The 111,808-nt window shown below is 67.8% G+C and carries 105 protein-coding genes; 61 read left to right on the top strand and 44 right to left on the bottom strand.

Going from position 1 to position 111,808, the window contains the following annotated elements:
* Positions 1 to 117: 117 nt before the first annotated feature.
* From ACU0BR_RS04640 to ACU0BR_RS04595, 10 genes are all read right to left on the bottom strand, one after another.
* Positions 118 to 1,710 (bottom strand): ABC transporter substrate-binding protein, encoded by a 1,593-nt coding sequence (locus ACU0BR_RS04640; RefSeq protein WP_446155683.1) that lies wholly within the window; start codon positions 1,708 to 1,710, stop codon positions 118 to 120.
* 357 nt (positions 1,711 to 2,067) lie between these two features.
* Positions 2,068 to 3,489 (bottom strand): NADH-quinone oxidoreductase subunit N, encoded by a 1,422-nt coding sequence (locus ACU0BR_RS04635; RefSeq protein ID WP_446155682.1) that lies wholly within the window; start codon positions 3,487 to 3,489, stop codon positions 2,068 to 2,070.
* 1 nt (position 3,490) lies between these two features.
* Positions 3,491 to 4,990: a complex I subunit 4 family protein gene (locus tag ACU0BR_RS04630; RefSeq protein WP_446155681.1), complete on the bottom strand. Its 1,500-nt coding sequence runs from the start codon at positions 4,988 to 4,990 to the stop codon at positions 3,491 to 3,493.
* A gap of 4 nt (positions 4,991 to 4,994) precedes the next feature.
* A complete protein-coding gene (locus ACU0BR_RS04625; protein WP_446155680.1) occupies positions 4,995 to 5,729 on the bottom strand; it encodes a hypothetical protein in 735 nt (244 codons plus the stop codon).
* A complete protein-coding gene (locus ACU0BR_RS04620; RefSeq protein ID WP_446155679.1) occupies positions 5,687 to 6,943 on the bottom strand; it encodes a proton-conducting transporter transmembrane domain-containing protein in 1,257 nt (418 codons plus the stop codon). Before ACU0BR_RS04620 ends, ACU0BR_RS04625 begins: the two co-directional genes overlap by 43 nt.
* Entirely contained in the window at positions 6,940 to 7,245 is a 306-nt protein-coding gene (gene nuoK, locus ACU0BR_RS04615; RefSeq protein WP_446155678.1) for an NADH-quinone oxidoreductase subunit NuoK, read from the bottom strand. Before nuoK ends, ACU0BR_RS04620 begins: the two co-directional genes overlap by 4 nt.
* On the bottom strand, positions 7,242 to 7,967 hold the full coding sequence (locus tag ACU0BR_RS04610) for an NADH-quinone oxidoreductase subunit J family protein (protein ID WP_446155677.1): 726 nt from the start codon (positions 7,965 to 7,967) through the stop codon (positions 7,242 to 7,244). Before ACU0BR_RS04610 ends, nuoK begins: the two co-directional genes overlap by 4 nt.
* Positions 7,964 to 8,908: an NADH-quinone oxidoreductase subunit H gene (locus ACU0BR_RS04605; protein WP_446155676.1), complete on the bottom strand. Its 945-nt coding sequence runs from the start codon at positions 8,906 to 8,908 to the stop codon at positions 7,964 to 7,966. The genes ACU0BR_RS04610 and ACU0BR_RS04605 overlap by 4 nt, the downstream gene beginning before the upstream one ends.
* Entirely contained in the window at positions 8,905 to 10,005 is a 1,101-nt protein-coding gene (locus tag ACU0BR_RS04600) for a hypothetical protein (RefSeq protein WP_446155675.1), read from the bottom strand. The genes ACU0BR_RS04605 and ACU0BR_RS04600 overlap by 4 nt, the downstream gene beginning before the upstream one ends.
* On the bottom strand, positions 9,996 to 10,337 hold the full coding sequence (locus tag ACU0BR_RS04595) for an NADH-quinone oxidoreductase subunit A (RefSeq protein WP_446155674.1): 342 nt from the start codon (positions 10,335 to 10,337) through the stop codon (positions 9,996 to 9,998). The genes ACU0BR_RS04600 and ACU0BR_RS04595 overlap by 10 nt, the downstream gene beginning before the upstream one ends.
* 361 nt (positions 10,338 to 10,698) lie before the next feature.
* On the opposite strand from ACU0BR_RS04595, the gene ACU0BR_RS04590 reads away from it, so the two are divergent.
* The 6 genes from ACU0BR_RS04590 to ACU0BR_RS04565 all read left to right on the top strand — a co-directional run bounded on the left by ACU0BR_RS04590 (position 10,699) and on the right by ACU0BR_RS04565 (position 16,655).
* Positions 10,699 to 11,847: a cytochrome ubiquinol oxidase subunit II gene (locus ACU0BR_RS04590; protein ID WP_446155673.1), complete on the top strand. Its 1,149-nt coding sequence runs from the start codon at positions 10,699 to 10,701 to the stop codon at positions 11,845 to 11,847.
* The gene (locus tag ACU0BR_RS04585; RefSeq protein WP_446155672.1) at positions 11,844 to 13,964 is read left to right on the top strand and encodes a cbb3-type cytochrome c oxidase subunit I; all 2,121 of its coding nucleotides are present in this window, start codon (positions 11,844 to 11,846) and stop codon (positions 13,962 to 13,964) included. The genes ACU0BR_RS04590 and ACU0BR_RS04585 overlap by 4 nt, the downstream gene beginning before the upstream one ends.
* Complete coding sequence (locus tag ACU0BR_RS04580) at positions 13,961 to 14,584, top strand: cytochrome c oxidase subunit 3 (RefSeq protein ID WP_446155671.1); 624 nt, start codon at positions 13,961 to 13,963, stop codon at positions 14,582 to 14,584. The genes ACU0BR_RS04585 and ACU0BR_RS04580 overlap by 4 nt, the downstream gene beginning before the upstream one ends.
* Complete coding sequence (cyoD, locus tag ACU0BR_RS04575) at positions 14,581 to 14,931, top strand: cytochrome o ubiquinol oxidase subunit IV (protein ID WP_446155670.1); 351 nt, start codon at positions 14,581 to 14,583, stop codon at positions 14,929 to 14,931. Before ACU0BR_RS04580 ends, cyoD begins: the two co-directional genes overlap by 4 nt.
* Before the next feature lie 77 nt (positions 14,932 to 15,008).
* Positions 15,009 to 15,470 (top strand): preQ(1) synthase, encoded by a 462-nt coding sequence (queF, locus tag ACU0BR_RS04570; RefSeq protein WP_446155669.1) that lies wholly within the window; start codon positions 15,009 to 15,011, stop codon positions 15,468 to 15,470.
* 144 nt (positions 15,471 to 15,614) lie between these two features.
* On the top strand, positions 15,615 to 16,655 hold the full coding sequence (locus ACU0BR_RS04565; protein WP_446155684.1) for a DUF475 domain-containing protein: 1,041 nt from the start codon (positions 15,615 to 15,617) through the stop codon (positions 16,653 to 16,655).
* A 16-nt stretch (positions 16,656 to 16,671) separates the two neighbouring features.
* On the opposite strand, the gene ACU0BR_RS04560 is transcribed toward ACU0BR_RS04565, so the two are convergent.
* Genes ACU0BR_RS04560 through motA form a run of 3 tightly spaced genes read right to left on the bottom strand, consistent with a single transcriptional unit; the run spans position 16,672 to position 18,313 of the window.
* Positions 16,672 to 17,112 (bottom strand): flagellar FliJ family protein, encoded by a 441-nt coding sequence (locus ACU0BR_RS04560; protein WP_446155668.1) that lies wholly within the window; start codon positions 17,110 to 17,112, stop codon positions 16,672 to 16,674.
* Positions 17,109 to 17,450: a hypothetical protein gene (locus tag ACU0BR_RS04555; RefSeq protein WP_446155667.1), complete on the bottom strand. Its 342-nt coding sequence runs from the start codon at positions 17,448 to 17,450 to the stop codon at positions 17,109 to 17,111. The genes ACU0BR_RS04560 and ACU0BR_RS04555 overlap by 4 nt, the downstream gene beginning before the upstream one ends.
* Positions 17,447 to 18,313: a flagellar motor stator protein MotA gene (gene motA / locus ACU0BR_RS04550; RefSeq protein WP_446155666.1), complete on the bottom strand. Its 867-nt coding sequence runs from the start codon at positions 18,311 to 18,313 to the stop codon at positions 17,447 to 17,449. Before motA ends, ACU0BR_RS04555 begins: the two co-directional genes overlap by 4 nt.
* Before the next feature lie 116 nt (positions 18,314 to 18,429).
* On the opposite strand from motA, the gene ACU0BR_RS04545 reads away from it, so the two are divergent.
* From ACU0BR_RS04545 to ACU0BR_RS04535, 3 genes are read left to right on the top strand one after another with little or no spacing between them, the layout of a single operon-like run.
* On the top strand, positions 18,430 to 19,740 hold the full coding sequence (locus tag ACU0BR_RS04545; protein WP_446155665.1) for a hypothetical protein: 1,311 nt from the start codon (positions 18,430 to 18,432) through the stop codon (positions 19,738 to 19,740).
* Positions 19,737 to 20,987 carry a hypothetical protein gene (locus tag ACU0BR_RS04540; protein WP_446155664.1) on the top strand — a complete coding sequence of 417 codons (1,251 nt, stop codon included), beginning with the start codon at positions 19,737 to 19,739 and terminating at the stop codon, positions 20,985 to 20,987. The genes ACU0BR_RS04545 and ACU0BR_RS04540 overlap by 4 nt, the downstream gene beginning before the upstream one ends.
* 1 nt (position 20,988) lies before the next feature.
* Positions 20,989 to 22,890 carry a hypothetical protein gene (locus tag ACU0BR_RS04535; protein WP_446155663.1) on the top strand — a complete coding sequence of 634 codons (1,902 nt, stop codon included), beginning with the start codon at positions 20,989 to 20,991 and terminating at the stop codon, positions 22,888 to 22,890.
* On the opposite strand, the gene ACU0BR_RS04530 is transcribed toward ACU0BR_RS04535, so the two are convergent.
* Positions 22,854 to 23,525 (bottom strand): winged helix-turn-helix domain-containing protein, encoded by a 672-nt coding sequence (locus ACU0BR_RS04530; RefSeq protein ID WP_446155662.1) that lies wholly within the window; start codon positions 23,523 to 23,525, stop codon positions 22,854 to 22,856. The genes ACU0BR_RS04535 and ACU0BR_RS04530 overlap by 37 nt on opposite strands.
* 161 nt (positions 23,526 to 23,686) lie before the next feature.
* On the opposite strand from ACU0BR_RS04530, the gene ACU0BR_RS04525 reads away from it, so the two are divergent.
* From ACU0BR_RS04525 to ACU0BR_RS04495, 7 genes are all read left to right on the top strand, one after another.
* On the top strand, positions 23,687 to 23,983 hold the full coding sequence (locus ACU0BR_RS04525) for a MucR family transcriptional regulator (RefSeq protein WP_446155661.1): 297 nt from the start codon (positions 23,687 to 23,689) through the stop codon (positions 23,981 to 23,983).
* A gap of 120 nt (positions 23,984 to 24,103) precedes the next feature.
* Positions 24,104 to 24,538, top strand: a complete 435-nt coding sequence (locus ACU0BR_RS04520; RefSeq protein WP_446155660.1) for a MucR family transcriptional regulator — start codon at positions 24,104 to 24,106, stop codon at positions 24,536 to 24,538.
* Positions 24,539 to 24,549: 11 nt separating this feature from the next.
* Complete coding sequence (locus ACU0BR_RS04515) at positions 24,550 to 25,578, top strand: flagellar motor protein MotB (protein WP_446155659.1); 1,029 nt, start codon at positions 24,550 to 24,552, stop codon at positions 25,576 to 25,578.
* 326 nt (positions 25,579 to 25,904) lie between these two features.
* Positions 25,905 to 26,690 (top strand): hypothetical protein, encoded by a 786-nt coding sequence (locus ACU0BR_RS04510; protein WP_446155658.1) that lies wholly within the window; start codon positions 25,905 to 25,907, stop codon positions 26,688 to 26,690.
* Positions 26,691 to 26,793: 103 nt separating this feature from the next.
* Positions 26,794 to 27,516: a sigma-70 family RNA polymerase sigma factor gene (locus ACU0BR_RS04505; RefSeq protein WP_446155657.1), complete on the top strand. Its 723-nt coding sequence runs from the start codon at positions 26,794 to 26,796 to the stop codon at positions 27,514 to 27,516.
* Positions 27,513 to 28,871, top strand: a complete 1,359-nt coding sequence (locus tag ACU0BR_RS04500; RefSeq protein WP_446155656.1) for a flagellar hook-length control protein FliK — start codon at positions 27,513 to 27,515, stop codon at positions 28,869 to 28,871. The genes ACU0BR_RS04505 and ACU0BR_RS04500 overlap by 4 nt, the downstream gene beginning before the upstream one ends.
* Positions 28,872 to 28,883: 12 nt before the next feature.
* On the top strand, positions 28,884 to 29,561 hold the full coding sequence (locus ACU0BR_RS04495; RefSeq protein ID WP_446155655.1) for a flagellar hook assembly protein FlgD: 678 nt from the start codon (positions 28,884 to 28,886) through the stop codon (positions 29,559 to 29,561).
* Between the two features lie 64 nt (positions 29,562 to 29,625).
* Here ACU0BR_RS04495 and ACU0BR_RS04490 read toward each other — a convergent pair whose 3' ends face one another.
* From ACU0BR_RS04490 to ACU0BR_RS04470, 5 genes are all read right to left on the bottom strand, one after another.
* Positions 29,626 to 30,456: a hypothetical protein gene (locus ACU0BR_RS04490; RefSeq protein WP_446155654.1), complete on the bottom strand. Its 831-nt coding sequence runs from the start codon at positions 30,454 to 30,456 to the stop codon at positions 29,626 to 29,628.
* Positions 30,457 to 30,544: 88 nt separating this feature from the next.
* Positions 30,545 to 31,300: a flagellar basal body L-ring protein FlgH gene (gene flgH / locus ACU0BR_RS04485; protein ID WP_446155653.1), complete on the bottom strand. Its 756-nt coding sequence runs from the start codon at positions 31,298 to 31,300 to the stop codon at positions 30,545 to 30,547.
* Complete coding sequence (flgA, locus tag ACU0BR_RS04480; RefSeq protein WP_446155652.1) at positions 31,297 to 31,980, bottom strand: flagellar basal body P-ring formation chaperone FlgA; 684 nt, start codon at positions 31,978 to 31,980, stop codon at positions 31,297 to 31,299. Before flgA ends, flgH begins: the two co-directional genes overlap by 4 nt.
* On the bottom strand, positions 31,977 to 32,762 hold the full coding sequence (gene flgG / locus ACU0BR_RS04475; RefSeq protein ID WP_446155651.1) for a flagellar basal-body rod protein FlgG: 786 nt from the start codon (positions 32,760 to 32,762) through the stop codon (positions 31,977 to 31,979). The genes flgA and flgG overlap by 4 nt, the downstream gene beginning before the upstream one ends.
* A gap of 17 nt (positions 32,763 to 32,779) precedes the next feature.
* The gene (locus ACU0BR_RS04470) at positions 32,780 to 33,532 is read right to left on the bottom strand and encodes a flagellar hook basal-body protein (protein WP_446155650.1); all 753 of its coding nucleotides are present in this window, start codon (positions 33,530 to 33,532) and stop codon (positions 32,780 to 32,782) included.
* Between the two features lie 103 nt (positions 33,533 to 33,635).
* On the opposite strand from ACU0BR_RS04470, the gene ACU0BR_RS04465 reads away from it, so the two are divergent.
* The 4 genes from ACU0BR_RS04465 (at position 33,636) to ACU0BR_RS04450 (ending at position 39,591) form a co-directional block, all read left to right on the top strand.
* A complete protein-coding gene (locus tag ACU0BR_RS04465; RefSeq protein WP_446155649.1) occupies positions 33,636 to 35,591 on the top strand; it encodes a hypothetical protein in 1,956 nt (651 codons plus the stop codon).
* Between the two features lie 168 nt (positions 35,592 to 35,759).
* A complete protein-coding gene (locus tag ACU0BR_RS04460; protein WP_446155648.1) occupies positions 35,760 to 37,058 on the top strand; it encodes a flagellar hook protein FlgE in 1,299 nt (432 codons plus the stop codon).
* A gap of 39 nt (positions 37,059 to 37,097) precedes the next feature.
* Complete coding sequence (gene flgK, locus ACU0BR_RS04455; protein WP_446155647.1) at positions 37,098 to 38,513, top strand: flagellar hook-associated protein FlgK; 1,416 nt, start codon at positions 37,098 to 37,100, stop codon at positions 38,511 to 38,513.
* Positions 38,514 to 38,526: 13 nt separating this feature from the next.
* Positions 38,527 to 39,591: a flagellin N-terminal helical domain-containing protein gene (locus tag ACU0BR_RS04450; RefSeq protein ID WP_446155646.1), complete on the top strand. Its 1,065-nt coding sequence runs from the start codon at positions 38,527 to 38,529 to the stop codon at positions 39,589 to 39,591.
* 20 nt (positions 39,592 to 39,611) lie between these two features.
* Here the strand turns inward: ACU0BR_RS04450 and ACU0BR_RS04445 are convergent, their stop codons facing one another.
* The gene (locus ACU0BR_RS04445; protein WP_446155645.1) at positions 39,612 to 40,319 is read right to left on the bottom strand and encodes a response regulator transcription factor; all 708 of its coding nucleotides are present in this window, start codon (positions 40,317 to 40,319) and stop codon (positions 39,612 to 39,614) included.
* A 161-nt stretch (positions 40,320 to 40,480) separates the two neighbouring features.
* Between ACU0BR_RS04445 and ACU0BR_RS04440 the strand changes: the two genes are divergently transcribed.
* From ACU0BR_RS04440 to ACU0BR_RS04410, 7 genes are all read left to right on the top strand, one after another.
* On the top strand, positions 40,481 to 41,602 hold the full coding sequence (locus ACU0BR_RS04440) for a flagellar basal body P-ring protein FlgI (RefSeq protein ID WP_446155644.1): 1,122 nt from the start codon (positions 40,481 to 40,483) through the stop codon (positions 41,600 to 41,602).
* 12 nt (positions 41,603 to 41,614) lie between these two features.
* Positions 41,615 to 41,947: a rod-binding protein gene (locus tag ACU0BR_RS04435; RefSeq protein WP_446155643.1), complete on the top strand. Its 333-nt coding sequence runs from the start codon at positions 41,615 to 41,617 to the stop codon at positions 41,945 to 41,947.
* Positions 41,944 to 42,345, top strand: coding sequence for a hypothetical protein (locus tag ACU0BR_RS04430; RefSeq protein WP_446155642.1), 402 nt, complete (start codon positions 41,944 to 41,946; stop codon positions 42,343 to 42,345). Before ACU0BR_RS04435 ends, ACU0BR_RS04430 begins: the two co-directional genes overlap by 4 nt.
* 105 nt (positions 42,346 to 42,450) lie before the next feature.
* Positions 42,451 to 43,299, top strand: a complete 849-nt coding sequence (locus tag ACU0BR_RS04425) for a flagellin N-terminal helical domain-containing protein (RefSeq protein ID WP_446155641.1) — start codon at positions 42,451 to 42,453, stop codon at positions 43,297 to 43,299.
* A gap of 161 nt (positions 43,300 to 43,460) precedes the next feature.
* Positions 43,461 to 43,859: a flagellar biosynthesis regulator FlaF gene (locus ACU0BR_RS04420; protein WP_446155640.1), complete on the top strand. Its 399-nt coding sequence runs from the start codon at positions 43,461 to 43,463 to the stop codon at positions 43,857 to 43,859.
* A 1-nt stretch (position 43,860) separates the two neighbouring features.
* On the top strand, positions 43,861 to 44,352 hold the full coding sequence (locus ACU0BR_RS04415) for a flagellar biosynthesis repressor FlbT (protein WP_446155639.1): 492 nt from the start codon (positions 43,861 to 43,863) through the stop codon (positions 44,350 to 44,352).
* Positions 44,349 to 45,176, top strand: coding sequence for a DUF1217 domain-containing protein (locus ACU0BR_RS04410; RefSeq protein WP_446155638.1), 828 nt, complete (start codon positions 44,349 to 44,351; stop codon positions 45,174 to 45,176). The genes ACU0BR_RS04415 and ACU0BR_RS04410 overlap by 4 nt, the downstream gene beginning before the upstream one ends.
* Before the next feature lie 4 nt (positions 45,177 to 45,180).
* Here ACU0BR_RS04410 and ACU0BR_RS04405 read toward each other — a convergent pair whose 3' ends face one another.
* From ACU0BR_RS04405 to fliF, 5 genes are read right to left on the bottom strand one after another with little or no spacing between them, the layout of a single operon-like run.
* Entirely contained in the window at positions 45,181 to 46,230 is a 1,050-nt protein-coding gene (locus ACU0BR_RS04405; RefSeq protein ID WP_446155637.1) for a flagellar motor switch protein FliG, read from the bottom strand.
* Between the two features lie 25 nt (positions 46,231 to 46,255).
* Positions 46,256 to 47,134 carry a flagellar type III secretion system pore protein FliP gene (gene fliP, locus ACU0BR_RS04400; RefSeq protein WP_446155636.1) on the bottom strand — a complete coding sequence of 293 codons (879 nt, stop codon included), beginning with the start codon at positions 47,132 to 47,134 and terminating at the stop codon, positions 46,256 to 46,258.
* Positions 47,131 to 47,520 carry a FliM/FliN family flagellar motor switch protein gene (locus tag ACU0BR_RS04395; RefSeq protein ID WP_446155635.1) on the bottom strand — a complete coding sequence of 130 codons (390 nt, stop codon included), beginning with the start codon at positions 47,518 to 47,520 and terminating at the stop codon, positions 47,131 to 47,133. Before ACU0BR_RS04395 ends, fliP begins: the two co-directional genes overlap by 4 nt.
* 6 nt (positions 47,521 to 47,526) lie before the next feature.
* Positions 47,527 to 48,225, bottom strand: a complete 699-nt coding sequence (locus tag ACU0BR_RS04390; RefSeq protein ID WP_446155634.1) for a FliH/SctL family protein — start codon at positions 48,223 to 48,225, stop codon at positions 47,527 to 47,529.
* Positions 48,226 to 48,228: 3 nt separating this feature from the next.
* The gene (fliF, locus tag ACU0BR_RS04385) at positions 48,229 to 49,932 is read right to left on the bottom strand and encodes a flagellar basal-body MS-ring/collar protein FliF (protein ID WP_446155633.1); all 1,704 of its coding nucleotides are present in this window, start codon (positions 49,930 to 49,932) and stop codon (positions 48,229 to 48,231) included.
* A gap of 148 nt (positions 49,933 to 50,080) precedes the next feature.
* Between fliF and ACU0BR_RS04380 the strand changes: the two genes are divergently transcribed.
* Genes ACU0BR_RS04380 through ACU0BR_RS04365 form a run of 4 tightly spaced genes read left to right on the top strand, consistent with a single transcriptional unit; the run spans position 50,081 to position 52,533 of the window.
* Positions 50,081 to 50,626, top strand: coding sequence for a flagellar basal body-associated FliL family protein (locus tag ACU0BR_RS04380; protein ID WP_446155632.1), 546 nt, complete (start codon positions 50,081 to 50,083; stop codon positions 50,624 to 50,626).
* Between the two features lie 2 nt (positions 50,627 to 50,628).
* Positions 50,629 to 51,564: a flagellar motor switch protein FliM gene (locus ACU0BR_RS04375; RefSeq protein ID WP_446155631.1), complete on the top strand. Its 936-nt coding sequence runs from the start codon at positions 50,629 to 50,631 to the stop codon at positions 51,562 to 51,564.
* A complete protein-coding gene (locus tag ACU0BR_RS04370; protein WP_446155630.1) occupies positions 51,548 to 51,925 on the top strand; it encodes a flagellar motor switch protein in 378 nt (125 codons plus the stop codon). The genes ACU0BR_RS04375 and ACU0BR_RS04370 overlap by 17 nt, the downstream gene beginning before the upstream one ends.
* Positions 51,925 to 52,533, top strand: a complete 609-nt coding sequence (locus tag ACU0BR_RS04365; RefSeq protein ID WP_446155629.1) for a MotE family protein — start codon at positions 51,925 to 51,927, stop codon at positions 52,531 to 52,533. The genes ACU0BR_RS04370 and ACU0BR_RS04365 overlap by 1 nt, the downstream gene beginning before the upstream one ends.
* Before the next feature lie 203 nt (positions 52,534 to 52,736).
* On the opposite strand, the gene fliI is transcribed toward ACU0BR_RS04365, so the two are convergent.
* The gene (gene fliI / locus ACU0BR_RS04360) at positions 52,737 to 54,143 is read right to left on the bottom strand and encodes a flagellar protein export ATPase FliI (protein ID WP_446155628.1); all 1,407 of its coding nucleotides are present in this window, start codon (positions 54,141 to 54,143) and stop codon (positions 52,737 to 52,739) included.
* 67 nt (positions 54,144 to 54,210) lie between these two features.
* On the opposite strand from fliI, the gene ACU0BR_RS04355 reads away from it, so the two are divergent.
* The 8 genes from ACU0BR_RS04355 to flhB are packed head-to-tail and all read left to right on the top strand — an operon-like array spanning position 54,211 to position 60,565.
* Positions 54,211 to 54,606, top strand: coding sequence for a flagellar basal body rod protein FlgB (locus tag ACU0BR_RS04355; RefSeq protein WP_446155627.1), 396 nt, complete (start codon positions 54,211 to 54,213; stop codon positions 54,604 to 54,606).
* Between the two features lie 58 nt (positions 54,607 to 54,664).
* A complete protein-coding gene (gene flgC / locus ACU0BR_RS04350; protein ID WP_446155626.1) occupies positions 54,665 to 55,075 on the top strand; it encodes a flagellar basal body rod protein FlgC in 411 nt (136 codons plus the stop codon).
* 12 nt (positions 55,076 to 55,087) lie between these two features.
* The gene (locus tag ACU0BR_RS04345) at positions 55,088 to 55,420 is read left to right on the top strand and encodes a flagellar hook-basal body complex protein FliE (RefSeq protein ID WP_446155625.1); all 333 of its coding nucleotides are present in this window, start codon (positions 55,088 to 55,090) and stop codon (positions 55,418 to 55,420) included.
* Between the two features lie 17 nt (positions 55,421 to 55,437).
* Complete coding sequence (locus ACU0BR_RS04340; protein ID WP_446155624.1) at positions 55,438 to 55,707, top strand: flagellar biosynthetic protein FliQ; 270 nt, start codon at positions 55,438 to 55,440, stop codon at positions 55,705 to 55,707.
* Complete coding sequence (locus ACU0BR_RS04335; protein WP_446155623.1) at positions 55,707 to 56,588, top strand: transglycosylase SLT domain-containing protein; 882 nt, start codon at positions 55,707 to 55,709, stop codon at positions 56,586 to 56,588. The genes ACU0BR_RS04340 and ACU0BR_RS04335 overlap by 1 nt, the downstream gene beginning before the upstream one ends.
* The gene (gene flhA / locus ACU0BR_RS04330) at positions 56,585 to 58,672 is read left to right on the top strand and encodes a flagellar biosynthesis protein FlhA (RefSeq protein WP_446155622.1); all 2,088 of its coding nucleotides are present in this window, start codon (positions 56,585 to 56,587) and stop codon (positions 58,670 to 58,672) included. Before ACU0BR_RS04335 ends, flhA begins: the two co-directional genes overlap by 4 nt.
* Positions 58,673 to 58,675: 3 nt before the next feature.
* Entirely contained in the window at positions 58,676 to 59,431 is a 756-nt protein-coding gene (locus ACU0BR_RS04325; protein ID WP_446155621.1) for a flagellar biosynthetic protein FliR, read from the top strand.
* A gap of 9 nt (positions 59,432 to 59,440) precedes the next feature.
* A complete protein-coding gene (flhB, locus tag ACU0BR_RS04320) occupies positions 59,441 to 60,565 on the top strand; it encodes a flagellar biosynthesis protein FlhB (RefSeq protein ID WP_446155620.1) in 1,125 nt (374 codons plus the stop codon).
* A 185-nt stretch (positions 60,566 to 60,750) separates the two neighbouring features.
* Here flhB and treY read toward each other — a convergent pair whose 3' ends face one another.
* The 7 genes from treY to malQ all read right to left on the bottom strand — a co-directional run bounded on the left by treY (position 60,751) and on the right by malQ (position 77,016).
* On the bottom strand, positions 60,751 to 63,309 hold the full coding sequence (gene treY / locus ACU0BR_RS04315; RefSeq protein ID WP_446155619.1) for a malto-oligosyltrehalose synthase: 2,559 nt from the start codon (positions 63,307 to 63,309) through the stop codon (positions 60,751 to 60,753).
* A complete protein-coding gene (gene treZ / locus ACU0BR_RS04310; protein WP_446155618.1) occupies positions 63,306 to 65,102 on the bottom strand; it encodes a malto-oligosyltrehalose trehalohydrolase in 1,797 nt (598 codons plus the stop codon). Before treZ ends, treY begins: the two co-directional genes overlap by 4 nt.
* Before the next feature lie 32 nt (positions 65,103 to 65,134).
* Positions 65,135 to 67,213 carry a glycogen debranching protein GlgX gene (glgX, locus tag ACU0BR_RS04305; RefSeq protein ID WP_446155617.1) on the bottom strand — a complete coding sequence of 693 codons (2,079 nt, stop codon included), beginning with the start codon at positions 67,211 to 67,213 and terminating at the stop codon, positions 65,135 to 65,137.
* A gap of 3 nt (positions 67,214 to 67,216) precedes the next feature.
* The gene (gene glgB / locus ACU0BR_RS04300) at positions 67,217 to 69,433 is read right to left on the bottom strand and encodes a 1,4-alpha-glucan branching protein GlgB (protein WP_446155616.1); all 2,217 of its coding nucleotides are present in this window, start codon (positions 69,431 to 69,433) and stop codon (positions 67,217 to 67,219) included.
* The gene (gene treS / locus ACU0BR_RS04295) at positions 69,433 to 72,726 is read right to left on the bottom strand and encodes a maltose alpha-D-glucosyltransferase (RefSeq protein WP_446155615.1); all 3,294 of its coding nucleotides are present in this window, start codon (positions 72,724 to 72,726) and stop codon (positions 69,433 to 69,435) included. The genes glgB and treS overlap by 1 nt, the downstream gene beginning before the upstream one ends.
* An 8-nt stretch (positions 72,727 to 72,734) precedes the next feature.
* Positions 72,735 to 74,750, bottom strand: a complete 2,016-nt coding sequence (locus ACU0BR_RS04290; protein WP_446155614.1) for an alpha-1,4-glucan--maltose-1-phosphate maltosyltransferase — start codon at positions 74,748 to 74,750, stop codon at positions 72,735 to 72,737.
* A 412-nt stretch (positions 74,751 to 75,162) separates the two neighbouring features.
* Positions 75,163 to 77,016 carry a 4-alpha-glucanotransferase gene (gene malQ, locus ACU0BR_RS04285; protein WP_446155613.1) on the bottom strand — a complete coding sequence of 618 codons (1,854 nt, stop codon included), beginning with the start codon at positions 77,014 to 77,016 and terminating at the stop codon, positions 75,163 to 75,165.
* Positions 77,017 to 77,373: 357 nt separating this feature from the next.
* Here malQ and ACU0BR_RS04280 point away from each other — a divergent pair, with 357 nt between their 5' ends.
* From ACU0BR_RS04280 to ACU0BR_RS04250, 7 genes are all read left to right on the top strand, one after another.
* Positions 77,374 to 78,192: a hydroxypyruvate isomerase family protein gene (locus tag ACU0BR_RS04280; RefSeq protein ID WP_446155612.1), complete on the top strand. Its 819-nt coding sequence runs from the start codon at positions 77,374 to 77,376 to the stop codon at positions 78,190 to 78,192.
* Between the two features lie 118 nt (positions 78,193 to 78,310).
* Entirely contained in the window at positions 78,311 to 78,601 is a 291-nt protein-coding gene (locus ACU0BR_RS04275; protein ID WP_446155611.1) for a hypothetical protein, read from the top strand.
* A 12-nt stretch (positions 78,602 to 78,613) separates the two neighbouring features.
* Positions 78,614 to 78,994 (top strand): hypothetical protein, encoded by a 381-nt coding sequence (locus ACU0BR_RS04270; protein ID WP_446155610.1) that lies wholly within the window; start codon positions 78,614 to 78,616, stop codon positions 78,992 to 78,994.
* 13 nt (positions 78,995 to 79,007) lie between these two features.
* Complete coding sequence (locus ACU0BR_RS04265) at positions 79,008 to 79,193, top strand: hypothetical protein (protein WP_446155609.1); 186 nt, start codon at positions 79,008 to 79,010, stop codon at positions 79,191 to 79,193.
* On the top strand, positions 79,186 to 80,601 hold the full coding sequence (locus ACU0BR_RS04260) for an APC family permease (protein ID WP_446155608.1): 1,416 nt from the start codon (positions 79,186 to 79,188) through the stop codon (positions 80,599 to 80,601). Before ACU0BR_RS04265 ends, ACU0BR_RS04260 begins: the two co-directional genes overlap by 8 nt.
* A gap of 77 nt (positions 80,602 to 80,678) precedes the next feature.
* Positions 80,679 to 81,371 carry a hypothetical protein gene (locus ACU0BR_RS04255; RefSeq protein WP_446155607.1) on the top strand — a complete coding sequence of 231 codons (693 nt, stop codon included), beginning with the start codon at positions 80,679 to 80,681 and terminating at the stop codon, positions 81,369 to 81,371.
* Positions 81,372 to 81,383: 12 nt separating this feature from the next.
* Positions 81,384 to 81,725, top strand: coding sequence for a hypothetical protein (locus ACU0BR_RS04250; protein ID WP_446155606.1), 342 nt, complete (start codon positions 81,384 to 81,386; stop codon positions 81,723 to 81,725).
* Between the two features lie 82 nt (positions 81,726 to 81,807).
* Here the strand turns inward: ACU0BR_RS04250 and ACU0BR_RS04245 are convergent, their stop codons facing one another.
* Positions 81,808 to 85,473 (bottom strand): hydantoinase B/oxoprolinase family protein, encoded by a 3,666-nt coding sequence (locus ACU0BR_RS04245; protein ID WP_446155605.1) that lies wholly within the window; start codon positions 85,471 to 85,473, stop codon positions 81,808 to 81,810.
* 155 nt (positions 85,474 to 85,628) lie between these two features.
* Here ACU0BR_RS04245 and ACU0BR_RS04240 point away from each other — a divergent pair, with 155 nt between their 5' ends.
* The 11 genes from ACU0BR_RS04240 to ACU0BR_RS04190 all read left to right on the top strand — a co-directional run bounded on the left by ACU0BR_RS04240 (position 85,629) and on the right by ACU0BR_RS04190 (position 95,864).
* Positions 85,629 to 86,612: a TRAP transporter substrate-binding protein gene (locus ACU0BR_RS04240; RefSeq protein WP_446155604.1), complete on the top strand. Its 984-nt coding sequence runs from the start codon at positions 85,629 to 85,631 to the stop codon at positions 86,610 to 86,612.
* A 63-nt stretch (positions 86,613 to 86,675) separates the two neighbouring features.
* Entirely contained in the window at positions 86,676 to 87,227 is a 552-nt protein-coding gene (locus tag ACU0BR_RS04235) for a TRAP transporter small permease (RefSeq protein WP_446155603.1), read from the top strand.
* On the top strand, positions 87,227 to 88,531 hold the full coding sequence (locus tag ACU0BR_RS04230) for a TRAP transporter large permease (protein WP_446155602.1): 1,305 nt from the start codon (positions 87,227 to 87,229) through the stop codon (positions 88,529 to 88,531). The genes ACU0BR_RS04235 and ACU0BR_RS04230 overlap by 1 nt, the downstream gene beginning before the upstream one ends.
* Positions 88,528 to 89,133 (top strand): winged helix DNA-binding protein, encoded by a 606-nt coding sequence (locus ACU0BR_RS04225; RefSeq protein WP_446155601.1) that lies wholly within the window; start codon positions 88,528 to 88,530, stop codon positions 89,131 to 89,133. Before ACU0BR_RS04230 ends, ACU0BR_RS04225 begins: the two co-directional genes overlap by 4 nt.
* 9 nt (positions 89,134 to 89,142) lie before the next feature.
* A complete protein-coding gene (locus tag ACU0BR_RS04220; RefSeq protein ID WP_446155600.1) occupies positions 89,143 to 90,084 on the top strand; it encodes a hypothetical protein in 942 nt (313 codons plus the stop codon).
* Positions 90,085 to 90,234: 150 nt separating this feature from the next.
* Positions 90,235 to 90,762, top strand: coding sequence for a MarR family winged helix-turn-helix transcriptional regulator (locus ACU0BR_RS04215; RefSeq protein WP_446155599.1), 528 nt, complete (start codon positions 90,235 to 90,237; stop codon positions 90,760 to 90,762).
* A gap of 291 nt (positions 90,763 to 91,053) precedes the next feature.
* Positions 91,054 to 92,070 (top strand): TAXI family TRAP transporter solute-binding subunit, encoded by a 1,017-nt coding sequence (locus tag ACU0BR_RS04210; RefSeq protein ID WP_446155598.1) that lies wholly within the window; start codon positions 91,054 to 91,056, stop codon positions 92,068 to 92,070.
* Positions 92,067 to 94,028, top strand: a complete 1,962-nt coding sequence (locus tag ACU0BR_RS04205; protein ID WP_446155597.1) for a TRAP transporter permease — start codon at positions 92,067 to 92,069, stop codon at positions 94,026 to 94,028. The genes ACU0BR_RS04210 and ACU0BR_RS04205 overlap by 4 nt, the downstream gene beginning before the upstream one ends.
* Before the next feature lie 135 nt (positions 94,029 to 94,163).
* A complete protein-coding gene (locus ACU0BR_RS04200; protein ID WP_446155596.1) occupies positions 94,164 to 94,604 on the top strand; it encodes an antitoxin Xre/MbcA/ParS toxin-binding domain-containing protein in 441 nt (146 codons plus the stop codon).
* On the top strand, positions 94,604 to 95,083 hold the full coding sequence (locus tag ACU0BR_RS04195) for an RES family NAD+ phosphorylase (RefSeq protein ID WP_446155595.1): 480 nt from the start codon (positions 94,604 to 94,606) through the stop codon (positions 95,081 to 95,083). Before ACU0BR_RS04200 ends, ACU0BR_RS04195 begins: the two co-directional genes overlap by 1 nt.
* 85 nt (positions 95,084 to 95,168) lie before the next feature.
* Positions 95,169 to 95,864: a fumarylacetoacetate hydrolase family protein gene (locus tag ACU0BR_RS04190; protein WP_446155594.1), complete on the top strand. Its 696-nt coding sequence runs from the start codon at positions 95,169 to 95,171 to the stop codon at positions 95,862 to 95,864.
* 49 nt (positions 95,865 to 95,913) lie between these two features.
* On the opposite strand, the gene ACU0BR_RS04185 is transcribed toward ACU0BR_RS04190, so the two are convergent.
* Together ACU0BR_RS04185 and ACU0BR_RS04180 are read right to left on the bottom strand one after the other, a co-directional pair.
* Positions 95,914 to 97,095 (bottom strand): CaiB/BaiF CoA transferase family protein, encoded by a 1,182-nt coding sequence (locus ACU0BR_RS04185; protein WP_446155593.1) that lies wholly within the window; start codon positions 97,093 to 97,095, stop codon positions 95,914 to 95,916.
* Between the two features lie 151 nt (positions 97,096 to 97,246).
* The gene (locus tag ACU0BR_RS04180; RefSeq protein ID WP_446155592.1) at positions 97,247 to 97,813 is read right to left on the bottom strand and encodes a MarR family winged helix-turn-helix transcriptional regulator; all 567 of its coding nucleotides are present in this window, start codon (positions 97,811 to 97,813) and stop codon (positions 97,247 to 97,249) included.
* 177 nt (positions 97,814 to 97,990) lie between these two features.
* Between ACU0BR_RS04180 and ACU0BR_RS04175 the strand changes: the two genes are divergently transcribed.
* A complete protein-coding gene (locus tag ACU0BR_RS04175; protein WP_446155591.1) occupies positions 97,991 to 99,517 on the top strand; it encodes an MDR family MFS transporter in 1,527 nt (508 codons plus the stop codon).
* Positions 99,518 to 99,542: 25 nt separating this feature from the next.
* Here ACU0BR_RS04175 and ACU0BR_RS04170 read toward each other — a convergent pair whose 3' ends face one another.
* Positions 99,543 to 100,883 (bottom strand): replication initiation protein, encoded by a 1,341-nt coding sequence (locus ACU0BR_RS04170; RefSeq protein ID WP_446155590.1) that lies wholly within the window; start codon positions 100,881 to 100,883, stop codon positions 99,543 to 99,545.
* A 578-nt stretch (positions 100,884 to 101,461) separates the two neighbouring features.
* Here ACU0BR_RS04170 and ACU0BR_RS04165 point away from each other — a divergent pair.
* The 3 genes from ACU0BR_RS04165 (at position 101,462) to ACU0BR_RS04155 (ending at position 105,408) form a co-directional block, all read left to right on the top strand.
* Positions 101,462 to 102,868 carry an AAA family ATPase gene (locus tag ACU0BR_RS04165; protein WP_446155589.1) on the top strand — a complete coding sequence of 469 codons (1,407 nt, stop codon included), beginning with the start codon at positions 101,462 to 101,464 and terminating at the stop codon, positions 102,866 to 102,868.
* The gene (locus tag ACU0BR_RS04160) at positions 102,846 to 103,940 is read left to right on the top strand and encodes a ParB/RepB/Spo0J family partition protein (RefSeq protein WP_446155588.1); all 1,095 of its coding nucleotides are present in this window, start codon (positions 102,846 to 102,848) and stop codon (positions 103,938 to 103,940) included. Before ACU0BR_RS04165 ends, ACU0BR_RS04160 begins: the two co-directional genes overlap by 23 nt.
* Positions 103,941 to 104,142: 202 nt before the next feature.
* The gene (locus ACU0BR_RS04155; protein ID WP_446155587.1) at positions 104,143 to 105,408 is read left to right on the top strand and encodes a lytic murein transglycosylase; all 1,266 of its coding nucleotides are present in this window, start codon (positions 104,143 to 104,145) and stop codon (positions 105,406 to 105,408) included.
* A gap of 2 nt (positions 105,409 to 105,410) precedes the next feature.
* Here ACU0BR_RS04155 and ACU0BR_RS04150 read toward each other — a convergent pair whose 3' ends face one another.
* The 7 genes from ACU0BR_RS04150 to ACU0BR_RS04120 form a co-directional block, all read right to left on the bottom strand.
* The gene (locus ACU0BR_RS04150; RefSeq protein WP_446155586.1) at positions 105,411 to 105,740 is read right to left on the bottom strand and encodes a TfoX/Sxy family protein; all 330 of its coding nucleotides are present in this window, start codon (positions 105,738 to 105,740) and stop codon (positions 105,411 to 105,413) included.
* Between the two features lie 47 nt (positions 105,741 to 105,787).
* A complete protein-coding gene (locus ACU0BR_RS04145) occupies positions 105,788 to 106,786 on the bottom strand; it encodes a lysylphosphatidylglycerol synthase transmembrane domain-containing protein (protein ID WP_446155585.1) in 999 nt (332 codons plus the stop codon).
* A gap of 22 nt (positions 106,787 to 106,808) precedes the next feature.
* A complete protein-coding gene (locus ACU0BR_RS04140; protein ID WP_446155584.1) occupies positions 106,809 to 107,825 on the bottom strand; it encodes an ABC transporter ATP-binding protein in 1,017 nt (338 codons plus the stop codon).
* Complete coding sequence (locus ACU0BR_RS04135) at positions 107,822 to 108,799, bottom strand: ABC transporter ATP-binding protein (RefSeq protein WP_446155583.1); 978 nt, start codon at positions 108,797 to 108,799, stop codon at positions 107,822 to 107,824. Before ACU0BR_RS04135 ends, ACU0BR_RS04140 begins: the two co-directional genes overlap by 4 nt.
* A 1-nt stretch (position 108,800) precedes the next feature.
* Positions 108,801 to 109,709, bottom strand: a complete 909-nt coding sequence (locus tag ACU0BR_RS04130; RefSeq protein ID WP_446155582.1) for an ABC transporter permease subunit — start codon at positions 109,707 to 109,709, stop codon at positions 108,801 to 108,803.
* Positions 109,709 to 110,716, bottom strand: coding sequence for an ABC transporter permease subunit (locus ACU0BR_RS04125; RefSeq protein ID WP_446155581.1), 1,008 nt, complete (start codon positions 110,714 to 110,716; stop codon positions 109,709 to 109,711). Before ACU0BR_RS04125 ends, ACU0BR_RS04130 begins: the two co-directional genes overlap by 1 nt.
* Positions 110,710 to 111,808: M24 family metallopeptidase (locus tag ACU0BR_RS04120; protein WP_446155580.1), on the bottom strand; the 1,099-nt coding region annotated here is incomplete at its 5' end. The genes ACU0BR_RS04125 and ACU0BR_RS04120, both read right to left, overlap by 7 nt.

The following is a 111,808-nucleotide window of genomic DNA, read 5'->3' as shown; positions in this document are numbered from 1 at the left end:
GCGAAACGGTCGGTCATGCGGGGGTGTCTCCGGGCGGGGTGTCCGGGGCGGTTGCCAACCCCGGACAGATGTTTTCAAGCGGACGCCCTGGGGCGTCCGGTCGCCTGTGCGGGCCGCTTACTTGGCCAGGCTGACGTTGTCGAACAGATGGCCGCCCAGCGGGTGGACGACATAGCCCTCGACCTCTTTGCGCATCGGCATGAAGACGACCGAATGCGCGATCGTGGCCCAGGGTGCCTGCTCCTTGAAGATGACCTGCGCCTCTTCGTAAAGCTTGGCCCGCTCATCCTGGCTGTTCAGCTGACGCGCCTCGACCAGCAGCTTGTCGAAGGGCTCATAGCACCATTGCGCGCGGTTCGCGCTGCCGACACCGTCGCACGACAGCAAGACCCCGAGGAAGTTGTCGGGATCGCCGTTGTCGCCGGTCCAGCCCAGCAGAACGGCGCCGTCGCGGTCCTCGGCCTTGGAGCGGTCCAGGTATTCGCCCCACTCATAGCTGACGATTTCGACGTTCACGCCGATCTTGGCGAAATCGGCCTGCATCAGCTCGGCCATGCGGCGCGCGTTGGGGTTGTAGGGACGCTGTACCGGCATCGCCCAGATCTTCATCGACAGATCCTTGACGCCCTCTTCCTCCAGGATCTTCTTGGCGGCTTCGGGATCGAAGGGGTCATCCTTGACGGCGTCGTTATAGGACCACATCGTCGGCGGGATCGGGTTCTTGGCGATTTGGCCGGAGCCCTGGAACACCACGTCGATGATGGCCTGCTTGTCGATCGCCATGTTCAGGGCCTTGCGGACCTTGGGATTGTCGAAGGGCGCGACCTTGGTGTTATAGGCCAGATAGCCGACGTTCAGGCCTTCCTGCTCCTCGACCTTGATGTCGGCGTTGTCCTTCATCGCCTGCACGTCGGCGGGGTTCGGATAGGGCATGATCTGGCATTCGTTCGCCTGCAGCTTCTGATAGCGCACGGATGCGTCGGGCGTGATCGCGAAGATCAGGCTTTCGACCTTGGCGGGATCGGACCAGTAGTTGTCATTGCGCAGATAGCGGATGACGGCGTCTTTCTGATAGGCCTGAAAGGTGAAGGGCCCGGTGCCGATGGGCTGCTGGTTCAGCATCTCGGGGGTGCCCGCCTTCATCATCGCGTCGGCGTATTCGGCCGACAGGATGGAGGCGAAATCCATCGCCATGTTCGCGATGAACGGCGCCTCGGGGCGCGACAGCACGAATTTCACGGTCAGGTCGTCGACCTTTTCGATGCTTTTGATCAGCGAGGGCATCGACATGGAATCGAAATATTCCCAGGACCCGCCCGATACCTTGTTGTAGGGGTGATCCTTCAGCCGCTGGCGATCGAAGGTGAAGATCACGTCATCCGCGTTGAAATCGCGGGTCGGGGTGAACTGGTCGTTGCTGTGGAACTTGACGCCCGGACGCAGCTTGAAGGTGTATTCCAGCCCGTCGTCGGACACCTCATAGCTTTCGGCCAGACCCGGCAGCACCTTGGTGGAGCCCGTCTCGAACTCGACCAGCTGGTTATAGACGGTATGCGACGACGCGTCGAAGGTGGTGCCCGAAGTATAGAGCGCGGGGTCGAAACCCTCGGGGCTGCCTTCCGAGCAATAGACCAGCGATTGCGCCTGGGCGGCGCCCGTCGCCAGCGCAAGCAGCGCGCTGCCCGCGAATAGGACTGATTTCAGTGACATTTTCATCTCCCTGATGTGCGGCGCCCGGATGGGATTGTTTCCCTTTCAGACAGCGGGGCCGGTGTTGTCGATAGCCGAACCATTACAGATATGTATCGCATGGGCAACAGATCTGAGGGCGCCGCGCCGCGGCCCGCGGACGGCGCGCGGCGCGCGCGCCGGGGCTGCGGAACCGCGGCGGCAGGAATAAAAATTCCTGAATGCGCAGCCGCCAGGAAGAAGTGAAAATTTCGCGTGCCGCGTGCGACCGGATTTTTCTTTCGCCCGGCGCAGGCGGGGCGTCCGGGACAGGCGCGCCGCGGGGCGGGGGCGGGGCGGGATCGGAAATTTACGTCGCGGCACTTTGTCGGCGGCGGGTCAGGGCAGGGGCAGCGTCGCCTCCGGCAGCAGCGTCCAGACCGCGCCCAGACCCAGCGCCCCAAGGCCCACCAGCAGCGTGGCGGTGACCATCACCCAGCAGGCCGCGCCGCCCAGGCGCTGCACGTCGGCGTCCGGGGTCGCGGTGCCGAACAGCATCTTGCCCAGCACGCGCAGATAGAAAAACAGCGACAGCACCGAATTGGCCACGCCGAACAGCGTCAGCCAGGCCATGCCGCCCTCCAGCGTGGCGACGAACAGGGCGAACTTGCCGAAAAAGCCCAGCAGCGGCGGGATGCCCACCAGCGACAGGAACGCCACGCCAAGCGCCGCCATATGCACCGGCATCCGGCGGCCCAGCCCCGACCAGTCGTCCAGCGCGGTGCGCCCGCGCATGTCGGCCACCAGCGCCAGCGCCCCGATATTGGCCAGCGCATAGGCCCCCATGAAGACCAGCAGCGCAGGCAGCGCCTCGGGCGCGCGGCCCGCCACCGCCACGGCCATCAGCGCGTATCCCGCCTGTGCCACCGACGACCAGCCGATCAGGCGGCGCAGGTCGTCCTGCCACAGCGCGGCCAGGTTGCCCAAGGTCATGGTGGCCGCGGCAAAGATAGCCACGCTCAGCCCCAGGGCGGGGCCCGCGGGCAGCATCTGCACCAGCCGGAACATCGCGACGGCGCCCGCGATCTTGGGCACGGTGGTCAGAAAGGCGGCGGCGGGAACGGGGGCGCCTTCGGTCACATCGGGCACCCAAGGGTGGGCGGGCACGGCGCCCAGCTTGAACAAAAGCCCCAGCAGCACCAGCATCACCCCCAGCAGGCTGAGTGGGCCAAGCGCGCCCGATACGGCGCCGCGCCCTCCCGCCGCCAGCATCTGGTAATCGGTGGTGCCAAGCGTGCCCTGCACGAACACGATCCCCAGCACCATCACGCCGTTGACCAGCGCGCCCAGCAGGAAATACTTCATCCCCGCCTCGACCGAGATCTCCCAGTCGCGGTGATAGGCGGCCAGCACGTAGCCGGTGATCGACGACAAGAGCACGCCCATCATCAGCTGCATCAGATCCGCCGCCCCCGCGATGGCCATGGCGCCCACCGTGGAAAACAGCGCCATCGCATAGAATTCGCCGTGCCGCGTGTCGCGCGCGAACCAGCGCGGCGCCAGCAGCAGGCACAGCGCCGTCGCCCCCAGGATCAGCAGCCGCGCCCAGATCGTCGCGCCATCCAGCGCGAAGGTCCCCGAAAAGGTCATCCGCCAGGCGCCCAGCTGCGCGGCCGCCAGCACGCCCGCCACCGCCAGCCCGGCCAGCGCGAGCCACAGGCACAGCCCCAGGCGGCGCTGCGGCAGCACCATCGCCAGCAGCAGCGTCAGCACTGCCGCGATCAGGACGGCAAGTTCGGGGCCAAGATCGCCGATCGGCATGTCAGCCTCCGACGCTGAGGGCTGGGACGGCGGGCGCGGCGATCAGCCCGCCCGCGTCGATCAGATCCAGCAGCCAGGCGGGCCAGATGCCGATCAGCACGACCAGCGACAAAAGCCCGGCCAGACAGGCGATTTCCATCCGCGACAGGTCGGGAAAGCCCGCCCGCTCGGTCGGCAGATCGCCGAAGAACACCATCCGCAGCATTTGCAGGAACAGGGCCGCCGTGATCAACAGCCCCAGCAGCCCGATCGCCGCGATCCAGGGATAGACGGCGAAGGCGCCGATGAAGATATGCAGCTCGGCCACGAACCCCGCCAGCCCCGGCAGCCCGAGCGAGGCAAAGGCCGCCAGCACCGTCAGCAGCGTCAGCTGCGGCGCCTGTCCGGCCAGCCCGCCGTAATGGGCCATCTCGTAATCTTCGGTGCGGGCCCAGAAACTGCCCGCGATCAGGAACAGCGCCCCGGTGATCAGCCCGTGGGCGATCATCTCGACGATGGCACCGTTCAGCGCGGCGGTCCGCGCGGCCTCGGGTCCGATGGCGGCGCCCGCCACCGCGATGCCCAGCACCGTATAGCCCATGTGGTTGACCGAGGTATAGGCGATCCGGCGTTTCAGATTGCCCTGACCCAGCGCCACCAACGCCCCCCAGAGGATCGAAATCAGCGCCACGATCGCCAGCGGCAGCGCCCAGCGGGCAAAGGTGTCGGGCATCATCTGCAACGGGATGCGGATCATGCCGTAGGTGCCCATCTTCAGCAGCACCCCCGCCAGGATGGCCGAGGCGGGCCCGGGCGCGTCCACATGCGCGGGCGGCAGCCAGGTGTGCAGCGGAAACAGCGGCGTCTTGACCGCAAAGCCCGCCAGAAACGCCAGCAGCACCAGCGACGCGGTGATCCCGCCACCCGCCAGCGGGGTCTGCGCGATCAGACGGCGCATGTCGAAATCAAGCTCGGGCAGCGCCAGCACCAGCACGATGATCCCGATCAGGATCAGCAGCGAGCCCGCGAGCGTGTAGATGAAGAACTTCAGCGCCGCCTTCTGCGCGTCGCCATGCCCCCAGCGGCCGATCAGGAAATACATCCCCACCAGGCTGAGGTCGAAGAACACGTAGAAGATCACCAGATCCAGCGTCAGGAACAGCCCCAGCGACACGCCGGTCAGGAACAGAAGCCAGGCGTAATAGGCCCGCGGGCGGGACAGTTCGGGCATCGGCCAGGCCGTCGCGGCCAGGAAGATCAGCGCGCTCAGCAGCGCCAGCGCCAGCGACATGCCGTCGACGCCGACCCGCCAGGCGATCCCCAGCGAGGGCACCCAGGGAATTTCCTGCACCGCCTGAAAGCCCGCGCCCGCGGTAAATCCGACCCACACCAGCACCAGCAGCGCCAGCGAGGCGGCGGCGGCCAGCACCGCGATCGCGCGCGCCGCCGCTTCGGACAGGCGCGGCATCAGCGCCAGCGCCAGCGCGGCCAGCAGGGGGATAAGGATGGAAAGGCTCAGCATGGTCTCAGGCTCCCGCCAGAAGGATCAGCAGGCCCAGCAGAAAGCCGGCCGCGATGATGACATAGTAATGATGAGAATAGCCGGTCTGAAGCCGCCGCGCTCCGCTTGCCGCCAGACCTGCGCCGCGCGCGGTGCCGCCGGGGATCAGATCGCTCAGCTGTTCGCCCTCGCGGGCGCTGTGGCGGGCCAGTGCCCGCGCCAGCCAGACCGCGCCGCCGACCATGCCGACGAAGGCGCCGCGCCCGCGCCGCGACATCCCGTCGAGCAGCCGCGCGTCGGCCCGCCCCAGGCCCCGGCCCACGCCGGGACCCAGCAGCCCCGTACCGTCCGGCAGGGCGTCGATCCAAGCATCGTCGAAGCGCGCCGCGCGGATCGCCAGCCCTTGCATCGGAACCTCTATTCCGCGCTCGATCAGCAAGGGCAGACCGAACCAGTCCGCCGCCGGGTGGGGGGCCGGATCATGCGACAGCGCCAGACCCGCGACCACCCCCAGCCCGAGCACCAGGATCGAGGTCAACAGCTCCGCCAAGGTGATTTCGGGGGGTGTGGCGCCCAGAAACCCCACGACGGCCTCTTCGATCTGCGGCACCCACAGCAGGGACGCCAGCAGGCTCAGCGCGACCAGCACCGCCAGCGCGGTCTTTTCCACGCGGCGCGCTGCGCCACGTTCGTGCGCGCCGCGCGGCCCCAGCACCATCACGAAAAAACGCGTGGCATAGGCCGCAGACAAACCGCCCACCAGCAGGCCCGCGGCCTCCAGCCAGGGGGACAGATGTGCGAGTGTCGCGATGATCTCCTCCTTGGTCCAGCCGCCGCCCAAGGGGGGGCGCCCGCCAGCGCCAGCGCGACCGGCAGGCTCAGCCAGGGAACCCAGGGCAGGGCACGCCCGACGCCCATGCGCCGCATGTCGTAGCTTTCTGCGACCTCATGGGCCATGCCCGCGGCAAAGAAGAGCGGTGTCTTGAACAGCGCGTGGATCACCAGATGCAGCAGCGCGACGCCGGGATAGCCCGCACCCACCGCCGCGAACATCAGCCCCAGCTGCGCCGAGGTCGAGGCCGCCAGCACCTTTTTCGCATGAAGCTGCACCACCGCCACGACGCCGCCCGCCAGTGCGGTGCCCAGACCCACCGCCACCAGCGTGGCGCCAAGCCCCGGCACCGGCGCCAGATAGACATGCAGCCGCGCCATCAGGAAGGCGCCCGCCGCCACCATCGTCGACGAATGCAGCAGCGCCGAGACCGAGGTAGGCCCCGCCATCGCGCGCATCAGCCAGGGCGAAAACGGCAGCTGGCCCGCCTTGGACGCCGCCGCCAGCAGCAGCCCGAACCCCGCGATCGCCTGCGCCGCGCCGTCGAGCTGCCCCAGCGCGGCGTAATCCGCGCGCCCGGTGGCGGCAAAGGTCGCGATCAGCGCCGCATAGAGCCCCAGATCGCCGCCCCGCGTCATCACGAAGGCGTAGCCGCCCGAGCCCATCGCGCCCCGCTTGCGCCATTCGTGGCCGATCAGCGCCCAGGAACAGGCGCCCATGATTTCCCAGCCGATCAGCAGGGTGACCAGATCCCCGGCCATCACCACCAGCTCCATCGCGCCCATGAACACCAGCAACAGACCCGTCAGCCGCGCCAGCCCCTGCGCCTCCTGATGCATCGAGGCGAAGGCCACCACGCAGGTCCCGACCAGCGGAGTCAACACCGCGATCATCGCCGCGCCGGGCGTCAGCCGCGCCAGCAGCGGCAGCCCCGGCGCCCAGTCGAATTGCCCCTGCGCGCTGTCCGGCGCCAGCGCAAGGGCCAGTGCCACGCCCAGCGTCGCCAGACAGATCACCACCGCCGCGCCGCCGATCACCGCGCGGGCCATCGCCTCGCGCTGCTGTTCCGCGGGCAAGCGCGCCGCCAGCGCCCAGAGCGCCAGCCCGCCGAGCGCGGGTAGGAGGGTCAGCAGCCAGATCATTGCTTCAGGGTCCCCAGGCTCTCGGTCATGTCGGCCTGGCGCTTGCGATAGACCGCGACCACCAGCGCAAAGCCGATCGACATCTCGACCGCCATCACCGCCATGATGATGATGCCCAGCAGCTGGCCCTCGGGGGCGCCGCCCAGGCCCTGGGACCAGAACCCCATGACGGCCAGCAGCCCGCCGTTCAGCATCAGCTCCAGCCCCATCATCAGCATGACGAAACTTTGCTGCGACAGCGCGCCATAGACCCCGATGCCCATCAGCGCCGCGGCGGCCAGAAGAACGATCGTCAGCGTCATCCGTGCGTTCCTTTCTTCATGTCATGACCCCCGTGGTCCCCATGGCCCCCGTGATCCTCATGGGCGCTCTTGTCGGTCTCGCCGTCGCCGCCTCCATGCCCACCGTGGCCTCCATGCCCACCGTGGCCACCATGCCCACCGTGACCGCCGCCGCCCGGTTCGGGCTTGCGACCGGCGGGTTCGCCGCCCGCGACCAGACCGGGCGGACGCGATCCGGTGTCGGCGGTGCCATAGCGCCCGCTGCGCGCCGACAGGATCACCGCGCCGACCATCGTGGCCAGCAGGGTCACGCCCGCCGTCTCGAAGATCAGCATCGAGGGCCCCAGCAGCTCCAGCCCCAGATCGAACACCGGCCGCTTGTCGTCCGGCACCGCGAGATCCGGCAGATCGCTCAGCAGGATGGCGGCGGAAAGGCCCAGAAAGGTGACCCAGCCCGCGATCAGCGCCACGGGCTTCTGATGCACCATCTCCATCGGGTTGAGACCGGCCGGGTTCATCATGAAGGCGATCATGAAGATGGCCATCACCATCATCTCGACCGCCATCATGAACACCGTCGCCACCCCCAGATAGGGCGCGGCCAGCAGCACGCCGATCCCCGCCACCGCGACGAACGACAGCAACAGCACAAAGGTGGCGCGGATCATCGAATCCACCCGGAACACGCGCCAGCCCGACCAGATGGCCAGCAGCGCCAGCGCGAGGATCGAAAATTCGGTCATGCCAGCGCCTCCAGCCCGGCCAGCAGCAGATGCAGGAACGACAGCGGCAGGATCACCACCCACAGAAAGCTCAGCATCCGCGAGGGCGGCATCAGCGCGAAGATATGCCCCGCCATCACCGTCACCGCCATCACCGCCGCCGCCTTCACCAGCAGCCACGCCGGACCCGGCAGCACCGGGCCAAGCGGGCCGCCCAGAAACACCGCCGCCGCCATCACGCTGAAGGCCGTCAGCATTGCCAGCCGTGCGAATTGCCAGAGCGCCCGGTCCGCGCCGCTTTCCTCGGCCGAGGTGCCGCCCGCCAGATCGGCGCTGTCGGCATAGTCGAACGGCCCCCGCAGCGTCAGCGTCAGCCCGACCAGGATGAACAGCGGCAGGCCCAGCGGTTGGCGCACCACATTCCAGATCTCCGCCTGCGAGGCGACGATGCGGCTGACCGACAGCGATTGCGCGGGCAGCGCGGCGGCGATCAGCACGAACATCGAGGGCAGCATGATCGGCAGGCCGATGGCGGCATAGCGATAGGCCCCGATCAGCGGAAAGGGCGCGTTGGGCGACCAGCCGTGCAGAAAGACGGCGATCACGATCAGCGCCTCGCAGCTGCCCCAGACGACGATGCCCACCGGCGTTTCCACCAGCGCCGCCGCCCCGGGGGCAAAGGGCACCACCGACATGCCGATGGCCGCCAGCGCCAGATACAGCACCGGCGCCACCGCGCGGGTCAGCCGGTCGGGCGCCTCGGTGGTGATGCTCTGGCGGGTCAGCAGCTGCGCGGCCGCGCGCAGCGGCGCCAGCGGGGACAGCCCGCCCGCAGGCGCGGACCCCAGCAGACGCAGGCTCAGCCGGTCCAGCACCGCGCCCAGCCACGCCCCGGACAAAAGCACCAGCGGCAGCGCGAGGGTCACAAGCACGACCAGCGCGGGGGAGAGCGGGGCGGTCATTGCGGGGACTCCGGCATCTTGTGGCTGCTCATGTCGTGGCCCTGGTCGGTGTGGCCGGACCGGGTGCCGTGGCCCATGCTGGCGTGGACCATCCCGCCATGCTCCATGTTGCCATGTTCCGTCCCGCCGTCCTGCTGCTCGGCTTCCTCCTCGGCGCGGGCGGCCTCGATCGACGCGCCGGCGGCGCGGCACAGCGTGTCGGGCGTGAAAGAGGCCAGCGCCAGCACCGCCTCATGCCATTCCAGCCCGACAAGCATCCGCGCCAGATCGGATATGCCGCCGTGGGCATCGGCGGGCGCAGCCGCATCGCGCCTGCCCGCGGTCGCCGCGTCGATCCAGGCGCGTAGCCTGGCGCGGGCATCGTGGTCCTGCTCCTGTCCCAGACCCGGCGGCAGGGCGCGCAGCAGCCCCGGCGCGATCGGCCTGCGGCCTGCGATCACGCGTGCGGCGGCGGCGGGCAGGCCCATCAGCCGCAGCATCCGCGCGGCGCAGGCGGCGGGGGCGTCGGCCTCTTCGGGCTGGGCGAAGGGCGCGGCGCAGACCCGCGCCTTGACGATCACGTCGCCCTGCAGGGTCAGCGACAGCTCCAGCCCCGGCGGCAGCATCGAGGCGAAAGGCCCCACCCGCATCGCATAGGCATCCAGCGTCAGCCCGTCGCGCAGATCGTCGTCGGTCATCGCCATCGGGCGGCCATAGGGCACGCCCCCCATCATCCCCTTGCCGCCCTGTCTGTTCGGCCCCACGCCGCGCCATTCGTTGGGCGGCTGGTCGGGCTGGCGGTCGGGCTCGGCCACATCGTTTTCCAGCAGATCGGCATAGGCGGCGACCAGATCGGACACGTCGGGGGCGCTGTCGGTGAAACTGAGCGTGCGGCGCGGATGCGCCAGCTGGTCGTGCAGCCGGTCGCGGGCCTCGGCGGTGTCGTCGGGCAGCGGGCCCAGCATCAGCAGCAACGCGGCCTCGCGCGGCGTGGCGGCGCGGCGCAACGCCGGATCGGCCAGCAGCGCCTCGGCACGGGGCAGCCAGCCCGGGCCGATACAGGCATAGACGGGCACGGCCGCGCGTGCGGCCCAGCGATGCAGCGCACTCATTGCCATCTGAACGCGCCCTCGCGCCAGCCGTAAAGCAGCCCCACCGACAGGATCGCCAGGAACATGCCCATTTCCATCATCGCCTTGAGGCCCTCGGTCACGAAAACGACGGCCCAAGGGTACATGAACATCATCTCCATCTCGAAGGCGATGAACACCATGGTCATCGGGTAGGGGCGGAAATGATATCGCTGCCAGGCGTGGGTCCGGGCCGTGCCGCCGCCAAGATAGGGTGCGCCCTGCGGGTAGGTCGAGGCCGCGCGCGCCATACCCGCAAGCGCGAGGGTCAGCGCAGCCGCGGCCGCCATCGACAGGGCGGAGATCAGGAATGGCGACATGAACCCTCCGTTCACGAAATCTTGTGCCTACGGATCAAAGGGTGGAACCTCAGCCGCAAAAGGCAAGGGGGTCCAGCGCTGGAGCCGGTGCAATATTATCCGGCAGGCGGTACGGGCTATGGGCGCGCGGGTGAAAAATCTTGTTTTTTATCCGCGCGCGCGTGCTACTTGAACGGAACCGACAGGGTACGGCGTCGTTGCGGCGATGTCGGATGTGGCGCGGCAGGCCGTGATTTCAGCCGGTTGGCCCTGCGTCCCGCGTGGCACCCGGGCCACCCGGGCGAGGTTCACCGGCGGCCCCGGCCGGAAGTGGAGGCGCCGTCGCCGAAGGCAGGAACGCAGACAGAGGCAGGGCACGAAATTGAGCGTGACAGACCCCGAGGCAATCCCCGCAACGCCATCGCGCCGCCCCATTGCGGAACGTGGCAGACACGCGGGGCGTGGCCGTGAATCGAGGACGGGCCTGCGCCGGGCGCTGGCGCTGGTCGCCGCGGTAGGGGTGCTGGCGGTGTCGGGCTGCACACAGGATCACATCACCTTTCTCGATCCGCAGGGGCCGGTCGCGGCGCAGCAGCGGGCGCATTTCGGCTTCATCCTGGCGGTGATGCTGCTGGTGATCGTGCCGATCTTCGTGCTGACCCCTCTGATCCTGTGGCGCTATCGCTATCGCGGACGCGCGGCCTATCGCCCGAAGTGGGATTTTTCCTGGCTGATGGAATTCTTGGTGTGGGGCGGGCCGGTGGTGCTGGTGGCGGTGCTGGCGGTGGCGCTGTGGCGCAACACCATCGCGCTGGACCCGTGGCGCCCGTTGCCCGCGGCCGCGACGCAGACGTCCGGCGCCGGGGCCGCCGCGCTGGCGCCGATGCGGGTGCAGGTCGTCGGGCTGGATTGGAAATGGCTGTTCATCTATCCCGATCTGGGCATCGCCACAGTCAATGATCTCGCGTTTCCGGTCGACCGGCAGATCGCGCTTGAGATGACATCGGCCACGGTGCTGCAATCGCTGTTCATCCCGTCGCTGGGCAGTCAGGTCTATGCGATGGGCGGCATGGTGAGCCGTCTGCATCTGGCGGCCTCCGCCCCCGGGCGGTTCCGGGGCATGAACGCCCAGTACAACGGCAAGGGCTTTCACAAACAGTCGTTTTCCGCGACCGCGATGACGCCCGAGGCGTTCCGGACCTGGGTGGAGGCCACGCGCAATGCCCCGGTCGCGCTGGATGCGCAGAGCTATGCGATCGTGGCGCAGCGCGGATCGGCCGGAGAGGCGGCGACCCTGCTGGAGGAGCTGGCCGCGGTCGGAGGGGCAGCGGCGCCGGGGCAGGCCAGCCCGGACCCCGCGCCCGCGCTCACGCCTGACGCCCCCGCCCCGATACCGGGGCAGCCGCAGCCGCAGCCGGTGGCGGATCCGGGCATCATTCATTTCTCGACCGTTCCCGACGGCTTTTTCGCCACGGTCGTCAAGGGCGGCCCCGAGGCCCCCAACCCGAGCGCTGCGGAGGGCCTCGAATGACTGAAAGCGGCTTTTGGCATCCGGTGCTGGGGCGCCTGGGCGGCGATGCGCTGCCGTTCTGGCGGATGCTGACCAACCCCACACGCGAGAATATCATCAACGACACGATCGGCAGTTTCGCCGCGCTGCTGGTGGTCCTGGGCGGGCTGGCGGTGATCTGGGTGGTCACGCGGCGCGGCTGGTGGCGGGTGCTGTGGTCGGAATGGCTGACCTCGGTCGATCACAAGAAGATCGGCATCATGTATATCGTGCTGGCCTTCGTGATGCTGGCCCGCGCCCTGGTCGAGGCCCTGCTGATGCGCAGCCAGCAGGCGGTCGGGTTGAGCGGCGGGTTCCTGAGCCCCGAACATTTCGGCCAGTTTTTCTCGACCCACGGCACGATCATGATCTTCTTCATGGCGATGCCCTTCCTGACGGGTCTGATCAACTATGTCATGCCGCTTCAGATCGGCGCGCGCGACGTGTCCTTCCCGGTGATGAACTCGGTCAGCCTGGGGTTGACGATCGCGGGGGCGGTGCTGGTGATGATCAGCCTGGTGCTGCAGCCGTTTTCCACCGGCGGCTGGTCGGGCTATCCGCCCTTCACCGAGCGCAGCTTCAGCCCCGGCGCGGGGCCGGATTACTGGATCTGGGCGGTCACGCTGTCGTCGCTGGGCACGATGATGACGGGCATCAACTTTGCCGTCACGATCTACAAGGAACGTTGCGAGGGGATGCATCTGTTCCGCATGCCGCTGTTTACCTGGACGGCGCTGTGCACCTCGATCCTGATGATTTTCGCCATGCCGCCGCTGACGGTGGCGACGGCGCTTCTGGCGCTGGACCGCTACCTCGGGTTTCATCTGTTCACCACCACGATGGGCGGCAACATGATGAACTATGCCAACCTGTTCTGGCTGTTCGGACACCCGGAGGTCTATATCCTGATCCTGCCCGCCTTCGGGGTCTATTCCGAAGTCTTCTCGACGTTTTCGGGCAAGCGGCTCTACGGCTATACCTCGCTGGTGATCGCCACGATGGCGATTTCGGTGCTCTCGTTCACGGTCTGGGTGCACCATTTCTTCACCATGGGGCAGGATGCGGCGCTGAACGCGGCCTTCGGCATCGCGACGATGCTGATCGGCATCCCCACGGGGGTCAAGATCTACGACTGGATGCTGACGATGGTGCGCGGCCGGGTGCGCATCACCGTGCCGATGGTCTATGCGATCGGCTTTGTGCTGCTGTTCGTGGTGGGGGGCACCACGGGGATCGTGCTGGCCAACCCCAGCGTCGATTATCAGGTGCACAACACGCTGTTTCTGGTGGCGCATTTCCATAACATGCTGATCCCCGGCACGCTGTTCGGGATGCTGGCGGGCTATACCTTCTGGTTTCCCAAGGCGTTCGGATTCCGGCTGGCCGACCGCTGGGGCTATGTCGCCGCCCTGTGCTGGAGCCTGGGGTTCATGCTGGCGTTCTTTCCGCTCTATGGGCTGGGGCTGCTGGGGATGCCGCGGCGGATGCTCGACTTCGCCGAACCCGCCTATCTGCCCTACACGCTGGTGGCCCTGCTGGGGGCGTGCCTGATCGTCCTGGGGTTCGTCGCGCTTTGCGTGCAGCTGTGGCAAAGCGTGCGCGACCGTGCGGCGCTGGCGGTGCCGGTGGGCGACCCCTGGGACGGGCGCAGCCTGGAATGGTCGACCTCGGCGCCGCCGCCGGAGTGGAATTTCGCGCGGCTGCCGGTGGTCGATGATCTCGACCCCTTCGCCGCGCGCAAGGAGGCGGGCACGGCCTACGGGCCCCAGACCGCGCCGCGGCGCTGGCACGACATCGAGATGCCCGCCAACAGCACGCTGGGGCCGGTGCTGTCGGTCGCCTCGGTCGTGCTGGCCTTCGGTCTGGTGTGGTACATCTGGTGGATGGTGACGGCCGGGCTGCTTGTCGTGCTGGGCGCGGTGATCGCGCGCGGTTTCGCCCGCGACACGGTCAAGCTGATCCCGGCGGAGGAGGTGCGCGCCGAGTATGAGGCGTGGCAGGCGCGCATCGCCGCCACCCCGCGCATCGACCGCGGGCAGGAACGCACCCCCGCCAACCGCGGCCACGCCATCCCAGCCGCGCAGGAGGGCCACCCATGAGCGAGCAGAAGCCACGCCATCCGGGCCTGAACCTGGACGAACGCCACGGCCACGCTCACGACGCCGCCCAGGTCGAGGTCTTCGGCTTCTGGGTCTTCATGATGAGCGACGCCATCGTCTTCGGACTGCTCTTCGCCACCTATGTGGTAATGGAGGGCGCGCTGGCGGGCGGCCCCGGTCCCAAGGATCTGTTCGAGATCCGCCCGGTCTTCATCGAGACGATGCTGCTTTTGACCAGCAGCCTGACCTTCGGCATGGCCTCGCTGGCGATGAAGCATGAGAAGGGCACCGGGCGGATGCTGATCTGGCTGGGGATCACCCTGCTGCTGGGCCTTGCCTTCCTGGGGATGGAACTGCGGGATTTCGCCAAGATGCTGGACAAGGGCGGATCGCCCGACCGCAGCGGGTTCCTGTCGGCCTATTGGTCGCTGGTCCCGCTGCACGGGCTGCACGTGGCCACGGCCAGCCTGTGGATGGTGATGCTGATCGGCCAGATGGTGGTCCACGGGGTCGACAGGCAGGTCAAGACGGGCCTGCTGCGGCTGGGGGTGCTGTGGCATTTCCTCGACATCGTGTGGATCGCGATTTTCAGCATCGTGTTTCTGAAAGGATTGCTATGAGCGACGAGCGGAACGACGAGCCCGACGAAACCGGCATGGCAGAGGAAACCGCCAGCGCCGAGCTTCGGTCCTATCTGATCGGCTATGCGCTGGCGCTGCTGCTGACGGTGCCGCCCTTCGTGCTGGTCTGGACCAAGGCGCTGACCCCCTGGACAGTGGGCTGGATCATCGCGGTGGCGGCGGTGGTGCAGATGGCGGTGCATTTCCGCTTTTTCCTGCATATCCGGCTGAAGGGGCAGGCCCGCGAGGATCTGCATCTGATCCTCTTTTCGACGCTGCTTTTGATCATGATGGGCGGCGGCACGATCTGGATCATGGCCAGCCTGGCCGAACGGATGCCATCCTAGGTCTGGACATGGCCCGCACCCTGGGCGAAAGCGGCGCCAGTCGTTTTCCTCAAACCGTCCGTGCGAAAGGCCGCGCCATGAATGACAGCCACGAAACCCTCAGCCAGCTGGGCCGCGACGTGCCCCTGCCGCAATCGCCCGAAGAGGCGGTGCTGGAACGCGTGGCCAACCCGCAGGCGGGCGTGGCCTATTGCGTGCGCTTCACCGCGCCGGAATTCACCTCGCTCTGCCCGATGACGGGGCAGCCCGATTTCGCGCATCTGGTGATCGATTACGTGCCGAACGGCTGGCTGGTCGAAAGCAAGTCGCTCAAGCTGTTTCTGGGATCGTTCCGCAACCACGGCGCCTTTCACGAGGATTGCACCGTCGCGATCGCGCGGCGGCTGGTCGATCTGCTGGCGCCCGTCTGGCTGCGCATCGGCGGCTATTGGTACCCGCGCGGCGGCATCCCGATCGACGTGTTCTATCAGACCGGCACGCCGCCCGCCGATGTCTGGATTCCCGATCAGGGCGTGCCCCCCTACCGCGGGCGCGGCTGAGGCGTTGCGCGGCCACCGCATCGCGGCGCGCTTGACGGGGCAGCCCCTTGTGGGGCGGCGGGTGCGTCCATAGGTTCCCCCTACGGCAAAAGAAGCGGGACGTTCTGCGCCGGATCTTTTCGGCGCGGGGTGCTTCGGATCATGATGACGACGGCAATGGGATATTTCCGCTGGGCCTTTGCCGTGACGGCGCTGGGGCTGGTGCTGGCGTTCTGGCTGGGCTGGGTCTATTCCGGTTCTCTGCTTGGCGCGCTGCCCTATCTGCTGGTCGGCACCATTCTGGCGATCCTCGAAATTTCGCTGTCCTTCGACAATGCCATCGTGAACGCGAACAAGCTGGACCGCATGACGCCGGTGTGGCGGCAGCGGTTCCTGACCTGGGGCATTCTGATCGCGGTCTTCGGGATGCGCATCGTCTTTCCGCTGGCGGTGGTGGTCATCGCGGCCGAGGTCACGCCCTGGACCGCGCTCAGCCTGGCGGCGACCCAGCCGCAGGCCTATGCCGATCTGATGCAGGAGGCTCACCTGCCCATCGCGGCCTTTGGCGGCACCTTCCTGATGATGGTGTCGCTGAGCTATTTCATCGACCCCGAAAAGGAGGTCGACTGGATCGGCACCCTGGAACGGCGTCTGCGCCGCTGCGCCGATCTGCGCGGCATCGACGTGGCGCTGGTGCTGGTGGTGGTGATGATCTTCACCATGAACCTGCCCGAAGAGGACCAGCTGACCTTTCTGTTCGCCGCCGTTTTCGGGCTCATCACCTTTTGCGCGGTGGAGCTGCTGGGGCAGGTGCTGGATTCCGAACATGGCGGCGCCTCGGCGGTGCGCGCGGGCGGGCTGGGCGCGTTTCTTTATCTGGAGGTGCTGGACGCCAGTTTCAGCTTCGACGGCGTGATCGGGGCCTTTGCGCTGACGCAGAACCTGTTTCTGATCGCCATCGGCCTGGGCATCGGGGCGATGTACGTGCGCTCCATGACCATCATGCTGGTCGAAAAAGGCACGCTGACGCAGTTCCGATACCTCGAACACGGCGCCTTCTGGTCGATCCTGGCGCTTGCCTTCATCATGTTCGCGCAATCGCTCGTGCATGTCCCCGAGGTCATCACCGGGCTGATCGGCGCGGGGTTGATCGGGGTGTCGTTCTATTCCTCGATCCGCTGGAACCGCAGGCAGGAGTCCGCCTGACGGGGGGCACCCCGGCCTAATCCCGGGACGCGGCGCGATACCACAGGATCCGGGCCATTTCATCCTGCCGGGTGGCTTCGTGCCTGGCGCGGTCCCTGCGCAGCTGCGTCATGCGCGCCAGGCGCAGGACCTCATAGGTCTTTTCATCGGCCAGCGCGGCGCGCAGGCTTTCCTCGCCTTGCCGGAGCTCGGGTTCGATCTGCGCGATCTCGGAGGAGAGCCGTTCGACCTCCGCCCGGATGGAGCGCAGATAGCGCCCGAGATAGGTCGCGCCCTCGACGCCGGTGACATGGCTTTCGCCCGCGATGCGCGCCAGCAGGTCGCGCCGCTCATTGCTCAGGGCCAGATGGCGCGAGCGGACCGCGGCGACCTGTTGCGCGATACGTTCGACATCGAGCCGCTTGATCCGTTCGATCGTGCCGAAGGCACGCATCCGCCGCGCCGCGTCAGTGGTCATTGGCCGGTGTCGGGGGCCGGTGTCGGGCGGGCGCCCCCGGCGGGGTGCGCCTTATCCGTCGGATTGTTCTTTTCGGCGCGCGCGGCAAGTTTTTCGCGCATGGCCAGCAGAACCGCCGTCGGATAGGCCCGCCCCGATGCGGGCAGCGTGGCGATGGAAAAGGCGGCGCGGCCGTCCATGTCCTTCTTGCCCTCGGGCTTTTGTTCGGCGGCCTGGGGTGCGGTGGCAAGCGCCAGCGCCAGCGCCAGCGCCAAAGCCAAGCCTCCCAGCAGCCCCGACAGCGGCTTCCCCAAGAGGCCCTGCAAAAGGCACTGATACGGGGACTTTGCTGCGTTCATGCCGCGGGCAGATCCTTTTGCGCGGCTTCGACCGCATAGAAATCGGGCTGCATCCGCGTGGGGATGTTCGCCCGCCCGATCTCGACGCAGATCGGCGCCGGGTGGTCCGAGACCATGGCGACAAAGATGTCGCGGATGATCATGTAGAAGGCGCTGTCTTCGTCCTCGATCTGCTTGAGCCTGCCGGAAATCGGCTGGACCATGCAATAGGCAAGGAAAACCCCCAGAAAAGTGCCGACAAGCGCGCCGCCGATCATGCCGCCCAGAACCTCGGGCGGCTGGTCGATCGAGGACATCGTCTTGATGACGCCCAGCACGGCCGCGACGATGCCGATCGCGGGCAGCCCGTCGGCCATGGTCTGGATGGCATGAACAGAGGCCAGCGACTCGGTATGGTGCTTCTTGATCTTGCGGTTGATCACGTCTTCGGTCTGGTACTTGTCCTCGAACTGCATGGACAGCATGCGAAAGGAGTCCCGGATCAGCTCCAGCGCGAAATGATCGGCCGCGATTTTCGGATAGCGGCCGAAGATCTCGCTGTCCTTGGGCGACTCGATGTGGCTGTCGAGCGCGAGCACGCCGCGCGACTTGTAGATGCGCGTCAGCTCATACATCAGCTTGAGCAGGTCGTTGTAGTCGTTCGCCTTCCACTTGGACCCCTTCAGGACCTTGAGCAGACCCGCCATCGAGCTTTTGATGACCGAAAAGCTGTTGGCGATGACGAAGGCGCCGATCGCCGCGCCGCCGATCATCATTCCCTCGAACGGCAGCGCATAAAGCACGATGTCCATCTTGCCGCCCGACAGGATGAAACCGCCGAATACCAGTCCGAAGACGAGAGCTAGTCCAAGTAACAATGTCATCTTTATCCGGTCTCTTCTTGGTCCATGACTTGGAAGAACATCATAAATAAAATGTTCTTTCTTTCAAGTATAAACAAGGATAGGATTGATGAAACCGAGTGCAAAGTGAATTATACATGATGACTCAGGACAAGCTGGCCTATTTCTTCACCGAAGCGGAGTTGCGCGGCGTCTTTGCCGACTGGCCCGAGGAGATCGGGCTTGTGCTGTGCCTGGATGACGCGGGCGGCTGCGATATGCTGCTGCACCACATCACCGACGGCGCCGCCGTCCTGGATCGGGCGGCGGCCGTGCTGGGCCGGGCCTTGGGCGAATTCGCCGTCGCGCCCGCGATGCCGGATCTGCCCACGCGCCGGGTGCTGTTTTCCGATGAGCAGAGCCTGCTGACCCTTGTGGCGGCCGAAACGGATCTGCCGGAGCTGGCGGCCGATCATCTCATCAACTTCCGCTTCGAGCAGGAGCGCAAGGCAAAGGCCCTGTCCGCCGCGGGGGCGAAGGCGGCCGAAAAGGGCGGGGTGCGCAAGCCGACGGCGAAGCTTGGCGGCAAGGCAGGCGGCGATACGGGGATCGATAAGGGCGCCAAGGCGGCCGTCAAGGCGGGCACGGTGCCCCGCATGCCCCCTCTCGGGGCGCCCGCCCTGCCGCCGCGGGCCGCGACGCTCGCAGCCGCCGACCCGGTCGAGGCGTTCCTCCGCCGTGCGCCGCGGTTCCGGCTGAGCGAGGTGCGCGCGAACCTGCCGGGGGATCGCGCGGCGGCGCGGGCGGGCGATCTGCCGGTCGGTTACAGGCCCGCCAGCGAGATCCGGCATGAGGAATGCCGCTTTGCCGAAGGTGCGCTGACGCTGGGTGCGCGCGGTGTGCGGCTGACCATCGGGGCGGAGCGGGTTTCGGTTCAGTCGCGCCCGCTGCGCGTCGCAGAGATCGGGTTTCGCGACGATTTCTCGCGCTTCGTCTTGCCGCGCAGCGCCATCGGCGCGTGGGAATCGGGCGATCCGTTGGTCATCGACATGCCGGTGGAGCTGTTTCCGGCGGGGCTTCAGCAGCGGTTCGCGCTGGCGGCGCGGCGGGCCGAGGTCACCGTGACGCGGCGCGGCGTCTTCGTGGCCCCCGGTGCCCCGGTCGCGCCGGTCGTGCCGAGCGCTCAGGACGGCCTCGACGGTACGGTCTCGCCCTCGGTGCCGCCATCGGAGCCGCCCGGCCCGCCCCCGAACCGTTCGCGCGTGCCGCGTTTCATCGCGGCGGCTCTCGCGCTGGTCGCGCTGACGGGTCTCGGGATGTTCGCGGGCAGCCTGCTGACCGAACGGGGGGTGCGCGCGCCCTGGCTCAGTTCCTGGACGGGGGTGCCTGCGGATGGCGTCGCGGGCACGGACGGCGCCGCGGAAAAAAGCCCGCGGCTGGCCCGGATCTTCGAGCGGGCGGCGCGGTGATCTGCGCGATCATAACGCCCGTCGGGCCGGGGCACGAGGCCCTGTTGAGAGACAGCTGCGCCCCGTCGGTGGCGCAGGCGCGGGGCTGGAGCATGGGCCCCTTCACCGAGGTGCGCCATCTGGTGATGGACGACAGCCGGGGTCTGCACGGCCGCTCGTGCCGCCGCAACGACGGGCTGGCAGAGGCGCAGGCGATCGGGGCGGAGTGGGTGTTCTTCCTCGATGCCGACGACATCCTCGCCCCCAACGCCTTCGACGCCTTCGGCCGGATCATCGCGCGCGAACCGGATCTGCACGCCGTCTGGGGGCTGATCTGCACGCTCGACGACGCGGGCGAACCCGCGCTGCGCGATGACCAGCCGGAGACGCTGAGCAGCCGCGCGGATTTTCTGTCCGTGCCGCCCTATCTGGCGGTGCAGATCGGCGGCTTTTACCGCACCGCCGCCGCCGTCGCCGCAGGATTCGACAGCACGCGCGACGTCGGTGAGGATTACCAGTTCTACACCAGGCTGTGGGCCGAGTACCCCTGCGCCAAGCGGCCCGAGATCTTTTTCATCAACCGCCGCGGCCAGCATTCGACCGGGCCGCGCTCGGCCACCGGGCAGCAGTGGTCGGAAACGGTCACGCAGCTGTGGCGTGCGCAGCTGCGCGCGCTGCCGGTCTGGGCGCGGATCGAGGACGGCAAGGCGCCGCCGCTGCGGATGCGGCTGAGCGATCCGGCGGACGCCGCGCAGCTTGCCCATGCCCAGGGCAGCTATTTCGAACCGCAGTCGTTGGAAAAGCTGCGGGCGCTGGTGCGGCGCGCCCGCCCGCATGTCGTCGACGTGGGGGCGCGGGCGGGCAATCACATCGTCTGGTCGGCCCGCCAGCTGGAGGCCTCCCGGCTTTATCCCGTCGCGCCCGACCCCGAAGCGGTGGCCCATCTGGATGCCAATATCGAGGCGAATGAGCTGGGCGGGCGCGTCGACCGGCGCGGGATGGGGCCTGCGGGGCAGGGGGCGCTCGACGCGTTGATGGGCGGCGACCGGGTGGACGTGATCAAGATCGAGGCGCAGGCGCATCCGCTCAGGGTGCTGGAGGGCGCGCGCGATCTGATAGCACGCGACCGCCCGGTGATCTGGGCCGAGGTCGCGCGCCGCGATATCCTGCGGTTCGTCCAGGATTGGTGCCGCAGCGCAGGCTACCGCGTGGCCGATAGCGCCGCGCATTCCGATACCGTCGATTATTTCGCCGTCCCGAAGGAATGACATGAGCACGCAAGCCCTTTCGCGCAAGGAAAAGCGCAGTCGCATCGCGCAGGCCGCCCGGATCTACGGGATCAAGGGCGAAGAGGCGCTGGCCCTGCATGAGGCTTACCAGCTGCTGGGGCAGGGCGAGCTGGCGGGCGCGCTGCGGCTGGCGCATTCGGTTTCGCAAAGCCATCCGGCCAACCCGCATCCCTGGATCATCCTCGGCGGCGCGGCGCTCAACCAGCGCGAAGGCGCGACGGCGGCGGCGTTTTTCGGCAAGGCCGCGGAAAGCGCGCCGCGCTCGGTCGTGGTGCTGGAAGGGCTGGCAAAGGCGCAGGTGCTGAACGCCGAGGTGATCCCCGCCTGCCAGACGATCGCGCGCGCCGTGGCGGCGGGCAGCAAGGATGCGGCTCTCATAAAGCTGTATCTGGAGCTGATGGGACGGATCGGGCGCCGTTTTGCGGCGGCGAAGACGGTCGCGCCCGTGGTGCGCCGGATCGGCGACGCCTCGCTTGCGCTTGCGCTCGGCGATCTGTTGGTCGACGCGGAGGAACCCGGCGCCGCGGTGGAATGGCTGGATCTGGCCTGGCGGCTGGACCCCGCCCCCGAGGCGCATCGCATCGCGCATCTGCGCAGCCTTCTTTACGCCGTGCGCCTGCCGGAGGCGCAGGCCCTGGCGCAGGATCTGCTGCCCGAGGTGGAAGACAAGGATATCGTGGTGCTGGTGCTGCTGACCGCGCTGCGGATCCTGCGCCGCCTGGACGAGGCCGAGGCCCTGGCCGAAACGCATGAATTCGCGACGCCGGAAAGCTTTTCCCAGGCGCGGAGCATCGTGGCCAACATCCATCAGGACCGCGGCGATTTCGCGCGGGCCTCCGCCGCCTACGAAGAGGCGCTGCATATCGCGACGCCCGAGCATACGCAGATCCGCAAGGCCTATGGCGTCTATCGGCTGCGCGCGCGGGAGTTCGCGGCGGGCAACGCGCTTTTCGCCGCGCGCTTTCCGGCCGTGCAGCGCAAGCGCTGCCCCGAGGCCAACGCCGCCCCCGACGCGCTGGCGCGCCGCGCGCAGCTCTACCTGATTTCCGAACAGGGGATCGGCGATCAGCTTGCGCTGGCCTGTCTGACGCGCATCGCCCCGCTGCCCGAGGGGTGCCGGTTGACGCTGGTGGGCGATCCGCGGCTTGCGTCTCTCCTGCAGGGCAACCGGCTGGGTCTGGGCCATCTTTCGATGGAGGAGTTCTTGGCGCGGGAAGGCGGGATAAATCCCGAAGAAATGGCCTATATAGGTGATTTCGCCCGGTATCTGGGCGATCACCCGGCCCGGGCGCGGCAAGGGGCCTATCTGACTGCCGACCCCCAGCGCCGGGCGCATCTGCGCCGCGATTATGAGGCGCGCGCGCAGGGGCGGCCCATCGTCGGGGTGGCCTGGGCCAGCCGGTCGCTGGTGGGCGCGCTGCGGTCGCTTCCGCTGGTCGATCTGGTCCGGGCCCTGCCCGAGGGCGCCTTTGTGGTCAACCTGCAATATGGCGATTGCCGGTCGGAAATCGCCGCCGCGCGCGCGGCGCGTCCCGATCTGCTGATGCACAGCGATCCGGCGGTCGACCAGATGGCCGATCTGGCCGGGTTCGCGGCGCAGATCGCGGCACTCGACCGGGTCGTGACGATCGACAACACCACCGCGCATCTGTGCGGCGCCCTGGGTCATCCCGACGCCAGCGTGCTGCTGCCCGCCGGGTCGGAATGCATGTGGTACTGGGGTCTCGATGCCGCCGGGGATGAGGCCGATGATTGGTACGGGTCGCTGGCGCTCTACCGGCAGCGCGATGCGGGCGACTGGTCGGCGCCGCTCGCGGCATTGGCGAAACGTCTCGGCCAGGCGGATCAGCGCGCGAGCGGGAAGTCGGATTCGAGCAGATAGCCCTGCGCGCGGATCGTGCGAACCCGGATCTTTTCGCCGTAATGGTCCCTCAATTTGCGCCGGATGCGGGCGATATGCACGTCGAAGCGGCGGTCGCCATAACTCCAGTCGGCCTCGCCGATTTCCTGCGCGAGGGCACTGCGGCTGACGATTTCGCCCGGGCGCGCGCCCAGGCATTGCAGGATCGCCGCTTCCGCCGGGGTCAGGGCCATGCGCGACAGATAGGCGGTGCGCGGCGTGGCGGGGCGCGCCTGCCGCAGCCGCAGCGCCAGACGCGCGTCGAATTCGCTGGGATGGCCGTTGGAATGCAGCACGTCATCGGCCCCTGCGGCAAAGGCCTCGGCAGGGCCGAGCGGCCGGGTGCCGGGATCGACGGCGAGGATCAGCGCGTCGGGCAGCCTGCGCCGGGTCAGCGCGATCAGCGCCAGCATGTCCTCGTCGCGCGCGGCGCTGCCCAGCAGACCGACCAGCAGCGCGCCCAGCGTCGCCTCGGCCGAGACCAGATCGCCCACGTCCGAGGCCCGCGCCCGCCGCAGCACACGCCCGCCGCCCATCGCGCGCAGCGCATCGCAGCAGCGCGCGCGCAGCGCGGTATCGCGTTCCACGACAAGGGAATAGGGCGGTCTGCGGGACATCCTGGCCTTCGATTTTTACGCGATGATGGCAGATTCGCACCCGCGGTTGATCCCCGAAGTCCGATTTTTTGTCTTTTTTGTGATCGTTCAACAAGAATTAAACTTCGCCACATACATCTCATTTACAGAACAAGGAAATACGGCAAGCAAAGGCTGGGCAAATGTTGTTTTTCGTCAAAAAAGCAGCGCGTTTCTTCGGACGTTCCCGCCGGGAACCCGGCGATCTGCCCCGCCCTGAGAGCGCGCGCCGGGATCGATGGGATGGGGGTGGCGCGGTCCTGCGATGCCCCGAAACCGGCACGGCGCAGCCGATTCTGCACCGCCACATCCGCGAAACGCTGGGGATGACCCCCGATGAATACCGCCGCAAATGGAACTTGCCGGGGGACATGCCGCTGGTGTCGGCGGGTTACCGGGCGTGGCGCGCGGAATCTCGCCGCATGGAAAGACTCGAATAGCCTCTTGTCGGGGTAAGGTTTAAAACTAGATTAAAAGCGAACCAGCAAGATTTGATCGGTTGGTTCGCTCAACGTTAACAAGAACTGCAAGATTGTGTTTCTAACGACCGGGATGCGCCTATGGATACCTCCGACAGCCAGCTAGACACGATCGGCCGCATCGTCGCCTCTTTTGCCGCGCGCAGCGATGTGGGCGCCGACGACATCGTCAATCTCTATCGCAAGTTGCGCGGCGAGGCCGGACAGCTGCCGCAGCCCGCCTCCGCCAGCGCGCCTGACGCGAGCGGGGAGGATCGGCCGCAGCCCGCCCTGCCGGTGGCGCGCGCGGTGTCCGACGACAAGGTTTACTGCCTGTGCTGCGGGCGCGGGTTCAAGATGCTCAAGCGCCATCTGGGCGCCGAACACGGCATGACCGAGGCGCAGTACCGCGCGCGGTTCAACCTGCCTGAATCGGTGCCGCTGGTGGCGCCCAGCTATTCGCGCAAGAAAGCCAGCTATGCGCGGGACTCGGGCTTTGGCAAATACGACCGCAACATGCTGGCGGACCAAGGATAGGCTGACAGATCATGGCGCCGCGCAATACACAGCCGATCATCGTCAAGAAGATCATCGAGGACGACCACGGATCGCATCACGGCGGCGGCTGGAAGGTCGCCTATGCCGATTTCATGACCGCGATGATGGCGTTCTTTCTGCTGTTGTGGATTCTCGCGGCCTCGGATGAGGAAAAGCTGCGCGGGCTGGCCGATTACTTCACCCCCAGCCTGTCCGAGGCGGGCGGGCGCGGCGAAGGCATGCTGGACGGTCAGGTGCTGGGCCCCGAGGGTGTGATGAGCGGGACCGACGGCCCCAAGTCGGAGGTGCAGCTGCCGAGCTTCGGGCAGGAAAACCCGCTGGCCGTGTTCGACAGCCGCCTGCGCGACCGCAACCCCCAGGTCATCGTCGAATATGAAACCCGGCCCGAGGGCAGCAAGGCCGACACCACCATTTCCGGGCCCGCCTCCGACCCGGCGCGCGATCCGGCCGCGGATGTGGTCGAGACGTCGCTGCAACAGGGCGCCTCGCTGGATCAGGTCGCGCGCGACGCCGAGCGCGAGCGCGCCATGGCGGAACGCGACGACACGCTGCGCCAGTTGCAGGGCGCGATCATGGACAGCGTCGCGCAGAATGCGGCGTTGAAGGACATGTCCGACAATCTGCGGTTCGACCGCACGGCGGAAGGTCTCGACATCCAGATCGTCGATCAGGCGGGGCATTCCATGTTCGCCTCCGGCAGTGCCGTGATCGGCGATCGCACCCGCGCGCTGATCCGCGTCATCGGGGAGGCGATTGCCGACCTGCCGAACACGCTCAGCCTGTCGGGCCATACCGACCCGGTGCCCTATTCGGGGGCGGGAACCTATTCGAACTGGGAACTTTCCGCCGACCGGGCCAATGCCACGCGGCGCGTGCTGGTCGACACCGGCGTGAACCCCTCGCGGATCACGCGGATCTCGGGGCTGGCGGATACCGCGCCGCTTGATCCCGCCAACCCGGGCGCGCCGGAAAACCGCCGGATCAGTGTCACGGTGAATTATCCGCAGCCGACTCACTAGGCGCGTCGCAACATATCTACAGGCGCGGGGCTATATCTTGCGGCTGCTGCGGCTGTACCCCGCTGTATCTGCGGCGCTTGTCTAGCGAAGTGTTTCGAAAAACTCGAACCTGTGGACCCGGTCTCCGGGCATCGGCCGGGGCCGCGAAACAAGGGGCGGCAGCGCGATTTCCCGGCGGTTTTGCTTTGCCTCAGCCTGGGTTCCCTAGGGGAAGCGTAACGCGGAAGACGCCCGAAAGTTTTACAATCCAGATGATTAACCTTAACGCTAGGTTACACTATGTTGTGATGAAGATGGGGATATCATCTACTGGTGGGGGTCAGTCAATGAACGTCAAAGAGCTGCTGAACCGGATCTGGCAGGGACAGGCCACCGGCAAACCCGACCGTTACACACGCGAACTGCTGGCGGCCTATGCCGCGCTGGTGCCCGCCCGCGTGTTGCCCGTGTTGCTCGCCGCGCCGATGGATCGTCCGATGCTCATCCCCGATGAGACGGAATTGATGCCCGCGCTGCCGCTCGGCGATGTGCTGAGCGAAGAACTCGACCTGCATGTGCCCTACGGCACGTTGATCCTGATCCTGCCCGATGCGCGGCACCGCGGCGCGGCCGACAGGTTCTCGGCCGATCTCGGTGTGATGGTTGCCGAAAGCCTGCTGGTGGCGATGGACCACGGCGGGCTGCCGATGGAACGCGAAACCGACACGCTTTACATGCTGGCGCATTCGGCGGCGCGGATGGCGCGCGCCCCGCAGCTGCAACGCAAAGGGGTGGATCTGCCCGGTTTCATGCGCGGGCTGGGCCGGAGCCTGGCCGCCTACTGGGGCGCCACGCAGGCGCCGTTGGACGACAGGACCCTGTTCGCGCGGCAGGATTTCCTCTGGACGCCGCAGCTTGCCAGCTATCTGCGCACGCTTGACGCGGGCTTCACCGCGCCCGATCCGGTCGCGATCCCGGCGGATCTGATCGGCGTGGACGGCACCGGGCTTGTCCTGGGCGAGTGGATCGCGCGGCTGGAGGCAGGCGTGCGCCGTCTGCTGACGACCACGGGCACCGCCTGGCCGCAGATGGCGCCGCCGAAAAATCTGATGTCCAGATTTAACCTTCACTAAATCAAAGAGATCTTCCGATAACCCGCGATTTGTGCTTATCTGTTCTTGCAGGCAGAGTTTGATTGGGCATGAATTCATGTTGTCGATGTCTTACCGGGCAGCGATGCGCGAACCTCTTCTGGATGTCGATCGGGAAAGGTGGGCCATCTGCCAATGGCAGGATGCGGGCGATCGCGGCGCGCTGGAACTTTTGCTGCGCTCGCACGCGCGGCAGGCCTGGTCGCAGGCGGCGCGATACACCGACAACCCCGTGCACCTGGAGGATCTGGCCGCCGAGGGCATCATCGGGCTGATGCGCGCCGCCGACAATTTCGACCGCGCGCAGAACGTGCGGTTTTCGACCTATGCCGGATGGTGGGTGATGAACGGCATTTCCAGCTCTCTCGCGCGGATCAAGGCGGTGATCGACATCCCCACGCGCACCTTCCTCGACGCGCAGCTGGGCAAGCTGCCCGAGGCGGAGCGTCTGCTGGTGCGCATGGCGGTGGCCGGGACGGTGCCGATAGACGGCGCCCCGAGCGATGATCGACCGGAAGGTCACGATATCCTGGTGTCGGATGACATCGGCCCCGAGGATGCGGTGCTGGAACAGAGCCAGCTGAATGCGCTGTCGCGGATGCTCGACGCCGCGATGAGTGCCATGTGCCATGAGGAGGTCGAGATGATCCGGCGACGCAAGCTCAAACCCGTTCCCGACGATCTGGACAGCGTCGCGCTGGATCTGGGCATCACCGAAGCGCGCGCGCGACAGGTCGAGAAGCGCGCGATCCTGCATTTGCGGCGCAATCTGATCGACGGCGGCTTTTCGCGCAGCGTGCTGGCATGATCGAACCGGGCACATTTCTGGCTGCGCGCGGCGACACGCGCACGGGCCGGACGGGCGCGGAGGAGCCGACCGGATCGGACGCGGGCGGGCTGACCGGGGTTTTCGCGGCGCTGCTGGCGCAGCTTCGTCCCGGCGGCGCGCAGGCGGGCGGGTCGGGGGCCCCCTCGGGCGCGCCGCTGGGCCGGGCGTTGGACGCGCTCGGCACGGCCGAGCAGGCCTTGCGCGCGCCGGATCTGTCGGATGCGGAAATCACCGACATATTGAACGACCTCGCGGCGCGGCTGGCACCGCTTCTGGCGCCGCTCTTGCCTTCGGGCGTCGCGGGGGCGGGGGGGCTTGCGTCGGCCGCCGCGGTCCCGCCCAGGCAGGAGGCCGCGGCCGTGCCTGTCCTGCGCCAGATGCTCGCCTCGCTGATCGCGGACGGCGGCGCGGGGGGGGCGCTCGACCCGTCCGGCCTGAACGGGACTGCCGGGAGCGGGACTTCTGGGGACGGGGTTGCCTTGGCGCGCGGCCTAGACGCGGGGGCCGGATCCGGCGCGGCCGATGGCGGTATGTCGGCGCTTGTCGGCCGCATTCTTGGGGCGCTGCCGGGGGGGCTTGCCGCGTTGGACTGGCGGGCGGGGATGCTGCCTGTGGGCCAGAACGGGGGCCAGAATGGGGCTCTTGCACAGGCCCCCATTGCGGGTTCGGGTGCGGAATCCGCCCTGACGGCGCGGCTCGGGCCCGCGTCGGGCACCGCCGCGCCCGCGTCGCTGGCCCAGGCGCTGCAATGGGCCGCGAAGGACAGCGGCGCGGCCAAGCCCGCCTTCGTCACCGATACCGCGACTGCCGCCCCCGAGGGCGCACGCCCCGCCGCCGCAGCGCAGGCCGCGCCGGTGCCCGGGCCCCTTGCCGCGCCGCTGGCCGCCGCGCAGGTGCAGGACAGTCGCCCGCAGCACACCGCACCGCCGCCCGCCACGCAGGAAATCCTGAGCCAGCTGCGCGCGCAGACGGGCAATCAGGGCCAGATCCGGGTCGAGCTGCGCCCCGACGGGCTGGGGCGGGTGGAAATCGACCTGACCCCCGACAAGACCGGGCAGTTGCGGGTCGAGATCCGTATCGAGAACCCGGCCGTGCTGGCCGCGCTGCGGCAGGACCGCGACGGGTTGATGGGGATGCTGCGCGATGCGGGGCACGCGGTCGGCGATCAGGGCCTGAACTTCGGCGAATTCGGCCAGCGCGGCCCGCGTCAGGGGCAGGATGCGGGCGGCACCGAGGGCAGCGATACGGGCGCGGGCGCCCCCCTTTCCGAGGCGCCGGATGCGTCGCAATCCCCCGCTCCGGCCCGCACGGGCGGGGTGGATCTGAATGTATGAACGGAGCACGGCATGGCGATTGATCCTCTGGGCGGCGCGGCGGGTGCCACGGGCGCGGCGAAGGCCGCGTCGGAAAATTCGCTCAGCCAGCTGGGCGCGGATTATCAGAGCTTCCTGACCCTGCTGACGGCGCAGATTTCCAATCAGGACCCGCTGAAACCGATGGACAGCACCACCTTCGTGTCGCAGCTGGCGCAGTTGAGCCAGGTGGAACAGGCGGTCGCCTCGAACAGCAACCTGGAGGCGATCTCGACGCAGCTCGCAAGCCTCGGCTCGATGGCCGGGGTGGCGCTGATCGGGCGTGAGGTGACCGTGCCGTCGACCAGCTTCGCCACCGATGCGCAGGGGCCCGCGACGATCCGCTACCGCACGCCCGACGGCGCCGAGAGCGCCACGATCTCGATCCGGGCGCCGGACGGGACCGAGCTGCGCAAGCTCACCGACCTGCCCGCGGCGGACGGCGAGCTTATGGCCTATGTCTGGGACGGGCGCGACAAGGCGGGTCTGCCGGTGCCGCCCGATCGGCTGTCGCTGAAGGTCACCGCGACCGATCCGAGCGGCAAGGAGGTCGGCGCCACGGCCTATGCGCGCGCGACGGTCGACCGGATGACCTTCGAACAGGGGCTGGCCACGCTGCATCTGAGCAACGGCGAAGCGGTGCTTGCCGGGCAGATCGAGGCGATTCACTAGGCCCGTGTCACTGGGCCCGTGTCACTGGGCCCGTGCAGCGCGGTGCCGCAGGGGACCGCGAACCTTAGCTGCGGGGCACATCCGCCTTGTAGAGAGACATGAACAGCACGCTTTCGACGCTGTCGCCAAAGCCGCTTTTCAGCTCCGACGCGAGATTTTGCGAAAGCGCCTCCGTGTCGATGCTGGCCTTGCGCAGCATCGAGGTGCCCGAGACACGGTGCAGCTGCATCAGGATCGCGTCGCGCAGGCGCGCCGCGTTTTCGGCGGTGTTGAAATATTGCGCGGTCTCGCTGTCCTTCACCGCGACGCCGATGTCGGAAATCACATAGGTGATCGAATTGGCGCGCTGCACGGGGACGGTCATGCGGCCGAGTTGAACGACCTTCTTGTCGGCCAGATCCTTTGCGGTGGCGACGCCGGAGGTCGGCGGCTGGTCCATGCGTGTGGCTTGCCGCGCCGCATTGTCGCGCAGGATCTTCGGGGCCTCGCGCTGGTTGAATCCCGGCGCCGCGGCAGCGGGGTCAGCACTGGGGTCGGCAGCGGCGCCAGCTTCGGATGCCGGAAGCTTCAGCGCGGCGGGAAGCAGCCGCACCTCCTTTTCGCCCCGGCGCAGGGCGGCGGGCTTCTGCGCGGCGTCGGTTCCGGTTGAAGTGTCGGCCGCCGCGCCTGCGGGACCATCGGCGGGCGCCCCGGCGTGTTCGCGCGGCGGCACGGCGGCGGGGGCCTGCCCGGTGTCATCCTGCGACAGCTTGTCGAGCACCTGTTCAGACCCCGTGCGCGGGGGGGCCTTTACCTGTTGCTGCGCCGATTCGGGCACAAGGAAATGCCCCGCCCCATATCCGGCCGCGCCGAACAACGCCGACAGGACAGCCAGCATGATATGTGATTTCTTCATCGAACAGGTACTCGCAATTCATAAACGACCACCTCTTATCTCAGAAGAATCCGACATTAATTTTATGCAAACAGGGCAAAAGCCGTTTTCAATACGGCAGTATTATGTCCACCACGTCCTCGCCGTAGCTGCGTTGCTGCTGCCGCGACACCGATCCCCGCCCGCCATAGCTGATGCGCGCCTCGGCGATCTGGTCATAGGGAATCGTGTTGTCCGTCTGGATATCCTGGGGCCTGAGGATGCCCGCGACGCGCAGTTCGCGCAGCTCTTCGTTGACCTTGACCTCCTGTCGGCCCGCAACCACGAGGTTGCCGTTGGGCAGCCGCTGCACCACCAGCGCCGCCACGCGCAACGAAATCGATTCGTTGCGCCGGATCGAGCCGCTGCCGCCCGCCGTCGTGGCGGAGGTGATGTCGACGAGATTGCCGCTGGGCAGATCCGACGGCCCGACGCCGGGCAGGATCTTGTCGATCTGCGTGCCGTAGCCGAAAAAGCTGGGGAACCCCAGGGTGGCATTGCCCGAGCGTTCGCGGTCTGACGCGTTGCGCAGCGTGGCCTGATCGTTGATGTCGATCACGATGGTCAGGATGTCGCCGACCCTGGTGGCGCGCTGGTCGCCGAAAAACCCGCCCGAGCCGCGTTCCCACAGCGATGCCGCCTCGGCCCGGTAGGGCACGCGCGCAGGTTCCGGCGGGGGCATCGGCACGGTGGCGGTCGCGGCCTCCACCATTGTCTGTTGGTCGACGCCCACGCGGCTGAGCTGCGGATCGCGGTTGAACTGGGGCGCGCCGCAGCCGGTCAGCGCGGCACTGGCCACAAGAATCGTCGTGCGAAACCGGCTCATCTGAGAACCTCCACCAGCCCGTCTTCGCGGGCAATGCCGCGCAACGTGCGGCTGCTGACAAGATTGACGATGCGCAGTTCCTGCCCGCGCTGCGCGTCGTCGAGCGCGCGCCCGGGCGCCGTCACCCGCAGCTTGCCGTCGTCGAAGACGATCGAGACGCGGTCGCCGCGGTCGATCACCAGCGGTTCGGTCACCGAGCGCGACATCACCGGGCGGCCGCGCGTCAGCATCCGGCGCACCTGCTTGCCCAGCAGATCGTCGCGGCCCAGCACGGCAAAGGCGCTGACGCGGCGCAGCGGCAGCTCCAGCTCGGTCAGGTCCGCTTCGGTCAGGATCTCTCCGGGCATCACGCGGCGGTTGGGCACCGGCAGGGTCATCGTCGCCAGCGCAAGCCCCTGGATGCGCTTTTCCTGCCCGTTTTCCATCACGGCATTGGCGAGGAACCTGCCCGAGTCGCGGTCCATCCAATAGGCCGAGATGATCAGCGCATCGACGGGCTTGGGGTCCTGCACGCTGACGCGGATGCTGGCGCCCTCGGGCAATTCCGCGCCCCAGGCCTCGCGCGCCTGCTCCTCCACCAGCGTCTCGGGCGAGGCGGCACGGGCCGGTGCCGCCGACAGGGCCGACAGGATCGACACCGCCAGCAGCGCGGCCACGATATGGGCGTTCAAGCGGCTCACTTGATCTGATTGGCGGCGGACATCATCTGATCCGCGGTTTCGATGGCCTTGGAATTCATCTCATAGGCCCGCTGGGCCGAAATCAGATCGGTGATCTGACGGATGATGTCCACGTTCGAGGTCTCCAGATAGCCTTGCCGCAGGATGGCGACGCCCGGCTCGCCGGGGACGGCGGCGATCGGATCGCCCGAGGCCACGGTCGATTCCAGCAGGTTCTTGCCCAGCGGGCGCATCCCGGCGTCGTTGATGAAGGTGGTCAGCGTCAGCTGCCCCACCTCGACCGGAACGGGGTCGTTTTCGACAAAGGCGCTGACGATGCCCGTCTCGCTGATCTCGACACGCACGGTCTTGTCGGGGATGACGATACCCGGCGCGACCTCATAGCCGTCCTGGGTGACGAGCTGGCCCTGCGGCGACAGGTTGAGCGACCCGTCGCGGGTGTAGGCCTGGCTGCCGTCGGGCATGTTGACCGTCAGATATCCGCGCCCGTCCAGCGCCACGTCGAGCTGGTTTTCGGTCTGCACCAGCCCGCCCTGCGTGTTCAGCCTGACCGTGCCCGCGGTGCGCACGCCCATGCCCACGTTGATCCCGGCCGGACGGGTCGTGCCGCCTTCGCCGGTGACGGCCCCCTCGCGGGCCATGTTCTCATAGATCAGATCGGTGAAGGACGCCCGGCTCGACTTGAAGCCGGTGGTATTGGCGTTCGCGATGTTGTTGGAGATGACGTCGACATTCGTCTGCTGCGCCATCATCCCCGTCGCGGCGATACCCAAAGCTTTCATCTCGGCCCCTTTTCCGTTCAGACAGCCGGGCGGCCGATCCGCCCCAGCATGTTCTTCGTGCGGTCGTCGTCGGTGGTCAGCAGGTTGACCGTGCGCTGATAGGCCTGCTGGATCGCCATCAGGCGCGACACCTCGGTCACCGCCTGCACGTTGCTGGCCTCGATCCGGCCCTGCAGCACGCGCGTGTCCTGCGCCGCGACGGTCTGCGCCGCGCCGTCCCGCGGCGGGATCAGCAGGCCGTTTCCGATGCGGCGGAAGGCGTCGATGTTGTCGATGTCGACCACGCCCACCCGCGCCAGCACCCCCGCGCCCGGCGCCGAGATCGTGCCATCCTCGGCTATGGTGACCACGGCGGCCAGATCGGCCGGCAGCGAGATCGGCGCGCCGCCCTGATCGAGCAGCTGCGCGCCGCTCAGCGTCATCAGCCGCCCCTGCGCATCCAGCACGAACTGCCCGTCGCGCCCATAGGCGGTCTGCCCCGCGTCGGTCTGATAGGAAAACCACCCCGTACCGTTCAGCGCCATGTCGAGCGGATTGCCGGTGTCGAGCATCCCCCCCTGCGTCTGATCGACGAAAGAGCCGCGATCGAGCACGAAATTGGTCTGCATCCTGTCGGAGGTGCCGGAGCTGTCGTGCAGGTAGCTTTCGAACAGGACCTTTTCGGACTTGAAGCCCGCGGAATTCGCATTGGCGATATTGTTGGCCGTCACATCCATCTGCCGCTCGAGCGCGGTGAGGTGGGACAGGGCGACATAGGTGGAATTATCCATGCTTCCGATCCGAAACGGTGCGAACTGTTCATTCTTTACTTGCTGACAATGGTGTTTTTGCTAGAATAACGCAAGTATAAACATGCATAGCAGGGGCGCAATCTTGGCTGGACGCGGGTATATCAAGGCATTGCGCGGGTTTGCCCGCGAAGGGGGCGTGGCCCTTGCCTTGGCCGTTGGCGCGGCCGTCGGGGGGCTGGTGCTCGGGGCGGGGGCGGCGCCCGCGCGGGCCGAGTGGAGCACGGCCGAGCCTGTCGCCGCGCCCGGTTCGATACCCGATGCGTCCCGCGACGTGTCCCGCGATACGTCCGTCGGCGCCGCGTCGATGCTCACGCAGCTGGGGGTGCTTCAGAAATCGGTGTGGTCGCCCGTGCCCCCGGCGCTCTTCCTCGCGCCGCAGGACCCCGTGCCGTTCCTGAGCGAACGGCGCGCGCTCGGCCAGCGGCTGCTGGACGCGCCCGCCGGCACCCCTGAGCAGACCCGCGCGCTGATCGATCTGGCGGCCTTCTACCTGTCGCATGTCATGGTGCCCGAGGGGCTTTCGGTGCTGGGTGCGCTTGACACCGATCAGCTGCCCCCCGCCCAGAAGATGCGCGCCCTGGCGTTCGAGCTGGCGCTGGGGGTGCTCGACAGCCGCGACCGGGCGCCGACCGCGCGCTCGGCCGTGCTGTTGGAGCCGCGCTACGCGGGCTGGCCCGATCAGCCTCTCTTCCTCGCGATTTCGTATATTCGCGACGGCGCGCCCGCGCAGGCGGGGCCGCTTTTGCCCGATGCGGTGGCGCGGCTGGCGCGCTATCCCAAGCCGGTGCAGGAGCGCGTTCTGCCGGGGCTGCTGGAGGCCGCGATCGAAACCCGGCAATGGCGGCTGGCGCGCGATCTGGCCGCCGCCTTCGACGGCTACGCCGCGCTGAAGGGCGGGGCGGCCTATAATTTCCTGCTGGGCCGCGTGGCCGATACGGGCGGCGACCCGCTGGCCGCCTTCGACAGCTATGCGCGCGCGATGGGGGGCACCGACCGCTGGGCGCATCGCGCACGGCGGGCGCTGGTCGATCTGGGCCTGCGCGAAAAGGTTCTTGACCGCGACGCGGCGATCGAGCTGCTGACGCTGGAAACCCAGCTGTGGCGCGGCGACGCGGCGGCGGCGCAGGTGCTCAGCGATCTGGCCTCGCTTCAGGCGATCAACGGCGATACCGCCGCGGCGCTCGCGACCTATGGCAAGATGATCGCGGACAGCCCGCGCTCCACGCTGACCGCGGGCGCGCGGCAAAAGGCAAACACGCTGATCGCGGATTTCTACGCCCGGGGCGCCGCCGGTGAATTCAGCCTGGGCCGCTTCATGAAGGCGCATGAGAGCCTGAGCCGCTATTACCGCTACAACCCTGTCTTTGCCGAGGCTTCGGAGCGTTTCGCCGATACGTTCCTCGCGGCGGGGGCGACCACGGTGGCGGCCGGTGAATACCTTCTGGTGCATGACTACCTGACCGTCGCGGCCGATCTGGGCCTGGCGCAGGTCGACCCGACCTGGTTGCGGCGGCTCGAGGTCAAGCGGCTGGAGGCGCTGCTGGCGGGCGGGCGCTATGACGATCTGGCGCGGCTGCTGGCCGAGCTTGCCCCGCTCGACGATGCCGATCTGCGCCGCCGGGTCGATGTGGTGGCGGCGCGCTATTACAGCGAAACCGGCCAGCACGCCGCATTGATGAGCGCGACGGAACGCGCGCCCTCGCCGCAGCTGATGCGCATCCGCGCCCAGGCCTTTTTCGAACAGGGCGACTGGGCCGCCGCCGAACGTGCCTATGGCGCGCTCGGCACGGCCCTGGGCGACAAGATGCGCTTTGCCGATGCGGTCAATTTCCTGCTGGCGGCCTATCGCAACGGCAACATGGAGCGCACCGCCGCGCTGGCGGCCGATTATCCGGCGCTGACGGATCTGCCGACCTGGTCGACCATCGCGCGCGGCCTGTCCGAGGAGGCGCCCGAGCTGCTGCCGCTGCGCAAGGCCACCGCCCGCGCCACGGTCGAGCAGGCGGCGCAGACGCTGGACCGTCTGCAAGGACAGTAGCGCACAGGCGGATCGGGCTTTTCGGCCCTCATCCGGGAATTTTCGCAGGTTTCACGGATTTCATAGAAGGCGCCCCAAGATTTAACCATGGTGTAATCCGCAAGCACTACCTCATTTCTGAATGGTGAATCTTGATCAACGATCCGAAAACGGGGCGAGGCAGGCAAAATGAGCATTTCCAACGCGATGGCATCGGGCGTCAGCGGGCTTTTGGCAAACTCCAAGGCGGTCGAGCGGATTTCATACAACATCGCCAACGCAGACACCGTCGGCTATCGCCGCAGCTTTGCGCAGATGGTGACCGCGGGCACGATGGCGGCGGGGGGAAGCCCCTCGACCGGGGTGCGCACCGCGATCGCCCACTCCAACACCGATGACGGCAGCTTCAACTCCACCCAGGTGTCGTCGAACCTGGCGATCAGCGGCAACGGCTTCTTCGTGGTCAAGCCGAACATCAACGAAGGCGCGACCTCGCCCAATCTGGTCACGCGCGTCGGCTCGTTCGAACCCGACGATACCGGCTATCTGCGCAACGCGGCCGGAAACTACCTGATGGGCTTTTCCTACACCGACGGCACATTGGGCGCGGTCGACCGGTCCAGCTTCAACGATGTGGAGCCGGTGAACGTGGGCTCGCGCACCATCAGCGGGACGGCGACCACCAGCATCGGCATCAGCGGCAACCTGCCCGCGCAGGAAACCGGCCTTGCGTTTCCGGGCGATCCCTTCGTGTCGTCGGTCGAATACTACACCCCCCTGGGGGAGTCGGGGCGCGTGACCTTTTCCTGGCAGCCCAGCACCACCGCCAATGAATGGAACCTGACAGTCAGCGACGACGCGACCGATTACGGCAGTGTCGACGTCAGCTTCACCGACAGCGGCGCCAGCGCGGGCACGCCCGCGGGCTATGCCAATGCCACCTCGCTGGCCGCGGCGCCCTCGGGGTTCCAATTCGACCCCGCGACAGGGGAAATGTCGCTGACCATCGACAACGGCACCACGCCGCAGACCGTCAGCATCGGTCTGGGCACGCCCGGCAGCTTCGAGGGGCTGACCCAGTTCGCGGGCGACTACACCCCGCTGAACGCCGATGCGGACGGCTCGCAAAGCGGCACGCTCTTCCGGGTCGAATTCGACGAATTCGGCGATGTCTGGGGGATCTTCGACAACGGCACGCGCGACAGGCTGTTCAACGTGCCGCTGGCCACATTTTCCAACGCCAACGGGCTGAGCACCAACGACAACGCGAATTTCTCGGTGTCGATCGATTCGGGCGATCTCTACCTCGCCGCCGCCGGTTCGGGGGATGCGGGCACCATCAACGCGGGCGGGCTGGAAAGCTCGAACGTGGATGTCGCGCAGGAGCTGACCAGCCTGATCCAGCGCCAGAGGGCCTATTCCTCCAACGCCAAGATCATCACCACCGCCGATGAGATGCTGGACGAGACGCTGCGGCTGAAACGCTGATCCGGGCGCTAGTCCGGGCCGCCTGACGGGGACCTACGCATGAGCTTGACCTCTGCCCTGAACGCCGCCAGAAGCGGGCTTTACCTCACCTCGACCTGGGCGCAGACGACCTCGACCAACATCGCGAACGCCGATGCCGAGGGCTACGCCCGGCGCACGCCCAAGGTGGTGACCTCGGGCACGGGCGAGCCCGTGGTGTCCGAGATCAGGCGCGCGGTCAACGCCTCCTACGACCGCATGTTCCGGCATGAAACCGCGCGCGTGGCCAAGCAGGATGCGGTGGCCTCGGGGCTGGCGCTTTACGCGACGACGCTGGGCGACACGGATGCACCCGACGGGCTTATCAGCCGCCTGACGGATTTCCGCGGCGCGATGGGGCTGTTGTCGGTGAGCCCGTCGGATGCCGCGCTGCAACGCGCCGCGGTGTCGGATGCGCAGTCGCTGGCGCTGTCGTTCAACCGCACGAGCGATGGGCTGGGCGAGGCGCGGACCACCGCGCAGGAAGCCGTCCGCCAGGATGTGGCCGCGATCAACGGCAAGCTGGGGCAGCTTGCCGAGCTGAACCGGCGCATGGCGCTGGAGCCCGACGAAAGCGATCTGAAACTGTCGTATGGCGATCAGGTCACCCAGACGCTGGACCAGCTGTCGCAGCTGATGGATTTTCAGGCCCGCAACGACCGTTTCGGCCGGACCGAGCTTTTCGCGCCGGGCGGCGCGCCGCTGCTGCTGGGCGATGAGGCCAAGCCGCTGAGCTTCGATCGCAAGCTGGGGCGGCTTTTCAGCGGCGGTATCGACATCACGCCGGGGGCGGCCGGGGTGCGCGGGCTGTCGGAGGGATCGCTCGCGGGGTCCATTCAGCTGGTGAACGATCTGATCCCGCAGATGCAGGCGCAGCTGGACACGCTGGCGCAGGGCGTGATCCTGGGCTTTCAGGAGGCGGACCCGACGCTGGGGCCCGGTCAGGCGGGGCTGTTCACCGACGCGGGCGCCGCCGTGGGCGGCGCGCCCCCCAAGCCGGGGCTGGCGGGGCGCATCGCGGTCAACGACGGGGTCAAGCCCGAGGCGGGCGGCGCGCTGTGGCGCCTGCGCGACGGGCTGGGGGCGGCAGCGCCCGGCGCGGTCGGCGACAGCACCATCGTCAACGGGTTTCTCGCCACGCTCGACGGTGGCCACAGCTTCGATCCGGGGGCGGGGCTGGGGGCGGAAAACAGCCTGACGGGCTATGGCTCCATGCTGATCGCGGCGCAGCAGGACATTCGCGCCAGCGCCGAATCCGAGCGTGATGCGCTGTCGGCGGGCGCGGCGGCCGTGCAGAGCACGCGCATGGCGTCGATGGGCGTGAACATCGACGACGAGCTTCAGCAACTGGTCAGGATCGAGCAGTCCTACGCCGCCAATTCACAGGTCATGCGCGTCGTCTCCGAGATGGTCGACACGCTGCTGGCCGCATTCTGACGGGGCCTGACCGATGACACCGCTCAGCCGAACCTATTCCACGCAATACAGCGCCTATCAGCGCCGCCAAAGCGCGAGCGATCTGCAACGCGCGCTGGCCGACAGCCAGCAGGAGCTGGCGACCGGACGCAGGAGCGACGTCTATCGCGCGCTCGGCACCAGCGCGGCGGAGACGCTGAACCTGCGCGCCTCGCTCCAGCGCGACGAGGCGCAGCTCAAGGCCAACACGCTGCTGCTCAGCCGGATGGAAACCTCCGCCTCGACGCTGTCGTCGATCCGCGATCAGGTGCAGGGCGTGCTGGATCTGGCCGTCGCCAACGGCGGCGGGCAGACCGGCACCGTGTCGGGTCTGCGGCAGGCGGCGCAGGCGGCTCTCAGCGTCGTGACCGCGCAGGCCAACCTCAGTCATGCGGGGATGCCGCTGTTCAGCGGCACCGGCGCGCCCGCGGCCACCGTGCAGCCCTGGCAGGAGGTCAACGCGGCCACCGGGCGTTCCCCCGCCGGGGCGATGGCCGAGCTGATGTCGGGCGGGCTGGCGACCGAGGCCGACGCGGCCGCGCGCATCGCCGCGATCGACGCGGCCTTTGCGGGCAACGCCGCCGACCCCACGCTCGATTTCGAGGCGACATTCTACAACGGCAGCCCCACCGGCGCCCCCCGGCTGGAGGCCGATACCGGCGACGCGATCCGGCTGCAATACGGCGTTCAGGCCAATGATCCGGGGTTTCGCGATGTGCTGAAGGGGCTGTCGATGCTGGCCGCCGCCGATCCCGCCGAAATCGCCGACACGCAGGCCTACAAGACCTGGATAGGGGCCGCGACGCAGGCGCTCGGGGCGGGGACCACGGCGCTTTTGGCGGATGAGACACGGGTTGGCGTGCAGATGGCGCAGGTCGAGACCCTGAACCAGCGCATGAACGACCGTGCGGAAATATTCACCAACCGCATTCTCGATCTCGAAGGGGTCGATGAATACGAGGCCGCGACGCGGATCAGCCAGTTGCAGACCCGCTTGCAGGCAAGCTATGCCGTCACCGCGCGGCTGTCGCAGCTGAGTTTTCTGACCTACATGCGATAGCGCGCACGGGCGCGCGCGCCTCAGCTGGCCGCGCGCGCGATTTCCGCCTGTTCGGGCGCCAGCTTGTAGCCGCGGCCGCGCACCGTCTGGATATGCGGATCGGCGGCGGGCGACATTTCCTCGATCTTCTTGCGGATACGGCAGATGTAGACGTCGATCACCTTGTCGAACGGCTGCGCCTCGGCCATGCCGTAGACCGCGTCGTAGATCACCGATTTCGACACGATCCGCGGCGACGCAAGCGCGATCTGCTGGAAAATCGCCAGCTCCCGCTGCGACAGGCGCATCGGATGGCCCGCGACATCGGGGTCGCGCCCGTCGAAATAGGCGGTGACATCGCCGATCTGCACCGAACTTGCCGCGTGGCCATGCGCGCGCCGGGTAATCGCGTTGATCCGCGCGCGCAGCTCGCCGGGGCGCAGCGGCGCGACAAGATCGTCGTCCGCTCCCGCATCCAGCATCGCGACGGCGGCTTCGGGATTGCGGTCCTGGCGCAGCACCAGGATCGGATTGCGGCAGCCGCCCTTTCGCAGACGCGCGATATGACCCATGGTCCGCGCGCTTTCGGCCATCAGGATCGGCGTGTCGGCCGCGCCCGGTTCCATCAGGCCGAAGGCGCGTTCGAAGAAATCATCATCGACGGAGACGGGCACCCAGCGGTCCGCTTCCAGATCGGCCAGCGCCCCGGCAAGGCTCTCGGCCCCTGGTCCGTAAAGATAGATATGCACACGCGCCCCCTGCATCCCGCACCGCGAAGAATGCCCGATCATCGACCGGATAACATGCATAGTCAAGTATTGAGCATGATTAACATGTTTAATCTAAAAATAGTCGTTGATGATTTGCGCCAAATGCCGTTTAATTCATGTATAGATCGGGGGCTTTCGTCATGCGCCAATTCATCGGCATCCTTGTTCGCCTCGGGCTGCTTGTCTGTCTGGGGCTTGTCGCGGCCCCGCGTGGCGCCGTGGCGGAGGTGCGCATCAAGGATATCGCCACCTTCGAGGGGGTGCGCGAAAACCAGCTGGTGGGCTACGGGCTGGTCGTCGGGCTGAACGGCACCGGCGACAGCCTGCGCAACAGCCCCTTCACGCGCAAAAGCATTGAGGGCATGTTGGAACGCCTGGGCGTGGGCAACCTCAGCGATGAGCAGATCAAGACCACGAACACCGCCGCGGTCATGGTGACGGCGATGCTGCCGCCCTTTTCGCGGCTCGGCTCTCCCATTGACGTGGTGGTCTCTTCGCTGGGCGATGCGGGGTCGCTGCGGGGCGGCACGCTGATCGTCACCCCGCTGACCGGCGCCGACGGCGAGGTCTACGCCGTCGCGCAGGGGCCGATTGCGGTGGCGGGCTTCGCCGCGCAGGGCAACGCCGCCTCGATCACCGAAGGGGTTCCCACCGTGGCGCGGATCGAAAACGGCGCCACGGTCGAGAAGGAAGTCGCCTTCGAGCTCAACAACCTCGACAGCATCCGGCTGAGCCTGCGCAACCCCGATTTCACCACTGCCGTGCGCGTGGCCGAGGCGATCGACGCGCTGCTCGGCGACAACAGCGCGCGCGCGCTCGACCCGACCACGATCGAGATCAGGATGCCGGGCAAGACCTACCTGCCGGCGGTGTTGGCGGATGTGGAAAACCTGCTGGTCGTGCCGGATTCCCCGGCCAAGGTGGTGATCGACGCGCGTTCGGGCACCATCGTGATCGGCGCGAACGTGCGGATCGACAGGGTGGCGGTCAGCCAGGGCGGGCTGACGGTGACGGTGCGCGAAAAGCCGCAGGTCAGCCAGCCCAACCCCATCACCATCGGCGGCACCACCGTCGTCGTGCCGCGCACCGACGTGCGCGTGAACGAGACGCAAAGCCATTTCACCATTCTCGAAGGGCAGGTCAGCCTGCAACGGCTGGTCGACGGGCTGAACGCCATCGGGCTGGGCGCGACGGAGACGATCTCGATCCTGCAGGCGATCAAGGCCGCGGGCGCGCTTTATGCCGATCTGGAAATCATCTGAGGGGCGCGCGACATGGATATCAGCAGCAATATGGCGGCGCTTCAGGTCACGCAGGCGCAGACCGCGCGCCCCGGCAAGGCCGCCCCCGACGCCCCCGCCAGCGCGGCGCGCGAATTCGAGGCGATGTTTTTGACGCAGATGGTCGATGAAATGCTCAAGCAGGTCGACATGGGCGACATGGGCGGCGGGCAGGCGGCCGAGACCTGGCGCTATTTCCTGGCCGAGGCGTTCGGGCGCGAAATGGCGGCCGAGGGCGGCGCGGGCATCGCGCGGCAGGTGGAAAAGGCGCTGGCGGCCTATGGCGAGGCCGCCGGGGCGCAAGGCGGCAGGGGGGCGCGCGGATGACCCAATCGCAGGCACTGATGCTGGTCGACCGGCTGTCGCGGCTCTTGCGCGATGAAATCGCCGCGATCGGTCAGGGAAAGCTGGCCCGCGTGGAGGAGCTTTACCCCGAAAAGACCCGCCTGCTGGCCGAGATCGAAAGCGTCTTCACCGACCCCGACGCGCTGGTGGGCGGCCAGGACGCGCCCGCGCAGAAACTCAGGGAAAGGCTGGGCGAGATGCGCGAGCTGATCCACCGGGATCTGGCGTTGCTCAAGCGGATGACCGAGGCGACGGGCGCCGTCGCGCGGGAAATCGAACGCATCCGCGAACGCCAAAGCCTGCGCGGGCTCTATGGACCCGACGGCAGCAGCAACGACAAAGGTGTTGCAACACCGCAACGGCTCGACCAGTCGATCTGAGGCTTTAACCTTCGTGAAACCCTGCGCTCCAATTTGACCTGTCACGGGCATCCCCGTTTTCGTCAGAAAGACGAAGACCAACGATAGAAATCGGAGCAGATTTTAATGTCTTCAATCAACACCAACAGCGGCGCCATGTCGGCGCTGTCGACCCTGCGTCAAATCAACAACGATCTTTCCGGCACGCAGGAGCGTATCAGCTCGGGCCTGAAGATCCGGTCGAGCATGGACAACGCGGCCTATTTCTCGATTTCCGAGACGTTGCAGGGCGATTCCGGCATCTACAAAGCCATCGACGAAAGCATGACCCTGTCGAAGAACTCGATCTCCGCCGCGCGGCTGGGGTCGGAAACGGTCGTGGATCTGGCCAAGCAATTCGTCGAGCGCGTCGCCTTCGCGCAGGGCGGCACCGCGCAGGTCCGCAGCGATGTGCAGGCCGAACTGGACGAGCTTTCGGCCCGCATCCAGACCACGATCGACCAATCGACCTTCAACGGCAGCGATCTGGTCAACGGCGCGGCCACGGTTACGGTCGTGACCGGGATCAATCGCGGTGCGAGCGGGTCGTTCACCACCACCACGGTGTCGTTCAACCAGCAAAACCTCGGCGCGATCCAGTCCGCACTCGACGCGATCGACATCACGACCAACGCAACCGGCGTCACCACCGAGACGACGCTGTCAAACGCACTGAAAACTGCCGAGTCCAACCTGTCCAGTGCCATCTCCGCCGCGACCTCTTTCGGTATCGCGGAGAAGTCGGTCGACATGCAGAAGCAGTTCCTCTCGGAACTGACGGACCGCATCGACAGTGGCGTCGGCAGCATGATCGACGCGAACATGGAAGAGGAGGCGGCGAAGCTTCAGGCGCTTCAGGTGCAGCAGCAGCTGGCCACGCAATCGCTTTCCATCGCGAACCAGGCGCCGCAGAACATCCTGTCGCTGTTCAGGTAACGCCACGGCGACGGCCTGCCGGGTTTCATCCCGGGCTTCATCCTTGGAAAGGGCGCTTTTCGCGCCCTTTCCTCCCTGAACGGCACTCCGGGGCAGCGCGCGCCCGGGTCCCATAAAAACCACCCCGGTCAGAAGACCGCGGGACATCGAGGCAGAATGACATGAGCGTCAACGCTTACAAACGGACCATTCGCGAAAGCGAAAACCCCCGGCAGATCGAAGCGCGCGTCTTCGCGCGGGTCACCGGAGAGTTGAACCGCCACCGCCCCGCCTATGAAGCCGCGAGCAGCCGCGAGGAACGTGTGGCCGTGCTCGCCACCGGCCTGCGCAGCGCGCTGAGGGACAACAGCAAGCTCTGGGCCACATTGCGCAACGATCTGGCCGCCGAGGGCAATGCGCTGGCCCCGGCGCTGCGCGCGCAGCTCATCTCCATCTCGCTTTGGGTGGACCGCATGTCCGAACGCGTCGGCGGCGGCGAAGCCGGGCTTTCGGGGCTGATCGACATCAATCAGAGCATTCTGTCGGGCCTGTCGGGCCGCCCGTCGCTCAGCGCGGGCTGACATGGCGCTCAACCTGACCCTCAAGCCCTTCGAGCGCATCGTGGTCAACGGCTGCATGATGCGCAACGGCGGCCGCAAGAGCTCCATCACCGTGGAAACCCGCGCCGACATCATCCGCGAGACCGACATCCTGCGGCCCTACGAGGATGCAAGCCCTGTCAGCACCGCTTATTTCCTGATCCAGTCGGCGTTGATCCAGCCCGAACACCACGACGATCTGCGCAAGGCGGCACAGGTCCAGCTGGCCGCGCTGGTGGGCGTCTTCGCGCCGCCCCACAGCCAGATCGTGTTCGAGACCGCCAATCTGGTCAGCACCGATCAGCTGTTCCAGGCGCTGCGCTGCCTGCGCCCGCTGATCCGGCGCGAACGGGAATTGCTGGGCATCGAGACGCCGGGCCCGAGCTGGCTGTCGGCCCCCGAGGCCCCCGAGGCCCCCGCGCCCTCTTCCTCTCCGGCCACGCCCATGGCCGCGACCGAACGGCGCCGCGCATGATTTCGGTGACGGGAATGCCGACGCTTCTGGCGTTGCAACTGGTGGATGCCACCCGCGACACGCAGACCCAGATGATCCGCAGCAGCGCGCGCAATGCCCGCGCGATCGAGCATTTCAACAAGAACATCGGCGCGGTGGAGACAGTCGATCAGCTGGTCGATGACCCCGAACTTTACGGCTTTGTCATGCGTGCCTTCGATCTGGAGGATCAGATCTTCGGCAAGGCCCTGATGAAGAAGGTCCTCAAAAGCAATATCGAGGAGCCAAACGCCCTGGTGAACCGGCTGACCGACCCGCGGTTTCGCGCCCTCTACAAGGAAATGGGCTTCGGCACCGACGGGGTCGGCAACATCAACACGGCCCTGACCGCCTGGCGCGGGCGCATGGTCGACCGCTTCGTCGAACGGCAATACATCAATTCCAACGCCGACCAGAACGAAACGCTTGGCACGGCGCTGGAATTCCGCCGCACCGCCGCGACGATCGAGACGCCTTTCGACATCCTCAAGGATGCGGCGCTGTCGAAGTTCTTTCGCACCGCGCTGGGGATGCCCGCGCAGACGGCGGGGCTGGACATCGATCGGCAGGCGGCGCTGATCGACCGCAAGTTCGATCTGAGCAAGCTGAAGGACCCGGCGGAGGTCGAAAAGCTGATCAAGCGTTACGTTGCGATTTCCGATGCGACCGACGGCACCGCCTCCTCCAACAACGCCGCGGTGCAGCTGATGCAGGGCGCGGTGAATTCCGCGAGCGGCTTCGTGCCCGTGGTGATCGACATCACCGCGGTCGTGGGGTCCAACTTCAGCGCCTACAAGACACGCTGAGCGATCAGAACATCTCGTCCTCTTCCTCGTTGATCGGCAGGCGGATGGTGTCTTCCTCGGCCAGGACGCGCGCATAATCGAGCAGCTGCGCCTGGGCCTCGCGCACCTCGCGGCGCCGCACGGCGCCCATCGTCTCCATCTCTTCGATCAGCATGTCGCGCGACCGGCCGGGCAGGGCCTGAAGAAACGCCTCGCGCGCCTCTTTCGAGGCCCCGCGTAGCGCGGTCGGCAGGTAATTGCCCGCGACGCCGCGCATCACCTTGGCCAGGTCGCGCGGGTCCATCTTGACCAGATCCTCGAAGGTGAACATCTTTTGCTTGATCGCGCCGAAGACCTCCGGCAGGCGATCCTCCAGCCCGTCGCTCAGCGCGTCGAATTCGGTACGGTCGAGCTTGTTGAACAGATCGGCCATGCGCTGGTGCAGCTCGGTCTTGGTGGGCTGGGCGGACGCGTTGATGATATCGGCCTGAAGCGTCTCCTCGATCTGTTTCATCATGTGGTGCGGCACGGCCTCCATGCGGATCATCCGCTCGACCACGTTCTGCATCTTTTCCTTGCCGAACAGCGGCAGCACCTTGGCGGCAACATCGGTTTTGACGTTGCCCAAAATCGCCGCGATGATCTGTTCATGCTCATTGCGCAGATAATTCGCGATGACGTTCTCGTTCAACGATCCGAACCGCGCCCAGAGGTCGCGTTCCTTCAGCGGGCCGCGGATGTCCTTGAGGATGCTTTCCACCTGATCCTCCGGCAGAAGCGAGCGCAGTAGGTTTTCCGCCGCGGTGAAGGAGCCGTGCACGCCGCTGCCGTTGGTCACCTCTTCGCTGAAGCCGCTCATCACCTCCTCGACGGCCTCGGCGGAAATCGCGCCCAGCCCGGACATCGCGCGGGTGATGTGCTGGATCTCTTCGGTGTCGAGCTGCTGCATCAGGCTCGATCCGCGCTTCTCGCCCAGGCACAAAAACAGGATCGCGGCCTTTTGCGGGCCGCTGATCGGGCGGCGGCGCGGGGCGTTTTCCTGGGAATTCGCGCGTTGCATCTCTGCTGTGGCCATGGGGCGGGCTCCTTGAACGATTGCGTCATCCCCCCCCGGACAGGGGGAGGTAGCTTTCCAGAAGGCTGCCCGCCAGCATGTACCAGCCGTCGATCAGCACGAAGAAAATCACTTTGAAAGGCAGGGATATGAGCACCGGCGGCAGCATCATCATGCCCGCGCTCATCAGGATCGACGCCACGATCAGGTCGATGGCCAGAAACGGCAGGTAGATCAGGAAGCCGATCGAAAAGGCGCGGCGCAGTTCCGAGATCATGAAGGCGGGCACCAGCGTGCGCCATCCGGCCTCCTGCGCGGTGGCGGGCAGCGGCGCGGGGGCGGATTGCGCGGTGCCGTCGGCGCGCGCGGCAAAGCCCTGGAACAGTTCCAGATCCTTTTCGCGCGTGTTGACGAACATGAACAGCTTGAAGGGCGCGCCGATCCGCTCGATCGCCTGCTCCTCGGTGATCGCATTGTTGAGCAGAGGCTGCACGCCGCTGTCATAGGCATCCTCGAACACCGGCTGCATCACGAAGAACGTCATGAACAGCGCCATCGAGGTCAGCACCACATTGGGCGGCGTCTGGTTCAGACCCAGCGCCGAACGCAGCATCGAAAAGACGATCACGAAACGGGTGAACGACGTCATGATGATCAGCAGTCCCGGCGCCAGCGACAGCACCGTGATCGCCGCGATGATCTGGAGCATCCGCCCGGCCAGCGTCGCGCGTTCGTCCGAGCCCGCGGGCGCGTTGCTGAGCGCATCGCCGAGCGCCCCCAGCAGGGCGCCGCCATCCTGCGCGGCCAGCGGCAGCGTGCCGAGCGCGACCAGCAGCACCGACAGCAGGGCCGTCGCCGCAAGCCTGCCCGCGCCCGCTCCGGCGCCGATGCTGGGGCCGCCGCTTATGCCGCGCGGGGATCTCATAGATCGGACACGTAATCCTTGACGATTTCCGTCAGCGACACGCCGATACGCTCATCCGCCAGCTTGATCAGATCACCGCGCGCGACGAGCCGGTCGTTGATCACGACCTCGACCGGCTGGCCGATGTTCTTGTCCAGCTCGATGATCGCGCCCCGGCTGAGCTTGAGCAGCTGTGCGATCGGCATACGCGTGCGCCCGAGGACGACCTGCACGTTCAGCCCCACGTTCAGCATCGCGTCGATGTTATGGCCGTTTTCCCCTTGCGCGGAGCCTGTCGTGCGCGCCGCCTGCGGGGCCGCATCGGCGGCCCCGTCTTGTGTGCCGGGGGCCTCGTCCAACGTCAGTTCGCCCTCGGCGGGGTCGGGTCGGGGTGTGTCTTCGGTCATCGTCTGCTACTCCGTGGCCTGCTGCTGTCCGCGCGCGTCTTCGGTTCCGGGCGCGGGGCGATCGGGACCTTGCGCGGCGCGCGCGGCCTGTTGTGCCGCCAGCGCATCGCGGATTCGCTGGCAGATATCGTTGAAGCTGTATTCCATGACCCCGTGATCCCATTCGGCGCGGATATCGCCGGGGGACAGCGCGGGGTCGGGCTGCACCTCGACGCGGCCGCCGAAACCGTGCAGCCGCGCCATCCGCAGCACATGCGCGCCACCGGCCGCGGCCTGTTCGGGCGGCAGAAACATGGTCAGCGACGCGCTGCCGAGCGCCATGCGCACCGCGCCGCGGGCCTCGCGCTCGGCCTGGCCGGGGGCGAGCGCGCCGATCACGTCGCCCGCGACCTGATCGAAAACGGTCAGCAGAAACTGCAAAAGCTGCGCCTCGAGCGCACGGTGGTGCCGGTCCCGGTCGGCGAAAAGATCGCGCAGAACCGGCGCCATCGCCTCCAGCGCCGACAGCTCCCGCGCGGCATCGCTCTGGGTCATGGCGGCGGTGGCCTCGTCGCGACCGGCGGTGCGGCCCGCCTCGGCCCCCTCCGCGCGGGCCCGCGCGACGGCGGCGTCGAATTCCGCGCGGGTATAGATCGGCTGCGTCGCGGGATCGACGGCGGGGCGCGCGGTATCGCTGTCGAAGGTGCGCTCGAAGACGTAAAGCATTCTCTAGGCCTTCTCCGCCAACCAGGATTTCACCACTTTCAGCGAGTCGTCGGGCTCCGCCTCGATCAGATCGCTGACGGCCTTGATCCAGCTGCGATGCACCCCGCCGCTGACCGAGGCCAGGCGGACCATCTCGGGGGCGCCGGGCGTTCCTGCGGGCAGCGGGTCGAGGATCGTGCCGGTATGGGCATAGCCCGCCGCCGCCCGGTCCTGCGCCGGGTCCATGCCCTGACGCGCGGGATCTGCGGCGGCATCGTCGGCGCCATTGGCGCGCAGCTGGGGCAGGGGGGCGGTGCCGTCTTCCAGCTCCTTCGCGGGGTCGGGCGCGTCCAGCAGGCGTTGCAGCGCGGGGCGCACGCCGAAAAACAGCACCGCCACAACCAGCGCCAGCGCGAACAGTCCGCGCAGGATCATCGTGCTGTTGGCGGCCATGATCTGGCCGAAGCCGCGCGAGACGGGCTCGCCCACGTCCATCGAGTAATCCATGAAGCGCAGGCTGACGACCGAGACGCTGTCGCCGCGCGCGTTGTCAAAGCCGATGGCGGTGCGCACCAGCTCCTCCAGGCGGGCCAGCTCTTCGGCGGGGCGCTCCTGGTAGTCGACCGCGCCGTCGGGCTGGACGTTGTAGATCCCGTTCACCAGAACCGCGACCGAGACCTTTTCGATGTCGCCGGGTTCGCGGACGGTCTCGCTCTGACGGCCGCCGATTTCATAGTTCACGATCTCGTCGGTGCGGGTCGAGGCGTTGGTGGCCTGCCCGCCCCCGCCGTTGCCCGCAAGCGCGGCGGGAATGTCGTTGGCCACGCCGACCTCGCCGCTGGCGGGCTTCTGGTCCTTGCGGGATTCCTCGCGGGTTTCGGTGGAACGGACGACGCGCTGGTCGGGATCGTAGGTCTGTTCGCGCACGACCTGACGCTCGGATGTCAGATCGACGCTGACCTGCACCCGCGCGTTGCCCGCCCCGACCCGCGCCGTCAGGATTTCCGAGATGCGCTGGCTCAGCCGGTCCTCGATGCCCACGCGCAGGCTCTGCATCGTGCGTTCCGCGCCGTTTTCGCCGTCTTCGCCCAGGATCGTCTCGCCACTGGCGGACAGCACCGTGACCTGCCCCGGCGCCAGGTCGGGCACCGCCGCGGCGACCAGCGCGCGGATCGCGGTGGCCTGACGCACGCCAACGGGCCTAGTGGCGCGTCCACGCACGATGACCGAGGCAGAGGGCCGGGGCCGTTCGCGGGTGAAGGGCTCACGCTCGGGCAGGACCAGATGCACGCGCGCGGCGTCCACGCTCTCGATCGTCTGGATCGAGCGCGCCAGCTCCCCCTCCAGCGCGCGCAGCCGGTTCACCCGCTGCATGAAACTGTTCATGCCCAGCCCGCTGCTTTCGTCGAACAGCTCCCAGCCCGGGGCGCCCTTGCCGGGCAGGCCGATGCTGGCCAGTTCCATCCGGGCGCGGGCGATATCCTCCTGCGGGACGCTGACGCCGGTGCCGCCGCCGTCGATGCGCACGCGAAACCCCGCCTGTTCCAGCGAATCGACGATCCGCGACGCCTCGGCGGGCGAGAGATCGCGGTAGAGCGACACATAATCGGGCGCGACGGCGACCGACAACCCGAAGAACAGCGCCGCGACGAGCGCAACGCCGGTGCCGCCCAGCACCGCCAGACGACGCAGGCCAAGGGCCTTGAGGTTATCCAGAATCGCCTGCACTGTCCCGCCCGTCCTTTGCAGAAGTTTAACCGAAGAATAAACACAACTATCCTTGTGTATCAAGAAGAACATACGGATTAATACTTGTGAAACCCACGGCGTTCGCCCATAGTGGGGCAAGGATCAAACCGCCGTAGATGAGCGATTCATGGCCGACGCCGTTCAGACCGCCGCACCCAGACGCCCGCTCGCGGGGCGCGTCCTGCTGGGCGTGGGTGTGATCGCGATCTGCTCCACGGCGCTGGCCGGGGGGCTGGTCGCGGCGATCGGACCGGATCGCGCGATGCGTCTGCTGAGCCCGGCGGACACCGCCGAACCCGCCAGCGAAGACACCCCCGCCGATGAGGGGGCCGGACAGGGGCAGGCGCCCGCAGGCATGACGGTGCGCCCCTTCAAGGAGATCATCGTCAACATCACGGCCAACACGCTGAGCGGGCGGCGCACCTCGCGGTTTCTCAAGCTGAACCTGGCGCTGGTCTACGACGCGACGCTGCCCGGCGCGGAAAATATCGACGAGCGGGTGCTGTTCATCCGCGACGGCTTTCAGGACTACCTGCGCCAGCTGACCGAGACGGACCTGCAAGGCTCTATCGGGCTGGTCAGGCTCAAATCCGAGCTTCTGCGCCGCGCGCGCGCGATCAGCGACAGCGACGCCCCGCAGGAGCTTTTGATCGCGGATCTCATCATACAATAGCCATGCCAGACGCCAGCACATCCGATACCCGCTCCGTCGAAGAGCTGATCATCGAAAGGGCCAAGGCCTTTTACGCGCGCATGCCGATGCTGGAAGTGGTGTTCGAGCGGTTCGCCCTGTCGCTGGCCCCGGCGCTGAAGACCTATTTCGGCGCGATGACCGACGTGAAGCTGAAATCGGTCGACTACCTGTCGTGCGAATCCGCGCTTTCGACCTTGCCGGACCCGGCGCTCGTGGCCATCACCGACGCGCGGGAATGGTCCAGCGCCATCGCGGTCATCGTCAAGGCCGACCTGCTGTTCGCCGTGATCGAGGTGACGATGGGCGGGCGCCAGGTCGAAGGCGCGCCCCGCCAGACCCGCAGCCTGACCGGCATCGAAAAGCGCATCGGGCAAAAGCTGTGCGAACTGGCGCTGGACGAGCTGTCGCGCGCCTTTCTCAAGATCGCGCCCGTCAGCTTTGAGGTCAACCATCTGGAAACCAACCCTCAGACCCTCTTGCTGGCCCCGCCCAACAGCGCCGCCGTGCGTTTCGTGCTTGAGGTGGAGGTCGAGAACCGCCGGGGCGAGCTGGTGTTCGTCCTGCCCAACGCCGCGTTCGAGCCGGTCGCAGATGTGCTGTCGCAGGCCTTTACCGGCGGCACGCTGGGCGGCGACACGGGGTGGCGGTCGTCGATGACGGCGCTGCTCAACACCACGGGGCTGCATCTGGACGCGGTGATGTGCGAAACCGTCCTGCCCCTGCGGGAGGTTCTCGCCTGGGTGCCGGGCACCGTGCTGGAATTGTCGGTGCAGGCCGACGAGCCGCTGACGCTGAGCAGCGGCGGCAAACCCGTCGCGCGGGCCGAGGTGGGCAAGCGCAACAACGGGCGCATCGCGCTGAAACTGACCGAAAAACTCTATGACACCGAGGAGCCCGGACATGACCTATCTGATTGATGTCGCCATCATCGCGCTGCTGATCGGCACGCTTGTCTATGCCTGGGTGGTCGACCGCCGGGTGCGCGGCATGATGGCCGCGCTGCGCGATCTCGAACCGATGGTCGGCAGTTTCTCGGCAGCGGTCGACCGTTCCGAAAGCTCGGTATCGGCCCTGCGCAGCATGGGCCGCGGCCTGGGTGCGCCCGGCGCGTCCGGCGCGGCGGCCACAGGCGCAGACCCTGCGCGCAGCACGACGACCGAGGCGAAGGCCGAAGCGGGCGCCCCCGCGGGCGCCAAGGCGCGCGGCGTCTATTCCATGCCGGTCAAATCCGAGCTGGTCCGCGGCTTTTTCGAAACCGTCCGCAGCAGGGAGGCATGATGCGCCCCTTTCCCCTGATCGTCGCCGCGCTGGTGGTGGCCGGAGGCGCGAAGATCGGCGTCTCGCTCATGAACGACAGCGCGGCGCAGGACCTCCTGTTCGGTCGGGCCGAGGCTGCCGCCCCCGCCCCCGCGCCCGCTCCGGCGCCCGCGGCCACCCCCGCCGTGCAGCAATGCGAGGCCGCGCCCGAGGAGATGCTGCAATCCATCCGCGCCGAACGCGACCTGGTGGCGGCGCAGAAGGAAAAGCTTGCCACCCGCGCCGCGGAACTGGACCTGATGGCCGAAACGCTGTCGGTGGAACGCAAGCGGCTGAGCGATCTGAAAGGCGAGCTGGAGACCCTGTTGCAGCGCGTCGCCCAGGCCCAGACCGCCGATGTCGACCGGCTGGTCGCGCTTTACCGCAACATGAAGCCGAAGCAGGCGGCGGCGATCATGAACGATCTTGATCTTGAGGTCACCGTGATGGTGCTGGGCACCATGGCCGAACGCGACGCAGCGCCGATCATGGCCGCGCTCGACCCGATCCGGGCGCGCGCGATTTCGCAGATCATCCTGGAACGCTCCAAACTGCCGGGCGATCAGCGGCTGGACGACATCAAGCTTTGAGCGGCGGGGCACCCGCCCTCTGCCGCCCTTCTGCCGCCCCCTGATCGGCGACATCGCCTGCGCCCGCCGACGGCCTCGCCGATAGCGCCGACACACTGCGCTCGGTGGCGGTGCCGATCGTGTCGCTCCTCCGCGAAATCCGTCCCTTCACAAGGAAAAACGGCGTGATCGCGCCTGCGTGCCTGGCGGTGGGCGGCGCCGGATCACGCCTCCGCCGCGGGGTCGGCTCCCGGCGCGGGAACGGGCAGCTCGATCGGGACGCCTGCGGCGACGAGATGCTGATAGACATGCGCAAAGCTCTGGTCGGGGGCCATGCTCTGGCCCTTGCCCTGCGACAGGAAGGCCTCCATCGGGGGAAAGAAGCGCACGGCGGCGTCGACCTCCTTGTCGCTGCCTTCACGGTAGGCACCGATGCGCACCAGCTCCTCCATGTCGGAATAGCGGGCGAGGGCCCGGCGCGCGGCCTTGTAGACGGCGTATTCGGCCTCCGTATGGCAATCGGGCAGCATCCGCGAGATCGAGCGCAGCAGGCTGACCGCCGGGAAACGGCCCTGTTCCGCGATCCGGCGGTCCAGCACGATATGCCCATCCATGATGCCGCGAACCGCATCCGCGATCGGATCGTCCATGTCGTCGCCATCGACCAGCACGGTGTAAAGCGCCGTGATGTCACCGTTCGCGCCCTCTTCCGGTCCGGGGCCCGTCGCCAGACCCGGCCCGGCGCGTTCCATCATGCGCGGCAGTTCGGAAAAGATCGTGGGGGGATAGCCCTTGGCGGTCGGCGGCTCCCCCCCCGCGAGGCCAATTTCGCGCTGCGCCATGGCAAAGCGGGTGACGCTGTCGACCAGCAGCAGGACCTGCTTGCCCGCGTCGCGGAAATGCTCGGCGATGGCGGTCGCGGTCCAGGCGGCCTGCCTGCGCATCAGCGGCGGCTCATCCCCGGTGGAGACGACGACGACGGAACGCGCCATGCCCTCGGCGCCCAGATCCTTTTGCAGGAAATCCTGCACCTCGCGGCCGCGTTCGCCCACCAGGCCCACGACGATCACATCGGCGTCCGCGTTGCGCGCCAGCATCGCCATCAACGTCGACTTGCCAACGCCGGAGCCTGAAAACACCCCCATCCGCTGGCCGCGGCACAGCGGGGTGAACATGTCCATCACCTTGATCCCGGTGTCGATGCGCGCGCCCACCCGGCGGCGCTGAAAGGCGGGCGGCGGGGCCGCGCGCAGCGGCCGGGGCGACGGCCCCTCGTGCAGCGTGCCGCGCCCGTCCAACGGCCGCCCCAGCGCATCGACCACGCGCCCGATCCAGGCGTCATCGGGGCGAATCGCATCGCCGCCCGGCGCGACGGTGACGGTGTCGCCGGTCATGATGCCGTCCCAGCTGCCGAAGGGCAGCAGGCGGGTGCCATCCTCGCCGATGCCCACGACTTCGGCCGGGACCGGGCCGTGCCGCCCCTCGACCACGCAGCGCGCACCGATGCCGACCGCGCGTTCCAGCCCCGAGACGGTCAGCACCAGCCCCAGCGCCGCGCGGACCTGCCCGCGGATACGCGCGCGATCCATGGATCTGGCGGCAGATGTCAGGTCTGAAAAGGCTGTGTGCATGGACACTATCCATTGCTATTGGCGTTTTATCCATGCTATCCTTGTTTAAAGCAAAAGGGAACTGTCCATGAAGCTGTCGGAAATGTCCTTTTTCCAGATCGCCTCGCAGCGGATGCAATGGCTGGGGCGGCGGCAGGCCGTCGTGTCGGAGAACATCGCGAATGCGGATACGCCCAATTTCAAGGCCAAGGATGTCAGCCCCTTCGCCGAAATGATCGACGGGGCGCGCGGCTCGGGGCTTCAGGTGACCAACTCCAAGCATCTGGGCGGGCTGAACACGACGCAGGGCGTGCGGGTGCAGACGGACCCGACCGTGCGCGATTCCAGCCTGAACGGCAATACCGTGATGCTGGAGGAGCAGACCATCAAATCCGCCGACATCAGCGAGAATTACCGCATGGCGGCGGAGCTTTACCGCAAGGGGCACGATCTGCTGACCCTCGCGGTGACCGGCACGCGCTAGGCTTCGCGCCCGGCTTCGGACTGGGGCCGGACTGGGCCCGAACAGGAAAGGCATTCCCATGGACCCGCTCAAATCCATACTCTCGGTCGCCGCCAGCGGCATGCGCGCCCAGGGCGAACGGCTGAAGGTCGTGTCCGAGAACGTGGCGAATGCATCGTCATCGGGCACCACGCCGGGGGCCGACCCCTATCGCCGCAAGCTGATCTCCTTCGAGGAGCTGGTCGACCGCGACAGTGACGTGTCGCGGGTGCAGGTGGCCGACATCACGCGCGACACGACCGAATTCGAACTGCGGTACGAGCCGTCGCATCCGGCCGCCGACAAGGACGGTTTCGTCAAGGTCTCCAACGTGCAGACCATGCTCGAGATGAGCAACATGCGCGAGGCCTCGCGCAGCTATGAGGCCAATCTGAACATGTTCGAGGCTGGCCGCCGGATGCGCGGCCAGCTTCTGGACCTGCTGAAGTAAGGGGCGCGGGTCATGGCGGAATTCACTTCTCTGGTGTCCAACGCGGCGGCAAGCGGTGCCTATCGCAGCGCGCGCGATATCCAGGGCGAGGCCACGGCGGGGATGGCGCAGGCCGAACCCGCGGGCAAGGTTTCCTTTTCCGAGCTGCTGGCCAATGCCGGGGCCGACGCCATCGACACCGTCCGCAAGGCGGAGGCCGTCGCCACGCAGGGGCTTCAGGGCAAGGCCGAGACGCAGCAGGTGGTGGAGGCGACGCTGGAACTGGAATCGACCGTGCGCGTCGCGGTGTCGGTGCGCGACAAGCTGATCGAAGCCTATCAGGAAATCATGCGGATGCCGATCTGACGGCCAAGGGGCGCGACGTGAACGAAGCCGACACCCATCAGATCGTATCGAGCGCCTTTCTGACCGTTCTGTACGCGGCCGGGCCCATCATGGCGATCGCGCTTGTCGTCGGACTGCTGGTCGCGTTCTTTCAGGCGCTGACCCAGGTGCAGGAGGTCACGCTGACCTTCGTGCCCAAGATCGTCGCCATCTTTCTGGCGATGCTGGTGCTGATCCCGTTCATGTATTCCTCGGTCAAGGGGCTGTCGGATCAGGTCTTCGACCTGATCGTCAGCGGCAGCTTCTGATGGGCGCGGGACGGATCGCATCCGCGCTGGCCTTCGCGGCCGCGATGTCGGGGGCGCAGGGCGCGCGCGCGGATTGGGCGGGCTTCTACACCCCCACCGCCCGCACCCCCACCGCCCGCGCGGCGCAGGGTGGGGCCCCGGGCCCCGCCGCCGATCCTTCGGGCGTGTGCGTGCAGAACATCCTGCGCGCGCAGCTGCGCTATCAGATCCCCGGCAACCTGCTGCTGGGACTGGGCATCCAGGAAGCGGGCCGGATGCACGAGGGCAAGCTGACGATCTGGCCCTGGGTCGCCAACGCCGAGGGCGAGGGCCGCTTTTTCGCCGATCGTGCCTCTGCCGAGGCCTGGGTCGCGCGCCAGATCGCCAAGGGGCGCACTTCGGTAGATCTGGGCTGCATGCAGGTGTCGATGCGCTGGCACCCCGACGCGTTCGACACCGTCGCGGACGGGTTCGACCCGGCGCAGAACGTCGATTACGCCGCGCGGCTGTTGCTGCGCAACTATGACAAGACGGGCGATTGGATCAAGGCGGCAGGGGCCTATTTCTCGAACACCCCGGCCTTGCAGCAGGGCTACCTGGAGCGGCTGGAAAAGAACGCGCGCATCGCCAATGACCGGATCGACAACTTTCGCGCCATCGCCGCGGGAACCAGCGCGGGGACGGGCAAGGATATGAACCCAGACAGAAAGCCACGCGCAGCCACGCCCCGGCGATCCGAAGGACCGTTCTGGACCGCCTGGCTGACGCGCCCGGACGCACAGCGGGCCGATGCGAACCGGGCCGGCGCAGGCCCGGCCGGGGTGCGCAGCCTGACCGGGCGCGGCGCGCTGCGTCCGGTCCTGCCCATGTTCAAGACCGTGATGCCGGGGGCGGACGGATGAGCGCGCGGGGCGGGTCGCTCAGGATACCGGGCTGGATGACGCCCGGCGGCAACCGCGATGTGGCCTTCGCCATCGGAGTGACGGCGGTGCTGGCGGTATTGTTCGTGCCGCTGCCGCCGATCATCCTGGACCTCGGGCTTGCGCTGTCGATCTCGCTTTCGGTGCTGGTGCTGATGGTGGCGCTGTGGATCCCGCGGCCGCTGGAATTCAACTCCTTCCCGACGCTACTGCTGGTGGTGACGATGCTGCGGCTGTCGCTGAACGTGGCCTCCACCCGGTTGATCCTGGCCGAGGGCCACACCGGCACCCAGGCCGCGGGCGGCGTGATCGAGGGGTTTTCGCGGTTCATGGTGTCGGGCAGTTTCATCATCGGCATCGTGGTTTTCGCGATTCTGGTGGTGATCAACTTCGTCGTCATCACCAAGGGTTCGACCCGCATCGCGGAGGTGACGGCGCGGTTTTCACTCGATTCGATGCCGGGCAAGCAGATGGCCATCGACGCCGACCTCGGCGCCGGGCTGATCGACGAGGCCGAGGCCCGCATCCGCCGCCGCACGCTGGAGGATGAAAGCGGGTTTTTCGGCGCGATGGACGGCGCGTCGAAATTCGTGCGCGGCGATGCGGTGGCGGGGATCATCATCACGCTGATCAACGTGGTGGGCGGCATCCTGATCGGCATCACGCAGCACGGGCTGAGCCTGTCGGATGCGGCGAACAACTATACCGTGCTGACCATCGGCGACGGGCTGGTCACGCAGATCCCGGCGCTGATCGTGTCGCTGGCGGCGGGCCTGATCGTGACCAAGGGCGGCACGGTGGGCGCCGCGAACGAGGCCGTGCTGGGCCAGCTCGCCCGGTTTCCCAAGGCGCTCTACATGGCGGCGGGGCTGTTGCTGGCGATCGGGCTGCTGCCCGGCTTTCCAATCGGCATCTTCGCGGCGATGGCCGTGCTGATGGCCGTGCTGGGCGTCGTGATGCAGCGCCGCACCGACGCCGCCGCCCGCGCGGCCGAACACGCGCAGGCGGCCGAAAAGAAAGCCAGCGCCGCGGTGGACAGCGACAATGTCACCGAGACGCTGCGGCTGGACAATCTGCGGCTGGAGCTGGGCGACGCGCTGGTGCCGCTGATTTCCAGCGACGATGCGGCGCTGGCGGGCAAGATCAAGAGCCTGCGCAACCTGTTTGCGCGTGAATTCGGCTTTGTCATGCCTTCGGTGCGGATCAAGGACGAACCGATGCTGCCCGCGCGGACCTATGCGCTGCTGGTGCAGGGGGTCGAGGTCGCGCGGGGCGAGGTTCGCCCCTTCGGCATGATGATCGTGAACCCCGGCGCCACCAGTATTCCCGGCGAGCGCGGACGCGATCCGACCTTCGGGCTGGAGGCGCTGTGGATCGACCCTGCACATGCCCGCCAGGCCGAGGCCGAGGGGCTGACCGTGGTGGACCCCGAAAGCGTCATCACCACCCATCTGACCGAGGTGGTCAAGGAACATCTGCCCGAGCTGATGACCTATGGCGCCGCGCAGGAACTGGTCGAGGGGCTGGACCGCGACTACCAGAAGCTGGCCAATGAGATCCCCGGCAGCGCCCCGGTGGTGCTGATCCAGCATGTGCTGCAATCGCTGCTGGCCGAGCGGGTTTCGATCCGCAACCTGCCCCTGATCGTCGAAGCCATCGCCGAGGCCAAGCGCACCACGTCGAACGTGATGTCGATCACCGAGGCCGTGCGCAAGCGGCTGGCCAACCAGATCTGCAAGTCGCTGGTCGATCCCAAGGGCTATATCCCTGTCATCACCATGTCGGGCGCCTGGGAGAAAGAGTTCATCGAGGCGCTGCGCATCAACGGCGAGGAACGCAATTTCGTCATGTCGCCGCAGCGCGTGCAGGAATTCGTCGTCGACGCCCGCAAGGAGATCCAGCGCCACGCCGAACAGGACGAATGGCCCGCGCTGCTGGTCAGCCCCGAGGTGCGCAGCTTCGTGCGCTCGATGCTCGAACGTGTCAGCCCGCTGACGGCGGTGATGTCGCACAACGAGGTGCACCGGAAGGTTTCCCTGCGCACCGTCGCCACGATCGGAGGCTGAGCGATGGACCTCGGCGCCCTGCTTTCGGCGGAGTTTCTGGGCGTGGCGCTGATCTTCGCGCGGCTGGGCGCGCTCATGATGTTCGTCCCCGGCTTCGGCGAGACGTTCATCCCCGCCCGCCACCGGCTGGCGACCGCGCTGCTGCTGGCGCTGGCGCTGGCGCCCACGATCCGGCTGGGGCCGCTTTCGCTGGACGCGCCGGGGCTGCTGGTGCTCAGTTTCGCGCTGGAAATCACCATCGGGGTCTGGATCGGCGTCACGGCGCGCATCCTGCTGACATCCCTGCAATTCGCGGGCTACCAAGTCGGGCTGATTTCCGGGCTGGCGAACGCCTTTGCGCCCAATATCGGCTCTTTCCAAGGATCGACGATGGTGTCCACCGGGCTGATGCTGGCGGCGGTGGCGCTGATCTTCGCCACCGACATGCACCATCTCATCATCCGCGCCATGCTGATGAGCTACGATGTCTTTCCTCCGGGCCGGATCATGCCGCAGGACCTGTCGGAACAGATCGTGCGCGCGGTTTCGAAAAGCTTTTATCTGGGCATGTCCATCGCCGCGCCCTTCTATGTGATGGGCCTGCTGCTGAACCTCGGGCTGGGGCTGGCCAACCGAATGATGCCCAACCTGCCGGTCTTTTTCGTCGCCGCGCCGGTGCTGATCCTGGCGGGCCTGACGGTGCTTGTGTTTTCCGCACCGATGATGCTGCGTGGGTTCACGCAGGCCCTGGCCGAGTGGCTGGGGCTGCTGACTTTCTGAAGGGCGGGCATGGCCGAGGATACCGAAGACAAGCAGAACAAGACCGAGGAACCGACCGAGCGCAAGTTGCAGAAGGCGCGCGAAAAGGGCGATGTCGCCTCTTCGCGCGAAGCGGGCAACCTGATGTCGGTGCTGTCGCTGTTCGCGATCGTGGCCTATGTCATGCCCGCCGTCGGCGCGCAGCTGGTCGGCACCCTGCGCGGGGCGCTGGAAAACGCGGGCCAGCTGGGGATCGGGCAGGGGCAGGGCGGTGTCGCCGACCTCGGCGGGATCGGGCTCAAATTCGCGCGCGGCATCGCGGCCACGCTGTCGCCGGTGCTGGCGTTGATGGTCGTGGGTGCGCTGGTCGGCGTGGCCCTGCAGGGCGAGGTGGTCGTCGCCGCCGAACGGTTGAAACCCAAACTCAGCAAGGTCTCACCGTTTGCGGGGCTCAAGCGGCTGTTTTCGGCGCAGACGCTGGTGGAATTCGTCAAGAGCGTGGTCAAGGTGCTCGTCGTCGGCGCCATCGCGCTCGGCATCACCTGGCAGGCGGTGCAACGGATCTGGCAGACCCAGGGCCTGCTGCCCGAGGCCGTCGCCTCCTACGCCCGGACCGAGGCGGCGAAGATCCTGGTCGCGACGCTGATCCTGGTGGCCTTCATCGCGCTGGTCGACATCTTGTGGAAACGCTTCGACTGGCGGCGCAAGCAGCGCATGTCGATCAAGGATATCCGCGATGAGCACAAGGATACCGAGGGCGACCCCCAGATCAAGGGCCGCCGCGCCGAGATGCGCCGCGCGCGCGCGCGCCAACGGATCGCGCAGGCGGTGCCCCGCGCCACGCTGGTGCTGACCAACCCCACGCATTTCGCCGTCGCGCTGCGCTATGAGGCGGGCGAATCCGAGGCGCCCGTCTGTGTCGCCAAGGGCACCGATCTGATGGCCGCGCAGATCCGCAAGCTGGCACATGAGGCCGAGGTGCCCGTGGTCGAGAACCGCCCCCTTGCCCGCGCGCTCTACGATGCGGTCGAGGTCGACCGCCAAATTCCGCTGGAACATTGGGAAGCGGTCGCGGCCGTGATCGGCTACGTCATGGACCTGAAGCGCAACATCCGGCGCAAGCCGACAGACGGATCGGTCCTGCGCGAGGATTGAGCCGACTTTCGGCCGCGTTTGCACGACGAGGAAGTCGAGGGAGCACGGGGGCGCACGTTTCAGGTCATGCGCTTCCAACCTATAATTCGCATTATGTTGCGTGTCCCTGCCGCGCGGCTTCGGGCGGGCGCGTATCCGCGCCCCGATCGCGGCCCGCCCAATCCTGTCGCCGGTCCGCGGCGCGGTCAGTCGGAGGCAAGGAACACCACCGGATAGCCCGCGAGCAGCGGCGCGAGATCCAGCAGCCGCGTGCCTTCGGGCGCGGCGATGCCTTCGGCCAGCACATTGCGCAAGGCGGGCGCGTCGGCCGGCAGCACCAGATGCGCGGCGATCTGATCCAGCGGTTGCAGCGGGCGGAGCGGCACCGCGACGACGGCCAGCGCCCCCTCATGGCTGCGTGCGAAAGCAAAGATCCGGTCCGCCCCCGCACCTTCCACCGGCAGCGGCCGGTAGTCGCCGCGCGCGTAAAGCGCCGGGGCGCGCTGCCGCTCGGCCAATGCGCGGCGCAGCAGCCCGGTCTTCGCGCGTGCCAGATCGTCGGGCCCGGCCAGCGCGCCGCCCTGCGGCAGCGCGCGCAGCCCGGCGTAATCGACAGGCCGCCGGTTGTCGGGGTCCACGAGCGAAAAATCGCCCCCCTCCGCCCCTTGGTAAAGGTCGGGCACCCCGGGCGCGGTGGTCTTCAGCAGGGTCTGCACAAGGCTGTTGAGGCGCCCCGCCTGCGCAAAGGGGCGCAGCGTGGCGGTGAAATCGCGCTGAAACTCGGTCGCGTCCGGCGACAGCAGCCGCCGCGCATAGGCGCAGACACGTCCCTCATAGGCCTCATCGGGGTTTTCCCAATCGCTGCGCAGCTTGGCCTCGCGCAGCAGCTTGACCAGATACTCCTCGAACCGTCCGGCCAGGGCCTTCAGCGTCGCGGCGTCGGGCGGGGTGTCGCCCTCGGGCCAGATCCCGGCAAGCGCCTGGTAGATCGCCCATTCGATCGCAGGTTCCGGGGTCTCGCCCGCGCGCCAGGGGGCCGCGGCAGCGCGCCAGCGCGACACGGCCGCCGCCCATTCCGAAGGGGCCTCGGCCAAGGCATAGAGCCGCGCGCGCGCATCCTCGCCGCGTTTGGTATCATGCGTCGACGTGGCGTTCAGCGCCTCGGGGTGCGAGGTCGCGCGGCGCGAGAACGCCGCATGCACCGCATCCACGCCCCCCGGCGGATGCAGCGGATCGCAGCCGACCTCATTGGCCGCGAGCACCGCGTTGTGCCGGTAGAACAGCGTATCCTCGACCGCCTTCGCCATCGCGGGCCCGGTCAGCTGCTGGAACCGGGCGCGCAGCTCATGGGCGTCCGCCGCGCCGAGCGCGCGCCGCGCCGCACTCAGCGCACGCGGGTCCGCGCCTTCCAGCGCGCGCGCGGCCACCCGGTCGAGCAATGCGCGGTCCGCCTCGGAAAAGCCGCTCGCATCGCCGTAGGTGCGGTAAACCGGCAGCGCCACCGCCAGCTCGCGCAGCGCCTCCGACAGCAGCGCGGGATCGACCCCGCGCGCGCGCGCGGCCAGCAGAGCGGTCAGCCGCGCCAGTTCCCCGGCGAAGTTGTATTCCACGATCCGCCGCTTGGCCGCATCGCGCCGCGCCTCCGGCCCCGGGGCCTGCGCAAGCGCGGCGTGGGTCGCGTCCAGCGCCTCGGCCCCTTCGGGCGGCAGCATCAGGTCGGCCATGCAGGCGATGAATTCATAGCCCGTGGTGCCCTCGATCGGCCAGTGCTGGGGCATCTCCTCGCGTCCTTCGAGGATCTTTTCCACCACCAGCCAGACATCCGCCCTGGCCGCCCCGGCCGCCTCGCGCAGCCGCGCGAGATAGCCCGCCGGGTCGGCCAGCCCGTCGATATGATCGATGCGCAAGGCATCGACATGCCCCTCGCGCAGCAGCTCCAGCGTCAGCCGGTGGATGTCGTCGAAGACGGCCGGGTCCTCGACGCGGGTGCCGACCAGCCCGGTGACCTCGAAGAAGCGGCGATAGCTGAGGTCGCGCCGCGCCTCGCGCCAATAGGTCAACCGCCAGGGCTGCGCCTCATGCAGGCGCGACAGCAGCCCGCCGTCCCCCCCCAGCCGGGCGAGAACCGCATCCAGCGCCGCCGGATCGTCGAGCGCGGCCAACGCCGCCGCCGCCCCGTCGCGCGGTGCGTTTCGCGCCAGCGCGGCAAGCCGGTCGTCGCCGGGCGCGGCCTCGGCCAGCAGCGCATAGCTCGAGGGCGCGAGCGGCACGTCATTGTCGTAATAGCGCAGCACCAGCCCCCGGTCCTTTCGATCGCGCGCGAGGGTGAAGCCGCCCTCGGCCCGCACCGCGTCGAACCCCTCGCCCAGCACCGGCAGGGTCAGCGGCCGCGACCAGTCGATGTCGAAATGCCCGGCATGGGGCGCCGCCTGCCCCTGTTCCACCACCTCGCGCCACCAGGCGTTTTCGAGCGTAGCCGCCATGTGGTTCGGCACGATGTCGATCATCAGCCCCATGCCTGCAGCCTTCAGCGCGCGCGACAGCCGCTCGAACCCCTCGCGCCCGCCGATGGCGGGGTCGATCTCGTTGTAGTCGGTGACATCGTAGCCATGGGTCGACCCCGCGGTCGCGGTAAAGATCGGCGAGGCGTAGAGGTGGCTGACCCCCAGGCCTTGCAAATAGGGCACCACCTCCACCGCCTTGTCGAAGGTCATGCCGTCGCGGAACTGGACCCGGTAGGTCGCGATCCTGGGGTGGGTCGTCATTCGGTGGCTCCGCGATCGAGAAAGACATGTACGCTGCACGCGGGCGCGGCGGGCAGTGCGTCGGCGCCCGCGCCCCAGATCGCCTCCCCGCGCGCGGGGGCCAGCGGGTTCGGTACGTCGGCAAGATTGGTGCGCAGCCGCAGCATCGCGCCCGACAGGCGCCAGTCGATCGACACCGCGCCTTCGTCCTGGGCCACGATGCGCCCGGCATCGGCGCCCGCACCGCGCAGATGCGGCACGATGTGGCGGTGCCTGCACGCCAGCAAATCGCGCAGCCGGGCGCGCGCCTGCCGCCCCTCGGGCGAGGCCGCGCGCGCCCAGTCGAGCCTGGAGGCCGCGAAGGTGTCCGGATCGTTGGGGTCGGGAATATGGGAAAGCTGGTCGTGATCGCCCGCGAAGGCGGCGAAATCGGCGAATTCCGCCCGTCGCCCCTGGCGCACGGCATCCGCCAGCTCGCCGTGAAAATCGGTGAAGAAACAGAACGGGCGGTGCTCGTCGAACTCCTCGCCCATGAACAGCAGCGGGATGTGCGGCGACAGCAGCAGGATCGCCTGCAACGCGTGCAGCCGCTCGGCGCGCGTCAGGGTGATCAGCCGCTCGCCGAAGGCGCGGTTGCCGATCTGGTCGTGGTTTTGCAGGAAATCGACGAAGGCGGTCGGCGGCAGATGCGCCGACGGCACGCCGCGCGCCCGACCGGAATGGGGGGACACCTGCCCCTGATAGGCAAACCCTTCGGCCAGGGCGCGGGCGAACAACGCCCAGTGGTTGCGGGTGAATTCGACGTAGTAGCCCTCGGATTCGCCGCTGGCGATCACATGCGCCACGTTGTGGAAATCATCGTTCCATTCGGCGGTGTGCAGCGTCACCTCGCCAGCCGGGCCGCGCGCGTGCAGACGGGTGATGTTGCGGTTGTCCTCGGTCGTCAGATGCACCGGCCGGTCCGGCAGCTCGCGGCGCAGCATCTGCGCCAGCTCCACCAGCAGCTCGGGCTCCGACGGATCGACGATATGGTCGATCGCGTCGAGCCGCAGACCGTCGAGCCGGAACTCATCGAGCCAATAGAGCGCGTTTTCGGTGAAGAAGGCGCGCACATGCGGCTCTTCGTAAGCGATTGCGCCGCCCCAGGGGGTGTGCCGCGCCGCGTCGAAGAAATTGGCATAGGCGCCCAGGTAATTCCCCTCGGGACCGAAGTGATTGTAGACCACGTCGAGCAGCACCATCATCCCGTGCCCATGCGCGGCATCGATCAGCGCCTTCATCTCGTCGGGCGTGCCATAGGCGTTGTGCGGGGCGTAAAGCAGCACCCCGTCGTAGCCCCAGCCGCGCCGGCCCGCGAATTGCGCGACCGGCATCAGTTCGATCGCGGTGATGCCGGTTTCGGCCAGTTCGGCCAGCTTTTCGATCGCCGCGGCAAAGGTGCCCTGCTCGGTGAAGGTGCCGATGTGCAGTTCATAGATCACCGCCTCTTCCCAGCCGCGCGCGGGCAGCGGGTGCTGCCAGTCGTAGCCGCCGGGCGCGGTCAGCACCGAGGGCGAATGCACATCGCCCGACTGCGCGCGCGCGGCGGGATCGGGCACCGCGGTGCCATCGGGCAGGACAAAGGCATAGTCCGTCCCCGCCGCCAGATCGTCGGTCGTCAGCTCGAACCAATCGTCGCCCACGGCCTGCATCGGGCGGTCGCGCCCGCCCGCGCGCAGCGCGATCGCCCCATGCCGCGGCGCCCACAGGCGAAACCGCGCGCGCCCCGCCGGGTCAAGCTGCGCGCCCCATTGCCAACGTCTGTCCGTGTTCATGGCATCCTCCCTGCCGCGCCGGGTTTCATTGCTCAGGCCGCCACGCTGGTCATCACCCGCATGCTGCGCTCGGGCATCTCGACGGGGCCGTCCTGCTGCACGCCCGCGCCATGCGGGGCGGCCAGCCCCTCGGCCGTGTCGACCAGCAGCATCCAGCCGCTCGCCAGCGGCTCCGGCAGGCTGAAGGTCACCGGCTCATGTGCCGCGTTGAACATCAGCAGCAGCGTCTCGCCCTCGCGTTCCAGATGCAGCACCAGCGCGCGGGTTTCCGAATTGTCCCAGTCCTCGGGCTGCATTTCCTCGCCGTCCGGGCGCCGCCAGCGGGCGCGCACGGGGGTGCCGTCGGCGTGCAGGAAGCGTTCCGCGCGCAGCAGCGGGTGGGCGTGGCGGATCTCGATCAGCCGCGAGGTGAATTCCCGGAACGAGGTCTGCCGCTCGTCCAGATCCTCCCATTGCAGCCAGTTCATCTCGCTGTCCTGGCAATAGCTGTTGTTGTTGCCGCCCTGGCTGCGGCCGATCTCATCGCCCGACAGGATCATCGGCAGGCCCTGCGACATCAACAGGGTCGTCATGATGTTGCGCCGCTGACGGTCGCGCAGCGCGATGATCGCCGCGTCGTCGGTTTCCCCCTCGGCGCCGCAGTTCCAGCTGAGGTTGTGCGAATGGCCGTCGTTGTTGTCCTCGCCGTTGGCCTCGTTGTGCTTGTCGTTGTAGCTGACCAGATCCATCAGGGTGAACCCGTCGTGGGCGGTGACGAAATTGACGCTGGCCCAGGGACGGCGGCCCTGTTTCTCGAACCTGTCGGCAGACCCCAGCAGCCCGCCCGCCAGATCGGCGGCGGTGCCCGCGTCGCCCTTCCAGAAGGCGCGGGTGGTGTCGCGGTAGCGGTCGTTCCATTCCGCCCAGCCCGGAGGAAAATTGCCGACCTGATAGCCGTCGGGCCCGGTGTCCCAGGGCTCGGCGATCAGCTTGACGCGGCTCAGCACCGGGTCCTGGCGCGTGGCCTCCAGAAAGACGGCGTGCATGTCGAAACGGTCGCGTTCGCGTCCCAGCGTCGAGGCCAGATCGAAGCGGAACCCGTCGACGTGGCACTCCTCCACCCAGTAGCGCAGGCTGTCCATGACCATCTGCAACACCCGCGTGTGCCGCAGGTTCAGCGAGTTACCGCACCCGGTGGTGTCGAAGTAATAGCGCGGATCGTCGGCCAGTGTGTAGTAGCTGGCATTGTCGATGCCCCGGAACGAAAGCGTCGGGCCCAGGTGGTTGCCCTCGGCGGTGTGGTTGTAGACCACATCCATGATAACCTCGATCCCCGCTTCGTGCAGGCGGCGGACCATCAGCTTGAACTCATGGATGCTGCCGCCGTCGGTCAGGAAACGCGGCGCGGGGGCGAAAAAGCCCAGCGTGTTGTAACCCCAGAAGTTCGTCAGCCCCTTTTCCACCAGATAGCGGTCGTCGAAGAACGCCTGCGTCGGCAGCAGTTCCACCGCCGTCACGCCGAGCTTGACCAGATGGTCGATGACGCGCGGATCGGCCAGCCCCTCGAAGGTGCCGCGGATGCGTTCCGACAGGTCGGGATGGCGCGCGGTCATGCCCTTGACATGCGCCTCGTAGATCACCGATTGCGACCAGGGCACATCGGGGCGGATGTCGCCGCCCCAGGTATGCGCGGGGTCCACCACCACGCATTTGGGCATCACGAAGGCCGAATCGCGCCGGTCGATCGCGAAATCCTGCTTTTCATGCCCGATCTTGTAGCCGAACAGCGCATCGTGCCAGCGCAGGTTGCCCTTCAGCGCCAGCGCGTAGGGATCGAGCAGCAGCTTGGCCGGGTTGAAGCGGTGCCCCGCCTCGGGCGCGTAGGGGCCATGTACCCGGTAGCCGTAGCGCTGACCCGGCCGCACGCGCGGGAAATACCCGTGCCAGACCTCATGGGTGTATTCCGGCAGGGCGATGCGGTCGATCTCGCGCCGCCCCTTCTCGTCGAACAGGCACAGCTCCACCTTGGTGGCATTGGCCGAAAACAGGGCGAAGTTGACGCCCGAGCCATCCCAATGGGCCCCGAGAGGAAACTGCGACCCGGGTTGGGGGAGATGCTCAGATTTATTCATGGTCTACATATCCGGTGCAAGGATGAGGCACGCCAGCGGCGGCAGTGTCAGGGAAACGGACGCGGGGCGGCCCAGATGTTCCTGCCCGCTGGCGCGGAAGCTGCCCGCGTTGCCGACATTGGAGCCGCCGTAGACCGCGGCGTCGGTGTTCAGAAGTTCTCGCCACTGGCCGTCCTGCGGCAGCGCGACGCGGTATTCGTCGCGCACCACGGGGGCCATGTTGCAGACGACAACGACGGGACGGTCGTGTTCGTTCCCGCGGCGCAGGTAGACGAACACATTTCCCTGCACGTCGCCGCCGTCGATCCACTCGAACCCCTGCGGATCGCAATCGTGACGGTGCAGCGCGGGCGTATCGCGGTAGACGCGGTTCAGATCGCGCACCAGCTTCTGGATGCCGCTGTGCGCGTCATCGTCCAGCAGGTGCCAATCCAGGCTGCGGTCGTGGTTCCATTCGCGCTCCTGCGCGAACTCGCCGCCCATGAACAGCAGCTTCTTGCCGGGATGGGTCCACATGAAGCCGAAATAGGCCCGCAAGTTCGCGAATTTCTGCCAGCGGTCGCCCGGCATCTTGCCCAGCAGCGATCCCTTGCCGTGCACCACCTCATCGTGGCTCAGCGGCAGCACGAAATCCTCCGAATAGGCGTAGTGGATGCCGAAGGTCATCTTGTCGTGGTGGTACTGACGGTAAAGCGGATCGGTCTGCATGTATTCCAGCGTGTCGTGCATCCAGCCCATGTTCCACTTGAAGTTGAACCCGAGCCCGCCCTGATCCACCGGGCGGCTGACGCCGGGAAAGGCGGTGCTTTCCTCGGCGATCGTGACCGCGCCCGCGTGGCGCGCCGCCACCTGCGCATTGGTGCCGCGCAGGAAATCGATGGCTTCCAGGTTTTCGCGGCCGCCGTGACGATTGGGCACCCATTCCCCCGCGTTGCGCGAATAATCGAGATACAGCATCGAGGCGACCGCATCCACGCGCAGCGCGTCGACATGGTACTGGTCGATCCAGTAGAGCGCGCTGGCGCGCAGGAAATTCGCCACCTCGTTGCGGCCGAAATTGTAGATCAGCGTGTTCCAGTCCTTGTGGAACCCCAGCCGGGGGTCCTCATGCTCATAAAGCGCGGTGCCGTCGAACCGCACCAGCCCGTGCGCATCCGACGGGAAATGCGCGGGCACCCAGTCGACGATCACCCCCACACCGGCGGCGTGCAGCGTATCGACGAAGGCCGCGAAATCCTCGGGGCGGCCGTGGCGGCTGGTGGGGGCGAACATGCCGATGGGCTGATAGCCCCAGGACCCGGTGAAGGGATGTTCGCTGATCGGCAGCAACTCGATATGGGTGAACCCCATGTCGAGCGCGTAATCCGCGAGCTGCCGTGCGGCGGTGCGGTAATCGAGCACGCTGTCGCCCTCGCCCCGGCGCCAGCTGTTCAGATGCACCTCGTAGATCGACACGGGCGCATTGCGCGATTGCGCCTCGGCGCGGGTCTCGATCCAGTCGCGGTCGGCCCAGTCATGGTGCGGCAACCCGGTGACGATGGAGGCGGTGCCGGGTGCGGGTTCCTGCGCAAAGGCGAGCGGGTCGGCCTTCAGCGGCAGCGTCTCGCCCTGGGCGCCGACGAGCTCGAACTTGTAAAGCTCGCCCGGCCCGATGTCGGGGAGGAACAACTCCCACAACCCGCCGCCCGCGCGCCTGCGCATCGGGTGGCGGCGCCCGTCCCAGGCGTTGAAATGGCCCACCACGCTGACCCGGCGCGCGTTGGGCGCCCAGACGGCAAAGGCGGTGCCGGGCACGCCCTCGACCTGCGCGGGATGCGCACCCAGACGGTGGTACAGCTCCTCGTGGCGCCCCTCCGCCATGAAATATTCGTCCATCTCGCCCAGCACCGGCGGATAGGCGTAGGCGTCGCGGCGCTCCCACTGCTGGTCGCCCGCCCGCAGCCGCAGCCGGTAGGCGAAGCGCCCGCGCTTGCCCGCGATCTTGCCGGAGAAGAAGCCCTCGGCGCTCAGCCGGTCGAGCGCGCCCAGATCCTTGCCGGTCCTGTCGTCCAGCACATGCACCTCGGCGGCCTCCGGCGCGAAGACGTTGATCAGCGGCGCGCCCCTGCCCTGCACATGCAGCCCGAGCACCGCGAACGGATCGCCGTGGCGGCCGCGGATGATCGCCTCGACCGCCTCGGGCCCCGGCAGAGCGGTGGCGGGAGTGTCGTTCTTGCCCATCAGTTTTCGCCTTCTTTTTCGATAACACCCAAAAGCCCGTTGAGCGGGATGCCCGCCCAGGCGGGACGGCTCGAAAGCTCGTAGCCCACCTCATAGACGGCCTTCTGGATCAGGAAGTGGTCCAGCAGCGCGGCCTCGAATGCCGGGTCCTGCGGATAGCTCGCGACGCCCTCGATGCTGTCGCGGTAGGCGGCCATGAACTGCGCGACCGCCATCCGGCGCCAGGCCTCGACGCGCGGCACCAGCCGCGCGCGGTCGGCACCCATGCCGACCCGGTGGTTCAGCGCCGACCATGCCGCGTAATCGAGCGAGCGCAGCATCCCCGCCACATCGCGCAGCGGCGACGATTTGGCGCGGCGTTCCTCCAGCGTGCGCTTGGGCTCGCCCTCGAAATCGATGATCGACACGTCGTTCTGCACCGTCAGCACCTGCCCCAGGTGGTAATCGCCGTGAATGCGCGACCGCCGCCCCGAAGGGGTCATGCCGCGGATCGCGCCCGCGCGCGCCTTCAGCGCGTCGGCGCGGTCCAGCACCGCACGCGCCGCCGCCCGCGCGTCCTCATCCAGCCCGGCCACATTGCGTTCCAGCGCGGCCAGCATCTGCGCGGTTTCGGCCTCGACCTCATCGGCCCAGCCTTCCAGATCCTGCGCGGTGATCTGCTCGGTCGCGAAATCGGGATCGTCGGTGGGCGTGGCCAGCGCGCGGTGCAATTCCGCCGTGCGGGTGCCCAGGATAGCGCCCATGTCCAGCCGGTAGGCGTAGGCGGGCGGTTCAGGGGCCTCCTCGTCCTCGGCGGGCTGGGGCAGCAGCTCAAATTGTTCCAGATCGCGGTCGAGCGCATCGGTCAGCGCGGCCCAGGCGTCGCCCTGGTTGGCCACATATTCGAACGCCGCGGCAAGCGAGGTCGGCGCCTGGCCGTCCTCGAGGAAGGACACCTCGCCCAGCAGCGCGGGCGTGTGTTCGAACCGCGCCACCTCGGTCAGGAAACGCGCGACCTCCACGTCGGGCTGCACGCCGCTGCGCAACCGGCGATAGACCTTGAGGATGATCCGGTCGCCAAAGGCGATGGAGGCGTTGGATTGCTCCACCGCCAGCAGGCGCGGGCTGCCCGGCTCCTCGATGCCGCGCAGCCGGTCGGTGCCGCGGAAGACGACGCCCCCGGCGGCGGAACCGGCGCGCGCGTCCGATCTCAGCGCCTCCAGCAGGGTCTGCGCCATCTCGCCATCGGCGGTCCCGTCGACCAGCGCCCCCACCCGCGGACCCGAGCGCAGCTTGGCGATGGTCGCGCCCAGCGACGGCGCGCCGAAGCTCAGGTTGTCCTCGCCCCAGCGGGCCGACAGCGGCAGCAGATAGCGCTGCGTCCCGGCGCCCTCGACCTCGACCGACAGTTCCGACAGCGCATAGGCACCGCCCTCGCCCAGCTCGGCCAGCTGGCGCATGGAAATGCCGGTGATGCGACGATCCTTGCTGGCGAACCAGCGCTGCAACGGCAGGAATTTCGGCAGCGTCTCCTGCAACAGCTGCCGCCCCTCGCGCCCCGAAAGCGCGGTGCCGAGCCGCCCGTCGCGGGTGGTCAGGGTCAGAAATTCCGGCAGGACCTGCTGCGTGGCCGCCGACCACTGCGGCGCCTGCCCCTCGTCGGCCAGTATGAACCAGTAGAACCCATAGGCCGGCAGGGTGATCTGGTAAGGCAGATCGCCCACCGCGGGGAAATGCGAATGTCCCGTCAGCTCCACCGGGGCGCGGCCGCGATAGTCCGACAGGTCGATCTCCACCGCTTGCGCGGATCGCGACAGGTTGGCCACGCACAGCACCGCCTCGCCCTCATGCTCGCGCACATAGACCAGAACCTTGCGATTCGACGGGTAGAGCAGCTTCATCTCGCCTCGGCCGAACACGTCGTGGTTCTGGCGCACCGCGATCATCCGCTTGATCCAGTTGAGCAGCGACGACGGGTCGGTCTGCTGCGATTCCACGTTCACCGCCTGGAACCCGTGGATCACATCCTGGATCGCGGGCAGGTACAGCTGCTGCGGATTGGCGCGGGAAAAGCCGCCGTTGCGGTCGGGCGACCATTGCATCGGGGTGCGCACCCCGTCCCGGTCGCCGAGGTAATAGTTATCGCCCATGCCGATCTCGTCCCCGTAATAGAGGATCGGCGTGCCGGGCATCGACATCAGCAGGAAATTCAGCAGCTCGATCTTGCGGCGGTCGTTCTGCATCAGCGGGGCCAGACGGCGGCGGATGCCGACGTTGATCCGTGCGCGCTTGTCGGCGGCGTAGGTCTCCCACAGGTAGTCGCGTTCCTTGTCGGTGACCATTTCCAGCGTCAGCTCGTCATGGTTGCGCAGGAAGATCGCCCATTGGCAATCCTCGGGGATCTCTGGCGTCTGACGGATGATGTCGGTGATCGGGTGGCGGTCTTCCTGCGCCACGGCCATGTACATGCGCGGCATCAGCGGAAAGTGGAACCCCATGTGGCACTCGTCGCCCTCGCCGAAATAGGGGCGCGTGTCCTCGGGCCACTGGTTGGCCTCCGCCAGCAGCATCCGGTCGGGGTAGTGCCTGTCCAGATCCGCCCGGATCGCCTTCAGCACCTCATGGGTTTCGGGCAGGTTCTCGTTGTTGGTGCCGTCGCGCTCCACCAGATAGGGGATCGCGTCCAGCCGCAGCCCGTCGACGCCCATGTCCAGCCAGAAATGCATGACGTTCAGCACCTCTTCCATCACCTTGGGGTTGTCGAAGTTCAGATCCGGCTGATGGCTGAAGAAGCGGTGCCAGTAATATTGCTTGGCCACCGGGTCCCAGGCCCAGTTCGAGGTCTCGGTATCGGTGAAGATGATCCGCGTCTCGGAAAACCGGCTGTCGTCGTCGGACCAGACGTAGAAATCCCGCTCGGGGCTGCCCGCGGGGGCGTTGCGCGCGCGCTGGAACCATTCGTGCTGGTCCGAGGTGTGGTTTATCACCAGCTCGGTGATGACGCGCAGCCCGCGGCGGTGGGCTTCCTCCACGAAGGCGCGGAAATCGTCCATGTCGCCGTATTGCGGGTTGATCGCCTTGTATTCGGCGATGTCATAGCCGTCGTCGCGCAGCGGAGAGGGATAGAAGGGCAGCAGCCAGATCGCCGTCGCGCCCAGGTCCTGCACATGGTCCAGCCGCTGCATCAGCCCCTTGAAATCGCCGATGCCGTCGCCGTTGCTGTCCTGATAGGCCTTCACATGCACCTGGTAGATCAGCGCATCCTTGTACCAATCGCGTTTGCTGCGGTCCAAGCCGTCTTCTTTCTTGTCCATGTCGTCCTTCATGCGCGCAGCCCCCCCGGCGGCAGCAGCCGCCAGATGGCATAGGGGCGCTCATGCGGGTCGAGGTGCAGCCACTGCGTCTTGCCGTGCCAGGTGAAATGGTTGCCGTGGATCGCGTCCTGCACCTCGATCGAGGCGTCGTCGGGCAGGCCGAACTCCCACAGCGGCACCTCCAAGGTGAAATCGCAGGCATTGAACGGATCGAGGTTGACGTGGAACAGAAGGTAGCTGCCCGTGGCCTCGTCCATCCGCCCGAAGGCCAGCACCTGCGGGTGATCGGCGCGGTAGAAGCGCAGGTTGGTGAAATCGCGCATCGCCGGATGCGCCTGCCGAATCCGGTTCATCAGGCGGATGTCGTCCTTGATGTGGCCCGGCTGGTCGAAATCCCACTGGCGCAGCTGATATTTCTCGCTGTCGAGGTATTCCTCCTTCCCCGGGACGGGCGCGGCCTCGCAGATCTCATAGCCGTTGTAGACGCCGTAGTTGCCGCCCAGCCCCGCCGCCAGCACCAGCCGCGTGCGGAACCCCGGCCGCCCCGAGGTCTGCAGGAAGTAGGGGTTGATGTCGGGCGTGTTGACGAAGAAATTCGGCCGCATGTAATGGCGGCTCTCGCTCGTCGTCAGCTCGGTCAGATATTCCGTCAGCTCCGCCTTGGTGTTGCGCCAGGTGAAGTAGGAATAGGACTGGTTGAACCCCACCTTCGCCAACCTGCGCATGACCTTGGGCCGGGTGAAGGCCTCGGCCAGGAAAACCGTGTCGGGGTGGCGGGCGCGCACCTCTCCGATCATCCATTCCCAGAACGGGAAAGGCTTGGTGTGGGGGTTGTCGACGCGAAAGATCTTCACCCCGTGATCCACCCAGTAGAGCACGGTGTCGCGCAGCTCGAACCACAGGTCGGGGATGGCGTCGCGGTAGAAGTGGACGTTGACGATATCCTCATACTTCTTGGGCGGGTTCTCGGCGAATTTGATGGTGCCGTCGGGGCGCCAATCGAACCATTCGGGATGCGCCTTGATCCAGGGGTGGTCGGGCGAGCACTGGATCGCGAAATCGAGCGCGATCTCCAGCCCCTGGGCATTGGCCTCGGCGACCAGCCGGTCGAAATCTTCAATCGTGCCCAGCTCGGGGTGCACCGCCTTGTGCCCCCCCTCGTCGGAGCCGATGGCATAGGGGCTGCCGGGATCGTCGGGCGCGGGGGTCAGCGTGTTGTTGCGCCCCTTGCGGTTGATGCGCCCGATCGGGTGGATCGGCGGAAAGTAAAGCACGTCGAACCCCAGATCGCGCACGTAGGGCAGCTTGTCGATCACATCGTGAAAGGTGCCGTGCCGCCCGTCCTCGCCCTGCGAGCGGGGCAAAAGCTCGTACCAGGCCGAGAAGGCCGCCGCCTCGCGGTCGACCATCACCGGCAGCTTTTTCGCGTAGGTGGTGACATTGGCGCGCGGCCCCGCGCGGTGCATCAGCGCCAGCGTCGCGTCGCTCATGAGCGCGTCGATCCGCGCGTCGGTGTCGGCAATGTTCAACCGCCGCGCCAGATCCTCCAGCGCCGCGCGGTCGGACGCGTCAGGACCGGCTTTCGCGGACCCGGATCTGGATTTGCCGGACGTGTCCGCGGCGCCGAGCGCCTGCTCGACCAGCTGGCGGCCCTCCTCGGCCTCCAGGGCGACGGGCTGACCGGCGGCGATCTTCTTGGCGGTGTCGCGGTGCCAGGCGCCGAAGAGGTCGCGCCATGCCACCAGGGTGAAGCCATGCGCGCCCGGCGTGTCGAACGTCACGCTGGTCCGCCAGCGGTCGTTGACGACGAAGCGCATCTCGGTTTCCTGCCAGCGCCGCGCCTGCGCGGGGCCATATTGCACCGCCACGCGGATCACGTCGTGCCCGTCCGAAAAGGCGTCCGCCTCGATCACCAGGGCACGGCCCGCCACGGCGCGCGCGGCGAAGCGGCCGCCGTCGATCTCGGGTTCCACCCCTTCGATGGCGATGCGCGCGGCGGCCAGCGCCGCGATGTCCTTCGGCACGGTGCCCTTCGCGGACCCAGCCGTGCGCGCCGCAGTCTCGGAAGCAGTCTCGGACGCGATCTTCGAGCGGGCCTTGGCCTGTGCCGTCGCGCGGCCTGTGTCTCGGGTCGATTTAGGAGATTTCATTCACTATGCCCGCGCGGCGCGGTTCCCCTGCAATAATGTGGCGGAGGACAAGAGATCGTGACGCGTATCCCGGCCGAAGGCGTGCCCCCGTCGCCACCTTCCCGCGCTCCTTAAGAAACGATGTGAACCGCCAGAGGTTCCGCAGGTCGCCTGAAATATCGGACCGGCCGCTGTCGAAGCATCCGTCAGCGCGTGGATATTTTCAACCAGAAGAAGCCGCAACCGCGCCGCCCGGCAGCCGTATCGGCCGCAAAGGGGGGCAAACGAGGGGGGCGACCCCGACCTGCTATCCGATCCGTGCGGGCGTCGGCCTGCCGCCCTGGCCGCGCGGGCGCAGTTCCGACAGGCGCCGCGCCGTTTCGCTGAACCCCGGCAGCGTCTCAAGCACCTCGAGCGGGGTGGGGCTGCGCAGTTGCCAGTTGGGGTATTGCTCGGATGTGCCGGGCAGGTTGGTCGGGGCCTGCGGCCCCGCCAGATCGGCCAGCCGCACCGCCACCAGCACCGAAGGCGCGCCCCCCGCGAAAAGATGCGCGGCCAGCGCCACGCCCGGCGGCAGCTGCGGGTCGGTCTCGCGCGGGCCGTCGCCGATCAGCCCGGCCTCGCGCAGGGCGCGCAGCAGGTCGCCGCGTTCGCGCGCCCGGTCGCGCTCGTGTCGGCGGGTGGTCGCCGCATCGACCAGCCCGTGTTCCAGCCGCAGCGCGATGTCGCGCGCTTGCCACCAGTCGGCCAGCGTCGGCAGGTCATGCGTGGACAGACAGGCCAGCGCCTCTGCCGGGTAGGCCTGCGCAGGCAGGAAGCCCTGCGCGTCCTGCTCGAAATAGAGCAGGCGATAGGACAGGATGCGCGCCTGCGCCATCACCTCGCGGAAACCATCGGGCACGGAGCCCAGATCCTCGCCCACGATCAGGGCGCGGGCGCGGTGCGATTCCTCCGCCAGCACCCGCAGCAACGCGCGGGCGGGATAGCGCAGGTATCCGCCATCGGGCGCGCGCTTGCCGTCGGGGATCAGGAACAGCTGCCACAGCGCCATGGCGTGGTCGATGCGCAGCGCTCCGGCGTGATCCAGCTGCGCCCGGATCATGTCGCGGAAGGGGGCGAAATCCTGCGCCTCCAGCGCGGCGGGGGACGGCGCGGCAAGGCCCCAGTCCTGGCCCTCGCTCTGGAACAGATCGGGGGGCGCGCCGATGCGCAGGCCCCGCAGCATGTGCGCCCCGCCCCAGCCGGCGGAGCCGTCGGGCGCCTCGCCCACCGCGAGGTCAAGGTAGAGGCCCACGCGCATTCCCGCCCCCAGCGCCACGGCCTGCGCATGGGCGAGCTGCCGGTCCGCGACCCATTGCAGCCACTGGTAAAAGGCGATGTCGCGCGGCGCCTCCCCGGCCAGCGCGCGGGCGCGGGCGCCGTCGGGGTCGCGCCATTCCCCGGGCCAGGACATCCAGCCCGCGCCGTGGCCCAGGGCGACCATGCGGGCCGAGATCGTCTCGAACAGCGCGTGGCGGCGCAGCCCGTCGCCGCGCCCCGCGACCCAGTCGTCGTGATCGCGCCGCGCCTCGGCGTCGGCAAAGGGCCTGCGGTCGAAAGCGGCGCGCAGCGAGGCCAGCTTCAGCGCCGCGACGGCCGGGTAATCGACCCGGTCGCCCGCCCGTGCCGCCGCCAGCCTTTCGGGCGCGGGCGCGGCATGGCCCGGCACCTCATCCACCGCGATATAGAGCGGATTGAGAAAACTGCGGTGCGAGGGCGCGAAGGGGCTGCACCGTTCCGGCGCGGCGAGGAACAGCGCGTGCAGCGGGTTCACCCCGAGAAAATCGGCCCCCCGCCGCCCCGCGATATCTGCGAGCGCGGCGAGATCGGCGAAATCGCCGATGCCCCAGTTGCGCGCGGAGCGCAGTTCATAAAGCTGGCAGAACAGCCCCCAGCCCGGCGCCCTTTGCAGATCCGGCGGCAGAAAGCAGCGATCCTCGGGGGCCGCCAGCGCCCGGTCGGGCGGGGCGTCGCAGGGTGCGTCCGGCGCCGCAGGGTCGAGGCCCATCGCGGCCAGTATCGCGGCGCGGGTGCCCTGCGGCACCTCGCGCAGCGTGTCATGCGCGTCGCGATAGGTCTCGGGAATGCCGTGCATCTCGGCCAGCCGGTCCAGCGTGCTCATGCGGCGACCTCACCGACGGGCCCATGCGGCGCGGCGCGCGTGGTTCTGTGTGTCATCCCGATGTCCCCCTTCTGCGCCGCCATCCGTTCCGGTCCCCTGCGGCTGTCGTCGGCAAAACGCGGGCAGGCGGCGGCGGTTCCGTCCCTGCCGCTCCCTGCTGCTCCTTGCCGCGCGCAGGGGCGCCGCCGTGTCCGATCCATGCCGACAGAACGGCGGGAATGAAAGCCCCGATCCTGCGTCCCCGCCCCCCTGTCCTGCCCCGCCTGTCCCGGCTCCGGTCCTGACGCGCCGGGTGTCGCGGCGGGCGGTATGCTGCTAGATCCCTGCGCATCGCGGGTGCAACAAGGGATGGTGAACATGCGGTTTTCGGCGAACCTCGGGATGCTCTGGACGGACCGGCCCCTGCCCGAGGCCATCGAGGCGGCTGCCGGGGCGGGGTTCGACGCGGTCGAGTGTCATTGGCCCTATGCCCATGACGCCGCATCCATCGCGCAGGCCCTCAGCCGCAGCGGAATGACGATGATCAGCCTGAACACAAGCCCCGGCGCGCCGGAGGCGGGGGAGTTCGGGCTGTCCGCCCTGCCGGGACGAGAGGCCGATGCCCGCGCCGCGATCCGGCAGGCGACGGATTATGCCGCGCGCATCGGGGCGCGCTGCGTGCATGTGATGGCCGGACGCCCCCCTGCGCAGGAGGCGGCGGAGGGGGCAGCAGCGCGCAGCTTTGCCGATGCGCTGGAGTATGCCTGCACCTTGGCCGCGCCGCTGGGGCTGACGGTCCTGATCGAGCCGCTCAACCCTCACGACGTCCCCGCCTATTTCCTGCGCGACACCCGGCAGGCCCGGGCCCTGATAGAGAGCCTTGGCCACCCCAACCTGAAGTTGATGTTCGACTGCTATCACGTGCAGCGCACCGAGGGCGACGCCTGCGGCAGGCTGCGGGATCTGCGCGATCTGATAGGCCATGTGCAGATCGCCTCCGTCCCCGACCGGGGCGCGCCCGACCACGGCGATCTGGACTATGGGCAGCTTTTCGACACGCTGGCCCGGATCGACTGGGACCAGCCGCTGGGCGCGGAATACAACGGCGGCGCGGCGACTGACGCGACGCTCGGCTGGCTGCGCGCCGCGCGCGGGGATGCCACCGAAAGGAGCGCCGCCGCCCGCCATAACTCTTGACAGAAAATTTAAGACGATGTTTCCTGATGAAAAAAAAAGTTTACGGACAGAAAACAGCACCTGCTGCGAATACGCCCCCGATGCTGTTTCCGCCTATAAAAATAACGGGAGGACAAAAATGTCGGAGTTATCCAGTAGAATTGAATCCATGCACAGGCGGGATGTCACCGTCGCATGGGCTTTCGTCATCGGCCTTTGGCTGGCGATCGGTTTTGTCGCCTGGGCCACCTGGTCGCTGGCCCCCAATCCCACGGCGCGGCTGGTGCTGCTGACGGGCGGGACGATCGTGTTGATCTTCAACACCGCCGCGATCATGGCCATGCTGCGCCATTACCGCGAGGACCGCGATTTCATGTACGGGCTGGACATCAAGTTCCTCGATGCCGCCCGTGCGCTGAAAAATCGCTGAGGGGGCGCGGACATGGCAAACTACATTCCCCCCGTGCAAAGCAAGCTGGGCCAGATCGTCGATGTGATCGTGTTGCTGGTGCTGGCCATCGGCGCGCTTTACATCCCGCTGTGGCTGGGCCTGGCGGGCAGCGCGCATACCGCCAACCCGCAGGACAATCCCACCTGGGAAAGCCTGGGCCAGAATGCCACGATGGTCGAGAAGTGGAACCAGCTTGGCTATGCCACGCCCGAATCCGCGGCGGAGCTGATCACCGGGCGGTTCGACTATTCCTTTTCGATCTTCAGCCTGCTGGTGATGGTCGTCGTGGTGGTCGGCTATTACGTCATCATGCTGCGGTTTTCCGAAAAGGAATATCGCGACGTGATTTCCGAAAAATTCGACGGCAACTGAGGGGGGCGGGACAGTGGCAATCTGGACTTTGCTTGAATATGCGGCATGGATCGCGGCGGCGGGCTTTGGGCTTTTCATCATCTTCGACTGGCTCAAGACCGACAGTACCTATTCCGAGGAAATGCTGACCTCATCGCGCGAAGGCGAGCTGGAAGCGATGACCGAGGAACACCGGCTGGAGGACGGCCCCAATGTCTGACGTCGATATCACATCCAAGGAGATGGACGGCATGGGCCCCAAGGGCACCCAGGTCGGGCTGGCCCGCGTGCTGGGGCCTGCGCATATCTGGGCGCTTGGCGTGGGCATCGTGCTTGTGGGCGAATACATGGGCTGGAACTTTGCCGTCGGCAAGGGCGGGGCCTATGCGGCGCTGATCGCCTGCTGGTTCGCGGGGATCCTGTACACCTGCGTCGCCATGATCGACAGCGAGGTCACATCGACCGTCGCCGCGGCGGGCGGGCAATATACCCAGGCCAAGCATATCGTCGGGCCGCTTATGGCCTTCAACGTGGGTCTCTACCTGGTTTTCGCCTATACGATGCTGGAGGCGGCGAATGCCATCACCGTGGGGTTCCTGATCGATACGGTGGCGGTGATGTCGGGGCATGACGGGCTGGACCAGAGGCCGTTCATCATCCTGGCGATCATGTTCCTGGCCTGGCTGAACTATCGCGGCGTGCTGGCCACGCTGACCTTCAGCCTGGTGATCACGGCGATCGCCTTCTCGGCGATCATCATCCTGTTCCTGGCGACCTCGCCGCTGTTCGGCGACAGCCCGCTGCGCCACGCGGAGCTGATCACCGACCTGCCCTACGGCTGGCTGGGGGTGCTGGCGGCGATGCATTTCGGCCTGTGGTACTATCTGGGCATCGAAGGCACGACCCAGGCCGCCGAAGAGGTCCGCTCGCCCGCGCGCTCGCTGCCTTTCGGCACGCTGGCGGGGATCATGACGCTGCTGATCGCGGCGACGCTGACCTGGTATGTCAGCGTCGGGTTGATGCCCGGGGAATATCTGGGGCAGGCCGGTGTGCCGCTGTTCGACGCGGCGCGGATGTCGGGGTCGACCTGGCTGATGGTGCTGCTGGGGATCGGCACGCTGTTCGCCACGCTGGCCTCGGCCAACGGTTGCATCAACGATGCCTCGCGCGCCTGGTTCGCGATGGGGCGCGATCACTACCTGCCGTCGTGGTTCGGCGCGGTGCATCCCAAGTACAAGACCCCCTACCGCTCGATCATCTTTCTGGTGCCGATCGCGCTGATCTTTGCGCTGGGGGCGCCGCTGGATCAGGTGATCACCTTCTCGATCCTGTCGGGGCTGCTGGAATACACCTTCATGCCGATCAATGTGATCCTGTTCCGGCGGAAATGGCCGCTCGACACGATCAAGCGCGGCTATGAACACCCGTTCCACCCGGTGCCCGCGCTGGTGCTGCTGACCCTGTGCGGCGTCACCTATTTCGCGGTGTTCCTGGGCTATGGCACGCAGCTGGTGGCGATGATCGCCTTTTATATCGTCGTCTCGCTGTGGTTCCATTTCTGGCGCTACCGCTTCGTGCGGCGGGCGGCGCAGTTCACCATGCCCTGGCCGCGGCCGCAGGGCTATTGAGCGGCACATCAATCCCGGTCGGCCCGCCCGCGATGGCGGGCCGATCCCCTTTCACAGACCCTTAAACGGCGGTAATCATGGAAAAGCTGGCCCTTGGTGCGATCCTTGTCCTGCTGGGCTATGGCATTGCCAGGCTGCAGGCTGCGCTGTGGCGGTCCACGCCCGCGCGCCGCGACGGCCGCGCGGCCTATCTGGACGATTGCGCGGCGCTGTTTCACGCCCCGCGCCGCGCCCTGGCGCCCAGCGGGTTTCCGCGCCTGTCGGGGCGTTACGGCGGGCAGGTCTTCGACGTGCAGGTCGTGCCCGACACGCTGACCTTCCGCAAATTGCCCGCGCTTTGGGTGCTGGTGACCCTGCCCCGGCCGCTGCCCCTGCGCGGCACGCTCGACCTGATGATCCGCCCGATGGGGGTGGAGCCGTTTTCGAATTTCGACCGGCTGCCCGACCAGATCGCCCCGCCCCCCGGTTTCCCCGAGGATTGCACCATCCGCACCGACGACCGCGCGGCCCTGCCGCCGCAGGCCCCGCTGCGCGACCACCTGGCGCTGTTCGACGACCCCCGCATGAAGGAGATGATCGTCTCGCCCAAGGGGGTGCGGCTGGTGTTTCTGGCCGAAGAGGCCGCGCGCACCCGCTATCTGATCTTTCGCGATTGCGAGATGGGTGCCGCGCCCCTGCCCGCCGACCGGCTGCGCCCGGTGCTGGACCGGGTGCTCGCGCTGCATGCCGACATGGATGCCGCAAGCCGCCCGCAAAGCCTGTCCGCCTGACCCGGAGCCCCAATGACCGCCAAGACAATGAAGCCCGAAAAGACGGGCCCCAAGACAACTGGCGCCGCCGTGACGCGCCGCCCCGCCAACCCCTATCTGGTGCTGGCCGCGGCGCTGGTGCTGCCCGGCACCGGGCAGGTGCTGAACCGCCAGCCGGTGCGCGGGCTGGTGTTCCTGTTCTTCATGCTGCTGCTGGGCGGCTACACGCTGAAAACCGCGGCGCCCGACGTGTCGGTGGTGGGCAAGCTGGCGGGCGGGCTTTTCGTCTATGCGATGGCGATTTTCGACGCCTACAAGACCGCGCGCATCCGCGCCGAGGTCTGGCAGCACCGGCGCGGCGGCCAGGGCGGCTAAGGCGGCTAAGCCCTTGCCTCAGACCCGTTTCAGGGTCTGAGGCAGGGATTTTCGAGTATTTTTGCCGAAAAGAAGCCGCCGGTCACGGCGTGCCGAAACCGCCCGCGGTGGGGGTGGTGATGGTCACGCGATCGCCCGCCGACACGGTCGTCTGATCGGCGTGGTTCAGCACCTCGCACGTGCCGTCGCCGCGGGTGATTTCGGTGCGCCCCTTGCGGCCCTCGGCGCCCCCCGCCAGCCCCTGCGGGGCGCTGCGGCGGTGTGAGGCCAGAATCGCCAGATCCATGTCTTCGAGAAAGCGGATGCGCCGCGTGGTGCCATCGCCCGCCGCCCATTTCCCGCGGCCGCCCGAGCCTGCGTCGATGCCGAAATGTTCCAGCACCACGGGGTAGCGCAATTCCAGGATTTCGGGGTCGGTGAGGCGCGAATTCGTCATATGCACATGCACCCCGTCGGTGCCCGCAAAGCCCTGGCCGCTGTTCATCCGCCCCGCCGGACTGCCGGAACAGATGGTTTCGTAATATTGATGCCGCGCATTGCCGAAGGTCAGGTTGTTCATCGTGCCTTCGCTGTTGGAAATGGCCCCCAGCGCGCCGAACAGCGCGTTGGTGACGTGCTGGCTGGTTTCCACATTGCCCGCGACCACGGCGGCGGGGTATTTCGGCGCCAGCATCGAGCCTTCGGGCACGCGGATGGTGACCGGGCGCAGGCAGCCCGCGTTCATCGGGATCGGCGCCTCGACCATCACGCGAAAGACGTAGAGCACCGCCGCGCGGGTCACCGGTTCGGGCGCGTTGAAATTGTTGGCCTCTGCCGGTGAGGTGCCGGTGAAATCCACCAGCGCCGTGTCCGCCTGCCGGTCGACCGAGATCTTCACCCGGATGACCTGGCCCGTGTCGGTGGGGTAGGCATATTCCCCGTCCGAGAGCCTGCCGATCATGCGCGCCACCTCGGCGGCGGCGTTGTCCTGGACGTGGCCCATGTAGGCTTGCACCACCTCCAGCCCGAACCCTTCGATCATGCGCCGCAGCTCGGCCGCGCCGCGCGCGTTGGCGGCCACCTGGGCCTTGAGGTCGGCCACGTTTTCATCGGGGTTGCGGCAGGGATAGGGGTGATCGGTCAGAACCTTGCGCAGAGCCGCTTCGCGGAAGCGGTCGGCCTCGACCAGGCGGAAGTTGTCGATCAGCACGCCCTCTTCGTCGACCCTGGTGGCGCGCGGCGTCATGGACCCGGGCGCGACGCCGCCCACATCGGCGTGATGCCCGCGCGAGGCGACCCAGAACAGGATCTCTGCCTGTGCATCGTCGAAAACGGGGGTGACCACGGTGATGTCGGGCAGATGCGTGCCGCCGTTGTAGGGCGCGTTCAGCGCGAAGACGTCGCCCGGCTTGACCGCGCCCGCGTTCAGCCGGATCACCGTCTCGACCGAGCGGTCCATCGAGCCCAGGTGCACCGGCATATGCGGCGCATTGGCCACCAGCGCGCCGGTCGCATCGAAAACGGCGCAGGAAAAATCCAGCCGTTCCTTGATGTTGACCGACCGCGCGGTCTTTTGCAGCGCGACGCCCATCTGTTCGGCGATGTTCATGAAGAGGTTGTTAAACACCTCCAGCAGGATCGGATCGGCCTGGGTGCCGACGGCATGGGCGCGCGCGGCCGCCTGCGCGCGGGTCATCATGATGTGGTCGTGGGCGCTGATCTCGGCCTGCCATCCGGGTTCGATCACCACGGTCTGGTTGGCCTCGATGATCAGGGCGGGGCCTGCAACATGCCGTCCCGGCGACAGAGCGGCGCGGTGCACCACCGCCGCGTCATGCCATTTCCCCCCGGAATAGAGCCGCACATGATCCTGCACCTCGGCGGGCGCGCGCTCGGGGGTGGCCGGGGGTTCGGGGTCGGCGGCGGGGGCGGCGGCCTGACCCTCGACCTCGGCGGCCTCGACGATCAGGGGCGCCTCGGGGTCGGTAAAGCCGAATTCGGCCTGATGCGCGCGCTCGAACGCGGCGCGGGCGGCGACGGCATCGCCCTGCCAGATGACCGGCAGCGCGGTGTCGGTGCCGCGATAGCGCAGGTGCAGCCGGTGCGCCATTTCCGTGCCCTCCGCGGCCACGCCCTGGGCCCGCAGCGCCGCGCGCACCTCATCGCCCAGCCGCGACAGCGCCTGTTCGACCGGGGCGAGGCGCCCGTCCTCCAGGGTCAGCTCCAGCCCCTGTTGGCGCGATTCCGTGACGCGCGCCAGACCGATGCCATAGGCCGAAAGCAGGCCCGAAAGCGGGTGGATCAGCACTTTTGTCATGCCAAGCGCATCGGCCACCAGGCAGGCGTGCTGCCCGCCCGCGCCGCCAAAGGCGTTGAGCAGATAGCGCGTGACGTCATGGCCGCGTTGCACGCTGATCTTCTTGATCGCGTTGGCCATGTTTTCGACCGCGATGCGCAAGAACCCCTCGGCCACATCCTCGGCGGATTTGCCTTCGCGCGCGGCGATCTCGGCGAATTTCGCGGCGACGGTCTCGCGGTCGAGCGGCTGATCCTGCCCGGGGCCGAAGAGGGCGGGGAAATAGGCGGGGTTGAGCTTGCCCAGCATGACGTTGGCGTCGGTCACCGTCAGCGGGCCGCCGTTGCGATAGCAGGCGGGGCCGGGGTGGGCGCCCGCGCTGTCGGGCCCGATGCGAAAGCGGCCGGGGTCGGCATGCAGCACCGATCCGCCGCCCGCCGCGACCGTATGCACGCGCAACATCGGCGCGCGCATCCGCACACCCGCGACCTGGGTTTCGAAGGCGCGCTCGAACTGGCCGTCGAAATGCGCGACATCGGTGGAGGTGCCGCCCATGTCAAAGCCGATGACCCGGTCGTGCCCCGCGATCTGGCCGGTGCGCGCCATGCCGACCACGCCGCCCGCGGGCCCCGACAGGATGGCGTCGCGCCCCTTGAAACGGTCGGCGGCGGTCAGCCCGCCCGAGGACATCATGAATTGCAGCGTCGGACCGTCCTGATCGGGCGGGGTGGCACCAAGCGCGCCCGCGACCCGATCGACATAGCGCGACAGGATCGGCGTCAGATAGGCATCGACGACCGTGGTGTCGCCGCGCCCGACCAGCTTGATCAAGGGCGAGACCTCATGGCTGACGGAGATCTGGGAAAACCCGGCCTCGGCCGCCGCGCGGGCCAACGCCTTTTCGTGGGCGGGGGCAGTCCAGGCGTGCATCAGCACGATGGCCACCGCGTCGATTCCGTCGGATTTCGCCTGACGCAGAGCCTGTTTCGCGCTGTCCGCATCCAGCGCGCGTTCCACCGTGCCGTCGGCGCGGACGCGTTCGTCCACCTCGATCACCCGGTCATACAGCTGTTCGGGCAGGATGATTTCCTTGGCGAAGATGTCGGGCCGGTCCTGATAGGCGATGCGCAGCGCGTCCCGGAACCCGCGGGTGATCAGCAGCAGCGTGCGGTCGCCCTTGCGTTCCAGCAGCGCATTGGTGGCGACGGTGGTGCCCATGCGCACGGTCCCCACGCGCTCGGGGGGGATGGTGCCGCCTGCGTCCACGCCCAGCATCCGCCGGATGCCCTCGATCGCGGCATCGTCGTAGACGCCGGGGTTTTCCGACAGCAGCTTGGACGCCGTCAGCGCCCCATCGGGCGCGCGGCCGATCACATCGGTGAAGGTGCCGCCACGGTCGATCCAGAAATCCCACCGCCCGGAGTGTTGTGCCGCCTGCCGAGCCGTCGCCTGTGCCCCTGCCCGATCCGTCATTGCACATCCTCCTGCCCGTGCTGCTGCCCGTGTGGCGTAACATTCGCAAAACGTTGACAAACTGCAAACGTCTGGTCAAGTTGACTTTACCGCCAACCCGGCGCAGATCCCCACAAGGGGGCAGGCCGTTCACCACAACGACAGGGAATTCAACCATGAGCTTTCTTCGCAATACCTCGCTGACGGCCGCTTTCGCCAGCGTCGCGCTGGCCCTGCCCGCGCTGGCCGAAACCTGGGACATGCCCACGCCCTATGGCGATGCGGTGTTCCACACGCAAAACGTGCAGGAATTCGCCAAGGACGTAAGCGCCGCCACCGACGGCGGGCTGGAAATCACCGTGCATTCGGCCGGATCGCTGTTCGCCCACCCCGAGATCAAGGATGCCGTGCGCCGCGGCCTGGCCCCCATCGGAGAGACGCTCATGTCGCGTCTGGCCAACGAAAACCCGATCTTCGGCATCGATTCCGTGCCCTTTCTGGCGTCGTCCTATGATGAGGCGGAAAAGCTGTGGCAGGCCTCGCGCCCGCTGGTGGAACAAAAGCTGGCCGATCAGGGTCTGACGCTGCTTTTCGCCGTGCCCTGGCCGGGCCAAAGCCTTTATTCGCAGGAACCGATCAACAGCACCGCCGATCTGAAGGGCGCCTCGTTCAGGGCCTATAACACCGCGACCGAGCGTCTGGCGCAGCTGATGGGCGCCGTTCCCACGCAGATCGAAACCGGCGATATTCCGACCGCTTTCGCCACCGGGCGCGTGGCCGCGATGATCACCTCTCCGTCGACGGGGGTGTCGAGCCAGGCCTGGGATTTCACCAAGGTCTATACCGACACGCAGGCCTGGCTGCCCAAGAACATGGTGATCGTGAACACCGGCGCGCTTGACGGTCTGTCCGAGGATCAGCGCAAGGCCCTGATGGACGCCGCCGCCAAGGCCGAGACCCGCGGCTGGGAAATGTCGCGCGCGGAAACCGACGCCAAGGTCGCCACGCTCAAGGAAAACGGCATGCAGGTGATGGAACCCTCCGCCAAACTGTCCGACGAACTGACCAAGATCGGCGACACCATGACCCAGGAATGGCTGAAAGAGGCCGGTGACGAGGGCGCGAAAGTCGTCGACGCCTATCGCAATTCCCTGAACTAGGGCCTGATCGGGGGCGCGCGACGGCGCCCCCCCACCTCTTTTTTCCTGTCGCCAGAGGTTCCGATGCGCCGCACCCTCGACCGAATTTATGACGGCGCGCTTGCGCTGGCCGCGCTTGCCTTCGCCGCGATCGCCGTGCTGGTTCTGGTGCAGGTCGCGGGACGGCTGATCGATCGCGCGGCCCGCGCGCTGGGGGCCGCGCCGCCGGGGATCACCGTGCCGTCGCTGGCCGAAATCGGCGGCTTTCTGTTTCTGGGCGCGGTGTTTCTGGGGCTGGCGGGCACGCTGAACAAGGGCGATCACGTCCGTGTCAGCCTGCTGACGCGCGCGTTGCCCGACCGGGCGGCGCGCGGGCTGGGCGCGATCACGGCGCTGAGCGCGGCGGCGCTGGCGGGCTTCGCTACCTGGTCGAGCGGCTTGCAGGCCTGGGACAGCTGGTCCTTCGGTTCGGTCAGCTTCGGCATGGTGCGGGTGCCGCTCTGGGCACCGCAGGGGGCGATGACGCTGGGACTGGCGCTGCTGTGCCTGGCGCTGCTGGACGCGACGCTATGTCTGCTGCGCGGCGGCACCCCGGCCTTCGTGGCCGCCGAAAAGGCGAAGGAGGCGAACGGCTGATGGATATCGCGACCCTCGCGCCGCTGCTGCTGGTCGTGCTGTTCGGCACGCTGGCGGCCGGGCTGTGGGTGGGCTTCGCGCTGATCGCGGTGGGGCTGGTGGCGATGGCCGCCGCGTCCTCGGCGCCGATCACGCTGGTCTTTGCCACCAAGGTCTGGGGCGGGCTGACGGTCTGGGATCTGACCGCGCTGCCGATGTTCATCTGGATGGGCGAAATCCTCGTCCGCTCGCGGCTGTCGTCGGACATGTTCACTGGGCTTGCGCCCTTTACCGCGCGGCTGCCGGGGCGGCTGTTGCATGTCAACGTGATGGGCTGCGCGCTGTTCGCGGCGGTCTCGGGTTCCTCGGCGGCGACGACGGCCACGGTGGGCCGGATGTCGATCCCCGAGCTGCGCGCCCGCGGCTATGACGAGGCGATGGTGATCGGCACGCTGGCCGGATCGGGCACCTTCGGCTTTCTGATCCCGCCGTCGATCATCCTGATCGTCTATGGCGCCGCGACCGAGCAATCCATCGCGCGGCTGTTTCTGGCCGGGGTGGTGCCGGGGCTGCTGCTGGCGGGGCTGTTTTCGGGATACATCATGCTGTGGTCGCTGATGCACCGCGACCGGATGCCCGCCGCCGAGCCCGCGACCTCCCTGTCGGAGAGCCTGAGCGCCGCCGCGCGGCTGTTGCCGGTGATCGGGCTGATCGTGGCTGTGATCGGCTCGATCTATGCAGGCGTCGCCTCGCCGACCGAGGCGGCGGTGATCGGCGTGCTGGGCGCGCTGATCCTGGCGCTGGCCACCGGCGCGATGCCCCTGCGCGGGGTCTGGGATAGCCTGCGCGCGGCGACGGTGACGACCTGCATGATCAGCTTCATCCTGGCGGGGGCCGCGTTTCTGACGGTGGCGATGGGCTATACCGGCATTCCACGGGGGCTGGCGGCGGGAATCGCGCAGATGGGGCTGTCGCCCTATGCGCTGCTGGCGGCGCTGACGGTGTTCTTCATCATCATGGGCATGTTTCTGGACGGCATTTCCATCGTGGTGCTGACCGTGTCGATCATCCTGCCGATGGTGATGCAGGCGGGCATCGACCCGATCTGGTTCGGCGTCTTTCTGGTGCTGGTCGTCGAGATGAGCCAGATCACCCCGCCCGTCGGCTTCAACCTGTTCGTGCTGCAGACGATCACCGGGCGCGACATCTTTACCATCGCGCGCCACGCCGCGCCGTTCTTCGGGCTTTTGGTGCTGGCGGTGGCGATCTTGTCGGCCTTTCCGCAGCTGGCGCTGTGGCTGCCCGGCACGATGCTGAACCGATGAGCGGCGGCGGCAAGCGGGCCGGGGACGACACGGGCCCCAACACGGGCCCCAACATGGGCCCCGACGCGGGCACCGACACGGGCAACACAGGCGAGACGGGCGTGGGGCCGGTGGTCAGCTCGGCGCATCTCGCCGCCTCGGCCATGCCGGAACTGTCGGAGATGGAATTCGCCCAGACCATGGCCAACAACGCCTTCCAGCGCTGGAAAACCCGCTGCATGGCGGCGGCGGGCGCGCCCGGCATGACCCCGCTGGAGGTGCAGGTGCTGCATCTGGTGCACCATCGCGCGCGGGCCAAGACCCTGGCCGAGATCTGCCTTGTCCTGAACATGGAGGACACGCATGTCGTCAACTACGCGCTGCGCAAGCTGGCCGAACGCGCGCTGATCGTCACCGGCCGCCACGGCAAGGAAAAGACCGTCTCCGCCACCGCCGAGGGCGCGGCGCTTTGCGCCCGCTACGCCGAGGTGAGGGAGGCGCTGCTGGTGCGCGGCGCCAAGGCCTCGGGGCTGGACCCGGCAGAGATTTCGCGGCTGGCCGCCCTGATGCGCGCGCTATCGGGCACCTACGATCAGGCGGCGCGGTCGGCCGCCACGCTTTAGGCCCGCGGGGTGACGCCGCTGCTGGTCTTTTGCGCACGCCACGGGCGCTGGCTGCTGATCGCGGGTCTTTTGCTGGGGATCGCGCAGCCCGCGCTGGCGCGGGCGATGGCGCAGACCATCGTGCCCCTGATCGCCTTCATGCTGTTTCTGGCGGCGCTGCGGATCGGGCCGCGCGCGGCCTTTCCCGCGCGCGCCGCGCTGCCGCGGGCGCTGGCGCTGACGGTGGGGCTGCAACTGGTACTGCCGCTCGTCGCGGGCGGGGGGCTGGCCGCGGCGGGTCTGTTGCACAGCATCGCGGGCACCGGCGCGGTGCTGGTGCTGGCGGGCGCGCCCATCACCGGGGCGCCGGGGCTGGCGATCATGGCGCGCGCCGACCCCGCCACCGCCCTGCGCCAGCTGGTTCTGGGCACGGCGCTGCTGCCGCTGACCGCCGCGCCGGTCTTCGCCCTGCTGCCGGTGTTCGACGGCAACGCGCAGGTGGCGGCGGGTGCGATCCGGCTGCTTTCGGTGATCGCGGCGGCGGCCGGGTTCGCGATGCTGGGCCGGCGTCTCTTTCCGGTGCTGAGCACGGCGCGGGCGGCGCCGCTGCTCGACGGGCTGATGGCACTGGGAATGGCGCTGGTGGTGATCGGGCTGATGGCCGCCGTGGGCCCCGCGCTGCTGTCGCTGGACCCGTCGCTGCCGGGGCTGCTGGCGCTGGCCTTTGCGCTGAACCTGTCGCCCGCACTGATCCTGCGGCCCTTCAGCGCCGGGCGGCGGCCCCGCGGCCCGCTGCCCGCCCCTCATGCGGCGGCGCTGGCCATCGTGGCGGGGAACCGCAATCTGGCGTTGTTCCTCGCGGCGCTGCCGCCCGAGACGGTGGCGCGTCTTTTGCTGTTCGTCGGGCTGTACCAGGTGCCGATGTACCTGACCCCGCTGATCCTGCCGCGCCTGTTCCGGGGGCTGCGATAGCGGGCCCGCGGGATGCGGAGATGGGCGGGCCACGCCGAGCAGGGGGGTCCGCACATCGGCGCGGGCACGCGCAGCGGATTTGCCAAAGACACGGCAGGGGGCTAAGACATCTGCGATTTCTAGCGCCGCAAATGCAGAAAGACATCGCCCATGGCATCCCCGCCCCCCCGACAGCCCCGACAGCCCTTTCCCGCCCTGACGGAGGAACGGCTGGCCCGACTGACCCGACTGGCCGCGCGCGGCTTCAACCGGGCCTTGCAGATCCGCCTGTCGCAGCATGGCGTCACCTTTGGCCAGTGGATTTTCCTGCGCATCCTGTGGCACGCCGACGGCCTGTCGCAGCGTGAGCTCAGCCACCTTTCCGGCCTGACGGAACCCACCACGCATACCGCGCTGCTGAAGATGGCGACGCAGGGGCTGATCACGCGCCGCAATCTGCCCGGCAACAACCGTCGTCAGCACGCTTTCCTGACCGAACATGGCCGGGGCCTGCGCGAAAAGCTCGAACCCCTCGCGCTGGAGGCCAATGACATCGCGGTGAACGGGCTGAGCGCGGAGGAACAGCAGATCCTGCGCCACGGCCTGCTGACGATCATCGAGAATCTGGAACGCGACGAGGTCGACGCGGCCGAAAAGGGAATGAAGATGCCCCCCACACGCGGCGCGATGGAGATCTGACCGGGAGATCTGACAGGCTGAGGCAGGCCTTGTCCCGCCCGCCCCTGCCCGCCCCGCCCAAGAGGCCCGCGCGGCGCCTTGCGGACGGATTCGCGACGGCCCTTCACCCCGGTCCATGGTTCTTCGAATAAAATTAGGTGTCTGAGTGTTGGATTTAACAGGGTTTCCGCCGTCGGGCGGGCTATCATCAGGTGACAGGGGGAGTGAACCGCGGTTCCGGGTGGCCTCGGCTGCCCGATGGCGAGACCTGCGGCTGAAAGGGTCCGCGCCACGTCGGCAAGGGAGGACGTAGTGAAACTTGCATCCCTATTTACGGCGGCGACGCTGGGCCTCGCCGCGATGGGCGGGGCGCAGGCGGTGGGGGCACAGGCGGAAAGCGCACAGGCGCAACCGCTGACCCTGACGCTGTCGGGGGGCAGCCCCGGCGGCCTCTGGTCGCTGCTGGGCGCGGGGATCGATCAGGCGCTGAAGGCCGAGAACCCCGCCTCGGTCGTGACCTATCAGGCGACCGGCGGCGGGCTGGCCAACATCGGGCTGCTGGACCGCGGAGCCACCGATCTGGGACTGGTCCACGACGCCGAGCTCAAGCTCGCGCTGCGCGGCGATCCGCCGTTCCGCGCGCCGGTCACGACGCTGCGCGCGATCGGGTATATGTACGACTGGGCGCCGGTTCATTTCTTCATCCGCCGCGATCTGGCCGAGCAGCAGGATATTCACGATATCGCCGATCTGGCCCGCCTCAAGCTGCCGTTGCGCGTGGGGGTCAACCGGCCCGGCAACATCGCGGGGCTGGTCGCGCTGAGGATGCTGGAACACGCGGGGCTGAGTGTCCGCGCCCTCGAGGCGCGCGGCGGCCGGATCGTGCGCGCCGATGGCAGCGATCAGGCGACGCTGATGCGCGACGGGCGGATCGACGTGGTGACCAACGCGGTGTTCATCCTGCACAGCTCGCTCAGGACGATACAGCAGAACGTCGATCTGACGCTGCTGGACGTGCCCGCCGCGGTGATCGCCGCCACCAACGAGGAATTCGGCACCCGCCCTTTCGTCATCCCCGCAGGCAGCTACGAGGGCCAGACGCGCGACGTGCCGACGCTGTCGCTGGGCGCGGTTCTGGTCGCCCCCGAGGCCCTGCCCGACGCCACGGTCTACGCGCTGACGCGGGGGCTGATCTCACAGATCGACGCCCTGCGCGGCGTCCATCCGTCTATGGCGCGGCTGACGCCCGCGGTGCTGGCCCGCCCCGGCGCATTGCACTTCCACCCCGGCGCGCGCCGCGCCTATGAGGACGCAGGCCTGCTCAGGTGATCGGATCGCTCGTCGCCACCGGCCGCAAACGCAGCTTTTCGCCGCCGGGCCGACGCCTGCTGATCCTGGCATCGGCGGCCTTCGCGGTCTGGGTGATCTATGCCAACCTCTTCGCCATCACCGACCCGCTGCTGCTGGGCATCCTGTTCGTCTGCGGCGCCTATGCGCTGCTGTTCGTGGCGATCGGCGCGACGCCGCGCGCACCCGACCGGGTGCCGGTGCATGACGTCGTGCTGTCGGTTCTGGCGCTGGCCTGCGGCGCCTATTTCCTGCACCAGGCCGAGGCGATCACCTACCGCATCAGCCTGCTGGAACGGCTGACCCCGCCGCAGCTGACCTTCGGCAGCCTGCTGCTGGCCCTGACGCTGGAGGCCACGCGCCGCAGCGCGGGCGCCGGGCTGACCGCGATCGTGATGCTGTTTCTCGCCTACAATCTCTTCGGAGCGCACCTGCCGCCGCCCTATGGGCATGGCGTGACGGAATACGGCTATTTTCTGGATGTTCTGGTCTTCACCACCGACGGGCTGTTCGGCGTGCCGATCCAGGTGGTGGCAAGCTACGTGTTCCTCTTCGTCATGTTCGGCACGTTTCTGGGGCTGACGGGGGGCAGCGACTTCTTTCTCGACCTCGCGCGGCTTCTGACCGGGCGCAGCCGCGGCGGGCCGGCCAAGGTGGCGGTGGTTTCCTCGGGGCTTTACGGCACGATCTCGGGCAGCCCGACGTCGGATGTGGTGGCGACGGGCACGATCACCATTCCCGCGATGCGCAGGCTCGGCTATCCGGCCCGCTTTGCCGGCGCGGTCGAGGTCGCGGCCTCCACCGGGGGCAGCGCGATGCCGCCGATCATGGGGTCCGCCGCCTTCATCCTGGCGGAATACACCGGGCTGGCCTACCGGCAGGTGATCGCGGCCGCGCTGGTGCCGGCGCTGCTTTACTATGTCGGGGTCTTCGCGCAGGTGCATCTGCGCGCGGTCCGGCTCGATCTGCGTGCGGGCGATGCCTCAGAAAGGGCCGATGCCCCCGCCTCCGCGCGGGCGGTGCTGCGCGGGGGGCGCCTCTATCTTCTGCCGGTCCTGGTCTTGCTGGGCGCGCTGCTGGCGGGGTATTCGCCGGGCTTCACCGCGGGGCTGGGCACGGCCGCGCTGATTGGATCGGCGGCGCTGTCGCCGAGCGCGCGCCTCGGCCTGCGGGCCATCCTGCGCGGCCTGGGCGAGACGACGCTGCGCATCCTGCCGGTCGCGGGCGCCTGCGCGGCGGCGGGTCTGGTGATCGGCGGGCTGTCGATGACCGGGCTGGGGATGAAAGCTGCGGGCATGATCCTGCTGCTTGGCGACGGCACGGCGCCGGTCACGCTGCTGATCGCGGCGCTTGTCACCCTGATCCTGGGGCTGGGAATGCCGACGCCAAGCGCCTATGTGCTGGCCGCCGCGCTGGTCGCCCCGGCGCTGGAACGGCTGGGCTATCCGCTGCTGCAATCGCATATGTTCCTGCTTTACTTCGCAATTCTCTCGGCGGCGACGCCGCCTATCGCCGTGGCCGCGCTGGCCGCCTCCACGATCGCGGAGGAGGACCCCTTCGCCATCGCGCTGGCGGCCATGCGGCTGGCGGCGGTGGGGTTCGTGCTGCCTTTCGCCTTTGTCTGGAACCCGGCGCTGCTGTTGCAGGGCACGCCTCTGGCCATCGCACTGGCGCTGGCCGGCGGGATTGCGGGCGCCATCGCCCTTGCCGTCGCCGTGGAGGGGCCTTCGGCGCGCGCGGCGCCCGCCGGGGGCCGATCATCCCGGGCCTGGCAGCGCCCGCTGAACGCCTTGCCGCGTCCGGTGCCGCGCCTGCTGTTGCCGGTCGCCGCGGCCGCCGCCGTGGCGCCGCAACCGGCGGTCGCCCTGGCGGGCATGGCTGCGATCCTGGGGCTGATCTGGCCCCGGATCGGCGGCGCCGTCCCGCGGCGCGACGTCTGAGCCTTTGGCGCAAGCCCTTGCAACTTCGCCAGGTGATCGCTATATATCTATCACGTGATCGACGCCCGTTCCCGCCGTCGCCCGCCGCGCGCCGCTGTACCACGCGCGCCGCGCGTCCAGCCGAAGGATGACCCCATGCAGCCCCAGCGCCACCAGACCACCGAAACGCAGCGCATCGCCGGATTTTTGGGCATGGAGGACAAGGTCCGCGACCGCGTCGCCCTGGCGGGCTGCATCGCGACCGGCCTGCCGGTCAGGGCCGCCGAACATGTGCACCGCTCGCTGGGCGCGCAGGCGTTCTATCGCATCCTGCCCGAAGCCACCTATCGCCGCGTGCGCAGGCAGGGCAAACCGCTCAGCCGGGAAACAAGCGAGAAGCTCTATGAATTCGGCCGCGTCTATCAGCTGGCGCTGCGCCTTTACCGCGACGACGCGGACCGCGCGATGCGATTTCTGGAACAGCCCCACGCGATGCTGGGCGGGGCGGCGCCGATCACGCTCGCGACCTCCAGTTCGGCGGGGGCCGATGCGGTGATCGACCTGCTGAACCGGGCAGACGCGGGTTTCGCCGCCTGATGACGCACCGCCGCCTGCCCCACCCGATGAGCGTCTGGCGCATCGGCGATCCCGACGGGCGTTTCGCGATCTGGGACGACGGCGGCGCGCGGCTCTATTCCGGGCGCTGGCACCGCGCGGGCGATCCGGTGATCTACACCAGCGAGCATTACGCCACCGCCATGCTGGAAAAGCTGGCCCATTTCGGCGGGCTCTTGCCCGCGAACCAACACGCGCTGCGCTGCGAGATCCCGGCGGGCGTCAGCTATGAGGTCTTTGCCGAACATCAGGCCCCCGACTGGCGCGCCGCGGATTCGCCGGGCGCGTCGGACTTCGGTCACGACTGGGCGGCAAGCGCGCGCTCGGCGCTGTTGCTGGTTCCCAGCGCCATCGCGCCCGTCGAACGCAATGTGATCGTGAACACCGCCCACCCCGATTTCGCAAGCATCCGGCCGGGGCTGGAGACGCCCGTGCATTGGGATGCGCGGCTGTTCGGCTGAGGCGGCCGCGCCGGCGCCCTTTCTTCCTGACGCGCATCGGGGCACAAAGGGCGCAGCCGCCGCCATTTTCCTCCAGGAGCCCGCAATGCCCCATGTGATCGCCCCCCCGCCGCAGCCTTCGGTCGCTGTCGCAGACACCGACGACCGCTTTCCGGTCCGGCGCATCTTTTGCGTCGGGCGCAACTATGCCGCCCACACGCGTGAGATGGGGCGCGATCCCGACCGGGAACCGCCGTTCTTCTTCACCAAACCCGCCGATGCCGTCGTCGACGACGCGCAGACCGTGGCCTACCCGCCCCTGACGCGGGATCTGCACCACGAGGCGGAGCTGGTCGTGGCCATCGGCCGCGGCGGGCGCGACATCGCGCAGGCCGAGGCGCTGGAACATGTCTGGGGCTATGGCGCGGGCAATGACCTGACGCGGCGCGACCTGCAGGGCGAGGCCAAGAAAATGGGCCGCCCCTGGGATTGGGGCAAGGGGTTTGACCGCTCGGCGGTCGTGGGGCCGCTGCGCCCCGCCGCCGATCTGGGCCATCCCGCGCGCGGGCGCATCACCGCCACCGTCAACGGCACCCTGCGGCAGGAGGGCGATCTGGCCGATCAGATCTGGTCCGTGCCCGAAATCATCGCCTTCCTGTCGCAATCCATGGCATTGCAACCGGGCGATCTGGTGATGACGGGCACGCCCGCGGGCGTCGGCGCGCTGGTGCCGGGCGACCAATGCGTCGTCGAGATCGAGGGGGTGGGCAAGGTGCGCACCACCATCGGGCCGCGCGACTGAGCAGCCGACCGCGCGGCCCGATGGCCCGGTCTGATGGTCTGATGCGGCCCTAGATCACGCCTTCGGCCCGCATTTCGGCAATCTCGCCCTCGGCAAAGCCCAGGTCGGCCAGCACGGTCTCGCTCTGCGCGCCGAGGGCGGGCACCGGGTCCATGCGCGGGGCGTAATCGGCGCTGCCGCCGGGCGGCAGCATCGCGGGGATCGGCCCTTCGGGGGTGTCGACGTGGCGCCAGCGATCGCGTGCCTTCAACTGGGGATGATCCCATAGCCCGGCCATGTCGTTCATCCGCGCATTGGCGATGCCCGCCGCATCCAGCCGCGCGATCGCCTGCGCGCCGGTCATTTCCGCCAGACCGGCGGCGATCAACACCTCGAGCGGGGCGCGGTTTTCCGAGCGCAGCGCATTGCTGGCGAAGCGCGCATCCTGCGCCAGCGCCGGCGTCTCAAGCACGTTTCGGCAGAACGACAGCCATTCGCGTTCGTTCTGCAACCCCAGCAGGATCACATCGCCGTCGCCCGCCGGAAAAGGCCCGTAGGGCGCGATCGTGGCATGACCCGCACCGCTGCGCGCGGGCGGCGGCGCGCCGTCGAAGGCGTAATACATCGGAAAGCTCATCCATTCGGCCAGCGCCTCCAGCATGGAGACGTCGATATTGGCCCCCCTGCCCGTTCGCCCGCGCTGGATCAGCGCCGCCAGCACGTTGGTATAGGCATACATGCCCGCCGCGATGTCCGCGACGGAAATGCCCGCCTTGCTGGGGGTCTCGGGCGTGCCGGTGATCGACAGAAACCCCGCCTCCGCCTGGATCAGCAGATCGTAGGCCTTGCGCAGATGATCCGGCCCATCGGCGCCATAGCCCGAGATGTTGCACAGGATCAGCCCCGGATTGTCGGCCGACAGCGCCGCGTGGCTGACACCCAGCCGCGCCGCCGCGCCGGGGGCGAGGTTCTGCACCACCACATCGGCGCGCGCCATCAGCCGGGACAGCACCGCCGCCGCGCGCGGGTGTTTCAGATCCAGCGTCAGGCTTTCCTTGGACCTGTTGGTCCAGACGAAATGCGACGCCAGCCCACGCACCCGCCGGTCGTAGCCGCGGGCGAAATCCCCGGTGCCGGGGCGCTCGATCTTGATGACGCGCGCGCCCAGATCGGCCAGCTGCCGGGTACAGAAAGGCGCGGCGATCGCATGTTCCAGCGCGACCACGGTGATCCCGTCCAGCGGCCGGATCATGCGCGACGTGCCCGCATCGGGATGGGCGCGGAAACTGGAGTCATCGCATGGCCTTTCACTGGGGCTTCGCTGGGGATGCAGGTGGTGTGGCGATAGCTACCACGCCGCAGCGCGCGGGAAAACCGGCGTGGGCGTGGCGGGCGTGGCCTTTTCAGGCGGGCGGCGCGCCCTCTCCCTCAGCCGTCACGAAGGGGTCCGACCAGGCGCTGAGCCGTTCGAGAAGCGGCAGGAACAGGCGACGCTCCTCGGCCGTCCAGCCGGACAGGTGCCGCCCCAGCAACCCCAGCTTGAAGACGCGCACCTCTCGCACCACATCCTGCCCGCGTGCGGTCAGCTCCACAATCGTGCGGCGGGCGTCGCGCTGGCTGACGGCGCGTCGGGCAAAGCCTGCCTCTATCAGCTCGCTGACCAGACGGCTGGCGCGCGACGGGTCTATGCCGAGACGCGCGGCGACGGTCGATACCATCGTCTCGCCCGTGTCGCAGGGTCCGAATTCGATCCGTGGCGCCAGAATGGCGGTCAGCACGTCGAGCTTGGGCACATCCAGATCGCGCGCGGCCGGGTCGCTCAGCGCGCGCAGCGCCTCGCGTTCCACGCCGCGTTTGACCACTCGGCGGCGCCAGCGCTGCATGGTGGCATCGATTTCCAGCGCGTCGGCCGCGACCTCGGCCGCCAGGCCCGACGCGATCAGCGTCTGCCGGAGGGGCTCATCGCGCATCACGGCTCCGGCGCCGACGTCGGCGCTGCCGCTGCCGCGCGGGCCTCCGTCATCGGCTCTGTCTTTGTCTTCGTGCAATTGCGGGTTCCAGTTTACATGACGTTGACATGTATTTGTCTAAGGCAGATATATGCCAGCGACAACCGAAATTCTCCATTTCGACCCGGATACCCATATATGCAGAGCTCAACACAACCCGCGCCGCGGCAGCCATCGGTTCGGCTGGTGCTTTCCTCCGTGGCGACCGTGCTGTTCCTGGCCTCGCTGGGGCAGACGATCGTGTCCACCGCTCTGCCCACGATCGTGGGCGATCTCGACGGGCTGGATCATATCACCTGGGTCATCACGGCCTATCTGCTGGCCTCGACCGTCAGCGCGCCGATCTGCGGCAAGCTGGGCGACATGTTCGGGCGCAAGATCGTGCTGCAATCCGGGATCGCGGTGTTCCTTGCCGGGTCCGTTCTGGCGGGGCTGGCGGGCGACATGGCCGTCATCGTGGCGGGCCGCGCGGTTCAGGGGCTTGGCGCCGGCGGGCTGATCGTGGTGTGCATGGCGGTGGTGGCCGACGTGCTTCCCGCGCGCCAAAGGGGCCGGGCGCAGGGGCTGCTGGGCGGCGTGTTCGGCATTTCCACCATCGTGGGCCCGCTGATCGGCGGCTTTATCGTGCAGCAGCTCAGCTGGCACTGGATCTTTTTCGTCAACCTGCCGATCGGGCTGCTGGCGCTGCTGGTGCTGGGCTACGCGCTGGAGCCGCGCCGCGATCAAAAGCGGCACAGCATCGACTACATGGGCGCGGTGCTGCTGACGGCATTCCTGTCGTCCGCGGTGATGCTGTCGAGCGTCGGCGGCACGGTCTTCGACTGGGCATCGGCGCCGGTGCTGGCGCTGATCGGGCTGTCGCTGGCCAGCGCGGCGGGTTTCGCCCTGGTCGAGAGCCGCGCGGCGGAACCGATCCTGCCGCTGTCGCTCTTTGCCAACAACACCTTCCTGGTGGTCAACACGGTCGGCTTCATGGTGGGCACCGCGATGTTCGGCGCGATCACTTTCCTGCCGCTCTATCTACAGGTGGTCAAGGCCGTCAGCCCCGCGACCTCGGGCCTGTTCCTGCTGCCGATGATGGTCGGGCTGATCGGCGGGTCGTTCATGGCCGGACGCCACATGACGCGCACCGGGCGCTACAAGCTGCTGCCGATCCTGTCCACGGGGGTGTTGGCGCTGGGGATGCTGGCGCTCTCGACGCTCAGCGCCGCGACGGCGCTGTGGCAGGTGTCGGCCTATCTTCTGGTGGTGGGGCTGGGCATCGGCCCGGTGCTCAGCGTCGGCGTCGCCGCGATACAGAACGCCGTGCCGGTCGAAAACCTCGGCGTGGGCACGGCCAGCGCCAACATGTTCCGGCTGATCGGCGGCTCGCTCGGCACCGCGGTCTTCGGCGCCATGTTTTCCGCCGGGATGGGCGCGCGCATGACCGGCGCCCTGCCCGAAGGCGTCACCGGCGGGTTGGGCTCGCTTGACGTGCGCGCGCTGGCGCAACTGCCCGCATCCGCCCGGCAGCCCGTGCTGGATGCGTTTTCCGGCGCGCTGCATCCGATTTTCGTGACCGCCGCGGTGCTGGCGGCGACCGGCTGCCTGGTGTCCACGTTGCTGCGCGAATTGCCGCTTTCCACCGTGCTGCGCCCCCGCGCGGAGCTGGAACCCCAGACCTGACCGGCCGCGCGGCGCGGGTCGCGCGCTAGGCCTCATCGGGCAGGTCGTCGAAGATACCCGGGACCAGATCCAGCCAGAAGGCAAAGATCGCCCGCGCGTTGAGCGCCGATCCCCAGCCCAGCCGCGCGAAATCCTCGCGGTCCAGATCGTTGTCGAGCCCCGACAGGAACAGGCGCTTGTCGGCGTCGCGCTGCGTCGGGTTGCGCGTGGCGACTACTTCTCGCACACGCTCCATGCGCGCGGCGCGGGCGCGCCTGATCGCGGCGATGCGCGCCTCGCGCTCCTGCGCGGGTCGCGCGGCCTCTTCCTCGGCGCGCCTGCGCGCGGCGGCTGCCGCCAGCGCCGCCGGCGCGGGCGGGGCGGCGGGCGGGGAATCGGACGAAAAATCCTGCTTCAGAGCCGCAGAAAGATATCGGACCGGGCTTTCCACATCCTTTTGCGCGGCGACGTAGTTCAGTTTCTCGGTGACATAGTCATCGCCATGTTCGGCGATCCACTGCCGCGCCAGCCGGTCGCTGACCCCCAGCGACACCAGCCGCGTATAGGTCCCGCTTTGGCGCACGCCCTCCTGATCGTCGATGTCGAACATGGCCAGCTGCGGGTTTTCCTTGATCCGGAACCGGATCTCGCTGACCGCCCTGCCCTGCTTGCGCACCTCGGGCGTCAGCTGGATGTTCGAGGTCTTGTTCACCTCGGCCACGGCGGGTTTGATGATCTTGGCGTTCAGATGCTTGTAGCTCTCGTAATAGGCGCTTCCGTCGACGCCCATCAGCCGCCGGAACAGGTCGATCGGCCACCACCCCGTGCTGCCCGTCCGCACGAAGCGGAAGCAGTTTTCGTAAAGCGCCAGCGCATGGCCGCTGGTGAACCGCCGCTGGATGTTCAGGTTGATCAGCGCGAAAACCTTGGGATCGTGCAGCTTTTCGGCCAGCGCGGGCGAATAGGCGTATTCGCATACGCCCCCGCTGAGCTTGGCATAGGACAAAAGCGCCGAAACCCCCCATTCCTGCCGCCCCTTGTCGTCGAGCATGTCCCATTCGGCAAGCGTCTCCGCGAGGCTGCGCAGAGACTGTTTCAGCGTCTCCATGTCGTTGGAGTTATAGCCGATCATCAGACAGAGCGTGCGCGCGTCGATGCTGTGCCGGTTGCGCGTGACCAGCGTGTCATAGGCGTTCAGCAGCAGCACATTGGACAGCTTGCGCTGCAGCAGGGTCAGCTTGCCCGACACATGGATCGCCGCCACATTCTTGCGCACCGAACTGCGCTTGAGCGCGCCGGTCAACTTGTCCTGGGGGATGTCGGCGGTGATTTTTTGCTGCCTGGCCACGCTGTGCTCTCCTGACGGCGACCGGGCCTTGCGGCTCATGCGGCGCCCTTGTCCGGTCTGCTGCCGGGGTTGCTGCGAGGGTCGCAGATTACGGACCCGCTTTCAAGTCTGCGTCGGGTACCTCTGCACCGTCGCGGCGCCTCCCGAAGACGGGTACCTATACCACGCCCCCGCGCCCTGTTGCGCAAAGGCCGGGATCAGCGCGCGGTGGATTTACGCTCCGGAGGGGTTTTTGAGGCGAATCACGCGGCGCGGCGCCCTTTTCCAGGCCCCTGCGGACGGGTTCCCCCGCGCCCGCGAATCGGTCCCCCTGCCCCTGCAAACGGGTTCCCATGACCCTGCAAAAGGGTCCCTTTCAGCCTGTATCCAGGTCCCATACCGCGTTCAACGCGTTGATACGGAAGTATTATTTCTGCGTAAAGATTCTAAAAATCCTAAAGATTCTTACAGCTATACAGGCTGCCGTTGTTTCTTTTTTCGGGTCATTCAGGCAGGTTTCGCGGCGAAACTCGGTGAAACGACCTCAGAGCGGATTCTCAATTCACATTATCCGCGTGATGTGTGATATTTCTTCCGATACACAGGAAAATATCTCACATGGCACGGGCAGCACGTACATGAACAAAAAGCCGGACACGCCGATTCCGCCCTATTTCAACCTGGATCCCGAAGCCGCGGCACGGAAACTGGGGGAGAGTATCGATACCGCGCGATTCGCGAAAGCTGCGGCCTTCGCCGAACGCGGGCGCAGCGATCTGGCCAAGCGGGGCTACGCCCCCGATGGTGAAAAGCACCTGCGCAAGTTTTCCACCTGGGAGATCTGCCGTTATCTGATTCCCGTGGCCCCCGCGCATCTGCGACGTGTGCTCAAGCAGGTCCCCGACCTGCCGCAGGGCATCGGCGAAGGCGGATCGAAGTGGTTCAGCTTCGAGGAGGTGCTGATGCTGCGCGAGCACTTCGCCCAGGAAGGGGTGTCCAGCAAGGAATACAAGCCCTACCGGCCCGAGGGTCTGCCCGCGAAGGTGATCGCGGTGGCGAATTTCAAGGGCGGCGTCGGCAAGACCTCGACCGCGGCGCATCTGGCGATGTCGGCGGCGCTGGACGGGTATAAGGTGTTGGTGATCGACCTGGACAGTCAGGGGTCGATGACCTCGATCCTAGGCGGCAAGGTCGCAGATGAGTGGAAGACGATTTTTCCCTTTTTCGCCAAGGATTATGCCCGCTGCGTTCAGGCCGAGAACACGGTGCGCGAGGCACGGGGCGAAGGCCCCCTGCCCCTTGACGAGACCCTCACCGAATCGCTCGGGATTTCCGCCGCGGACGTGATCCAGAAAACCCATTGGCCCAATATCGACCTGATCGGTGCGCAGCTGAACCTTTACTGGGCCGAGTTTCAGGTGCCGGTCTGGCGTATGGGGCTGCGCGGCTGGCCGCTGTGGGATGCGCTGACCAATTTCCTGACCACCGAAGGGCCGCTTGACGATTACGACATCATCCTGCTCGATACGCCCCCTGCCCTGGGGTATCTGACGATCAACGCGCTGGCGGCGGCCGATATCCTGTTGGTGCCGCTGGGCGCGTCGTTCCTGGAATTCGACTCGACGGGGCGGTTTTTCGACATGCTCTATTCCACCTTCGCCTCGATCGAGGAGGGCGAGAACGCGACCCGCCGCAGGCAGGGTTTGCCCGAGGTCAAGTTCGAATGGGATGTGGTGCGCGCCATCATCACCCGGTTCGACGCCAATCAGCAGACCAACCTCGCCAACGTCATCCAGGCCTATTTCGGGGATTTCATGACCACCTACCGGCAGGATTTCACCGCGCTCGTCGGGCAGGCGGGCGAACAGGTGAACGGCATCTACGAAGCCGATTACCGCGATTTCAACCGCGAGACCTATTCGCGCGGCCGGGAAGCCTTCGACCGCACCTATGCGGAGGTGAAGGAAATCCTGATCGGTGCCTGGTGGCGCGATCTGGCGATGCAGCAGAAGGACGATGAAAATGGCGAAACGCAGACAGCTTGAGGCCCCGAGCGCCGAGGCGCTGCGCGACATCGAGGAAGGTTTCGCGCGCGAAACTCTGCGCGATCCCCTGGGGGTGCGGATGCCCATTGCATCGGTCGCGGGGGAATCCGCGGCGCTGGGGCCCGCCGGTTCGGTCGAGGAGCGCGCCCGCGCCGCCCGCGACGGCCACGACGCCGAGCGGCTGCGCACGGCGGAAGAACGCGGCCTGCTGGTCACCGAGATCCCGCTGGCGGCGATCCATGCGGATGAGCTGTCGCGCGATCGCATGACGCTCAATCCCGAAGAGATGGAGGAACTCAAGACCTCCATCCTGTCCAGTGGTCTGCGGATGCCGATCGAGGTGTTCGCCCTGCCCGACCCGACCTCCGACGGGGCGCGGTTCGGGCTGCTGTCGGGATATCGGCGGCTGGCGGCGGTGCGCGCCTTGCACTCGATCACCGGCCGCGCCGATTTCGCCACGATCCGCGCGCTGATCCGCGACCCCGGCAGCGTACCGCGCGCCATTGCCGCGATGGTCGAGGAAAACGAGATCCGTTCCGGCCTGAGCCAGTTCGAGCGCGGGCGCATCGCGGTGCTGGCTGCGGAACAGGGTGCCTTCGCTTCGGTGGAGGAGGCGATCGACACGCTGTTTGCCGCGGGGTCCAAGGCTAAGCGCTCAAAGCTGCGCTCCTTTGCGTCGGTGCATGCGCAGCTGGGCGATTTGCTGGCCTTTCCGCAGGCGCTGAGCGAACGCGCCGGGCTGCGCCTGGCGGGGGCATTGCGCGCGGGGCTGACCGAGGATCTGCGCCGTGCGCTGGCCGATGCGCGCCCCGAGGATGCCGAAGCCGAGTGGAAGGTGATGGAGCCGATCCTGCGTCGCGCCGACGCGGTGCCCCGCGTGGCCGAACGTGGCGGCCGCCCGCGCAGCGCGGCGCGGCAGGGCGGGGGCGCGGTGGTCGATCTGCCGGGCGGGCTCACGCTGCGGCATGAGCGCGACGCGCGCGGCCATGCGATCCGGCTGGAGGGCGCGGAAATGACCGACGCCGAGGTCGAGGGCCTGATGGACCAGCTGCGCCAGCTGCTCGAGCGCTGAGGTCGCGCCGGGGGCAGGGGGTTTCGCGTGCGAAACCTTCGGGCAGTTCAGTTTGGGGCAGCTCAGGCGGAAACCCGCATGATCGGGGCAGCGGATGAAAACCAGTTCTTGCCTGCGCGCATGTGGCGCGGCACTGTGGGCGACAACGCCCGATATAACGCCCGATACAGGGCACGGGCAGGCAATGAGTGGGGCAGGGCAGATGCGCTTGGATCGGCGGATATTCACCTTTTCATTTCTGGCGGCGGGGCTGACGGGTTGCGGCAGATCGCGCGGCGGGTTCCGTGCCGAGGCCTTCTCACGCAGCCCGGCCGCGCCCTTCGTCGAGGAGCGGATGCGCGCGGTGCCCAACGCGGCGTATTCCGCCTGGGTGGCGAAATTCCGGGGCAGGGCGGCGGCAAAGGGCATCTCCGCCCAAGTGATCGAGCGGGCGTTTCGCGACGCGGGTTACCTGCCCGATGTGGTGGAGCGCGACCGCAATCAGACGGAATTTACCCGCTCGCTGGAGGATTACCTGGCGATCGCCGCCTCTGATGAGCGTATCGCCACCGGGCGGGCGATGCTGTCGCGCCATGCCGCCACCCTGTCGGCGGTCGAGGCGAAATTCGGCGTCGACAAGGCCGTCGTCACTGCGATCTGGGGCCTGGAAAGCCGCTATGGCGCCCGGCGCGGCAACGTGCCGGTGATCTCGGCCCTGTCGACGCTGGCGTTTGACGGGCGGCGTGGTGCGTTTTTCGAAAAGCAGTTGCTGGCGGCCCTGCGTATCCTGCAAAATGGCGACATCACCCCCGACCGGATGACCGGCAGCTGGGCGGGCGCGATGGGCCACACGCAGTTCATCCCTACGTCGTATGAAGCCTACGCCGTCGATTTTCGCGGCGACGGCCGACGCGACATCTGGTCGGAGGATCCGACCGACGCGCTCGCCTCGACCGCGTCCTACCTGGCGCGCGCGGGCTGGCGGCGCGGGCAGCCCTGGGGGGTGGAGGTGCGCCTGCCGCAGGGCTTCGATCTGACTCAGACGGGCCGCAAGGTGAAACGCCCCGTCGCCAGCTGGTCGGCGAAAGGCGTGCGCGCGGTGGATGGCGGGACCGTGCCCGATCATGGCGCGGCGTCGATCCTCGTGCCCTCGGGCCTGCCGGGGCCTGCGTTCATGGTGTTCCGCAACTTCACGGTGATCTCGCGCTATAACAATGCCGAAAGCTATGTGATCGGAATTGGCCACCTGTCGGACAGGTTGAAGGGCCGCCCGCCGCTACGCGCCGCCTTTCCGCCCGACGCGCAGGGCATGACGCTGGCCGACCGAAAGCGGCTTCAGGCGCGGCTGACGCAGGCCGGGTTCGATACCGGCGGCACCGATGGCGTGCTGGGCTCGAAAAGCCAGGCGGCGATCAGCGCCTATCAGCAGTCGCGCGGCCTGCCGGTTACCGGGCAGGCGTCCCGGGCGCTGCTGGCCAGCCTGGGTTGATCCTATTTCGGCGGCAGCGTCGCGACATGGTCCAGGCCCAGCCGTAGCCATGCCAGCAGGTCGTCTTCCCCGGCACAGCCTTCGGGTTCGACCAGTATGAACCCCTTGGGGCTGCGCCCGCCCAGATCCAGCGGCCGCGTGTGGGGGTAGGAAAGCGCATCCTGCTGGCCATCGGCCCCGACGCGCACCATCAGGCAATCGCCTGATACTCCGCAGCACATATGCCCGCCGACCATATAGACCATCGCACCCATCATCTGCTGGGGGGTGGCGTCTGTCAGATCCTCCAGCGTGTCGGCGATACGTAAGGACAGCCCCTTGTCATAGGCCATGCGAAATTTCCTGCCGATCATGTCGCGCGGCGGCTTGGTCGGGGCCTCTAACGAGCCTCTGCGCGCATCTTCCTGATGTCGATACCCGATCGTCCCAGAACGAAAAGCCCACCGCCCACGACAACCAGAATCGAGAGTATATAATTGAAGAGAATCATCAAGAGCGCTTGTTCCTCGGGCACGCCCAGAAGATTGAAAGCAAAGGCCGAACCGATCACGAAACCGCCCGGCACCCGGATAAAGCGCGACAGCACCAGCGCAAAGCCCGCAAAGACCATCAGGAACAGATAGTCGAACGGCGCCAGCACCACACCCACGGCCAGACCGGCCCAGAAATAATGCGTGGCGGCAATCAGCTTGGCTCCCAGCGCGCCAAGCAGCACAAAGGCCCTGCGATGGCGCGCCGCGGGCCAGACGGCACCCTCGCAGAGCGCGCTGCGTAAAGCTGGGCCATCGGTGCGCAGCCACCCCGCCACGCGGTCGAAACCACGCCCGGGCCGCGTGGCGCCCTTTCCGAAAACCGTGCGGAACCGAAAGATGCCCCAAAGCAACCCGCCGAAAAGCAGCAGGTTCAGCGCCCCCGCGAGACCGAGCCCTAGTTCCAGCTCGCCCGCGACGTGCGGCACCTGCCCCGACAGCGCGACCAGCCCCGCAAACAGCGCGAAGACCGCCCCGTCGACGAAACGCGCGATCACGGTCGTGGTCAGCACCGTGCTCATTGCCAGCCCCTCGGTCCGAGCGATCAGCCACGACCGGACCAGCGGGCTGATGCCCAGCGGCACCAGCACGTTGGCGCCATAGCCCGCCAACATCGCGCCGGTCAGGCGCAGGCTGCGCACCGGCTTCACGTCATGCAGAATCTGCCGCCATTTCCAGCCGTTCATTCCCTGTTCCAGCAGGATGAACAGCGCAAGCATCGCGATCCATAGCAGGTCCGCCTGCCGCAGCGCCGACAGGAACCGCGGCAGATCAAGGCCGCGGTAAAGCGTGAAGAGGAGCACAAGCGAGACCGCCGCGCCCAGCAGCGGCAGCAGCCAGCGGCGCATCGATTTCCCGCGGGGGGCCGCCCTATTCAGGGAAGTAACAGGCGGCCTTATGCGCCTCGCCCATCAGCTCGGGGCGTTTTTCCAGGCAGGTGGGCTGTGCCTTCCAGCAGCGCGGCGCGAAGGGGCAGCCCGGCAGATCGTCGAGCGGCGAGGGCAGCTCGCCCTCCAGCTTGATGCGGTCGCGCCGTCCGCTGGGGTCGGCGCGCGGCGTCGCCGACAGCAGGGCCTTGGTATAGGGATGTTTGGGCGCGGCAAAGACGTCCTGCTTGCTGCCGGTTTCCACGGCGCGGCCCAGGTACATCACGATGATGTCGTCGGCCACATGGCGCACCACGGACAGGTCGTGGCTGATGAACAGATAGGCCAGGTCGAATTTTTCCTGCAGATCCAGCAGCAGGTTCAGAATCGAGCTCTGGATCGACACATCAAGCGCAGAGACCGGCTCATCCAGCACCAGAACGGCCGGGTTCATCATGAGCGCGCGGCCGATGGCGATGCGCTGGCGCTGGCCGCCGGAAAACATATGCGGGTAGCGGTCGAAATGCTCGGGGCGCAGGCCGACCAGCTTGAGCATCTCGCGTGCCTTCTCGTCACGTTCGGCGCGGCTCAGTTCGGGGCGGTTGATCTTGAGCGGTTCGGCCAGGATCGTGCCGATGTGCTGGCGCGGGTTGAGCGAGCCGTAGGGGTCCTGGAACACGATCTGCACCGCGCCGCGCAGCTCCGTCCACTGGTCGGGGGTGGCGGGCTTGCCGCCCAGTTCCAGCGCACCGCGGGTCGGCGGCTCGATCATCGTGACCAGTCGCGCCAGCGTTGATTTCCCGCATCCCGATTCGCCCACGACGGCCAGGGTCTTGCCGGGGCGCAGGGTGAAATCCAGATCCGACAGGGCGCGCACGGTCTGGGGGGCCGACAGCAGGCCCTCCTTGATCCGGTAATGACGCGTCAGACCTCGGGCGACGGCGACGGGCGCCTCGGGGCGCGCATCGGTCGCGGGACCGGGGGCTGCGGGGGCATCGGGGGAGGCGGCGTCGGCGCTCATGAGGCCAGCCTTTCGTCGGTGTTGAGGGGATAGTGGCACCGTGCATGGCCCAGATCCGGGCCCAGCGGCGGCGGCGGCACGCGGCGGCATTTGTCGTCGGCGAACTTGCAGCGCGGCGAAAACAGGCACCCGGCCGGACGGTCGAACTGGCCCGGCACCACGCCCGGAATCGCGGGCAGGCGGCGGTCGGTCGCGCGTTCGGGCAGGGCGGCCAGAAGGGCGGCGGTATAGGGGTGGTGGGGGCTTGAAAACAGGCTCTCCACCGGCTGTTCCTCGACCTTCTGGCCTGCGTAATGCACGCCGACGCGGCGCGCGGTTTCGGCCACCACGCCCATGTCATGGGTGATCAGGATCAGCCCCATGCCGGTGTCGCGCCGCAGCTCCAGCAGCAGATCGAGGATCTGCGCCTGGATCGTCACATCGAGCGCGGTCGTCGGCTCATCCGCGATCAACAGCTTGGGGCGGCAGGCGATGGCGATGGCGATCATCACGCGCTGGTTCATGCCCCCCGACAGCTGATGCGGAAAGGCGTTCAGCCGTTTGCGCGGGGCGGCGATGCCGACCTGCTCGAACAGCTCCTCGGCGCGGGCGTCGCGCTCCTTGCGGCCCATGCCCAGATGGATGCGCAGCGCCTCCTTGACCTGGAATCCCACGGTAAAGCAGGGGTTCAGCGACGACATCGGTTCCTGAAAGATCATCGCCAGGTCGTTGCCCACGATCTTGCGCCGCGCGCGGGGCGACATGGTCAACAGGTCGTGCCCGTCGAATGTCATCTCATCGGCGGTCACGGTGGCCGTCCAGGGCAACAGCCCCATCATCGCCAGCATCGACACCGATTTGCCCGAACCGGATTCGCCCACGATGGCGTGCACGTCGCCGGCGTCGACATCCAGATCCACCTGATCGACGGCGCGGAACTTGCCGCCCGTGGTGGCGAAATCGACGGAAAGGTTGCGGATGGTCAGAAGGCTCATGTCAGCTCCGCTTCAGTTTCGGATCGAAGGCGTCGCGCAGCCCGTCGCCCATCAGGTTGATCGCGAGCACCGTGACCAGGATGGCCAGACCGGGCAGGGTGACCACCCACCAGGCGCGCAGGATGAATTCGCGCGCCTCGGCCAGCATGGTGCCCCATTCGGGCGTCGGCGGCTGCGCGCCCATGCCCAGAAACCCCAGCGCGGCGGCATCCAGGATGGCGGTCGAAAACGACAGCGCCCCCTGCACGATGATCGGTGCCAGACAGTTGGGCAGGACGGTCACGAACATCAAGCGCCACAGGCCCGCGCCCGCCACGCGCGCGGAGGTGACGTAATCCTTGTTCATCTCGCCCAGCACGCTGGCGCGGGTCAGGCGCACGTAATGGGGTTGCAGCACGATGGCGATGGCGATCATCGCATTGGTCAGCGACGGGCCCAGGATCGCCACCAGCACCAGCGCCAGCAGCAGCGAGGGGAAGGCCAGGATCACGTCCATCAGCCGCATGATGATCGTGTCGACCCATTTCGGCGAAAACCCCGCCAGCAGCCCCAGCAGGATGCCCCCCGAGGCCGCGACCGCGACCACCACGATGCCCACGTAGAACGAATAGCGCGCCCCGTTCAGCAGCCGCGACAGCATGTCCCGGCCCAGCGGGTCGGTGCCCAGGATGTGGTCCCAGCTGCCGCCCGCCTGCCAGACCGGCGGTTGCAGCGTGGCGGCGCGGAACTGCACTGTCGGGTCATAGGGCGCGATCAGCGGCGCGAACAGCGCGACAAAGACAAAGGCCGCAAAGATCCACAGCCCGAAGACCGCGCCGCGGTTTTCGCGGAAATAGAACCAGAATTCGCGCAGGCGGCCGGGACGTTCCTGTACCTGAAGCTCGACTTCGTCGCTAAGAGACTGATCCATCAGCGTTTCCTGATTTTCGGGTTGATGAGGCCGTAGAGCACATCAACGGTCAGATTGACGATCATCACCATGACCGCGATCAACAGCAGCCCGCCCTGAACCACCGGATAATCCCTGCGAAAGATTGAATCGACCATCCATTTGCCGATGCCCGGCCAGGAAAAGATCGTCTCTGTCAGGATGGCGCCCGCCAGCAGCGTGCCCACCGACAGGCCGATCACCGTGATCACCGGGATCAGCGCGTTGCGCAGCGCGTGCAGCCCGTTGATGCGCCCCGGCGGCAGGCCCTTGGCGCGGGCGGTGCGGATGTAATCCTCGCCCAGCACCTCCAGCATGGCGGAACGCGTCTGGCGCGCGATCACGGCCAGCGGGATGGTGCCCAGCACGATGGTGGGCAGGATGAGGTGGCGCACCGCCGATATGAACGCGCCGCTCTGCCCCGAGACGAGCGCATCCCACAGCATGAATCCGGTCGGGTTGGGGAAGTAATAGATCAGGTCGATCCGCCCCGATACCGGGGTCCAGCCCAGGTTGCCCGAGAACACGATGATCAGCAGCAGCGCCCACCAGAAGATCGGCATCGAATAGCCCACCAGCGCCGTCGACATCAGCGCCCGGTCGAAGAACTTGCCGCGGTTGACGGCGGCGATCACGCCCGCCGGCAGCCCCAGCAGCACGGCGAAGATCATCGCGCAGATCGACAGCTCCAGCGTCGCGGGGAACAGCGCGAAGAATTCATCCCACACCGGGCGTTTGGTCACGAAGGAGATCCCGAGATCGCCCTGCACGACGCCGCTGAGGTAATCCCAGTATTGCACCAGGATCGACCGGTCGAAGCCGAACTGCTTGACCAGCGCGTCATAGCGTTCCTGGCTGAGCCCGCGTTCGCCCGCCATCACGATGATCGGATCGCCCGGCAACACGCGGATGAAGGCGAAGGAAATCAGCGTGACCCCGAAAAAGGTCGGCAGAAAGGTCGCCAGCCGGGAAAGTACGTATTTCAGCATGTACTGCCTACCACTGTCAGCTCCTTGGGAAATTGCGTCAGGCTGCGACAGCCCGTGTCTGTGACCAGGATGTCGTCTTCGATCCGCACGCCAAAGGCGCCGACCTGGTACAATCCCGGCTCGTTGGTGAATACCGTGCCCGCGGCCAGCGGCACATGGTTGCCGCGCATGATGTAGGGGGCCTCATGCACGTCGCGGCCCAGCCCGTGGCCGGTCTTGGTGCGGATGCGGTCGGCATGGGCCGAGGCCTCCAGCACCGCCGTCACCGCGTCGTCGATCTGATGCGCGGTGACGCCCGCGCGGGTCACCGCGTGCCCGGCCAGATTGGCGCGCAGCACCGTGTCGTAGACGGCGCGCCCCTCGTCGGTGGCGTGGCCCACGAAAACCGTGCGGGTGATGTCGGCGGCAAAGCCGTCCTTGCGCGCGCCGAAATCCAGCAACAGCGGATCGCCGGGCTGCAGCGCATAATCGGCGCGGGCATGGGCGTGGGGCTCGGCGGAATTGGCGGCGGCGGCGACGATGGGTGGAAAGGCCAGATCGTCGGCACCTTCGGCGAAAAGGGCCTGCACGAGGGCCTGTTCCACGGCCTTTTCGCTTTGGCCTGCGCGCACGCCATCCAGCACGCGGGCCAGCGCGCGTTCGGAAATGTCGATGGCGGCCTGCATCGCGGCCAGATCGCCCGGCGTCTTGATCACGCGCAGACCCGAAATCGCGGCCTCGGCGTCGATGATGCGGCATTGGGGCAGGGCGGCCTTGAACGCGTGATGCACAAAGACGCGCATCACCTGGCCTTCGACCGCGACACTACCGAGCGGCAGCTGGCGCGCCAGCGCCTCGAAGGCGGGCTGATATCCATCCTGATCGCGCCAGTCGAAGACCGCGCCCTCGATGCCGACGCCCGCCCAGGACGCAAGTTCAAGGTTGGGCACGATGGCGGCGGGCGGGCCCTGGCGCGGCACGATCAGCACGAAGGGCCGTTCGTTGCTGCCAAAGGCGCGGCCCACCGCGCGGGTGAAATTCGGGCCCGGCACCAGCGCCACGGCGTCCACCTGCAAATGCGTGGCCAGGGCGCGCAGTTCGGCGAAACGGTCG

It is taken from the genome of Brevirhabdus sp., from assembly GCF_052826345.1.
The sequence above is the reverse complement of the archived record's forward strand: the minus strand, read 5'-3'. Positions and strand labels throughout refer to the sequence as shown.

Coding starts and splice junctions, on each gene's coding strand:
- ACU0BR_RS04145 (WP_446155585.1), bottom strand. CDS start 106,786: ATGCGCCGCTGGCTGCTGCCGCTGCTGGGCGCGGCGGTCTCGCTTGTG.
- ACU0BR_RS04620 (WP_446155679.1), bottom strand. CDS start 6,943: ATGATCTGGCTGCTGACCCTCCTACCCGCGCTCGGCGGGCTGGCGCTC.
- ACU0BR_RS04580 (WP_446155671.1), top strand. CDS start 13,961: ATGAGCGAGCAGAAGCCACGCCATCCGGGCCTGAACCTGGACGAACGC.
- ACU0BR_RS04345 (WP_446155625.1), top strand. CDS start 55,088: ATGGCGGAATTCACTTCTCTGGTGTCCAACGCGGCGGCAAGCGGTGCC.
- ACU0BR_RS04380 (WP_446155632.1), top strand. CDS start 50,081: ATGGCCGACGCCGTTCAGACCGCCGCACCCAGACGCCCGCTCGCGGGG.
- ACU0BR_RS04190 (WP_446155594.1), top strand. CDS start 95,169: ATGCCCCATGTGATCGCCCCCCCGCCGCAGCCTTCGGTCGCTGTCGCA.
- cyoD (WP_446155670.1), top strand. CDS start 14,581: ATGAGCGACGAGCGGAACGACGAGCCCGACGAAACCGGCATGGCAGAG.
- ACU0BR_RS04125 (WP_446155581.1), bottom strand. CDS start 110,716: ATGCTGAAATACGTACTTTCCCGGCTGGCGACCTTTCTGCCGACCTTT.
- treS (WP_446155615.1), bottom strand. CDS start 72,726: ATGGACAAGAAAGAAGACGGCTTGGACCGCAGCAAACGCGATTGGTAC.
- ACU0BR_RS04535 (WP_446155663.1), top strand. CDS start 20,989: ATGAGCACGCAAGCCCTTTCGCGCAAGGAAAAGCGCAGTCGCATCGCG.
- ACU0BR_RS04195 (WP_446155595.1), top strand. CDS start 94,604: ATGACGCACCGCCGCCTGCCCCACCCGATGAGCGTCTGGCGCATCGGC.
- flgC (WP_446155626.1), top strand. CDS start 54,665: ATGGACCCGCTCAAATCCATACTCTCGGTCGCCGCCAGCGGCATGCGC.
- ACU0BR_RS04560 (WP_446155668.1), bottom strand. CDS start 17,112: ATGACCACTGACGCGGCGCGGCGGATGCGTGCCTTCGGCACGATCGAA.
- ACU0BR_RS04150 (WP_446155586.1), bottom strand. CDS start 105,740: ATGGCCTATGACAAGGGGCTGTCCTTACGTATCGCCGACACGCTGGAG.
- ACU0BR_RS04500 (WP_446155656.1), top strand. CDS start 27,513: ATGATCGAACCGGGCACATTTCTGGCTGCGCGCGGCGACACGCGCACG.
- ACU0BR_RS04160 (WP_446155588.1), top strand. CDS start 102,846: ATGGCGAAACGCAGACAGCTTGAGGCCCCGAGCGCCGAGGCGCTGCGC.
- queF (WP_446155669.1), top strand. CDS start 15,009: ATGAATGACAGCCACGAAACCCTCAGCCAGCTGGGCCGCGACGTGCCC.
- ACU0BR_RS04410 (WP_446155638.1), top strand. CDS start 44,349: ATGATTTCGGTGACGGGAATGCCGACGCTTCTGGCGTTGCAACTGGTG.
- ACU0BR_RS04470 (WP_446155650.1), bottom strand. CDS start 33,532: ATGGATAATTCCACCTATGTCGCCCTGTCCCACCTCACCGCGCTCGAG.
- ACU0BR_RS04525 (WP_446155661.1), top strand. CDS start 23,687: ATGTTGTTTTTCGTCAAAAAAGCAGCGCGTTTCTTCGGACGTTCCCGC.
- ACU0BR_RS04255 (WP_446155607.1), top strand. CDS start 80,679: ATGGAAAAGCTGGCCCTTGGTGCGATCCTTGTCCTGCTGGGCTATGGC.
- treZ (WP_446155618.1), bottom strand. CDS start 65,102: ATGAACACGGACAGACGTTGGCAATGGGGCGCGCAGCTTGACCCGGCG.
- ACU0BR_RS04460 (WP_446155648.1), top strand. CDS start 35,760: ATGAGCATTTCCAACGCGATGGCATCGGGCGTCAGCGGGCTTTTGGCA.
- treY (WP_446155619.1), bottom strand. CDS start 63,309: ATGACGACCCACCCCAGGATCGCGACCTACCGGGTCCAGTTCCGCGAC.
- ACU0BR_RS04505 (WP_446155657.1), top strand. CDS start 26,794: ATGCGCGAACCTCTTCTGGATGTCGATCGGGAAAGGTGGGCCATCTGC.
- flgG (WP_446155651.1), bottom strand. CDS start 32,762: ATGAAAGCTTTGGGTATCGCCGCGACGGGGATGATGGCGCAGCAGACG.
- ACU0BR_RS04135 (WP_446155583.1), bottom strand. CDS start 108,799: ATGAGCCTTCTGACCATCCGCAACCTTTCCGTCGATTTCGCCACCACG.
- ACU0BR_RS04175 (WP_446155591.1), top strand. CDS start 97,991: ATGCAGAGCTCAACACAACCCGCGCCGCGGCAGCCATCGGTTCGGCTG.
- ACU0BR_RS04510 (WP_446155658.1), top strand. CDS start 25,905: ATGAACGTCAAAGAGCTGCTGAACCGGATCTGGCAGGGACAGGCCACC.
- ACU0BR_RS04130 (WP_446155582.1), bottom strand. CDS start 109,709: ATGGATCAGTCTCTTAGCGACGAAGTCGAGCTTCAGGTACAGGAACGT.
- ACU0BR_RS04490 (WP_446155654.1), bottom strand. CDS start 30,456: ATGAAGAAATCACATATCATGCTGGCTGTCCTGTCGGCGTTGTTCGGC.
- ACU0BR_RS04370 (WP_446155630.1), top strand. CDS start 51,548: ATGACCTATCTGATTGATGTCGCCATCATCGCGCTGCTGATCGGCACG.
- ACU0BR_RS04235 (WP_446155603.1), top strand. CDS start 86,676: ATGCGCCGCACCCTCGACCGAATTTATGACGGCGCGCTTGCGCTGGCC.
- ACU0BR_RS04390 (WP_446155634.1), bottom strand. CDS start 48,225: ATGCTTTACGTCTTCGAGCGCACCTTCGACAGCGATACCGCGCGCCCC.
- ACU0BR_RS04405 (WP_446155637.1), bottom strand. CDS start 46,230: ATGGCCACAGCAGAGATGCAACGCGCGAATTCCCAGGAAAACGCCCCG.
- ACU0BR_RS04585 (WP_446155672.1), top strand. CDS start 11,844: ATGACTGAAAGCGGCTTTTGGCATCCGGTGCTGGGGCGCCTGGGCGGC.
- flgK (WP_446155647.1), top strand. CDS start 37,098: ATGAGCTTGACCTCTGCCCTGAACGCCGCCAGAAGCGGGCTTTACCTC.
- ACU0BR_RS04270 (WP_446155610.1), top strand. CDS start 78,614: ATGGCAAACTACATTCCCCCCGTGCAAAGCAAGCTGGGCCAGATCGTC.
- ACU0BR_RS04260 (WP_446155608.1), top strand. CDS start 79,186: ATGTCTGACGTCGATATCACATCCAAGGAGATGGACGGCATGGGCCCC.
- ACU0BR_RS04450 (WP_446155646.1), top strand. CDS start 38,527: ATGACACCGCTCAGCCGAACCTATTCCACGCAATACAGCGCCTATCAG.
- ACU0BR_RS04440 (WP_446155644.1), top strand. CDS start 40,481: ATGCGCCAATTCATCGGCATCCTTGTTCGCCTCGGGCTGCTTGTCTGT.
- ACU0BR_RS04610 (WP_446155677.1), bottom strand. CDS start 7,967: ATGACCGAATTTTCGATCCTCGCGCTGGCGCTGCTGGCCATCTGGTCG.
- ACU0BR_RS04230 (WP_446155602.1), top strand. CDS start 87,227: ATGGATATCGCGACCCTCGCGCCGCTGCTGCTGGTCGTGCTGTTCGGC.
- ACU0BR_RS04545 (WP_446155665.1), top strand. CDS start 18,430: ATGATGACTCAGGACAAGCTGGCCTATTTCTTCACCGAAGCGGAGTTG.
- ACU0BR_RS04600 (WP_446155675.1), bottom strand. CDS start 10,005: ATGGCAATGAGTGCGCTGCATCGCTGGGCCGCACGCGCGGCCGTGCCC.
- ACU0BR_RS04635 (WP_446155682.1), bottom strand. CDS start 3,489: ATGCCGATCGGCGATCTTGGCCCCGAACTTGCCGTCCTGATCGCGGCA.
- ACU0BR_RS04240 (WP_446155604.1), top strand. CDS start 85,629: ATGAGCTTTCTTCGCAATACCTCGCTGACGGCCGCTTTCGCCAGCGTC.
- ACU0BR_RS04425 (WP_446155641.1), top strand. CDS start 42,451: ATGTCTTCAATCAACACCAACAGCGGCGCCATGTCGGCGCTGTCGACC.
- ACU0BR_RS04595 (WP_446155674.1), bottom strand. CDS start 10,337: ATGTCGCCATTCCTGATCTCCGCCCTGTCGATGGCGGCCGCGGCTGCG.
- ACU0BR_RS04180 (WP_446155592.1), bottom strand. CDS start 97,813: ATGCGCGATGAGCCCCTCCGGCAGACGCTGATCGCGTCGGGCCTGGCG.
- ACU0BR_RS04155 (WP_446155587.1), top strand. CDS start 104,143: ATGCGCTTGGATCGGCGGATATTCACCTTTTCATTTCTGGCGGCGGGG.
- ACU0BR_RS04495 (WP_446155655.1), top strand. CDS start 28,884: ATGGCGATTGATCCTCTGGGCGGCGCGGCGGGTGCCACGGGCGCGGCG.
- ACU0BR_RS04515 (WP_446155659.1), top strand. CDS start 24,550: ATGGCGCCGCGCAATACACAGCCGATCATCGTCAAGAAGATCATCGAG.
- flhA (WP_446155622.1), top strand. CDS start 56,585: ATGAGCGCGCGGGGCGGGTCGCTCAGGATACCGGGCTGGATGACGCCC.
- motA (WP_446155666.1), bottom strand. CDS start 18,313: ATGACATTGTTACTTGGACTAGCTCTCGTCTTCGGACTGGTATTCGGC.
- ACU0BR_RS04250 (WP_446155606.1), top strand. CDS start 81,384: ATGACCGCCAAGACAATGAAGCCCGAAAAGACGGGCCCCAAGACAACT.
- ACU0BR_RS04335 (WP_446155623.1), top strand. CDS start 55,707: ATGGGCGCGGGACGGATCGCATCCGCGCTGGCCTTCGCGGCCGCGATG.
- ACU0BR_RS04185 (WP_446155593.1), bottom strand. CDS start 97,095: ATGATCCGGCCGCTGGACGGGATCACCGTGGTCGCGCTGGAACATGCG.
- ACU0BR_RS04280 (WP_446155612.1), top strand. CDS start 77,374: ATGCGGTTTTCGGCGAACCTCGGGATGCTCTGGACGGACCGGCCCCTG.
- glgX (WP_446155617.1), bottom strand. CDS start 67,213: ATGAATAAATCTGAGCATCTCCCCCAACCCGGGTCGCAGTTTCCTCTC.
- ACU0BR_RS04430 (WP_446155642.1), top strand. CDS start 41,944: ATGACCCAATCGCAGGCACTGATGCTGGTCGACCGGCTGTCGCGGCTC.
- ACU0BR_RS04630 (WP_446155681.1), bottom strand. CDS start 4,990: ATGCTGAGCCTTTCCATCCTTATCCCCCTGCTGGCCGCGCTGGCGCTG.
- ACU0BR_RS04245 (WP_446155605.1), bottom strand. CDS start 85,473: ATGACGGATCGGGCAGGGGCACAGGCGACGGCTCGGCAGGCGGCACAA.
- ACU0BR_RS04605 (WP_446155676.1), bottom strand. CDS start 8,908: ATGACCGCCCCGCTCTCCCCCGCGCTGGTCGTGCTTGTGACCCTCGCG.
- ACU0BR_RS04365 (WP_446155629.1), top strand. CDS start 51,925: ATGCGCCCCTTTCCCCTGATCGTCGCCGCGCTGGTGGTGGCCGGAGGC.
- ACU0BR_RS04395 (WP_446155635.1), bottom strand. CDS start 47,520: ATGACCGAAGACACACCCCGACCCGACCCCGCCGAGGGCGAACTGACG.
- ACU0BR_RS04640 (WP_446155683.1), bottom strand. CDS start 1,710: ATGTCACTGAAATCAGTCCTATTCGCGGGCAGCGCGCTGCTTGCGCTG.
- ACU0BR_RS04200 (WP_446155596.1), top strand. CDS start 94,164: ATGCAGCCCCAGCGCCACCAGACCACCGAAACGCAGCGCATCGCCGGA.
- ACU0BR_RS04225 (WP_446155601.1), top strand. CDS start 88,528: ATGAGCGGCGGCGGCAAGCGGGCCGGGGACGACACGGGCCCCAACACG.
- ACU0BR_RS04215 (WP_446155599.1), top strand. CDS start 90,235: ATGGCATCCCCGCCCCCCCGACAGCCCCGACAGCCCTTTCCCGCCCTG.
- ACU0BR_RS04275 (WP_446155611.1), top strand. CDS start 78,311: ATGTCGGAGTTATCCAGTAGAATTGAATCCATGCACAGGCGGGATGTC.
- ACU0BR_RS04415 (WP_446155639.1), top strand. CDS start 43,861: ATGGCGCTCAACCTGACCCTCAAGCCCTTCGAGCGCATCGTGGTCAAC.
- ACU0BR_RS04170 (WP_446155590.1), bottom strand. CDS start 100,883: ATGAGCCGCAAGGCCCGGTCGCCGTCAGGAGAGCACAGCGTGGCCAGG.
- glgB (WP_446155616.1), bottom strand. CDS start 69,433: ATGGGCAAGAACGACACTCCCGCCACCGCTCTGCCGGGGCCCGAGGCG.
- fliI (WP_446155628.1), bottom strand. CDS start 54,143: ATGCACACAGCCTTTTCAGACCTGACATCTGCCGCCAGATCCATGGAT.
- ACU0BR_RS04565 (WP_446155684.1), top strand. CDS start 15,615: ATGACGACGGCAATGGGATATTTCCGCTGGGCCTTTGCCGTGACGGCG.
- ACU0BR_RS04325 (WP_446155621.1), top strand. CDS start 58,676: ATGGACCTCGGCGCCCTGCTTTCGGCGGAGTTTCTGGGCGTGGCGCTG.
- malQ (WP_446155613.1), bottom strand. CDS start 77,016: ATGAGCACGCTGGACCGGCTGGCCGAGATGCACGGCATTCCCGAGACC.
- ACU0BR_RS04420 (WP_446155640.1), top strand. CDS start 43,461: ATGAGCGTCAACGCTTACAAACGGACCATTCGCGAAAGCGAAAACCCC.
- ACU0BR_RS04375 (WP_446155631.1), top strand. CDS start 50,629: ATGCCAGACGCCAGCACATCCGATACCCGCTCCGTCGAAGAGCTGATC.
- ACU0BR_RS04520 (WP_446155660.1), top strand. CDS start 24,104: ATGGATACCTCCGACAGCCAGCTAGACACGATCGGCCGCATCGTCGCC.
- ACU0BR_RS04530 (WP_446155662.1), bottom strand. CDS start 23,525: ATGTCCCGCAGACCGCCCTATTCCCTTGTCGTGGAACGCGATACCGCG.
- ACU0BR_RS04555 (WP_446155667.1), bottom strand. CDS start 17,450: ATGAACGCAGCAAAGTCCCCGTATCAGTGCCTTTTGCAGGGCCTCTTG.
- ACU0BR_RS04355 (WP_446155627.1), top strand. CDS start 54,211: ATGAAGCTGTCGGAAATGTCCTTTTTCCAGATCGCCTCGCAGCGGATG.
- nuoK (WP_446155678.1), bottom strand. CDS start 7,245: ATGACGCTGACGATCGTTCTTCTGGCCGCCGCGGCGCTGATGGGCATC.
- ACU0BR_RS04140 (WP_446155584.1), bottom strand. CDS start 107,825: ATGAGCGCCGACGCCGCCTCCCCCGATGCCCCCGCAGCCCCCGGTCCC.
- flgH (WP_446155653.1), bottom strand. CDS start 31,300: ATGAGCCGGTTTCGCACGACGATTCTTGTGGCCAGTGCCGCGCTGACC.
- ACU0BR_RS04165 (WP_446155589.1), top strand. CDS start 101,462: ATGAACAAAAAGCCGGACACGCCGATTCCGCCCTATTTCAACCTGGAT.
- flhB (WP_446155620.1), top strand. CDS start 59,441: ATGGCCGAGGATACCGAAGACAAGCAGAACAAGACCGAGGAACCGACC.
- ACU0BR_RS04435 (WP_446155643.1), top strand. CDS start 41,615: ATGGATATCAGCAGCAATATGGCGGCGCTTCAGGTCACGCAGGCGCAG.
- fliP (WP_446155636.1), bottom strand. CDS start 47,134: ATGAGATCCCCGCGCGGCATAAGCGGCGGCCCCAGCATCGGCGCCGGA.